The sequence below is a fragment of the Natrinema altunense genome (genome assembly GCF_000731985.1).
Lineage (GTDB): Archaea > Halobacteriota > Halobacteria > Halobacteriales > Natrialbaceae > Natrinema > Natrinema altunense.
Genome location: NZ_JNCS01000005.1, coordinates 1 through 111855 on the forward strand (window position 1 = coordinate 1; position 111855 = coordinate 111855).

110 protein-coding genes, 1 tRNA gene and 6 pseudogenes (1 of these 117 only partly in view) are annotated in these 111855 nt (G+C 63.4%); 63 read left to right on the top strand and 54 right to left on the bottom strand.

The window, feature by feature from the left end; all coding sequences use genetic code 11:
• Both rnhA and ALTAJ2_RS11010 read left to right on the top strand, forming a co-directional pair.
• The coding region (gene rnhA, locus ALTAJ2_RS11005; protein ID WP_050031466.1) for a ribonuclease HI at positions 1-533 on the top strand (533 nt) is incomplete at its 5' end.
• A 326-nt stretch (positions 534-859) separates the two neighbouring features.
• Entirely contained in the window at positions 860-1495 is a 636-nt protein-coding gene (locus ALTAJ2_RS11010; protein WP_007109482.1) for a DUF7108 family protein, read from the top strand.
• On the opposite strand, the gene ALTAJ2_RS11015 is transcribed toward ALTAJ2_RS11010, so the two are convergent.
• Complete coding sequence (locus ALTAJ2_RS11015) at positions 1492-1851, bottom strand: PadR family transcriptional regulator (protein ID WP_006184714.1); 360 nt, start codon at positions 1849-1851, stop codon at positions 1492-1494. The genes ALTAJ2_RS11010 and ALTAJ2_RS11015 overlap by 4 nt on opposite strands.
• 204 nt (positions 1852-2055) lie before the next feature.
• Between ALTAJ2_RS11015 and ALTAJ2_RS11020 the strand changes: the two genes are divergently transcribed.
• The 11 genes from ALTAJ2_RS11020 (at position 2056) to ALTAJ2_RS11065 (ending at position 11640) form a co-directional block, all read left to right on the top strand.
• Positions 2056-2586, top strand: coding sequence for an inorganic diphosphatase (locus ALTAJ2_RS11020; RefSeq protein WP_006184715.1), 531 nt, complete (start codon positions 2056-2058; stop codon positions 2584-2586).
• Positions 2587-2727: 141 nt separating this feature from the next.
• On the top strand, positions 2728-2862 hold the full coding sequence (locus tag ALTAJ2_RS20285) for a hypothetical protein (protein ID WP_007109483.1): 135 nt from the start codon (positions 2728-2730) through the stop codon (positions 2860-2862).
• Positions 2863-3079: 217 nt separating this feature from the next.
• Entirely contained in the window at positions 3080-4423 is a 1344-nt protein-coding gene (locus ALTAJ2_RS11025) for an alkaline phosphatase family protein (RefSeq protein WP_007109484.1), read from the top strand.
• A gap of 69 nt (positions 4424-4492) precedes the next feature.
• Complete coding sequence (locus tag ALTAJ2_RS11030) at positions 4493-4861, top strand: hypothetical protein (protein WP_007109485.1); 369 nt, start codon at positions 4493-4495, stop codon at positions 4859-4861.
• Positions 4862-5100: 239 nt separating this feature from the next.
• Positions 5101-5514 carry a DUF371 domain-containing protein gene (locus tag ALTAJ2_RS11035; RefSeq protein ID WP_007109486.1) on the top strand — a complete coding sequence of 138 codons (414 nt, stop codon included), beginning with the start codon at positions 5101-5103 and terminating at the stop codon, positions 5512-5514.
• A gap of 102 nt (positions 5515-5616) precedes the next feature.
• Positions 5617-6447 carry an endonuclease III domain-containing protein gene (locus ALTAJ2_RS11040; protein ID WP_049900397.1) on the top strand — a complete coding sequence of 277 codons (831 nt, stop codon included), beginning with the start codon at positions 5617-5619 and terminating at the stop codon, positions 6445-6447.
• Between the two features lie 208 nt (positions 6448-6655).
• Positions 6656-7345: a 5,6-dimethylbenzimidazole synthase gene (bluB, locus tag ALTAJ2_RS11045; protein ID WP_049900400.1), complete on the top strand. Its 690-nt coding sequence runs from the start codon at positions 6656-6658 to the stop codon at positions 7343-7345.
• 233 nt (positions 7346-7578) lie between these two features.
• Positions 7579-8727 carry an ABC transporter substrate-binding protein gene (locus ALTAJ2_RS11050; RefSeq protein WP_049900403.1) on the top strand — a complete coding sequence of 383 codons (1149 nt, stop codon included), beginning with the start codon at positions 7579-7581 and terminating at the stop codon, positions 8725-8727.
• Between the two features lie 24 nt (positions 8728-8751).
• Positions 8752-9906 carry an ABC transporter ATP-binding protein gene (locus ALTAJ2_RS11055; protein WP_007109490.1) on the top strand — a complete coding sequence of 385 codons (1155 nt, stop codon included), beginning with the start codon at positions 8752-8754 and terminating at the stop codon, positions 9904-9906.
• Positions 9907-9908: 2 nt separating this feature from the next.
• Complete coding sequence (locus tag ALTAJ2_RS11060; RefSeq protein WP_007109491.1) at positions 9909-10844, top strand: ABC transporter permease; 936 nt, start codon at positions 9909-9911, stop codon at positions 10842-10844.
• A complete protein-coding gene (locus ALTAJ2_RS11065) occupies positions 10837-11640 on the top strand; it encodes an ABC transporter permease (protein WP_007109492.1) in 804 nt (267 codons plus the stop codon). The genes ALTAJ2_RS11060 and ALTAJ2_RS11065 overlap by 8 nt, the downstream gene beginning before the upstream one ends.
• Before the next feature lie 286 nt (positions 11641-11926).
• Here the strand turns inward: ALTAJ2_RS11065 and ALTAJ2_RS11070 are convergent, their stop codons facing one another.
• Entirely contained in the window at positions 11927-13861 is a 1935-nt protein-coding gene (locus ALTAJ2_RS11070) for a beta-CASP ribonuclease aCPSF1 (RefSeq protein ID WP_007109493.1), read from the bottom strand.
• 360 nt (positions 13862-14221) lie between these two features.
• Between ALTAJ2_RS11070 and ALTAJ2_RS11075 the strand changes: the two genes are divergently transcribed.
• Positions 14222-14707: a hypothetical protein gene (locus ALTAJ2_RS11075; protein ID WP_007109494.1), complete on the top strand. Its 486-nt coding sequence runs from the start codon at positions 14222-14224 to the stop codon at positions 14705-14707.
• 64 nt (positions 14708-14771) lie between these two features.
• Here the strand turns inward: ALTAJ2_RS11075 and ALTAJ2_RS11080 are convergent, their stop codons facing one another.
• Positions 14772-15320 carry a hypothetical protein gene (locus tag ALTAJ2_RS11080; protein WP_007109495.1) on the bottom strand — a complete coding sequence of 183 codons (549 nt, stop codon included), beginning with the start codon at positions 15318-15320 and terminating at the stop codon, positions 14772-14774.
• Positions 15321-15446: 126 nt separating this feature from the next.
• Here ALTAJ2_RS11080 and nucS point away from each other — a divergent pair, with 126 nt between their 5' ends.
• Entirely contained in the window at positions 15447-16190 is a 744-nt protein-coding gene (gene nucS / locus ALTAJ2_RS11085) for an endonuclease NucS (protein WP_007109496.1), read from the top strand.
• 25 nt (positions 16191-16215) lie between these two features.
• Here nucS and ALTAJ2_RS11090 read toward each other — a convergent pair whose 3' ends face one another.
• The 3 genes from ALTAJ2_RS11090 to ALTAJ2_RS19720 all read right to left on the bottom strand — a co-directional run bounded on the left by ALTAJ2_RS11090 (position 16216) and on the right by ALTAJ2_RS19720 (position 19522).
• Complete coding sequence (locus tag ALTAJ2_RS11090; RefSeq protein ID WP_007109497.1) at positions 16216-18720, bottom strand: bacterio-opsin activator domain-containing protein; 2505 nt, start codon at positions 18718-18720, stop codon at positions 16216-16218.
• A 67-nt stretch (positions 18721-18787) separates the two neighbouring features.
• A complete protein-coding gene (locus ALTAJ2_RS11095) occupies positions 18788-19246 on the bottom strand; it encodes a YbhB/YbcL family Raf kinase inhibitor-like protein (protein ID WP_007109498.1) in 459 nt (152 codons plus the stop codon).
• Between the two features lie 132 nt (positions 19247-19378).
• Positions 19379-19522, bottom strand: coding sequence for a hypothetical protein (locus ALTAJ2_RS19720; protein ID WP_007109499.1), 144 nt, complete (start codon positions 19520-19522; stop codon positions 19379-19381).
• A 105-nt stretch (positions 19523-19627) separates the two neighbouring features.
• Here ALTAJ2_RS19720 and ALTAJ2_RS11100 point away from each other — a divergent pair, with 105 nt between their 5' ends.
• Positions 19628-20155, top strand: coding sequence for a GNAT family N-acetyltransferase (locus ALTAJ2_RS11100; RefSeq protein WP_007109500.1), 528 nt, complete (start codon positions 19628-19630; stop codon positions 20153-20155).
• 7 nt (positions 20156-20162) lie between these two features.
• Here ALTAJ2_RS11100 and mutS read toward each other — a convergent pair whose 3' ends face one another.
• The 6 genes and pseudogenes from mutS to ALTAJ2_RS11130 form a co-directional block, all read right to left on the bottom strand.
• Positions 20163-22874 carry a DNA mismatch repair protein MutS gene (gene mutS, locus ALTAJ2_RS11105; protein ID WP_050031467.1) on the bottom strand — a complete coding sequence of 904 codons (2712 nt, stop codon included), beginning with the start codon at positions 22872-22874 and terminating at the stop codon, positions 20163-20165.
• A gap of 122 nt (positions 22875-22996) precedes the next feature.
• Complete coding sequence (locus ALTAJ2_RS11110; RefSeq protein WP_007109502.1) at positions 22997-23335, bottom strand: CHY zinc finger protein; 339 nt, start codon at positions 23333-23335, stop codon at positions 22997-22999.
• 676 nt (positions 23336-24011) lie between these two features.
• Positions 24012-24322, bottom strand: a pseudogene (locus ALTAJ2_RS11115) (IS5/IS1182 family transposase); the annotation flags it as partial.
• A 114-nt stretch (positions 24323-24436) separates the two neighbouring features.
• On the bottom strand, positions 24437-25165 hold the full coding sequence (locus ALTAJ2_RS19185; protein ID WP_144240239.1) for a hypothetical protein: 729 nt from the start codon (positions 25163-25165) through the stop codon (positions 24437-24439).
• 422 nt (positions 25166-25587) lie between these two features.
• Positions 25588-25875, bottom strand: coding sequence for a hypothetical protein (locus ALTAJ2_RS11125; protein WP_007109504.1), 288 nt, complete (start codon positions 25873-25875; stop codon positions 25588-25590).
• Positions 25876-25938: 63 nt separating this feature from the next.
• Positions 25939-26181, bottom strand: coding sequence for a winged helix-turn-helix domain-containing protein (locus tag ALTAJ2_RS11130; protein WP_007109505.1), 243 nt, complete (start codon positions 26179-26181; stop codon positions 25939-25941).
• Between the two features lie 253 nt (positions 26182-26434).
• Between ALTAJ2_RS11130 and ALTAJ2_RS11135 the strand changes: the two genes are divergently transcribed.
• Positions 26435-27199, top strand: coding sequence for a zinc ribbon domain-containing protein (locus tag ALTAJ2_RS11135; RefSeq protein WP_007109506.1), 765 nt, complete (start codon positions 26435-26437; stop codon positions 27197-27199).
• Between the two features lie 108 nt (positions 27200-27307).
• On the opposite strand, the gene gvpO is transcribed toward ALTAJ2_RS11135, so the two are convergent.
• The 3 genes from gvpO to gvpA are packed head-to-tail and all read right to left on the bottom strand — an operon-like array spanning position 27308 to position 29227.
• Positions 27308-27853, bottom strand: coding sequence for a gas vesicle protein GvpO, halophile-type (gene gvpO, locus ALTAJ2_RS11140; protein ID WP_007109507.1), 546 nt, complete (start codon positions 27851-27853; stop codon positions 27308-27310).
• Between the two features lie 57 nt (positions 27854-27910).
• Complete coding sequence (gene gvpN / locus ALTAJ2_RS11145; protein WP_007109508.1) at positions 27911-28936, bottom strand: gas vesicle protein GvpN; 1026 nt, start codon at positions 28934-28936, stop codon at positions 27911-27913.
• Positions 28937-28942: 6 nt separating this feature from the next.
• Positions 28943-29227 carry a gas vesicle protein GvpA gene (gene gvpA, locus ALTAJ2_RS11150; RefSeq protein WP_007109509.1) on the bottom strand — a complete coding sequence of 95 codons (285 nt, stop codon included), beginning with the start codon at positions 29225-29227 and terminating at the stop codon, positions 28943-28945.
• 234 nt (positions 29228-29461) lie between these two features.
• On the opposite strand from gvpA, the gene ALTAJ2_RS11155 reads away from it, so the two are divergent.
• The 8 genes from ALTAJ2_RS11155 to gvpM all read left to right on the top strand — a co-directional run bounded on the left by ALTAJ2_RS11155 (position 29462) and on the right by gvpM (position 34077).
• The gene (locus tag ALTAJ2_RS11155; RefSeq protein ID WP_007109510.1) at positions 29462-30085 is read left to right on the top strand and encodes a GvpL/GvpF family gas vesicle protein; all 624 of its coding nucleotides are present in this window, start codon (positions 29462-29464) and stop codon (positions 30083-30085) included.
• Between the two features lie 2 nt (positions 30086-30087).
• Positions 30088-30342 carry a gas vesicle protein GvpF gene (gene gvpF, locus ALTAJ2_RS11160; protein WP_007109511.1) on the top strand — a complete coding sequence of 85 codons (255 nt, stop codon included), beginning with the start codon at positions 30088-30090 and terminating at the stop codon, positions 30340-30342.
• A complete protein-coding gene (locus ALTAJ2_RS11165; protein WP_007109512.1) occupies positions 30342-30899 on the top strand; it encodes an Hsp20/alpha crystallin family protein in 558 nt (185 codons plus the stop codon). The genes gvpF and ALTAJ2_RS11165 overlap by 1 nt, the downstream gene beginning before the upstream one ends.
• Positions 30896-31813, top strand: a complete 918-nt coding sequence (locus ALTAJ2_RS11170; RefSeq protein WP_007109513.1) for a hypothetical protein — start codon at positions 30896-30898, stop codon at positions 31811-31813. Before ALTAJ2_RS11165 ends, ALTAJ2_RS11170 begins: the two co-directional genes overlap by 4 nt.
• An 86-nt stretch (positions 31814-31899) precedes the next feature.
• Positions 31900-32496, top strand: coding sequence for a gas vesicle protein GvpJ (gvpJ, locus tag ALTAJ2_RS11175; RefSeq protein WP_007109514.1), 597 nt, complete (start codon positions 31900-31902; stop codon positions 32494-32496).
• Positions 32493-32837, top strand: coding sequence for a gas vesicle protein K (locus ALTAJ2_RS11180; RefSeq protein WP_007109515.1), 345 nt, complete (start codon positions 32493-32495; stop codon positions 32835-32837). Before gvpJ ends, ALTAJ2_RS11180 begins: the two co-directional genes overlap by 4 nt.
• Positions 32834-33760, top strand: coding sequence for a gas vesicle protein GvpL (gvpL, locus tag ALTAJ2_RS11185; RefSeq protein ID WP_007109516.1), 927 nt, complete (start codon positions 32834-32836; stop codon positions 33758-33760). The genes ALTAJ2_RS11180 and gvpL overlap by 4 nt, the downstream gene beginning before the upstream one ends.
• Positions 33757-34077, top strand: coding sequence for a gas vesicle protein GvpM (gene gvpM, locus ALTAJ2_RS11190; protein WP_007109517.1), 321 nt, complete (start codon positions 33757-33759; stop codon positions 34075-34077). The genes gvpL and gvpM overlap by 4 nt, the downstream gene beginning before the upstream one ends.
• A 64-nt stretch (positions 34078-34141) precedes the next feature.
• Here gvpM and ALTAJ2_RS20100 read toward each other — a convergent pair.
• The 6 genes and pseudogenes from ALTAJ2_RS20100 to ALTAJ2_RS11215 form a co-directional block, all read right to left on the bottom strand.
• Positions 34142-34330: pseudogene (locus tag ALTAJ2_RS20100) on the bottom strand (IS5/IS1182 family transposase); the annotation flags it as partial.
• Between the two features lie 42 nt (positions 34331-34372).
• Entirely contained in the window at positions 34373-34915 is a 543-nt protein-coding gene (locus ALTAJ2_RS11195; protein ID WP_007109518.1) for a hypothetical protein, read from the bottom strand.
• Complete coding sequence (locus ALTAJ2_RS11200) at positions 34912-35967, bottom strand: eCIS core domain-containing protein (protein WP_204367388.1); 1056 nt, start codon at positions 35965-35967, stop codon at positions 34912-34914. Before ALTAJ2_RS11200 ends, ALTAJ2_RS11195 begins: the two co-directional genes overlap by 4 nt.
• A gap of 529 nt (positions 35968-36496) precedes the next feature.
• Positions 36497-36712 (bottom strand): hypothetical protein, encoded by a 216-nt coding sequence (locus ALTAJ2_RS11205; RefSeq protein ID WP_007109520.1) that lies wholly within the window; start codon positions 36710-36712, stop codon positions 36497-36499.
• A gap of 337 nt (positions 36713-37049) precedes the next feature.
• On the bottom strand, positions 37050-38087 hold the full coding sequence (locus ALTAJ2_RS11210; protein ID WP_049900419.1) for a Gfo/Idh/MocA family protein: 1038 nt from the start codon (positions 38085-38087) through the stop codon (positions 37050-37052).
• Between the two features lie 506 nt (positions 38088-38593).
• Entirely contained in the window at positions 38594-39655 is a 1062-nt protein-coding gene (locus ALTAJ2_RS11215) for a zinc-dependent alcohol dehydrogenase family protein (RefSeq protein WP_007109522.1), read from the bottom strand.
• A gap of 1308 nt (positions 39656-40963) precedes the next feature.
• Here ALTAJ2_RS11215 and xacF point away from each other — a divergent pair.
• The gene (gene xacF, locus ALTAJ2_RS11225; RefSeq protein ID WP_007109524.1) at positions 40964-42403 is read left to right on the top strand and encodes a 2,5-dioxovalerate dehydrogenase; all 1440 of its coding nucleotides are present in this window, start codon (positions 40964-40966) and stop codon (positions 42401-42403) included.
• 375 nt (positions 42404-42778) lie between these two features.
• Positions 42779-42991, top strand: a pseudogene (locus tag ALTAJ2_RS11230) (oxidoreductase); the annotation flags it as partial.
• A gap of 24 nt (positions 42992-43015) precedes the next feature.
• On the opposite strand, the gene ALTAJ2_RS11235 reads toward ALTAJ2_RS11230, so the two are convergent.
• A complete protein-coding gene (locus ALTAJ2_RS11235; RefSeq protein WP_007109526.1) occupies positions 43016-45265 on the bottom strand; it encodes an NADP-dependent malic enzyme in 2250 nt (749 codons plus the stop codon).
• Positions 45266-45987: 722 nt separating this feature from the next.
• On the opposite strand from ALTAJ2_RS11235, the gene rdfA reads away from it, so the two are divergent.
• Positions 45988-46614 carry a rod-determining factor RdfA gene (gene rdfA, locus ALTAJ2_RS11240; RefSeq protein WP_007109527.1) on the top strand — a complete coding sequence of 209 codons (627 nt, stop codon included), beginning with the start codon at positions 45988-45990 and terminating at the stop codon, positions 46612-46614.
• A 63-nt stretch (positions 46615-46677) separates the two neighbouring features.
• Complete coding sequence (locus ALTAJ2_RS11245) at positions 46678-48633, top strand: archaea-specific SMC-related protein (protein ID WP_007109528.1); 1956 nt, start codon at positions 46678-46680, stop codon at positions 48631-48633.
• Between the two features lie 700 nt (positions 48634-49333).
• Here the strand turns inward: ALTAJ2_RS11245 and ALTAJ2_RS11250 are convergent.
• A complete protein-coding gene (locus ALTAJ2_RS11250; RefSeq protein WP_007109529.1) occupies positions 49334-50791 on the bottom strand; it encodes an MATE family efflux transporter in 1458 nt (485 codons plus the stop codon).
• 311 nt (positions 50792-51102) lie between these two features.
• On the opposite strand from ALTAJ2_RS11250, the gene ALTAJ2_RS11255 reads away from it, so the two are divergent.
• Complete coding sequence (locus tag ALTAJ2_RS11255; RefSeq protein WP_007109530.1) at positions 51103-51522, top strand: hypothetical protein; 420 nt, start codon at positions 51103-51105, stop codon at positions 51520-51522.
• Positions 51523-51597: 75 nt separating this feature from the next.
• Here the strand turns inward: ALTAJ2_RS11255 and ALTAJ2_RS19725 are convergent, their stop codons facing one another.
• Both ALTAJ2_RS19725 and ALTAJ2_RS18710 read right to left on the bottom strand, forming a co-directional pair.
• Positions 51598-51738, bottom strand: coding sequence for a hypothetical protein (locus ALTAJ2_RS19725; protein ID WP_007109531.1), 141 nt, complete (start codon positions 51736-51738; stop codon positions 51598-51600).
• Between the two features lie 346 nt (positions 51739-52084).
• Complete coding sequence (locus tag ALTAJ2_RS18710; RefSeq protein WP_007109532.1) at positions 52085-52477, bottom strand: HVO_A0114 family putative DNA-binding protein; 393 nt, start codon at positions 52475-52477, stop codon at positions 52085-52087.
• 325 nt (positions 52478-52802) lie between these two features.
• On the opposite strand from ALTAJ2_RS18710, the gene ALTAJ2_RS11265 reads away from it, so the two are divergent.
• From ALTAJ2_RS11265 to ALTAJ2_RS11275, 4 genes and pseudogenes are all read left to right on the top strand, one after another.
• Entirely contained in the window at positions 52803-53159 is a 357-nt protein-coding gene (locus ALTAJ2_RS11265) for a hypothetical protein (RefSeq protein ID WP_007109533.1), read from the top strand.
• Positions 53160-53364: 205 nt separating this feature from the next.
• Positions 53365-54000 (top strand): annotated as a pseudogene (locus tag ALTAJ2_RS18715) (IS6 family transposase).
• A gap of 241 nt (positions 54001-54241) precedes the next feature.
• Complete coding sequence (locus ALTAJ2_RS11270; RefSeq protein ID WP_239647730.1) at positions 54242-55285, top strand: tyrosine-type recombinase/integrase; 1044 nt, start codon at positions 54242-54244, stop codon at positions 55283-55285.
• A gap of 279 nt (positions 55286-55564) precedes the next feature.
• Positions 55565-57490, top strand: coding sequence for a hypothetical protein (locus ALTAJ2_RS11275; protein WP_049900424.1), 1926 nt, complete (start codon positions 55565-55567; stop codon positions 57488-57490).
• 488 nt (positions 57491-57978) lie between these two features.
• On the opposite strand, the gene ALTAJ2_RS11280 is transcribed toward ALTAJ2_RS11275, so the two are convergent.
• Complete coding sequence (locus ALTAJ2_RS11280) at positions 57979-58440, bottom strand: hypothetical protein (protein ID WP_007109537.1); 462 nt, start codon at positions 58438-58440, stop codon at positions 57979-57981.
• A 488-nt stretch (positions 58441-58928) separates the two neighbouring features.
• On the opposite strand from ALTAJ2_RS11280, the gene ALTAJ2_RS19190 reads away from it, so the two are divergent.
• Entirely contained in the window at positions 58929-59630 is a 702-nt protein-coding gene (locus tag ALTAJ2_RS19190) for a hypothetical protein (RefSeq protein ID WP_144240241.1), read from the top strand.
• 576 nt (positions 59631-60206) lie between these two features.
• On the opposite strand, the gene ALTAJ2_RS11285 is transcribed toward ALTAJ2_RS19190, so the two are convergent.
• Positions 60207-60281, bottom strand: a tRNA-Val gene (locus tag ALTAJ2_RS11285).
• Between the two features lie 495 nt (positions 60282-60776).
• Positions 60777-60974, bottom strand: a complete 198-nt coding sequence (locus ALTAJ2_RS11290; RefSeq protein ID WP_007109538.1) for a hypothetical protein — start codon at positions 60972-60974, stop codon at positions 60777-60779.
• 202 nt (positions 60975-61176) lie between these two features.
• Between ALTAJ2_RS11290 and ALTAJ2_RS11295 the strand changes: the two genes are divergently transcribed.
• From ALTAJ2_RS11295 to ALTAJ2_RS11310, 4 genes are all read left to right on the top strand, one after another.
• A complete protein-coding gene (locus ALTAJ2_RS11295; protein ID WP_007109539.1) occupies positions 61177-61485 on the top strand; it encodes a hypothetical protein in 309 nt (102 codons plus the stop codon).
• Positions 61485-61862, top strand: a complete 378-nt coding sequence (locus ALTAJ2_RS11300) for a hypothetical protein (protein WP_007109540.1) — start codon at positions 61485-61487, stop codon at positions 61860-61862. The genes ALTAJ2_RS11295 and ALTAJ2_RS11300 overlap by 1 nt, the downstream gene beginning before the upstream one ends.
• A gap of 57 nt (positions 61863-61919) precedes the next feature.
• Positions 61920-62279 (top strand): hypothetical protein, encoded by a 360-nt coding sequence (locus tag ALTAJ2_RS11305; RefSeq protein ID WP_007109541.1) that lies wholly within the window; start codon positions 61920-61922, stop codon positions 62277-62279.
• Positions 62280-62510: 231 nt separating this feature from the next.
• Positions 62511-62927 (top strand): DoxX family protein, encoded by a 417-nt coding sequence (locus ALTAJ2_RS11310; protein ID WP_007109542.1) that lies wholly within the window; start codon positions 62511-62513, stop codon positions 62925-62927.
• Positions 62928-63040: 113 nt separating this feature from the next.
• On the opposite strand, the gene ALTAJ2_RS11315 is transcribed toward ALTAJ2_RS11310, so the two are convergent.
• Positions 63041-63574: a cob(I)yrinic acid a,c-diamide adenosyltransferase gene (locus ALTAJ2_RS11315; protein ID WP_007109543.1), complete on the bottom strand. Its 534-nt coding sequence runs from the start codon at positions 63572-63574 to the stop codon at positions 63041-63043.
• 132 nt (positions 63575-63706) lie between these two features.
• Here ALTAJ2_RS11315 and ALTAJ2_RS19730 point away from each other — a divergent pair, with 132 nt between their 5' ends.
• On the top strand, positions 63707-63883 hold the full coding sequence (locus ALTAJ2_RS19730; protein WP_006186796.1) for a DUF7838 family putative zinc beta-ribbon protein: 177 nt from the start codon (positions 63707-63709) through the stop codon (positions 63881-63883).
• Between the two features lie 60 nt (positions 63884-63943).
• Here the strand turns inward: ALTAJ2_RS19730 and ALTAJ2_RS11320 are convergent, their stop codons facing one another.
• From ALTAJ2_RS11320 to gcvPA, 3 genes are all read right to left on the bottom strand, one after another.
• Complete coding sequence (locus ALTAJ2_RS11320) at positions 63944-65458, bottom strand: aldehyde dehydrogenase family protein (RefSeq protein WP_007109545.1); 1515 nt, start codon at positions 65456-65458, stop codon at positions 63944-63946.
• A 209-nt stretch (positions 65459-65667) separates the two neighbouring features.
• Positions 65668-67179: an aminomethyl-transferring glycine dehydrogenase subunit GcvPB gene (gene gcvPB / locus ALTAJ2_RS11325; RefSeq protein ID WP_007109546.1), complete on the bottom strand. Its 1512-nt coding sequence runs from the start codon at positions 67177-67179 to the stop codon at positions 65668-65670.
• Entirely contained in the window at positions 67176-68513 is a 1338-nt protein-coding gene (gcvPA, locus tag ALTAJ2_RS11330) for an aminomethyl-transferring glycine dehydrogenase subunit GcvPA (protein ID WP_007109547.1), read from the bottom strand. Before gcvPA ends, gcvPB begins: the two co-directional genes overlap by 4 nt.
• A 217-nt stretch (positions 68514-68730) precedes the next feature.
• Between gcvPA and ALTAJ2_RS11335 the strand changes: the two genes are divergently transcribed.
• The gene (locus tag ALTAJ2_RS11335; protein WP_007109548.1) at positions 68731-69504 is read left to right on the top strand and encodes a DUF2270 domain-containing protein; all 774 of its coding nucleotides are present in this window, start codon (positions 68731-68733) and stop codon (positions 69502-69504) included.
• Positions 69505-69572: 68 nt separating this feature from the next.
• Here ALTAJ2_RS11335 and ALTAJ2_RS11340 read toward each other — a convergent pair whose 3' ends face one another.
• The gene (locus ALTAJ2_RS11340; protein ID WP_007109549.1) at positions 69573-70664 is read right to left on the bottom strand and encodes an AI-2E family transporter; all 1092 of its coding nucleotides are present in this window, start codon (positions 70662-70664) and stop codon (positions 69573-69575) included.
• A 254-nt stretch (positions 70665-70918) separates the two neighbouring features.
• On the opposite strand from ALTAJ2_RS11340, the gene ALTAJ2_RS11345 reads away from it, so the two are divergent.
• Positions 70919-71359 carry an immunoglobulin domain-containing protein gene (locus ALTAJ2_RS11345; RefSeq protein WP_239647731.1) on the top strand — a complete coding sequence of 147 codons (441 nt, stop codon included), beginning with the start codon at positions 70919-70921 and terminating at the stop codon, positions 71357-71359.
• On the top strand, positions 71360-72151 hold the full coding sequence (locus ALTAJ2_RS11350; protein WP_007109551.1) for a hypothetical protein: 792 nt from the start codon (positions 71360-71362) through the stop codon (positions 72149-72151). It begins immediately after the preceding gene.
• A 51-nt stretch (positions 72152-72202) separates the two neighbouring features.
• Here ALTAJ2_RS11350 and hmgB read toward each other — a convergent pair whose 3' ends face one another.
• From hmgB to ALTAJ2_RS11365, 3 genes are all read right to left on the bottom strand, one after another.
• On the bottom strand, positions 72203-73540 hold the full coding sequence (gene hmgB / locus ALTAJ2_RS11355; RefSeq protein ID WP_007109552.1) for a hydroxymethylglutaryl-CoA synthase: 1338 nt from the start codon (positions 73538-73540) through the stop codon (positions 72203-72205).
• A gap of 428 nt (positions 73541-73968) precedes the next feature.
• A complete protein-coding gene (locus tag ALTAJ2_RS11360) occupies positions 73969-74547 on the bottom strand; it encodes a DUF2150 family protein (RefSeq protein WP_006186805.1) in 579 nt (192 codons plus the stop codon).
• 182 nt (positions 74548-74729) lie between these two features.
• Complete coding sequence (locus ALTAJ2_RS11365) at positions 74730-75578, bottom strand: TatD family hydrolase (protein WP_007109553.1); 849 nt, start codon at positions 75576-75578, stop codon at positions 74730-74732.
• 227 nt (positions 75579-75805) lie between these two features.
• Between ALTAJ2_RS11365 and ALTAJ2_RS11370 the strand changes: the two genes are divergently transcribed.
• A complete protein-coding gene (locus ALTAJ2_RS11370) occupies positions 75806-77377 on the top strand; it encodes a Na+/H+ antiporter NhaC family protein (RefSeq protein WP_007109554.1) in 1572 nt (523 codons plus the stop codon).
• The gene (locus ALTAJ2_RS11375; RefSeq protein ID WP_007109555.1) at positions 77374-77646 is read left to right on the top strand and encodes a DUF7513 family protein; all 273 of its coding nucleotides are present in this window, start codon (positions 77374-77376) and stop codon (positions 77644-77646) included. The genes ALTAJ2_RS11370 and ALTAJ2_RS11375 overlap by 4 nt, the downstream gene beginning before the upstream one ends.
• Before the next feature lie 324 nt (positions 77647-77970).
• Here ALTAJ2_RS11375 and ALTAJ2_RS11380 read toward each other — a convergent pair whose 3' ends face one another.
• Complete coding sequence (locus tag ALTAJ2_RS11380; RefSeq protein ID WP_049900429.1) at positions 77971-78429, bottom strand: NYN domain-containing protein; 459 nt, start codon at positions 78427-78429, stop codon at positions 77971-77973.
• Positions 78430-78756: 327 nt separating this feature from the next.
• Between ALTAJ2_RS11380 and ALTAJ2_RS11385 the strand changes: the two genes are divergently transcribed.
• Positions 78757-80418, top strand: a complete 1662-nt coding sequence (locus tag ALTAJ2_RS11385; RefSeq protein ID WP_049900432.1) for a S8 family peptidase — start codon at positions 78757-78759, stop codon at positions 80416-80418.
• A 373-nt stretch (positions 80419-80791) separates the two neighbouring features.
• Positions 80792-82405, top strand: a complete 1614-nt coding sequence (locus tag ALTAJ2_RS11390; RefSeq protein ID WP_007109557.1) for a S8 family serine peptidase — start codon at positions 80792-80794, stop codon at positions 82403-82405.
• 23 nt (positions 82406-82428) lie between these two features.
• Here ALTAJ2_RS11390 and ALTAJ2_RS11395 read toward each other — a convergent pair whose 3' ends face one another.
• Entirely contained in the window at positions 82429-83910 is a 1482-nt protein-coding gene (locus tag ALTAJ2_RS11395) for an aldehyde dehydrogenase family protein (RefSeq protein ID WP_007109558.1), read from the bottom strand.
• A gap of 208 nt (positions 83911-84118) precedes the next feature.
• Between ALTAJ2_RS11395 and gcvT the strand changes: the two genes are divergently transcribed.
• The 3 genes from gcvT to ALTAJ2_RS11410 all read left to right on the top strand — a co-directional run bounded on the left by gcvT (position 84119) and on the right by ALTAJ2_RS11410 (position 86859).
• Positions 84119-85255, top strand: a complete 1137-nt coding sequence (gene gcvT, locus ALTAJ2_RS11400) for a glycine cleavage system aminomethyltransferase GcvT (protein ID WP_007109559.1) — start codon at positions 84119-84121, stop codon at positions 85253-85255.
• Positions 85255-85638 carry a glycine cleavage system protein GcvH gene (gcvH, locus tag ALTAJ2_RS11405; RefSeq protein ID WP_006186817.1) on the top strand — a complete coding sequence of 128 codons (384 nt, stop codon included), beginning with the start codon at positions 85255-85257 and terminating at the stop codon, positions 85636-85638. The genes gcvT and gcvH overlap by 1 nt, the downstream gene beginning before the upstream one ends.
• A 162-nt stretch (positions 85639-85800) precedes the next feature.
• A complete protein-coding gene (locus ALTAJ2_RS11410) occupies positions 85801-86859 on the top strand; it encodes a GIDE domain-containing protein (RefSeq protein WP_007109560.1) in 1059 nt (352 codons plus the stop codon).
• Positions 86860-86993: 134 nt separating this feature from the next.
• On the opposite strand, the gene ALTAJ2_RS11415 is transcribed toward ALTAJ2_RS11410, so the two are convergent.
• Entirely contained in the window at positions 86994-87704 is a 711-nt protein-coding gene (locus tag ALTAJ2_RS11415; RefSeq protein WP_006186819.1) for a helix-turn-helix domain-containing protein, read from the bottom strand.
• A 125-nt stretch (positions 87705-87829) separates the two neighbouring features.
• Between ALTAJ2_RS11415 and ALTAJ2_RS11420 the strand changes: the two genes are divergently transcribed.
• Positions 87830-88480, top strand: a complete 651-nt coding sequence (locus ALTAJ2_RS11420) for a metal-dependent hydrolase (RefSeq protein WP_007109561.1) — start codon at positions 87830-87832, stop codon at positions 88478-88480.
• A 58-nt stretch (positions 88481-88538) separates the two neighbouring features.
• Here ALTAJ2_RS11420 and ALTAJ2_RS11425 read toward each other — a convergent pair whose 3' ends face one another.
• Complete coding sequence (locus ALTAJ2_RS11425) at positions 88539-89300, bottom strand: competence/damage-inducible protein A (RefSeq protein ID WP_007109562.1); 762 nt, start codon at positions 89298-89300, stop codon at positions 88539-88541.
• 357 nt (positions 89301-89657) lie between these two features.
• Here ALTAJ2_RS11425 and ALTAJ2_RS11430 point away from each other — a divergent pair, with 357 nt between their 5' ends.
• From ALTAJ2_RS11430 to ALTAJ2_RS11455, 6 genes are all read left to right on the top strand, one after another.
• The gene (locus ALTAJ2_RS11430; protein WP_049900530.1) at positions 89658-91019 is read left to right on the top strand and encodes a hemolysin family protein; all 1362 of its coding nucleotides are present in this window, start codon (positions 89658-89660) and stop codon (positions 91017-91019) included.
• Between the two features lie 254 nt (positions 91020-91273).
• Entirely contained in the window at positions 91274-92218 is a 945-nt protein-coding gene (locus tag ALTAJ2_RS11435; RefSeq protein ID WP_007109564.1) for a hypothetical protein, read from the top strand.
• A 225-nt stretch (positions 92219-92443) separates the two neighbouring features.
• Complete coding sequence (locus ALTAJ2_RS11440) at positions 92444-92674, top strand: AbrB/MazE/SpoVT family DNA-binding domain-containing protein (protein WP_007109565.1); 231 nt, start codon at positions 92444-92446, stop codon at positions 92672-92674.
• Positions 92675-93049, top strand: a complete 375-nt coding sequence (locus ALTAJ2_RS11445; RefSeq protein ID WP_007109566.1) for a type II toxin-antitoxin system VapC family toxin — start codon at positions 92675-92677, stop codon at positions 93047-93049.
• Positions 93050-93091: 42 nt separating this feature from the next.
• Entirely contained in the window at positions 93092-94591 is a 1500-nt protein-coding gene (locus tag ALTAJ2_RS11450) for a replication factor C large subunit (protein ID WP_007109567.1), read from the top strand.
• 142 nt (positions 94592-94733) lie between these two features.
• Positions 94734-94931, top strand: coding sequence for a hypothetical protein (locus ALTAJ2_RS11455; protein ID WP_007109568.1), 198 nt, complete (start codon positions 94734-94736; stop codon positions 94929-94931).
• A 17-nt stretch (positions 94932-94948) separates the two neighbouring features.
• Here ALTAJ2_RS11455 and bioD read toward each other — a convergent pair whose 3' ends face one another.
• The 4 genes from bioD to bioB all read right to left on the bottom strand — a co-directional run bounded on the left by bioD (position 94949) and on the right by bioB (position 99214).
• The gene (gene bioD, locus ALTAJ2_RS11460; protein ID WP_007109569.1) at positions 94949-95656 is read right to left on the bottom strand and encodes a dethiobiotin synthase; all 708 of its coding nucleotides are present in this window, start codon (positions 95654-95656) and stop codon (positions 94949-94951) included.
• Complete coding sequence (locus ALTAJ2_RS11465; RefSeq protein WP_007109570.1) at positions 95653-96876, bottom strand: aminotransferase class I/II-fold pyridoxal phosphate-dependent enzyme; 1224 nt, start codon at positions 96874-96876, stop codon at positions 95653-95655. The genes bioD and ALTAJ2_RS11465 overlap by 4 nt, the downstream gene beginning before the upstream one ends.
• A 145-nt stretch (positions 96877-97021) precedes the next feature.
• Positions 97022-98080 carry a hypothetical protein gene (locus ALTAJ2_RS11470; RefSeq protein ID WP_007109571.1) on the bottom strand — a complete coding sequence of 353 codons (1059 nt, stop codon included), beginning with the start codon at positions 98078-98080 and terminating at the stop codon, positions 97022-97024.
• Positions 98081-98110: 30 nt separating this feature from the next.
• Positions 98111-99214, bottom strand: a complete 1104-nt coding sequence (bioB, locus tag ALTAJ2_RS11475; protein WP_007109572.1) for a biotin synthase BioB — start codon at positions 99212-99214, stop codon at positions 98111-98113.
• Between the two features lie 211 nt (positions 99215-99425).
• Between bioB and ALTAJ2_RS11480 the strand changes: the two genes are divergently transcribed.
• Complete coding sequence (locus ALTAJ2_RS11480) at positions 99426-100325, top strand: haloalkane dehalogenase (RefSeq protein ID WP_007109573.1); 900 nt, start codon at positions 99426-99428, stop codon at positions 100323-100325.
• A 33-nt stretch (positions 100326-100358) separates the two neighbouring features.
• On the opposite strand, the gene rbcL is transcribed toward ALTAJ2_RS11480, so the two are convergent.
• Positions 100359-101609, bottom strand: a complete 1251-nt coding sequence (gene rbcL, locus ALTAJ2_RS11485; protein WP_049900533.1) for a type III ribulose-bisphosphate carboxylase — start codon at positions 101607-101609, stop codon at positions 100359-100361.
• A 274-nt stretch (positions 101610-101883) separates the two neighbouring features.
• On the opposite strand from rbcL, the gene ALTAJ2_RS11490 reads away from it, so the two are divergent.
• Complete coding sequence (locus tag ALTAJ2_RS11490) at positions 101884-102804, top strand: midas domain-containing protein (protein WP_007109575.1); 921 nt, start codon at positions 101884-101886, stop codon at positions 102802-102804.
• A gap of 125 nt (positions 102805-102929) precedes the next feature.
• Here the strand turns inward: ALTAJ2_RS11490 and ALTAJ2_RS19735 are convergent, their stop codons facing one another.
• From ALTAJ2_RS19735 to sucC, 3 genes are all read right to left on the bottom strand, one after another.
• Complete coding sequence (locus tag ALTAJ2_RS19735) at positions 102930-103085, bottom strand: hypothetical protein (RefSeq protein WP_007109576.1); 156 nt, start codon at positions 103083-103085, stop codon at positions 102930-102932.
• 182 nt (positions 103086-103267) lie between these two features.
• Positions 103268-104140 (bottom strand): succinate--CoA ligase subunit alpha, encoded by an 873-nt coding sequence (gene sucD / locus ALTAJ2_RS11495; protein ID WP_007109577.1) that lies wholly within the window; start codon positions 104138-104140, stop codon positions 103268-103270.
• On the bottom strand, positions 104137-105288 hold the full coding sequence (gene sucC / locus ALTAJ2_RS11500; protein ID WP_007109578.1) for an ADP-forming succinate--CoA ligase subunit beta: 1152 nt from the start codon (positions 105286-105288) through the stop codon (positions 104137-104139). The genes sucD and sucC overlap by 4 nt, the downstream gene beginning before the upstream one ends.
• A 368-nt stretch (positions 105289-105656) precedes the next feature.
• On the opposite strand from sucC, the gene ALTAJ2_RS11505 reads away from it, so the two are divergent.
• The gene (locus tag ALTAJ2_RS11505) at positions 105657-106490 is read left to right on the top strand and encodes a UbiA family prenyltransferase (RefSeq protein ID WP_007109579.1); all 834 of its coding nucleotides are present in this window, start codon (positions 105657-105659) and stop codon (positions 106488-106490) included.
• Between the two features lie 134 nt (positions 106491-106624).
• Here ALTAJ2_RS11505 and ALTAJ2_RS11510 read toward each other — a convergent pair whose 3' ends face one another.
• Positions 106625-106852 carry a DUF5795 family protein gene (locus ALTAJ2_RS11510; RefSeq protein WP_006186839.1) on the bottom strand — a complete coding sequence of 76 codons (228 nt, stop codon included), beginning with the start codon at positions 106850-106852 and terminating at the stop codon, positions 106625-106627.
• 85 nt (positions 106853-106937) lie between these two features.
• Between ALTAJ2_RS11510 and ALTAJ2_RS18725 the strand changes: the two are divergent.
• Both ALTAJ2_RS18725 and ALTAJ2_RS19195 read left to right on the top strand, forming a co-directional pair.
• Positions 106938-107256: pseudogene (locus ALTAJ2_RS18725) on the top strand (IS5/IS1182 family transposase); the annotation flags it as partial.
• A 47-nt stretch (positions 107257-107303) separates the two neighbouring features.
• Positions 107304-107729 (top strand): hypothetical protein, encoded by a 426-nt coding sequence (locus ALTAJ2_RS19195; protein WP_144240242.1) that lies wholly within the window; start codon positions 107304-107306, stop codon positions 107727-107729.
• Positions 107730-107779: 50 nt separating this feature from the next.
• On the opposite strand, the gene ALTAJ2_RS19200 is transcribed toward ALTAJ2_RS19195, so the two are convergent.
• The 3 genes and pseudogenes from ALTAJ2_RS19200 to ALTAJ2_RS11515 all read right to left on the bottom strand — a co-directional run bounded on the left by ALTAJ2_RS19200 (position 107780) and on the right by ALTAJ2_RS11515 (position 110374).
• The gene (locus ALTAJ2_RS19200) at positions 107780-108310 is read right to left on the bottom strand and encodes a hypothetical protein (protein ID WP_144240243.1); all 531 of its coding nucleotides are present in this window, start codon (positions 108308-108310) and stop codon (positions 107780-107782) included.
• Between the two features lie 735 nt (positions 108311-109045).
• Positions 109046-109230 (bottom strand): annotated as a pseudogene (locus ALTAJ2_RS18730) (IS5/IS1182 family transposase); the annotation flags it as partial.
• Positions 109231-109576: 346 nt separating this feature from the next.
• Positions 109577-110374 carry a helix-turn-helix transcriptional regulator gene (locus ALTAJ2_RS11515; protein WP_007109580.1) on the bottom strand — a complete coding sequence of 266 codons (798 nt, stop codon included), beginning with the start codon at positions 110372-110374 and terminating at the stop codon, positions 109577-109579.
• A 179-nt stretch (positions 110375-110553) separates the two neighbouring features.
• On the opposite strand from ALTAJ2_RS11515, the gene ALTAJ2_RS11520 reads away from it, so the two are divergent.
• Positions 110554-110883: a hypothetical protein gene (locus ALTAJ2_RS11520; RefSeq protein WP_007109581.1), complete on the top strand. Its 330-nt coding sequence runs from the start codon at positions 110554-110556 to the stop codon at positions 110881-110883.
• Here the strand turns inward: ALTAJ2_RS11520 and ALTAJ2_RS11525 are convergent.
• Entirely contained in the window at positions 110880-111653 is a 774-nt protein-coding gene (locus ALTAJ2_RS11525; protein WP_049900441.1) for an MOSC domain-containing protein, read from the bottom strand. The genes ALTAJ2_RS11520 and ALTAJ2_RS11525 overlap by 4 nt on opposite strands.
• 137 nt (positions 111654-111790) lie before the next feature.
• A protein-coding gene (locus ALTAJ2_RS11530) for a HalOD1 output domain-containing protein (protein ID WP_007109583.1) crosses the window boundary here: on the bottom strand, positions 111791-111855 show its 3' end. It continues 190 nt past the right edge of the window; only the last 65 of its 255 coding nucleotides appear in the window; its start codon lies beyond the right edge, outside the window; it ends in the stop codon at positions 111791-111793.

Sequence of the window (111855 nt, forward strand, 5' to 3'; positions counted from 1 at the left end):
CCGTCGACTCGGGCAACACCGACCACGAGCGCTGGCGAGCGAGTCGCGGCGGCGCGACTGCGGTCGCGTACGATGACAAGATCGTCATCCAGGGATCGGACCCGCGTGACATCGAGGCGCTGCTCCGCGAGGGCGGCGGTCGCGCCCACGTCTACTTCGACGGCGGCTCACGGGGCAATCCCGGCCCGGCCGCGATCGGCTGGGTGATCGTCACCGGCGACGGCATCGTCGCCGAAGGCGGCGAGACGATCGGAACGGCGACGAACAACCAGGCCGAGTACGAGGCCCTGATCACGGGTCTCGAGGCCGCTCGCGACTACGACTACGACGAGGTCCACGTCCGGGGCGACTCCGAACTCATCGTCAAACAGGTCCGCGGCGAGTACGACACCAACGACCCCGACCTCCGCGAGAAGCGCGTGACCGTCCGCGAGCTGCTCCGCGAGTTCGACGAGTGGACCCTCGAGTACGTCCCTCGAGAGGTCAACGATCGCGCGGACGGGCTCGTGAACGAGGCGCTGGACCGGGCCTAAATTCGCGCAGTACAGCCGAACGACGTATCGTCCGGATCGAGCGACCGGCGTACAGTGGCGCGCACTGTCGGGCGGCCGAACGATAGTGAGGCCGGCCGATGACACTGTGCGAGGGATGAGCGAACGAACGGCGTGAGCGAGCGAATCGGTTGGGGAGGGCGTGGTTCTTCCGTGTCACCACGAGAGCTGAGTACGCTTCGTCGACGTGTTCACTCTCGATTGGCCCATTTCACTCACACTCTCATCCCACCAGCAGGCGACTCGAGCGTCCCCACCGGCAACGCGGATCGGCAAGCGGAAACCCGCCCGCGTCCATACCCTCCCCTATGACCGATCCGAACGCGACCGACGCCGACGGTGCGGCCGGCGAGCAGAACCGAGATGCCACCGCCGACCCGACCGCTGGGGACCTCCCCCGGGGGGTCGTCGACGAAGTCGAACGGCTGACGCGACTCGAGCGCACCGCGGTCGACGAGAACGAAATCGCAGCCTACGAGCAACGGCGCGACGAGTTGCTCGACGACCACGACTTCACCGCCCGCATCCGCGACGACGACGGCGACGACGTGCTCGTGTGCCATCCCGAGGCGTGGCACGAGGACGGCGTCGTCCGGCCCGACCGCATCGAGGACATCGACCGCGCGGTCGAGATTCCGCTCGAGGGGACCGCGGATCCGGACGACTGGGAGTCGGTCGACGACCACAATCGCGACCTCGTCGCGGCGGTCAGGGAGGCCCACGGCGACGTTCACGGCGACAACGCGGCGCTGCTCGCCGACTTCGCCGGCAACCACTACGCGAAGCCGATGGAGTCGCTGACGAGCGCGGAACTCGCGGAGTTCGGAACGGAGTACGTGATCCGAAACGCGTGGCCGTCGGAAAAACAGCGGGAAGTGTTGGCGGAGTCGACGAAACTGGTCTTCGAGACGGCGGACGAGCCGGTCCCGGAGATCCAGTTCTAGTAGCTTTCGTCGACGATCTCGCGGATCTCGTCGGCGCGGTCGTCGCCCGTGACGACCTTCGAGAGGGACCACGTGATGCCGTCGAGGACGGCGTCGTAGCCGTCGTCGGTCAGCGAATACTGGTTGGTTCGCTTGTCGAGTTCGCTTTTCTCGACCAGCCCCAGATCGACGAGTTCGTCGAGGTTGGGGTAGAGTCGACCGTGGTTGACCTCCGTCCCGTAGTAGTCCTCGAGTTCGCGCTTGATCGCCAGGCCGTACATCGGCTCCTTGGCCAGGATAACGAGGATGTTGTTCTGGAAGGCCGTGAGTTCGCGTGCAATACTCTGCTCGCCGGTGATTGATTGTGCCTCTGACATACGTGTGTAAATGTCACCAGACTATTTAAGACTTGTCAACTATTCCTTCGTATCAGTCGGTAGTACAACACGCTACCGACGCAACATCGCCGGACACTGGTGTTGGTGCCCGATTCGTGTCTGTTTGATTTCTGGCAACCGTCACGTAGATGGTGACACTCGATTACGAAAGTACTTTTTGATCGACCGTGGACTCTCAGGTACATGGTCAACCTCTGGGAAGACCTCGAGACCGGACCGAATCCGCCAGAAGAGATCTACGCCGTCGTGGAGTGTCTCAAGGGCGAGCGCAACAAGTACGAGTACGACAAGGACGTCCCCGGCGTCGTCTTGGACCGCGTGCTCCACAGCAACGTCCACTATCCGAGCGACTACGGGTTCATCCCGCAGTCCTATTACGACGACGAGGACCCCTTCGACGTGCTCGTCCTCGTCGAGGATCAGACGTTCCCCGGCTGTGTCATCGAAGCCCGCCCGGTCGCGCTGATGAAGATGGACGACGACGGCGAGCAAGACGACAAGGTCATCGCGGTTCCCAGCGAGGACCCGCGCTACGACCACATCGAGGACCTCGACGACATCCCCCAGCAGCAACTCGACGAGATCGACGAGTTCTTCGCGACCTACAAGAACTTAGAGGAGGGCAAGGAAGTCGAGACGCAGGGCTGGGAGGACAAACAGGCCGCCTACGACGCGATCGAGCACGCCCAGGAACTCTACGACGAGCACTTCTAAGCGGTACCCGCGGTATTCACGGCCCGCACTCGTTTGCTATCGCCGCCGCGAACGGATACCCGAGAGTTATCCGCGGCCGGCCGGTCGATTCGTTATGAGCATGGGTAATTTTATCCCCGTTCCTGCCGTAGTCGTTCCCGTATGGCAGCATCCGATTCCGGTCCGCGAACGGCATCGTCGGCCGACGACGGGACCGAGTCCGCCGCCGGCATGGCCCACCCCACGGTCGTTCCGACCAACTTCGATCCCGAGGACGCGAGCGAGCGCGACTCGTAGCCCGCCTCGAGTTCGCGCGCCGGTCCGCGGTCGCTCACGGGTTCGCGCGCCGGTCCGCGGTCGCTCACGGGTTCGCGCGCCGCCGTCCGCGCCGGCCGTTCCCCCGTCGCCGCGATCCGTAGCGAGTACCCGGTAAACCGACCGACGGAGTCTCGGCCGTTCGCAAAACACTGTCTCGAAACGAACCTTCTTGTATGCGGTCGAACTACGTCCGCCCATGGGTCTGTTCGACCGATTACGGGGCGACGGCGATCCCCGGGTCGCATTTATCGGGGTCGACGGCGTGCCGTATAGTCTCCTCTCGGAGAACGAGGAACTGTTCCCGAACTTTGCTGCGCTCGCTGCCGACGGGACCGCCGGGGAAATCTCGAGCATCGTCCCGCCGGAGTCCAGCGCCTGCTGGCCGTCGCTGACGACCGGGATGAACCCCGGCGAGACGGGCGTTTACGGCTTTCAGGATCGAGAGATCGGTACCTACGACACCTACGTCCCAATGGGCCGTGACGTCCAGGCCGAGCGCGTCTGGGACCGCGTTCAGGAGACCGGACGCAAGGCAACCGTGATGAACGTTCCCGTCACGTTCCCGCCCCAACGGGACGTCCAGCGGATGGTCTCCGGCTTCCTCTCGCCCGGCCTCGACAAGGCCGCCTATCCCGACGACGTCCGCGACTACCTCGAGACGCTCGACTACCGGATCGACGTCAACCCGAAACTCGGCCACCAGGACGACAAAGCGGAGTTCATCGAGGACGCTCACGCCACGATCGACGCCCAGTTCGAGGCCTTCAAACACTACATCGAGGAGGACGACTGGGACCTGTTCTTCGGCGTCTTCATGACCACCGACCGAGTCAACCACTTCCTGTTCAAGGATTACGAGCGCGACGGCGAGAACAAGGACGCGTTCATCGAGTTCTACAAGAAAGTCGACGACTACATCGGCCGCCTTCGGGAGTCGCTGCCCGAGGACGTCACGATGATCGTCGCCTCCGACCACGGCTTTACGAGCCTCGACTACGAGGTCCACTTCAACGAGTGGCTCCGAGAGGAGGGCTGGCTCTCCTTCCGGACCGACGACCCCGAGGAACTGAACGACATTGCCGACGATACGAAAGCCTACTCGTTCATTCCCGGCCGCTTCTATATCAACCTCGAGGGGCGCGAACCGCGCGGTACCGTCCCCGAAGACGAGTACGACGCGGTCCGCGACGAACTCAAGGCCGCCCTCGAGGCGCTCGAGGGACCCGACGGCAACCCGGTCGTCGATCGGGTCGTCGAGAAGGAAGCGGCCTTCCGCGGCGATCACGACGATATCGCACCGGACCTGGTCGCGATTCCGAACAACGGCTTCGACCTCAAATCCGGCTTCAAGGGTGATGCGGAGGTCTTCGATACCGGGCCGCGCAACGGGATGCACAGCTTCGACGATACGTCGCTGTACATCGACCACTCCGACGCGACGATCGATAACGCCGATCTCTTCGACATCACGCCGACGATCCTCGACCTGATGGACATCGAGTACAGTCGCGGCGACTTCGACGGCGCGAGCCTGCTCTAGACCTCGAGACGTCGCGGTCGAGTCTACGGCTCCCACAACACGCTTCAGTTTCGACGTGAACCGTTCCGTATGAAACGCTCGGTCGTGATCGCCGGCTGTCTGGGCGTGGCGGTTCTGCTGGCCGGGCTCGTAAGCGCCATCACCGAGAGCGCCGCGGTTCTGGGCGTTACTCCGGCCGGTATCGGTCTCTATCTGGCAGTCGGGATCGGACTCCCGCAGTATCTGCTCTACAGAACGAGCCGGTCTCCGCTCCAACTCGGACTGGCAATCCTCGCGGTCGCCGGTGCCGCGATCGCGGTCCTCGTCGGTCTCGTCCGCGGCTCACTGCACGCGGACTGGGGAACAGGGTTCATCGTACTCCTGGTGTACGTCGTGGTCGGGAACCTGCTCGGGGCCGGCGTGCGGGCGTTTCGGGCCGGCTATCGGTCCGGCTCGTGAACTATAGTAGTACCTGAAAGTCATTCCACACCTGATCGCACGACAGCGTTGCGATCAGTGTGTGAATCGTTTCAGGTGCTACTATAGGCGTTCCCGCCGGCACCGTGGGCTCTCCGACGGGGATCACCGGCGGAGCCGATCCCCACCCGACCGATCGATTCGCGGGTTGCGAGTCGGCAGCACACGAGTCGCCGAGCCGGATTCGAGGGCGTTTTCCGCTCGGCACCGAACCGACGGCCATGGAAGAAATCATCCACGCCCGCGGCCACGAGCACGTCAGCGCCGAGCATGCGAGTACCTTCGAAGTGACGACCGACGACTACCTCACTCCTGCGGGCGACTGCATCCTCGCGATCGAGGCCGATCGTGCGCCCGCGGACTTCGATCCCGACTTCGTCGCTGCCTGCCGGGACGCCGATGCGACGATTACGGTCACGATCGAGGCCGGCGGCCACACGGAGTCCGTGACCGGCCGCGGCGATCCCGACCTCGAGTTCACCAACGAGCGAAGCGCGGTCGGCCGGACGAGCGATTACGTCGACGACCGAACGATCGTGAACGGTGCCGAGTTCGCGGCCGACGGGTTCGATCGCGACCTCGTCGACGCGCTGGCCGACGGTGCCGCGGCGACGGTGACGATCACCGTCGAATAGGTGCCGCCGCCACGGCCCCGACCCGAGCGACTCGAGCGCGGGGAAATCGGCGGCTGTCGGCAGTCCGTCGCAGTTTTGATCCCGTGGGCCCAACGCGGGGATATGAGCGACGATCCGGAGCCCGCAGTCAATATCAGCGGCGGTGCGACGGGCGGCGGTTCGGTGGTCGAGTTCGACCCGGCGACCGCGGCGACCCGCGCGGAGACGGTCGTCGATCGATTAGGGGAGTTGTTCTGGCGGAAGGAGTACGGCGGCCGGGACGCCTTCACCTGTCTCGTCCGAACGATCCTGAGCCAGAACACCAGCGACAAGGCGAGTCAGCCGGCCCACGACGCACTGCTCGACAGATATGGGGGTCCAGACGTGGACCTCGCCGAATCGCTCGCGAGCGCCGAGCAATCGACACTCGCGGAAACGATCAGCGGGGCCGGGCTGTACAACCAGAAGTCCGAGACGCTGATCGATACCGCCGAGTGGGTGCTCGAGGAGTTCGGCTCCGCGCCGGCGTTCGACGCTTTCGTCAAAGACGAGGGGCCGTCGATCGTTCGCGAGACGCTCCTTTCGGTCCGCGGCGTCGGGCCGAAGACCGCCGACTGCGTCCTGCTGTTCGCCGGCGGTCGCGGCGGCGTTTTCCCCGTCGACACGCACGTCCACCGCATCTATCGGCGCATGGGGATCGCACCACCGGACGCGGACCACGAAGCGGTTCGCGAAGTCCTCGAGCGTGACGTTCCCGCAGCCAAGTGTGGCTTCGGACACACCGCGACGATCCAGTTCGGCCGCGAGTACTGCCGGGCACGCAAGCCGGCCTGTCTCGAGGACCCCGACGCCTGTCCGATGGCCGACGTATGCGAGCAGGTCGGCGTCTTCCCGGCGACCGGCGAGGTCGTCGATCCGGCCGAAACGTCGGCGGCGACCGAGGCGGACGACTGATCGAGCATCGCTTGGAACGGACCGCTGGCGGTCGGTGCCGGCGACCACGACCCGTCCGGGTGGTCGAAAACCGTTACCGTAGCCCGTTTGCATTATGGGACCGGCGATGTCGCTGTGATCGCCTCCCGGCGAGGCGGGGCGTGGCAGGGCGGGACCGGTCCGCGAACGATCGTCGCCTTCATACAAGCTCGCTTTCGCTATTGCAATAATGGTTTCATTCATGCCCGCCGAACGGGATGCGGTTTACAAAGCGATCCACACCCGCCGAGACATCCGGCGGTTTCGGGATGAGCCGGTTCCCGACGAGGTACTCGAGCGGCTCATCGAGGCGGCACATCACGCGCCGAGCGTCGGCTTCTCACAACCCTGGGATCTCGTCGTCGTCAAAGACGAAGGGACGAAAAACGACATCGCGGCGATCGCCGAGCGCGCGATCGCGGCTGCCCGCGAGGGCTACGAGGAACCGCGCCGATCCGCGTTCGCCGATCTGAAACTCGAGGGCATCCGCGAGTCGCCGGTCAACGTCTGCGTGACCTGCGATCCGACGCGGGGCGCGCCCCACGTGTTGGGCCGCAGTTCGATGAAGCGTACGGACGTGTACTCGACGTGTCTCGCCGTCCAGAACCTCTGGCTGGCCGCCCGCGCGGAAGGCGTCGGCGTCGGGTGGGTGAGCGTCCTCTACCCCTCCGAGGTTCAGGAAATCCTCGACATCCCACCGCACGTCAAGCCGATCGCGTACCTCTGTCTCGGATACCCGGAAGACGGGTTTCCGGAGGAGCCGGTCCTCCAACAAGAAGGGTGGCGCGACCGACTCGAGGTGGAGCGGGTCGTCCACGAAGAGCAGTGGAACGCCGACCGGGCGAACGCGGACCACCGGGAGCCGACCACTCGTTCGTAGCCCACCCCGGCCGAATCGGCGGCTGGTCGACCGAGTCGTCGACTCGAGTTGCGGACGGAGTCGACCCCACAGAGTTCACTGACATATGTCTTTTCGTCCCACATCGGTCCCCGGTCTTCGGACCGATGGCTCCCGCTTCGGGCGGTGGGTTCGAGCCGTTGTGAGCTTCCGTGACACGTCTTTGTGACTTCACAACGGTTATATGTCGGAATCGGGGTAGACCCGGGGTACCAATGCCTGCAGGCCCAGATCGGGTTGCAGAGACGAGCGAGTGCGAGTCGGAGTCACCGTCGGAAAGCGAACGAGCGCGGCCCGCGACCTCGCGCCGACAGGTATTGTCGGCGACGGCGGCCGGATCGGCGACCGCTCTCGCCGGCTGTACGGAACTGCTCTCCAGCGGCGGCGGCGATCCGCTCCGCGTCAGCGTCTGGAGCGGCAACTACGCGGATCGGTTCGAGGAGTCGGTCGTCTCGAGATACGAAGACGAGTTCGACACGGCGGTCCAACTCGAGCCGGGATGGAACAACATCCTCAGCGACATTCAGACCGCACCGGACGACGACCCGCCGTACGACGTGACGATCACGGAGGGGAATTTTTACTACTACGGCCGACAGGACGATCTCTTCCACGAGATTCGGACCGACAACGTTCCCAACTTTGACGAGGTTATCGACTACTATACGGACTTCCGGAACACGGAGTACGGGATGCCGGTCGACGGCGCTCCTTGTACCATCATCCACCGCGAGGGGATGGATTTCGAGCCGGACTCGTGGGCCGATCTCTCGTCGGCGGCCGTCGCGGAAAGCAACGGCGTCGGCGTCGATACCGGCTTCTGGTGGTACCCGATGTACGCCGCCGCCGTCGGCATGGACGAGGCCGAACTCGGCGAGGAGATGCACGACGCCGACCTGCACGACGACGTCCTCGAGACCGTCCGCGAGTGGCCCGTCGAGAGCTGGGCGAGCTCCGGCGAGGACATCTGGCAAGCGTTCCAGAACGACGTCATCGACGTCGCCCAGTGGTACTACGAGCAGACGGCCTACGATATCGACGACTATGACGGCCTGACCCACACGATGCCGGAGGAGACGACCGGCTACCTGAACCACTGGTGTGTCGTCAAGGGCACCGACAAGCGCGATCAGGCCGAGGAGTTCATCAACTTCCTCATGGACGCCGAGGTCCAGACGGCGTGGTCCAAGGAAATGCCCACCTTGTTCTGTAACGAGAACACCGAGTACGCCGGCGATCTAGCGGACGATCTGCCGAGCAACAGCGAGGAAGCACGGAACATCGCTTTCCCGGACTGGGAGTTCCTCTCGGAGCACAGCGGCGATCTCTCCGACGACTTCACCGAGATGCAGTCGAACGCCTAACGGGTCGCCACCGCCACTACATTCATGTCTGAAATCACGCTTGCCGGACTCGAGAAACGGTACGGAGACACGCTCGCCGTCGAGGACGTCTCGGTGACGATCGATGACGGCGAACTACTGTGCCTGCTCGGGCCCAGCGGCAGCGGCAAATCCACGACACTGCGGATGCTCGCCGGGCTCGAGACGCCGACCGACGGCGAAATACGCATCGGCGACGAGGACGTGACCGATCGCCCGGCCTACGAACGCACCACCGCGACGGTGTTTCAGGACTGGGCGCTGTTCCCCCACAAGACGGTCCTCGAGAACGTCGCCTTCGGGCTGAAGATGCAGGGCATAGGGAAATCCGAGCGCCGCAAGCAGGCCCGCGAAATGCTCGAGCGCGTCAGAATGGGCGAGTACGCCGACGACGACCCGATGAACCTGAGCGGCGGGCAGAAACAGCGCGTCGCGCTCGCACGGTCACTCGCTGTCAACCCCGACGTCTTGCTGCTCGACGAGCCGCTGTCGAACCTCGACAAACGACTCAGCGAGGACATGCAGATCGAACTCCGCGAGATTCACGCGGAACTCGAGGAGACCTTCGTCCATGTCACCCACGACCAGGACGAGGCGTTTACCCTCGCCGATCGGATCGGCATCATGGCCGACGGAAACCTCGTCCAGGTCGGCGAGCCGAACGAGGTCTACGAGAACCCGAAGAACCGGTTCATCGAGGGCTTTCTCGGCGATACGAACTTCGTGGCCGGCGAGGTCGAGCGGACGACGACCGAGTCGATCCACGTCGAGACCGAACTGGGCCGCGAGGTCGACCTCCCGACGACGGGCGATGCGGACGCGCTCGCCGAGGGCGAGTCGGTTGCGCTGTCGCTCCGTCCCGAAGTGCTCTCGATCGAGTCGACGGACGTGGCTGGATCCGACGGGAACGCGGAGGGAGAACAGGCAACGCCGGTTCGAACTGACGGGAGTACGACGAACGCCGTCGTCGGCACGGTCGAGAACGTCCTCTATCGGGGGTCGACGATCCGCTACTCCGTCGCGGTCGAGGACACGTCGGTGTTCGTCGAACGAACCGTCGCCGACTCCGGCGCGTTCGACGCCGGCGACGAGATCCGGATCAGTTGGGACGGCGCGGACGTCCTCGCGTTCCGCGACGACGGCTCGAGGGTCGACCTGTAACGATGTCCGGAACGTACTCACCGTCTGCGCTGCCGGCCCCGATCGCGCGGCTCTGGGAGTCGCTGCGGGAGCGATCCCGCTCGAAGCGGGCGCTGCTGTTGATGGCACCGCTGCTGGTCTTCGAGTTGCTCCTGTTCGTCGCGCCGTTTCTGATCCTGCTGCGGATCAGCCTCACGGAGGGGTCACAGGACCTCCGCTACGCACCGGGAACGTGGTCGATCTCCGGGTACGGCGAGGTGTTTTCCACCGACGTACTGGTAAACGCCATCACCTACTCGATCATGCTGGGGCTGCTCGCGACGGCGATCACGGTCGTGATCGCGACGTTTTACGCCTACGCGATCTGGCGATCCGAGGGGGTCGTCAAGTCGGCGCTGCTGTTCTCGGTCGTCCTGCCCCTACTGACGACGCTGGTCATCAAGACCTACGCGTTCATGCCGCTGCTCTCGCCGAACGGGACGCTCAACGATGTCCTGCTATCGCTGAATCTCATCTCGGAGCCGATCCAGTTCGTCCCCGGGACGGTCGGCGTCGTCGTCGGACAGGTCTACATCGTCCTGCCCTACGCCGTGCTGGCGATCTACAGCGTCCTCGCGACGATGGACTGGGGGATCGTCGAAGCCGCTCGCGACCTCGGCGCGAGCCGCCCGCGCTCGGTGCTCGAGGTCGTCGTGCCCCAAGCGATGCCCGGCATCATCGTCGCGACGGTGATCTCCTTCGCGTGGAGCGTCGGTGCCTACGCCGCGCCGGGACTCCTCGGCGACGGGCAGAACAAGGCGCAGGCGTTCGCACTGGTGGTCGAGAAGCGGCTGCTGTCGAACCTCCAGTGGGAAGTCGCGACCGCGTACGCGGTCGTCATGTTGCTCTTGATGCTCGTGAGCATCGTCCTGCTTACAGCCGCGCTCAACTACTTCGGAGGTGAGTTCGAGTATGCATAGAGAACGGCTCGAGAACGCCCTGTTCCGGACGGGCTATCTGGCGATTCTGACGTTCATGCTGTTACCGCTCGCGGTGGTCGTCGTGACCTCCTTCGCGGAGTCGGGGAACCTCGCGTTCCCGCCCGAGAACTACTCGCTGGTCCACTACCGCGCGTTTTTCGAGGAGATGCGCTGGCTGTCAGCCTTCGACAACAGCCTCCTCGTCGGCGTCGGGACGACGATCACCGCGACCACGCTCGGCGTCACGGCCGCCTTCGGTCACGAAATCGACGACGGCCGCGCCGGACAGGTGCTCGCACCGCTGGTCCTCATCCCGCTGTTGATCCCGCCGATCATCCTCGGGATTTCGATGCGCGTCTACTTCGTCAGGGCCGGCTTCGAAGCCTCGTACCTGAGCATCATCCTCGCGCACACGCTGTGGGCGACGCCGCTCGTCTACTTCGTGATGCGGTCGGTGTTCAGCCGGTTCGACTGGCAGCTCCTCGACGCCGCGAAAGACCTCGGCGCGGGACCGATCCGGTCGTTCGTCTACGCCGTCCTCCCCAACGTCAAACACGGGATCTTCGTCGGCGCGCTGCTCGCCTTTATCATCAGCCTCCAGGAGTTCGTGATGGCGCTGTTCCTCTCGAGTCGCAGCACCGAGACCATCCCGGTCGTCGCATGGACCGAGATCCGGCAGTCGCTGGATCCGATGGTGAGCGTCGTCTCGACGTTCCTCATCATCATCTCGCTCATCGCGATCGTGATCGCGACGATCGCCACGAACCTGGACTGGCTCTCGAAGCAGCTGTCCTGATCGGTCGTTTCCGATTCGGCTCTTTTTTGAGCGGTCTCCATCCGACTCGAGGAGCCGGTTGCGTAGTGAAACCGAACAGCCGGGTGAATTCTAGGGCAGTGACTCCGAATAGTGCAATGGCTACGCAGTGCAGTGGCCGTCTCGAGGGGTCGCCGAATCGGCGACCCCTCGAGTCACGGGGGAGGGCAGGCCGACCGCGCGGCGCGCGAATCTGCGCGCCGCGCCAGTGCGGTCCTGGCGGACATTGAAAGGGCGAGCGATCGCTGCCAAGCGATCGCGAGGGCTTTCAGAGGAAGCGGAAGGTCTCTAAGTTCTTCGGCGCGAAGGTACGCATGTCGTAGTCGTGGTAGAGCGCCGACGAGAGGTCCTGCGTGGAGCGCTCGTCGCCGTGGACACACAGCACCTTCTCGGGGCGCGGGTTCATCGTCTTGACGAAGTTCTCGAGGCCGGCGCGGTCGGCGTGGCCGGAGAAGCCGTCGACGGTTTCGACGTTCATGTTCAGCGAGAGGGTGCCGCGGCCGCCGCCGTTACCCATGGCACCGACCTCGCTGGTGGGGATCTCGTCCCAGCCGTTCTGGATGCGGCGACCGAGGGTTCCCTGGGCCTGGTAGCCGACGAAGACGAGCGAGGAGTCCGGATCGGGACCGATGTGGGAGAGCCAGGACATGATCGGCCCGCCGGTGACCATCCCCGACGTCGAGAGGATGATGCAGGAGTCGCCGTCGGCGACGTCCTGTCGTTCCTCCTCGCCGCCGTCGATGTGGTTGAACTCGTCGGCGAGGAACGGGTTCTCGTCCTCGTGGAAGATGCGGTCCCGCAGGTCGTCTCGGAGGTACTCGGGATAGGTCGTGTGGATCGCCGTCGCCTCCCAGATCATGCCGTCCAAGTGGACCGGCATCGAGGGGATATCGCCGTTGCGCATCGCCTCCTCCAGGACGAGCATGATCTCCTGCGAGCGACCGACCGCGAACGCCGGGATGACGACCTTCCCGTCCCGCTCGTAGGTCTCTTTGATGACTTCCTTGAGGTTCCGCTCGGAATCTTCCTGGTCGGTCTGGTAGTCGTTGCGACCGCCGTAGGTCGACTCGAGGACGAGCGTCTCGACCCGCGGGAAGTCGTTGACCGCGCCGTTGAACAGCCGGGTGTCCTCGTAGTGGATGTCGCCGGAGAAGGCGACGTTGTAGAGGCCGTCGCCGATGTGGAAGTGCGAAACGGCCGAGCCGAGGATGTGACCGGCGTTGTGGAACGTGAGTTTGACGTCGGGCGCGATGTCGGTGACGTCGCCGTACTCGAGGGGAATACAGTGTTTGATCGCTTCGCGGACCTGCTCGCTCTCGTAGGGCGGGCTGCGTCCTTCCTTGGCCGCGACGTCGAGGTAGTCGAGCGTCAGCAGGCCCATCAGGTCCCGCGTGGGTTCGGTGCAGTAGATCGGGCCGTCGTAGCCGTACTTGAACAGGAGCGGGATCAGCGCGGAGTGATCGAGGTGGGCGTGGGTCAGGACGACCGCGTCGATGGTCTGTGGGCCCGCACCGAGGGCCTCGGGCGCGTGGAGGTACGGCACTTCGCCTTCTGCACCGGGTTTGTCGCCGCAGTCGATGAGAATGCGCGTTTCCGGCGTCGAGAGGATAAACGAGGCCCGCCCGACCTCGCGACAGCAGCCCAGCGTGGTGATGCGGACGTACTCGTCGTCGGACATCTCCTCGCGGTGGATCTGTCGGCCGACTTTCTCGAGGATGTCACGACGGTCGTCGCGTTCCTGCTTGAGGAAGCTCCGGACGTTCGAGACGGTCGAGGACTCGATCGGCGGCGTGCGGACGACTTCGGGCGTCCAGCCGACGTTCTTCGTGATTTCACGGAGCGTCGAGCCGTGGCGGCCGATGACCATGCCGGGCTTTTCGGCCTCGATGACGACCTCGCCGGTGTCGGCGTGGAAGTCGAGGTCGGTGACGCCCGCGTCCTCGGGAATGACGTTCATGATCTCCTCGCGGGCCTGTTCGGGCCGCGAGAGGACGCTGGGGTCGGGGCGAACGGTGATCCGCTTGCGAAGCTTGCTCGCGAGTTGCCGAATGAGGTCGCCTTGCTGGGCGAACTTCTTCGGGTCGCGCGTGTAGACCACCAGTTCGGGGCCTTCGTATTTCACCGAGGAGACCGAGATATCGCTCGGTAACTCGCTCGTGATCTGTGCTTTGAGATCGTCGAGTTGCTGCTCTACAGTGCTCATAATCGCCGAATGTGGCTTGCGTGAACTCGCCGTCCGGGATCGAACGCGACATCGGGCCGGGGAGAGAGGATCGGGACCGGAGACCGACTCCCGGTTCCGTGACGGACGCCACGTAGTGGCCGTCGCCTCGGAACCGATCGCGAGCATCGTCGTCCGCGCGGGACAACGTCGCTCACACGCCGTCTCGTCTCCCGATTCATCGTATCCTACTCCGTAGCTGACGAACACGCTCCCGGATCGGTTATCCTGGTCCGTGCGGGACAATTCCAGGGAGAACCCGCTTACTCGAGGCTATTCTTTGCGTGGTATAAAAGCCTTCGCAAAAACCAGGGCCGTGGGAGTCGGACCTATCAGTACGGTATGTACGTTACTCCGACTCGAGTCCGCGAGGAACGTGACTGGGTGGTGAATCGAACGGAAACGGTCGTTGCCCTCATCAACGACGTTCGAACCGATCTCGGCGACGCCTTCGGGACCGATGTCGACGCGGTCACCGAGTCACAGTATCGGGAGGCAGTCGACGCCGTCTTCGCTGACGGCGATCTGGCCGTCAACGTCGCGGCGCTGATCGCGATTCTGCGAGAGCTTGACGTGGAGGGAGACTATCCCGGGTTCGTGGTCGACGAACTCCTCGGGCGCGAGTTAGCCGCGACGATCGCTGGCCCGCAGCCGCTGCGGACGCTCGGCGAGGCCACCTTCCACTACGCCGACGTACGGGTCCACGGCGATACGGACGAAAACGCCGGCATCGACGACTGTGAGGCGGCCCTCGCGGCCGGCTTCCAGGAACGACTCCCCGGCTGGGACTGGACCGACAGCGAGAGTCCGTTCGCCCTCGAGCGCTGAGTCCCCACCGCTTTCGACGGCGAGTGAGTGACGGCCGCGGAGCGCCGGGTACAGCGAGTGTAAATTAGTTCTCCGTTTCGTTCCCGGCAGCCGTCTGGTTACCGCCGTCGGAGCTGTTCGTCTCGTTGCCCGCGTCCTGCTCCTGTTGTTGCTGCTGTTGCTGTTGTTGTTCGCGCATCGCCTGCCGTTGTTTCTGTTGCTGGACGAACACCTCGTACTGATCGCCGGGATAGATACCGTCGACGTCGCCGTTTCGAAGCGCATCCATGATCGCTTCGTCGGACCCGGTGACGCGGAAGAGGCCGAACTGGGGCTCGGAGTCCGCGATCGTGAAATCGCGGTCGGACGCCGAGTCCGCGAACTCGCTTCCGGCCTGCTCGACCAACTTGCGCTGTTTCGCCATCGCCTCCTGTCTGGTGAGGTTCCCGCTCTGGAACTCGTCGTTGAGACTGGCGATGTCCTCCTGATTTGGAGAGACAGTCACCGTGACCGCATCTTCCCCCGAATCGTCCGACTGCGTCATCGATTCGAGTTGGGAACAGCCGGCGAGCGACGCGGCCGCGCCGGTACCGGTCAGTGCGAGGAAGCCACGGCGAGTCGGGAGATCGGTCATCGTCTCAGATGGACGGGGACGAACGAAAATATACCTTCTGCGTTGGGCTCGACTCGAGCGAGACACAGCTCTCGCTATCCACCCGACAGCGGGCACCTTTTGTTCGTCCCCGCTCAAAGCCGATCAGTGACGGATTCAGAGTACGGCCAGCGAACGGAAACCCTGCAGGGGCCGACGCCGGCGGCCGCTCGCGACGTGATCGCACGCGGCATCGATCGCGACGCGATCGTGACCGCCTACGGCCGCTGTACCGTCGACTACGAGGGCCGTGCCTCGAGTCATCTCGAGGCCGGCCATCGCCACGTCATGCTCAAGCCCGACGGGGCGGCGCTGGTCCACACCGACGAGGGCCAGCAGCCGGTCAACTGGCAGCCGCCGGGCTGTACACACGAGGCCGTCTGCGAGGACGGTGCGCTCGTCCTCGAGAGCGTGCGATCGACGCCGGACGAGCGACTCCGGATCCGGTTTCGGGAGGTGTTGCAGGTTTCGGCGTTCTCGGGCACCGACGAGAACGAGCTCGCCCTCGTCGGCACGGAAGAGGACCTCCGCCAGCGAATCCTCGAGGACCCGACCGTGCTCGAGGCCGACTTCACGCCGCTGGCGACCGAACGCGAGACGCCCGCGGGTGCGGTCGACATCTACGGCGAGGATGCGGCCGGCCGGGCGATCGTGGTCGAACTGAAGCGGCGGCGGGTCGGACCGGACGCGGTGAGCCAACTCCGCCGCTACGTCGACGCCCTCGAGCGCGACCTCCACGCCGACGCCACCGTTCGGGGGATCCTGGTCGCTCCCTCGGTAACCGACCGTGCGAGTCGGCTCCTGACCGAACACGGCCTCGAGTTCGTCTCGCTCGAGCCGCCGGCCGAGTGACCGCCCGCCCCCGCTTCGGCGGGGATCAGTGGTCCGCGTCGGTCCCCTCGGCGAGCAACGTCTCCATGACCTTTCGCTGGGCCGTCCGGAGGTGCTGGGAAAACGTGGCCGGCGAGATGTCCAACGTTTCGGCGACGTCTTCGCCGCTCTGTTCCCGCGGCCAGTCGAAAAAGCCGGCGCTGTAGGCCGTCTCGAGTACCTGCTGCTGTTTCTCCGTGAGCGAATCGAGGACGCGTGTCCGGAACTCCTCGGCGGTCCGGTCCTCGGCCCGGCGGGTTCGTTGGGCGAGTACCTCGAGCGTCGAGTCCGTCTCCGCCACCGTATCGATCACTCCGCGGACGTCGACGTCGGGGGGCAACTCGGCGGTACAGTGGAGTTCGCCGTCATCGATACGAACCGACCGTAGCCGTCCCCCTCGTTCCGCGAACAGTCCAGTCAGCGGCGGATCGCGGATCGTGACCTCGAACAGGGACCCGTCGTCGGTCGGCGTAATCGCCGAGACATCGGTGACGGCATCGATCGCCGAGATAGCCGTTTCGAACGCCTCGGGATCGATCCCCTCGACGGACAGGAAGTGAATGAAGGCGTCCCCGTCTGCCGGTACCAGCCGCTCGATATCGATCGTACAGTCGCGACCGGCCGACGCCTCGATGAGCGGCGACTCGATCGCCGTCGCCCGGAACTCCACCTCCCGGACCACGTCGCTCATCAACGTCTTCTCCCGCTGGCGGGCGCTGATCGCGTGTCCAATGATCTCGCCGAGCCCTTCGAGGATCTCCCGTTCGTAGCCGTCGAACGCGTCCTTGCGTGCGGTGTAGACGTTGAGAACGCCGTACGACGAGTCGCCGTACGCGATGGGAACTGCGGCGCTGGACCGATAGCCTCGTTCGGTCGCCGCCGCCCGCCAGGGTTCGTAGTCCGGATCGGTCAGGACGTCCGTTTGGACCTGCAACTCGCCGGTCCGGACGGCCTCGCCGGTCGGTCCCTGTCCGGTCTCGCTCTCGTCGACCGTGATCGTGATCGAGTCGAGATAGCCCTCTTCGACGCCGGCGGCCGCCCGGGGTTCGATCGTCTTCGAGCCGCGGTCGATGCCGCCGATCCAGGCGAACCGGTAGGAGTCGGTCTCCGCGAGCCGGTCGCAGACGCGCTGTTCGATCTCCGATCGAGCGGAGAGTTCGATCACCGACCGGGTGATATCCGCCTGGACACGGTAGAGCTGGGTGATCGCCGCGAGCTGTTCCCGCTGGTGCTCGAGTTGGCGTTTTCGAGCCTTGCGTTCGCTGGTGTCCCGGATCACGCCGGCGATTCCGCTGAACTCGTCGGCAGCGGCGCGGTCGTCCCCGCCGAACTCCGTGGCGTCGCCGTCGTCCGGCGACAGCGTCGTGAATCTGACCTCCGCGGGGAACGTCTCGCCGTCGGACCGCCGAATCCGCGTGTCCATCGTCGCGACATCGCGGTTCCCGGCCGCCAGTCCGGAGCGCAACTGTTCGACGGTGCCCATCGATTCGTCGATCGTCGACATATGCGTGCGGAGTAGTTCCGAGCGGTCCCAGCCGGTCATCGAAACGAGCGCGTCGTTGACCAGCCGGAAGCGGTCGTTCTCGTCGAGGACGTACGCGCCGTCCGGGATCGTCTCGAGGACCGTTTCGTATCGCTCGAGTTCCTGTTTCCGGCGCTTTCGCTCGGTGATGTCCATAATGAAGCCCTCGAGAGCGACCAGTTCGTCGTCGGGTCGGCCGGCGACGCCGTCGCCGTGATTGTCGTGCGTCGATGGGGACGGCCGTTCCCCGGTCGTTCCCCCGTCTCCCGTCGCGTAGACGGCTGCCCCCCGTTCTTCGACCCACTTTCGGGTGCCGTTCGCCGTCCGAATCCGGTACGTCACCCTGAACCGGTCGCCTCGCTCGAGTTGCTGACGAAGCGACTCGAGGGCGTCGGCACGGTCGTCGGGATGGACGATGTCCTCGCCCCAGGAGACGGGACCGTCGACGATCCGTGCCGGGTCGTACCCCACCAACGGCTCGCAGTCGCCGCGGAGGAGGGTCATCGCCCAGTCCGATTTCGGTCGACACCGGTAGACGATGCCCGGCAGGTTGCCGATCAGCGTCGTGAGCTGTCGCTCCCGCTCCGCGAGTTCGGTTTCGGTGCGGTGATGCGTGACGGCGTTCTCGATGCGGGTCGCCAGCATGTCGGGTGGTTCCGCGGCCAGTGCGGTCGGAACGTACTCGGTGACGCCGACCGAAATCGCCTCGCTCGCGATTTCCTCGCTCCCGTCGTCGACGTAGAGGACGACCGGGAGGTCGGGCCGTCGCTCGCGGACGGTCGACAGCAGCGACACGCCGTCGGTGTTCGGCAGGTCGTAGGCACTGACGATACACTCGAGTCGCTCGTCCGCGTCGATCGCCTCGAGCGCCGCGGCCCTCGTCGTGGCCGTGCTGACGGCGAGCAGGTCGTCGTCAGGGAAGTCGTGGACGACGGCTTCGAGGGTCGCACTGTCACCGACGAGGAGCGCCCGGGCCAGGGCCTCGGTCATCGTGTCTCGTTCGATCGATGAATTTCCATTAGTAGTAAGCGTTTGTCCCTAACGAGGGAGTCATCGACTATGTCACCGGGTACGTTCCCTCGAGACGCGTCCGCTCGAGGACGTGCCCTTCCGCCGCCGACTCGAGGTCGGCCGCGCTCGCGTCCGTGCCGAGGTCGAGCGTCGTATCCAGGGCGAGCAGTTCGAACCGGTAGGTGTGTTCCCTGTCCGGCGGGTTCGGGCCACCGTAGCCGTGATCGCCGTAGTCGTTCGTCCCCTCGGTCGCGTCGTCGGGATCCCACGCTTCCGGGATCGTCCCCGTCTCCGGCGGCACGTTCCAGACGATCCAGTGGTCCCACACCGTGCCGGCGGGCTCTTTGGCGTCGGGATCGTCGACGACCAGCGCGAGCGAGTCGGCGTCGTCCGGTACGCCGTCGATCTCGAGGGGTGGGTTGACATTCGTCTCCGTGTAGCCATACTCCTCCGGTATTCGTTCCCCGTCGTCGAATGCGGGGCTCTCGAGTGTGAGGTCTCCCATGTTGCTCACGCTCCGTGTGCACCCGCTTGGAGCGGTCACCGCCGAGAGAGAAGAAACTTACACGCCGAGCCGGGAACGGCGGTGTCACTGGCTGCTGTGGCGCTCTCGATCGACGAGGCGGAGCGCGGTCGGCTACCGACGACCGACGAATATCGCGATCCCGAGGAGCAACAGCCCGACGCCCCACCACAGCGAATCGCCCGGGAGGAAGGCGAGCAGCAGCGTGACGAGACCCGACGTGATGAGGGACCACCCGACCGTCGTTCGGTATGTCATACCGCTAGCTTCTCGCCGAGGCGGTTGTGCGTTGTGCCGGTCCCTGCAACCTGACCGAGTCTCCAGAATCGAAACTGTTTCACTCGAAGTGACAGGGGATCATACATGGCAAACGAACTCACAATCCGTCGGTATCGACCTGACGACGGTCCCCGCGTTCGAGACCTCCACGAAACGGCCATGCGCGACGCCGACGCCTACGTCCCGGGCGTTCCGGACGACGACCTCGAGTCGGTCACGGAGACGTTTCTCGAGACCGGCGGCGAGTTTTTGGTCGGCGAACTCGCTGATCGGATCGTCGCGATGGGCGCGTTTCGACCGGTCGACGAATCAGAGTATATCGCGACGTTCGTTCCCGACCTCGTCGACGCGGCGGTCGAGGTGACTCGACTGCGCGTCGCTCCCGACGCACAGCGCCGCGGCTACGGACGGCAGATATATCGGGAACTCGAGGAGCGCGCCCGGTCGCGAGGGGTCGAACAGATCGTCCTCGATACGAGGGCGACCCAAACCGCGGCCCGGGGGCTGTACGACGCGGAAGGCTTCGACGCGGTGCGTCGCGAGCGATTCGACGACTTCGACGATCCCTTTGAACTGATCTTCTATCGGAAATCGATCGCCGACGATGGGTAAGCCGTCGTCACTCCTCGAGCAACCGCTTCAGCCGATCGAGTTCGGTGAGCGCTTCGACGGGGGTGAGGTGGCCGAGATCGAGCGCCCGGAGCTCGGCGGCGACGTCGGTCGGTACGTCCCCACCGTCCGCGGTCGTGGCTCCCGTCGCACTCTCCGTCGGCTCGGACCCGGGATCGCCACGCGAGTCGACAGCGCTGGTGGCGTCCGTCTCGAGGTCCTCCTCGGCCGCGTCGGCGACCAGTTCTCGCGACCGGTCGACGACGGGGTCGGGGACGCCGGCCGCGGTCGCGACCTCGACGCCGTAGGAGCCCGTCGCCGCGCCGGGCGCGATTTCGTGGTGGAAGACGACCTCGCCGTCGTCCTGATCGACCTCGAAATGGAGCGTGAACGCGGCCGCGAGGTCCTCGGCGAGTTCGGTCAACGGGTGATGGTGGGTGGCAAACAGCGTCGTCGCGCCGACCTCGTCGTGGAGGTGTTCGGTGATCGCCTGCGCGATGGCCATCCCGTCGGCGGTGGAGGTCCCCCGCCCCACCTCGTCCAACAGAACGAGCGACCGCTCGTCGGCCTCCCGCAGGATGGTCGCGAGTTCGTCCATCTCGACCATGAACGTCGAGCGCCCGCCCGCGATATCGTCGCTGGCACCCACGCGCGTGAAAACCCGTTCGACGGGCGTCAGCCTGGCCGCGCGAGCCGGGACGAAACTGCCGACCTGCGCGAGCAGGACGATCTGGGCGACCTGACGCATGTAGGTCGACTTCCCCGACATGTTGGGGCCCGTAATCACGGCCAGCCTGCGGTCGCTCGTCAGGTGCGCGTCGTTGGGGACGAACGACTCCTGCGTGCGCTCGACGACCGGGTGGCGGCCGCCTTCGATATCGATGACGGGACCGGCTCGCCCGTCGTGCTCGAGCATCTCGGGCCGGCAGTAGTCGTACTGGGCCGCGACGGTCGCAAGCGAGACGAGCGCGTCCAGCGTCGCGATCGCGTCGGCCAGCCGCTGGACGCGTTCGACCTCGGCGGCGACCTCGCGACGGACCTCGCAAAACAGTTCGTACTCGCGCTCGTCGGCGCGTTGCTGGGCACCGACGATCTCGTCCTCGCGGTCCTTCAGCTTCGGCGTGACGAATCGCTCGGAGTTCTTCAACGTCTGCCGGCGCTGATAGTTGTCGGGCACCGACTCGAGGTTCGGGTTCGTGACCTCGATGTAGTAGCCGTGGACCGAATTGTGGCCGACCTTCAGCGAGTCGATCCCCGTCCGCTCGCGCTCGCGCTCCTCGAGATCGTCGATCCACTGCTTGCCGTCTCGAGCGGTCCCGCGGAGGTCGTCGAGGGCGTCGTCGTACCCCGTTGCGATGATCCCGCCCTCGGTGATCTCGATCGGTGGCTCGTCGACGACGGCGTCCGCGATCAACTCGCGGACGTCCACGAGGGGGTCGAGGGCCTCGTACAGGTCCCGCAGGCGCTCACAGTCGGCGTCGGCCAGCAGGTCCCTGATCTCGGGCACGACCGCGAGCGTCTCGCGAAGCGAGCACAGGTCCCGCGCGTTGGCCCGCTCGCGAGAAATGCGGCCGATCAGCCGCTCGAGGTCGTAGACCTCCCGCAGCCGGTCGTGGAGTCGTTCCCGCCGCTGGACGGCGGACTTCAACTCGGCGACCGCGTCGTGGCGCGCCTCGATCCGGGCGGGATCGAGCAGCGGCCGGCGGAGCCAGTTCCTGAGCGTGCGGCCACCGAGCGCGCTCGCGGTCTCGTCGAGGACGCCGACGAGCGTGGCGTCGTCCCGTCCGTGGACGGTCCGCGGTTCGAACAGTTCGAGGCTGCGGAGGGCGACGGCGTCCAACAGCAGGTACTCGCGAGGATCGTAGCGGGTGAGTTGCGTGATGTACTCGAGGTGTGTGTCCGCGTCGCCCTCGACGACGGCCGCGACGCGTTCCGCGTCGGAGTCGCCGCGTTCGCCCTCGTGTTCGCCGCCGCGGACGTACTCGGCGTACGCGAGCAGCGCGCCGCAGGCCCGTCTTTCGGCGTCCCCGGCGAGCAGGGCGTCGGGGTTGCGAAAGTACGCGGAGAGGGTTTCCCTGGCCCGCTCGCGATCGAATGCGCGCGCGTCGAACGGCGTCACCATGCAGTCGTCGGGAACGGGGTCGGCGGGCGCGTCGGGGCCGACGACGGCCTCCGAGGGGTCGAACCGGCTCACCTCGTCGGCGATCGACTCGGTCGCGGTCGCGCTCGTCGCGTAGAAGTCGCCCGTCGATACGTCGAGCAGGGCGAGGCCGAGTCGCTCGTCGTCGCGTGCGATCGCCGCGACGAAGTTGTTGTCGTCGCCGGCCAGCAGTTCGTCCTCGGTGAGTGTCCCGGGCGTGATCACCCGCGTGACCGCGCGCTCGACCACGCCCGAGGTCTCGCCGGGCTCCTCGACCTGGTCCGCGACGGCGACGCGGTAACCGGCCTCGAGCAACTCCTCGATGTACGACTCGGCGTTGTCGATCGGAATGCCGGCCATCGGATACTCGCCGGTGCTGTCCTCGCGGCTGGTCAGCGCGATCTCGAGGAGGCGCGCGGTGCGCTCGGCCGCGCCACAGAACGTCTCGTAGAAGTCACCCACTTGAAAGAGCACGATCGCGTCGTCGTAGCGCGCACAGAGGTCGTGATACTGCGCCATCATGGGCGTCAGCTCGTCGCGTTTCTCGGCCATCGCGTCCGGAGGGCCAAGCGCCGAATCCATGCTCGAAAGCGGCCGCCCGACGCTCAAATACCTTGCTGGATCGGCCGTCCCACCGCCGGCTCGCGGCGGCGCGCTCCGGACTCGAGGGCGAGTCGCGGCCCGCGCCGGCCGACGACTGCCCGTCAGGCGTCTGTCTCGAAGTACAGGTCGGCATGCTTCGCACAGCCGGGATTGAACGCCGCGTCACAGGCCGGACAGCGGTCGTCGGCCGCGCGGTAGTCGGGGACGGTGAGTGCGGTGCCACAGGCCCCACAGAGGACGGCCGGCTCGTCGAACCGGGCTCGAGGCCACGGCACTGCCTCGTGATCGGTCACGGCCTCGTGGCAGCGAAAACAGGGGAAGAAGTCCTCGCAGCAGGCGAACGTGAACGCGACCACGTCCTGATCGGTGTCGTAGTGGGCACACCGGGTTTCCGGACCGACATCGATGCCGCGGACGGTGTGGTCGCCGATCGATTGCACGCGTGGCTCGAGGGTCGTGGGGTGCTTCGGTGTTGTGGTGGCGGCCAGCTTGGTGTCAGGGACCGGGGTTCAGTTTGTTCGATGGGGGACATCGCTCGAGTGCCCCCTAAGGGGGCAAGACAATTGCGCGGCGCGCGCTCTGTGCGCCGCGCTAGCGAAAAGATGGACGGCCGATTCGAGATGTTAGAGCGGTGCTGCCCCACTGGTAGGATGTACTGGGACTCGACAACGGAGATTATCGGATCTGTCTACGACGGTTTATAAACCAAGACGGGACCAGAGTCAGCGTCATGCGACACCCACAAGATGACCTGTTGATCGTCTACGCACTCGTATAGCTCGCTCAAGACAATAAAACAACTCCGCGAGAAGAGGAAGCGCTAAACCTCGCGGCCAAAATTGCAGATCAACACGGGCTCACTGTTACTGACGTGATCGCCCAGCTTGAACTATAGGGGCAAGACAAAGTTTGAATCAACCGCTTTAGCGCTCTTCTTCAAGTTAAAGCATACAGCATCTATTAGTCAACCGCATTAACTAATATCCTATCTTCAGAGACTAGCCGATCAAATAATCAATCCTACTAATCATTCCCCTTTCATGTTCATTCATTTCGTCTATTGTGCCTTTTTCTGTATTTCTAAGCCAGATAATTTACTATTCACCGTTTCTATATATTGTGCTGCGTTGAAACGCGCAGCAACGCCCCCAACACCCACATTTCCAGCCGATCAAACGACTTGTAGATCGTGCTGTAATCTGGCAACTCGTCCCGATCTAAGCCAAGTACGTCACGAATCTCAGACATGTACTTCAACCGGTTCGGCGTTTCACGGTAGCTCTGGCCCTCTTCGAGCCGAAAACAGTGCAAAACGACGTGTACCCAGGGGCGAACCCGCCGCTGGCAGGTTCGCCCGCATGCTTCTTCAACGCTTGTTTGGCTAGGTCTCGACACTGTTCAACGAAGTCGAGGATATCGATCTCTATGTCAAGTTCGATTTCCTCGACTTCATCCTTCTAACCCGTGATATCAGCCGGTTAGATCGATATTCAACAGAGCACTATAATAAATATTCAATTGGGAAAATTAGAAATACGCGATCAATTTGGGAGTGTAATTTTCAAGGTGCCACCAGATTCTTCGTCCTCAATTTTAATTAAATCAGGATGTTTTGCCGATCTATAGAATTCTTCTCGGTTATCGTCGTCAGAAAGATAACTGCCAACTGTTCCGCCACTGGGGTCTTCGTCAATTGAGTCTGGGCTATTCTGCATTCCTGTTGAACCCAAATTACCTTGCTCAAATTCACAAAGATAGTAATAATAGTCCTGGTCCGGATTTCTATCTCTCGAGACACGAATCTCACCGTTTTTGGGGCCGTGTGTAATTTCGATTTCGACAAAGCCTATCGGAGAGCCAGAGTCATCGAGAATGGTGACCTTAATCTTTTTGACTGCACTATCAGAATGTAACCAGAAATTGTCCAAATACCCCTCGTAGATTTCCCCATTCGCTATATACCCCTCGGTATCGCTATCTTCGGCTTTATCACCCTTTTGTAATTCGTGCCCGCTATAAGTGGGGGTGGTTATAGTATATTCCCAATCATTACTAATGGATTCTATGGTTATTTCGCCATGATCTGATGGACCACCACTTCCACTTCCACTTCCACCTCCACCTCCACCTCCATCTCCATCTCCACTTCCCGGTGGCCGCGTATATTCTGCTTTTGCTGTCCCATTCGCAGCGATTCCACCGGTAATCCCAACTCCAACTGTCGCAATCGATCGAAGGACATTACGCCTTCGTTTTTCTTCATTACTCATCTGCGATTATTACATAATATCAGAGTTACAAATATTTTCTGGTTATTTTGTATGGGGTAGAACTATCTCTCGTGTGTCTGAAGAGATTTTCTCCTTAGCCCTTTTCTTCGATACTCTCCCCCCCCCCCTCGGGGTCGCACGTCGACAGAATCTGTTTCCCTAATATGCACACGAGTTGCCGATCGTCGTGTGTGTATTCACCGTATTAATGTCTGGACCATTATGATGCTGTTGAGTCTGATGAGAAAATTTATAAACAAACATCGTTCGGATGATCTGAAAGACCGTGAATAGCATGTCGTGTTCACGGCTGCGTTGATACCGAAACCGATGCTCAGTGGAACAGTGGTTCGATATCAAAGATGAATAACTGTAATTCACCGATCCGGTAGGCCGGCCTCGAGCGGCCGACCACCAGTCAGTTAGCCGTCGTCCAACTCGAGGTCGTCTGCCTCGAGTTCGCCGTCGAGATACTGACGCCCGTTGTCGGTGATTCTGTATGGAGAGCCGTTCCCGGTCTCCGTTTTTTCGAGGAGACCCGCATCTGCTAACGTCGCCATTCGGCGCGAAAACGTACTCAGGCTCTTGTCCAACATCCCGAATTCGGTGACCAAATTGTAGTGGACCGCGCCGGGCTTCAGTGCCACCGGTTGGCCGTCGATGTCTAGATCCCGTAGAAACTCGAGGATCGCATCGTCGACTTCGTTCATCCACGGTACTCGGGGGCGCATACCACTCTCTTCTGCTGGTCTAGTTGTAATTGCAAACGGAACTCAGGAATCGTCTGGCTCGAGACTACCCGCGTCGAGTTCGCCCTCGAGATAGGCGTGACCGGCATCAGTGATCGTGTAGTAGCCGTCGTCGACTTTCTCGACGAACCCGTACTCAATGAGGACGCGGAGTCGCTCGTGAACGGTACTCTGTGATTTGTCGATGTTCCGCGCAATGGCTGTGGGGCCGATCTCGAGACCCTTATCGAGAGCTTCGAGAATGAAATTATCCGTAGGGAGTTGCATCCATTCTCCCGGTTTTCTCATCATCGTTGAAAGGATGAATCGACATTTAGTTGATTCGAACGCGCTTCTTTGTCGGATGATATTGTACGAGATGTCGGCCCAAATAGCCCGCATATTTATTTTGGAGGAGATGTTACTGAGTAAGTAACGCGAGTCACACGCGGACCTGACTGTCCGTTGGTCCGTCGGAAAATGCGGACCGGTGCCACCACCACCGGGTCCGCACGGCTCGCGTAGTCACGGGACGCAAGCCATGTCAGACGACACTTCACGGGGCCTTGAAAGCCCCGACACGAGAGACGCATCGCTCCAGTCCGCCTCCACCGACGGTCCCCGAACTGACCGCGAGGAAACCCCGATCGGTGTCGATATCGGCGAATACAACCTCTATACGGCCTGCCCGATCGATCTCCCGGACTGGCGGGGCGCGCACGCGGTCTGTGGGGACGCCCTCTGCCAGCGGCTCGACGACTTCCGCCGTGAGGCCGCCGCCTTGCTCGCCAGTACGTACGATCGACCGACCATCGCGGCCTACGTCCAACAGCGTCGCGACGCCCTCGTCGCGGCCCTCGATGCCGGGGCGCGGACGGTCTGTGAGTACGCGACCGCCTACGACGATCCGGTGCTGGTCACCGAGGACAGCCACTACAGTCCGGACCTGTGGGCGTGGCTGACTGCTCCCAACGCCCACCGCGGTTCGGCATGGCTCCTCGCAGCGGCACACCTTCGACTCCGGACCGTCGCCGCCGAGTACCGACTCCCGGTGTCCGCGGTCCCCGAAGCCTACTCCACGCAGGAATGTCACGCCTGCGGCGTGCTCGGGACTCGAGAACTGAACAGAACCGTTCGATGCACCAATCCCGACTGCCGCGTCGATACCGTGGCCGCCGATTTCAACGCCGCAGCGGTCCTCGCCCGACGCTACTACCCCGGCCGGTGCTGTGCATGCCGAGGCCACGAACCGCCGACTCCCGGCCATCGCCCGCCGGTCGCCGCCGACGGCGGTCCGCTCGAGTGAGCCGTCGCCCGGAACCGACCGCAACAGGAGGAGCCGACTGCAGTGCACGGCGGTTCCACTCGAGTCCGGACGAACAGCGGTCGATGGCGGCTCGCTCCCGCTCGAGCGTTACTCGAACTGGGCGGTGTCCCCGCGCCGGTAGCGGTCGACGCGGCGGTAGCCGTGGACGGTCGCGCCGGGGTCGAGCTCGAGTTCGTAGCGGCCGATGATGTCCTGCGTGTCCGGCACGGCCCGGCGCTCGACGACCTCGACGACGGCCCGCCAGCCCTCGTCGGTCGGTGTGATCTCGCTGACGCCGTCGAACTCGTGGCCGATGAGGTCGTTGGCGGTCGACCGGACGGTCTGCCGAACGGCGAGGATACCAGCGATTTCCTCCTGGTCGACGTCGGCGTCCGCCTCGACCGCGTCGGGGTCCGTCTTCTCGGCCGCGGTCATGGGCGTCGTCCCGCGGGACCGCGGTTCGTCGACCTCGCCGCGTTCGGCCTGTTCGTCGGCCTGTTCCTCCGATTGGGGTGTCTGACTGTCGCTCACTGTGGGATCACTCTCGTCGTGTTGGTAGCAAAAGCCGTCGTCCCGGGCGGGGCGCGAGCAGCGCTCGCCGTCCTCGGTGAGGGCCTTGCACTGCTCTCGTGATTGTGCGTCGGCTTCGGCCATTTTCGTGGTGTGGGTTGGTATCTGGCCCGTTCTGTGTTCGATCGCCGTCGCGTCGCGTCAGACGATCTCGGTGACCTGGGATCGCAGGTCGTCGATATCGCCGCCGTCTTCGCCGGCGACCTTCGGCGCGAGCACGTCCGTGAAGACGCGGCTCAGCGTCTCGTCGTCGAACTCGCCGTCCCCGTCGTGCCCGTCGAAGACGGCCAGCCCCTTCGCGGCCGTGATCGCCGCACGGGTGCCGACGACGATCTCGAGGTCGTCCCGGAGCGCCCGCGTCGTCTCGACGATGGTCGCGATGTCCGCATCGGAGAGGGCCACGTGCGCGCCGACGAGCTCGCGTTCGGTTTCCGCGTCGTAGTAGTCGACGTGGACGCCGATGAACCGGTCGAGCAGCGCGTCCTGTTGCTCGTGGACGCCGGCGTACTCCGCGTCGTTCGACGTGACGATGGCCCGAAATTCGGGGTGGATGTCGATCGTCCGGTCCGCGCCGCGCTTGCCCGGTCGCTCCAAGACGCCCTCCTCGAAGACCGACAGCAGGACGTTGTGCGCGGCGGCGTCGCTGCGCGAGAACTCGTTGTAGACGAGCGTCGCCCCCTCCCGGACGGCGACGGACAGCGGGTTGTCGACCCAGCGCTCGCGGACGATCTGGGTCTTCTTGTCGACGCCGCTCACGTACCGGTCGTGTTCCTCGTAGCGCTCGCCGCCGGCGTGGGAACCGACGAGCGCTTCCGTGTCGACCGCCTCGTCGCCGTTGAGCCAGACGACCGGGCGGTCGCGCGCGGCGGCGGCCGACAGGGCGAGCGCCGTCTTGCCACACCCCGTCGGCCCGATCAGGTGGACCGGCTGGTCCGCCTCGAGCCAGCCGCTGATCCTGTCGCGCAGCGACCGGACGGCGTCGGTCTCGACGAACGGTTCGGGAACGACCTCCTCGGGGTCGGAGAGGGGGGTATCGCCGTTGCGTTCGCCGGCGCTCGATGCCGTTCGCGCGAGCTTTTTCTTCGCTTTGCGGCCCTCCTTCTGCTCGCGACTGGCCCTGATCTTCGTGCCGCGGACCGTTCGCTTGCGCGACGTATCGTCGACCATGAGGGGTTACTCCGCCGACTGCGGCGACGATTCGGGGCGGGGTTCGACCTCGAGTTCCTCGAGTTCCTCGAGATCGCCCTCCGCCGTGGCCTGCTCGATTTTCGCGATCTCCTCCGCGTAGTGCAGGAACGTGTCGACCGAAGCGACCACGACGCGGGCCTCGATCGTCAGCAGTTCGATCCCGACGACCGAAATGCGCGCCCAGACGTCGATGACGACGCCTTTGTCGAGGACGCGGTCCAGTACTTCCGCGAGGCTCGAGGAGTCGGGCCGTCGTTGTGGGTGTGCCATACACCCGTGCTTGACCGGCAGTTCGTAACACGGCTTGGACTGCGACTGCAAGCCGGTGTGAAACGGTCTATGTCCGCCGATGTGACTCGAACGGGCTCGCTGATGAGGGAGCGATGTGGGCTGCGACTGCAAGCACTACGGTAACCCGGGGCGGTGGTGTAGGTCCGGCGACGATACTCGAGTCCGCTCGCCCGCAGCGTTCGGACGAGTACTGCTATCGTACCCACAAAAACGATGAGTAACCGATACGTCTACGGCGTCGTCGAAGGCGACACCGTCGAGTTCGAAACCGAGGCCGTCGCCGGTGCCGATCGCGTCTATACGATCTCGCACCGCCGGCTCGGGGCCGTCGTCTCGGATATCGACACCACCGACCCCGAGGAGACGGACGAGGACGCACAGCGCCACGACGAGGTCCTCCGGGAAATCATGGACGACGACGGCGGGACGACCGTCGTCCCGATGCAGTTCGGTATGGCCTTCGAGAGCGACCGGGAACTGAAGAACGTCCTTCGCGGGGCGCGACCGGCGTTCAGGCGCGCGATGAACGACATCGACGGCACGGTCGAACTCGGCCTCAAGCTCGTCAGCGAGGCCGACGCCGATATCGACCGCGAGGCCATCGAGGCCGCCGCCGCGGATCGCTTCGAACCGATCGCCGACCAGTCCGTCACCAACGACCTGTTCAGCGACCGGCTCGTCCTGAACCGCTCGTATCTCGTCGCCGAGGACGAGCGCGAGACGTTCGACGAAGCGGTCGCCGATTTCGAGGCCGACCACGACGACGTGATCGTCCAGTACACGGGGCCGTTCGCGCCCTACAGCTTCGTGGACGTAAAAATTGGAGCCCAACAGTAACCATGTTCATCCTCGACGACCTCCTGCTTCGGCCGTTCGTCGGTATCATCGACGCGCTCCACTCGATCGCGCTCGACGAGCTGTACGATATGGAGGCGCTCGAGGACGATCTCAAGGAGAACCAGCTGTTGTACGAACTCGGCGAGCGCTCCGACGAAGAGTACCGGCGTCGCAAGGAGGAACTCGAGGCGGAGCTCGAGACCGCCCGCGAGGTCCACGAACGCCTCTCGAGCGGCCGCGTGGAGGTGAAACGATAATGAGCGAGACTCCCCCGCACGACGACCGCGACGAATCGCCCGACGACTACCGAGCCGACGAGGACGACCACTGGCTCTCCAGCCTGCTGTCCGCGCTGGAATCGCTCGAGAGCGGCGCGGCGTCGACCTCGGGACGGCGACGGAGCGACCGTACGATCTTCGATTACGACATCTCGATCCGATCGGCCGACGATCTCGCCGCCGAGTCACCGCTCGATCGAACCGAGGGCGATGTCGGACGGGATCGCGATGGCGGCGGCGACTATCGTCGCCGATCGACGGGTCCCTCGAGCGATCACAACGTGGCGACCCGAACGGACGACGACGAACTGCTCGTCACCGCCGATGTCGCCGGTGCCGATCCCGACGACATCACGGTCGGCTTCGACGACGCGATGCTCGTTATCGCCGTCGAGGGGGCCGAAATCGACCGCATCGAGGTTCCCTGGCAGAAGCCGGACTCGAGCGCGACGATCAAGAACGGGGTACTCACCGTCCGGATACGGCCCGGTGCGGCAGCGAGCGAGGGCTCGACGGACGGGGAGGACGACGGATGAGCGACGACGAGACCGAGAAGGCGTTCGACGCGCTGATCGCGGACGCGATCGAGAGCATCGGTCGGCTCGAGGAGGCCCTCGCGAACAGCGAGACGATCGACGACCTCGACGACGACACCGTCGAGACGCTCGTCGGCGACCTCGATACCCTCCGACGGGTCGCCGAGGAACTCGGCGAGTTGCTCGAGGCGCTCGATCTACGCGAGTTGCCGGACGCGGTCGACGGGGATGCCCTCCTCGACGCGATCGAATTCGGGGAGGTCCCGGACGTGCTGGCCACCGAGGACGAGGGCGTCACCGACCTCGTCGACTTCACGGAGCTGATCGGTGCGATCGACCTACTGAACGCCTGGAACGCCGCCGATCTGACCGCCGTCTGGGAGAACAAACGCGAACTGGACGACGCCCTCGACGATCTCGCGGACGGCGACGACGCCGGGCTGGTCGAGGATACGGTGTCGGATATCGCGACCGGCGACGACGGTGACGAACTGCTCGGCGACGACGGAGACGGCGTACTCGACACCGGGATGGACGCCGGTACCGCGGCGAAGCAAGCCCTCGGCGACATCGACGTCGCGGACGATCCGGCGGCCTATCAGGTCGCCATCCAGCAGCAGGCGATGCGGGGCATCGACGCCTTCCGGACGGCGCTGCTCGAGACCCACGAGAAATTCGAGCAGCTATACGAATTCAACCGCGAGAAGATGCGCCGACAGGACAGGGGGACGAACTCGCGGAACCCGACGGCGTCCTCGACGATGCCGGTCGACCGGCGCGACCTCGGCGGCGGGGCTCGCTACGCGACGGTGCCACAGGATGTCAAACTTTCCACGGCACCCAGCCGAACGCGGATCTACGGCCGCCGGTTCGAACTCGAGCGGGAACGACAGCGGAGGCAAACCAATGACTGACCCACCGATCCGACGACCACGCGACAGCGAGATGAGCCCGACGACCGACGCGGCCCGAGGACGGCCCCGGACCGGAGGCGATCACGATGGTCGATGACTTCCAGCCCAGCCGTCAGAAAGCGGACCTCGCCGAGATCGTCGAGATGCTACTGGACAAGGGAATCGTCATCAACGCCGACATCGCCGTCTCGATCGGCGATACTCAACTCCTCGGCGTGCAGGTCCGGGCGGCCATCGCCTCCTTCGAGACCGCGGCGAAGTACGGCCTCGAGTTCCCCGAGGGAACCGACATGCGCCGGGTCGCCGAGGCGGTCGACGACCCCGAACTCGCGGCGCAGGACCGCCCGAACCCGGTAATCGATCTGACCCGCGGCGTCAACGTCACGGCCGCGGAAGACGCCGACGGCGAGACGGGGTCCGCGAGCGGCGACGCGGGCGGCGAGTCGACCGAGAGCGAGCGGGCCATCGACGATGAGGCTCTGGTCAGCGAGCGGCTCGGTGCCAGGCCCGACCCCGGGCGGCCCACCAGCGGCGGGTTCGACCTGCTCAGCGACGACGCCGATAGCGACTCGAGCGATACCGATTCGACCGGAGACACCGACTCGAGCGACGAGGACTCCGCGCGGGATGCGGCCGCGCCCGAGACGGAGGGAGAACCCGATTCGGAGGGCGACGAACCGTGACGGCGATCGACGTCGGCGACGGCGAGGACGCTCGCGATGGACTGATGACCTTAGTTATCGCCGTCGTCGAGATCCTGATCGACGCCCTCGAGCGCGAGGCGGTCCGGCGCATGGAGTCGGGGGGCCTCACCGACGAGGAGATCGAGCGGCTGGGCGGCCAGCTCGCCAGGATCGAGGCCGAGATCGATCGGCTCAAAGCCGACGAGGGGATCGAGGACGGCGTCGACGACCTCCGAAGCGATCTGGACGGGCTGGTCACCGACGCGATCGAACAGCTCCACGACGAGCCGACGACAACGACGACCCCCGGCCACTCCGTCTTCGGGGGTGAGTCCGAATGAGCGACCGCGACGGGTCCGGCGACCGGCTCGAGACGATCGAAGGGGCGGGGACCGCGGAGCCGGCCGACGTCCCCTCGATCGACGAGGGACGGTACCTCTACTGTCTCGTTCGGGCCGACGCGGACGCCGCGCTCGAGACGACCGGCGTCGACGGGGAGCCGGTGTCGATCGTCGCCGTGGACGGCATCGGCGCGGTCGTCCACGCCTGCGACGGCATCTACGACTCGGGCGACCTCGCCCAGATCAGGCGCTGGCTCGTCCGCCATCAGACGGTCGTCGACGAGGCGGGCCAGGCCTTCGGGACGCCGATCCCGTTCCAGTTCGATACGATCCTTCGGGGTGACGACGACGGCGTCCGCGAGTGGCTCCGCGAGGAACGGGACACTCTCGAGCGCGCCCTCTCAGAACTCGCCGGCCACTGGGAGTACCGCGTCGAGGTCGTCGAGATCGACCCGGTCAGCGACGCGGCGCTGCTCGAGCGCGACGAGCGGTTGCGCGAACTCGACGAGCGGATCGCCGACGCCGACGAGGGGACGGCCTTCCTGCTTGAACAGCAGTTCGAGCAGCGGGTGACCGAACTCCGGGCGGCCCGCCGGGAGTCGGTGACCGCGGACCTCCAGGGGCGACTGGCAGCGGCGGCACGGGAAGTCCACGCGCTCGAGCGGTCGCCGAGCGCGCAGTTGTCGGACGACGTAGCCGGCAGCGCCTCGGACTCGAACGACGACGACGAGACCCTCTGTCGGCTCACCCTGCTGGCCCACGAGGACGACGAGGAGGCGATCGGCTCGATCCTCGACGACGTGGCGGCAAACGACGGGCTCGAGGTCCGGTTCACCGGCCCGTGGCCGCCGTACACGTTCGCGCCGGAGTTCGGCGGTGACGGCGACGGAACCACGACCGATCACACGAATTCACGACCATGAGACCGCGAAAGGACGACGAGAGCCTCGTCGACGTGCTCGACGTACTGCTCAGGGACGGCGCGATCCTCCGTGCGGACGTGATCGTCTCGGTCGCGGAGATCCCGCTGGTCGGAATCAGACTCACCGCGGCGATCGCCGGGATGGAGACGATGAACGAGTACGGCCTGTTCGAGGACTGGGACGCCCATCGTCGGATGGCGGCCGCCGGTCGCCGCACCCACTACGACGACCCGGACTCGGAACTCGAGGACCTGACCGAACTCGGCGTCGGCCGGTCGCACGACGAGCAGACGGCTCGGAACGGGACGGATGAATAACGGCGCGATTCGCGCTCGAGATGAGAGGTGCGGCCATTATTGAATCCGCAGAGGGCGGCAGGACTCATTGGTTGATAGCATGTTCGACGCTGTAGGCTGGTGCAGTAAGTGTAATCTCACGGAACTGGCGGCACCATGTCCGCACTCGGACGACGAAGCCGTACGAGCGCTCGATGACTGAGTTTACCGTTTCATAGGTCGATCCCTGATTGTACAGTTCGCCCTCGACCCGCGCATTGTGCGCATGGTCGTAGTAAATCGGCCTGTAATGACTAACACGAAAATGATAGACGGATTACGTATCCCTCAGCACAGACTCGAATTCGGCGATCCGCTCGGAGAATTCATCGTTTGCGACTCCACGTTCAGTTGCTTCTCGCTGGAATTCTTGTGCACAATCCAATAGTGAGTTACAGAATTCAGCGGTATCTACGACGTATCCCCGCGCGCTTTTCGGGGTGGGATACGGGACAGTGAGTTCTCGATCTACCTGCTCACGCGTCTGGAATGCTACTCGGATCGTGTCGCTGCTGAGTGGTTCGAACACGAAATACGACCGATGTCCCTCCAATAGGTATTCGATGGTCTCATATCTATCAATATTCCCAGAATATAATTTCTGGGCGATATTAATCAATGCCGGCAAATCAAGCGCGAGGAAATCTCCGACGTATTCAGGCGCCCAGTCCTCCCAGGATTTCTCCGCCTCATTTTCATATATATTGACTCGTGTTCCGTCTACGCTAATTTGAATGGCACCGCCTCCTGTCGAAATCATCTCCGGTCCGTCAGCTACCTCTATCTGCACTTGGACTGGTCCGTCAGTACGCGTATTCATGGAAGTTCCTCCACGTTAGTACCATTTAATGGATATGCTGTCACGATTTGGCTACTCCTGTCGTAGACTATTTTGACCGCGCCGATCCCCGAAGGCAGCTCAGATCCCTTATATTCGACTGTCCGATACCCATTGGCTTGAACAGAAATTTCATCCTCGGTCGCACTTTGAATTGCGTTCTTGAGTGTTTCCTTGATCGATGGTTCATCCATGTCACTCGGAAAGGCTGTCGCAGTACGCTGTTGGCTGGTTTCTGTCCCAGGCTCGATCGGCCACGTACCTGGGGCTTCAGGATGGACGTGTCGGGCTACGATATGCTTCCAGTCATGTGCACCTTTATCGAACGTGGTTCCCTCTTCCCATTTGTCGGTCTGTAGCAGCACCGCGAGTTCTCGCGGAATATCTGTTTCGGGACCGGCAGAATATATTGCTGCCTCAACATCCTCGACGGTGAATTCAGCGTTTTCTTCTAGTTTCTCTTTCAGCCAAGTGTTGTTGATGTCGTCTAGACGCTCTTCAAGATCGCTTTCAAACGTGTCCGTCCCTGGAAACCGATCTGAATCTGAAACGATTTCCTGGAGTTTTGCCACAATTTCTTCGTTCTTTGGCATCCGGTGGATGCCATTTTGATCCGACTGCTGACGGGTATGCGTTAGTTCGTGAGCAAGCAGATATTGGCCTTCAGAACTCTCGGGAACGTATTCTCCAGTATTGAACGCGATGTGCCTGCCAACAGTGAATGCCCGTGCGTTGATGTCTTCGCAAGCACTCGCGGCTTTTGGCCCAGTGTGGATCTGCACGTCACCGAATTGGGCGTCCATTCGCTCCTCCATTTCGCGCCGGATTTCAGGCTCCAGTGACCGACCTGATGAGGAAACGACCGCTCGAACGCTGTCAGGAACTCCAGTATCTCCAGTAGGAACTGTACTGATGTTCTCTTGATTGTTGCGTTGAACTGATCTCGCGTTCTGTCGCTCGATGTCTTTCGGGACCTCTGGTGGCCGTTCCTTCTGGCGCTCCCGGAAGGCATCCATCTCGTCGTAGTCATCCATTATCTCGATGGGCATCCCCTGATCCACACGCCGGCGTAAAACTCCAATCCCCGTCCTGAACGCAATGTCTGTGAGTTTCTCCGCTTGGCCGTCAGCGTAGGGTTCCACCCCGTAGAGATTTTCACACTCTTCTGGTGTTCTCTCAGGTTTCGACGACTTGCTCATCATTGAAGTAGGCTGAGGTATTCGGATTCGCGAACGCGAAGAAGTGTTTCGACTCTTGGATCGTTGATTCCTCTTTCCACCCATATATTTCTAATTAAACACAAACCAGATAAAACACTAGGATCGTACTTTCTTGGAGTGTAACAGCAAAATAGGGCGGACGGCGACGTTATTTCCTCAGTGAAGCAAGTAGTAGAGTACATCCAGACTGTCGGTTTATTCATCAAAGCCCTGAACCACCGACTCATCCGACGCCGTTTAGTAATTCAATAGGGCCGAGGAGTGCCGAGAGACGAGACGCGCTCCGGGAACCGAGGCTGTACAACGACCGGTATCGGCTGCGCCCCCGGACGGGGGCCGCCAGTCAGGCGTATTTCGGCCGTTCGGTCGTGTGCTCGACGTCGCCGGTGACGGTCTCCTCGTCGCTGTCGTCGTCGTAGACGTACTGCCCGGTCGCGCCACAGAGGGTACATTCGTAGGTCTCGGAAATCTCGTTGATCATCTCGCCGTCCTCGAAGTAGACGCGACTCTGCGTGATCTGCAGGAACTGGGCGGTCTCGCAGTTAGTGCAGGTGATCATACCCGTTCGATAGCCATCACCGGTTGTAGTTATCCGGCTTGTAACCGAAAGCGACGACCGCCTATCACGGTTTTACCCGGGTTGCGGGCGGTAACGCGGACGCGGGCGGGCCTGACCGCCAGCCGCCGTCGCTCGAGCCGGGCCGAACGCCAGTAATAATCGCATAATCGCCCGAGGCGACCGGAATCGGTAGCGGGGTCCGCGAATCGATCCGGCCGCTGCAAACATGGCTTTCCCAACGGAACGAGCCGGTTACCGTGGTCCGAGTTCCGCTGGCGTCTCGCTGCTCGATGGACACTGGTGACGCGGTACTCATCGGGAGCTTTGGCTCCCGCGATCACCCGTCTCCCTCGGGGGACGCCGTCGGAAGATCGATGGCGACGCGATCACCCGTTCTCGCTGCCTCGTACGCCGCCTCGGTCAGCGCCGTTACCCGGAGCGCGTCCCGGACCGTCGCCGGCGGTTCGCTCCCCGTCTCGATGCTCTCAAGGAAGGCGTCGGCGCGGGACTGCTCGCCGTGAGGATCGACGTACGGGAGGTACTCCCCGGCGTCGGAATCGATCTCGCGGACGGTTCGCGATCCCCACTGCGTTCCCTCGAGATAGACCGCGCCCTCCGCGTCCCAGAGGTGGATGTGCTCGCGAACCGACGGCGCGTCGCCGTGAAAGGAGAACGTGCCGCTCGCCCCGTTCGCGAACTCGACGTCGAGGTGGGCACGGCGATCGACCCGTCGATCGTCGTCGTGGAAGTCCATGCTCGCGGCGACGGAGACCGGTTCGAGGCCGGTCGTCCAGAGCACGCCGTCGAGGACGTGGCTCCCGGTATCGTACAGAAAGCCGCCGCCCGACAGGTCGGGCTCGAGCCGCCAGGTCCCACGCGAGTCGTCGATCCAGTCCTGCGTGATCGAGGCGGTCAGCCACGTCGGTTCGCGATCGATGAACCGCTCGCGGGCGGTTCGGAACGCCGTCTGGAGGTGTCGCTGGTAGCCGACCATCACGGTCCGGTCGCTCCGTTCGACCCGCTCGACGAGGTCGCGTGCCCGTCCGAGGTCGGTCGTCAGCGGCTTGTCACAGTAGACGTGACAGTCCCGCTCGAGGGCGGCGACGACCTGCTCGTGGTGGAGGGTGTGGGGGGTGCCGATCAGGACCGCGTCGAGCGACGCAGCCGCGAGCATCGCCGGGTACTCGGCGTACCGGCCGTCGCCCGGCACGTCGAACTCCCGACCGACTCGCTCGAGACGGTCCGCGTCGAGGTCGCAGATCGCCGCGACGGTCGCGTCCGGATGGCGGTGGAACTGCCCGCCGACGGTCGTACCGATGTAGCCGAGGCCGACGATACCGAGCCGAATCGGGCGTGACGAAGCGCCGTCGGTCATACACGCTCGAACGATCCCCAGCGCCATCCCTCTAGCGGCGTCGCAGGCAAGCAGCCGCCGCGTACCATCATCAGGGCGACCCAGCGCGTCGGCCGTCGTCCAACGAGGCGAGGTCGACCGCGGTGCCGTCGAGTTCAACCCGTAGCAGCGGTCTACAAACGGCGTAGACGGGACCTGTCGTCGGATCGGGCTCGCTACCGGCGTCCAAACCGCCGCATAACAATACCCGACCCGTCCGTTAGCCCACGTGCGGGGAGGAAAGGCCCCGCCGGGTACGCGCGCAGACCGACGCGCTGACCGGCCGATTGCGTGCGTTCGTGCCCGGATCGCTCGACGTGGATTCGCCCCCGCTTCGAGTACGCTCATGTCTCTCACGCCCAGGGCGGTTCCCGCCCCGCCCGGGTTTCGCGATGTCCGTGCCGAACAGCGACGGTTCCCGGGGGTCGGCTGCTCGCGATGCGACGTCGACGATCGACTCCGTCGATCAGTCGCGTTTCGGAAGCGGGTCAGAACTCCGTAATGACCGGAATACCGACCGTCTCGTAGTCGTCCATCGATGCTAGCGTCTCCGGTGCGTCCTCGAGCGAGAGCGTGTCGCCGATGATCTTGCTCGGCTCGAGCGTGCCCTGTGCGATCAGGTTGAACAGCTCCTCGTAGCGGACCAGCGGCATACCGAACGAGCCATGGAAGTCGATCTCCTGCATCGTCATGACGTCGACGGGGAGTTCGATCTGGCCTTCTTCCTCGCCGGTCGTGAGTCCGACCTGAACGTGGCTGCCGCGGGTGCCGAGGCTGTTGACCGAGTTCCGACAGGTCTCGGCGATCCCCAGCGCGTCGATCGAGACGTCGGCACCGTCGCCGGTGAGTTCTCGAACCGCGGCCGGCGCGCTGTCGACCTCGGTGCTGTTGATCGTCTCGACGGCACCCAGTTCCTCGGCGCGCTCGAGTTTGCTGTCGAGGACGTCGATCGCGATCGGGTGTGCGCCCAGCGCCTGGGCGATGTGGATCGCCGAGAGTCCGACGCCGCCACAGCCGTGGATCGCGACCCAGTCGCCGGGTCGGAGGTCGGCGCGGTCGGCCAGCGCGTGATAGGCTGTCATGAACCGGCAGCCGAGGCCGGCCATCTCCGCGAACTCGACCTCGTCGGGGAGTTTCACGCAATTGAAGTCCGCCTCACGAACGGGAAAGGCCTCCGCGAACGCGCCCGGTGCGAACTCCGAGAGGCCGAGCGGGATGACCGTCTCGCAGTTGTTCGCTCGCCCCTCGCGGCAGTGGGAACAGCTGCCGTCGCCGAGGTGGAACGGTACCGCCACGCGGTCGCCTTCCTCGAGCGTCTCGACGTCGGCGCCGACCGCCGACACGACGCCAGCGGGCTCGTGGCCGAGGATCTGTCCCTCGGGAACGCCCGCACCGATCCAGCTCCAGTCGCCCTGCCAGGCGTGCCAGTCGCTGCGACAGATCCCGCATGCCTCGGTCTCGACGATGACCTGGTCCGGTTGCGGTTCCGGATAGTCGACGTCTTCGACCGAGAGCGGTTCCCCATGTTCCTCGAGTACGGCTGCTCGCATGGTCCGAGGTAGAGTCAGAGAGTATAAAAGTGTAGGCGGTACGTACTCTATTCATAACAAACTCTCCGTGAGTTTTTCGCTGTTGTGTGTAGTTCGATTCCAGCCTGCTGGGCCACTATTGACCACTCAGCCCGAAATTCGATAGCCGAGATCGAAAACGGACTGTCGATGTATCCGCTTCGGATAATGTTGGGGGTGTTGGAACGTGTGAGGGTCGAACGTCCTTTGCCACTGTCGTCGATACGCACTCGTCGAGTCGATGCGCCGCGAGAACACGACCGGTACTCGACGAAAAGAACTCTCTGATTTGCTAGCATAAGCTAAAACCAACAGTATTGGGATAGCGGTCCAACGCGATTAGAGTGCGCTGGCGCTCCGCTTTCGGTCACAGTCGACACGAAAAACGCTCGTTAGCGCTTGTTGGTCGAAATACCCGTTCCGGCTGGATTCGACTCCGACTCAGAGCGAATCAACGGAGATCACCGGCCGAAATAGTGAGTCGAACGGGGAGATCGATTCGAAACGGACTGATAGGCCGTGCAGCGCGCTGACTGTCCCTCTCTCGTCCCACAGGGGATTCATCGAGAACCGATTCTCGACGGCGGATGTTCGCAGCCTCGATACATCAGTTATAGCTCATTATAGTAGATATAGCAGGATAGATATGAATACTGGAAGAGGTATCACGAGAGGATATGGACGCGAGTGGATCGGTTCGTAGACCCGTTTCCCGTCCTCGAGCCGCGACCGGGCCGGACCCGGTCTCGTTCCTCGAGATGCCGACTTCGGGACGACGCTCTCTACCCGTACATGACGGTCCGTGAGGACTTCCAGTTCGGGCACGGTCCAGGTCGAGTCCATCCGAATACCGGCCGCGTCGCCCGGACCGACGGGCCGACTGGGATCGCGGTAAAGAAAACCGCCGGCCGTTCGGCCTCGTCGGTGACCTCCGCTGCCCACACTTCGTCGGGCACGACCGGCAGCGTCCCGTCAGTGAGTGAGTCGTACGAGACGGTCGGAGCCGCGACCGTCACGCCGCTCGCCAGTTCGTCGATGCCGACACCCGCGACATCCGCGGCCGCTGCGAGTTTCCCGAAACTGTCGAGACGTGGCGTGACGGTCGTCAGATCGCACGCTGTCTCGTCACCGATAGCGCTCAGTCTATACTGGTCGCCAGTGGAGAGGCGCTACTACCGCGTGGCAGCACGAATTATCCAACCATCATAACGATACGTTCACAGAACTGTTCAGTCTGACAGAAGAATCGGACGACAAGAATTATGAGCGAACGGACCGATGTCCGACTGTATGCCCGATCAGCGATTGAACTACATTAGCGGCGAGTGGTGCGAATCGCACACTGGGGAAACCTTCGAAACGACCGATCCCGCAATTCCCGGAGACGTCGTCGCGACCTATCCGGAGTCCGACGCCGAGGATACCGAGCGGGCGATCAACGCGGCGCGCGAGGCAAGCGGCGGGTGGGGGACGACGCCCGGCCCCGAGCGGGGTCGCATCCTCGCGCGGACCGGCTCGCTCCTCGAGGAGCGCAAGGACGAACTGACCGAACTGCTCGTCCGGGAGGAAGGAAAGACCCGGAGCGAGGCCGGCGGCGAGGTACAGCGGGCCATCGACATCTTCCGTTACTACGGCTCGAAGGCCAGCGACATCGGCGGCACGATCAAGAGTCCGAGTGCGCGTGACACGAAACTCTACACGAAAACCGAGCCGCTGGGCGTCGCGGGCCTGATCACCCCGTGGAACTATCCCATCGCCATTCCGGCCTGGAAGATCGCACCGGCGCTGGCCGCGGGCAACGCGGTCGTCATCAAGCCCGCCACGCTCGCGCCCGGTGTCGTCCACGAGATGGCGAGCGCGCTCGAGGAAGCCGGCCTTCCGGACGGTGTCATCAACGTCGTCACCGGGCCCGGCAGCGAAGTCGGCGAGACCATCGCCGGCCACGAGGCTGTCGACGCCGTCTCCTTCACCGGCAGCACGGCGGTCGGAAACACCGTCTACGACACCGCGACGGAGGACGGCAAGCGCGTCCAGCTCGAAATGGGCGGGAAGAATCCAACCGTCGTCAGCGACACGGCGGACGTCGACAAAGCTGCCAGAATCGTCGCTAGCGGCGCGTTCGGCGTCACCGGCCAGGCTTGTACGGCCACTTCCCGCGCGATCGTCCACGAGGATGTCTACGACGAATTCGTCGACGCCGTCGTCGACCGCGCCGCCGCGATCGAGCACGGCCACGGACTCGACGACCCCAGTATGGGTCCCCACGTCAGCGAATCCGAACTCGAGAGCACGCTCGAGTACGTCGATATTGCGCGGGACGAGGGCGCGACCCTCGAGTACGGTGGCTCGACGCTGGACCGCGAGGGCTACTTCGTCGAGCCGGCGGTCTTCTCGGGCGTCGACTCCGAGATGCGAATCGCCCAGGAGGAAGTCTTCGGCCCGGTGCTCGCAGTCCTTCCAGTCGGCGACTTCGACGAGGCGCTGGCTGTCGCCAACGACGTCGACTATGGACTCTCGGCGAGCGTCGTCACTGACGACCACACCGAGGCCAATCGCTTCGCCGAGGAGATCGAAGCCGGCGTCGTGAAGATCAACGAGAAGACGACCGGCGTCGAACTCCACGTCCCCTTCGGCGGCGTGAAGGACTCCTCGAGCGAGACGTACCGCGAGCAGGGCGATGCAGGCCTCGATTTCTACAGCATCAGCAAGACGGTCTACGACAACTATTGACGAACGGGCGACGCTCGACAGTGATCGGCAGCGGTACCGTTTTTTCGGTGATGGCGGCCGACGGATGTCCGCGTGTGCCGAGAGCGAGAGCGCGTTCTCTAATACCGAAGGATCGTGCGACAATCCCACATTCTTGACGGAGAATGTTACAAGTATACGTCTGTAAATTTGGGTCGGGACCGACACCCGTTCTGCCGGAGCTCGGACCGCTTACGGAGTCGGTCCGAACGTTCCGCAGTGAATTGCGCGGGTGACGGCGGCGTCGCCGCCTGTCGATCAACACGAGCGTCGTTCAGCGACGATGGGCGCGGATATTAGCGTCGAGAGACTGCAAACCGGGACCCGTCCCTCGAGATCCCCGCCCCGTGGTGTCTGCTTGGTCTCGAGCGCGGCAACCCCTCGGTCACGGTCGAACACGACAGCTTCGACGCGGAACGGGAGATGGAAGTGGAGTTCGATTACTTCGCCGACCGGCTCCTCGGCGACGGCGAGATCCCTCCCGACGGTCGACACGGGTTGCGGGCCATGCGGATCATCGAGGCCCTCCACGACTCCGCGGAACGGGGTGAGCCGGTCGTACTCGCGTGACTCACGACGGGAGGCCGTCGAGCGCTACCCGTGCTGTGCGTCGACCGTCGCCACGGCCGCGAGGTTCACGATATCCTTGACCTCGTCGCCGCGCTGGAGGACGTGGACCGGTTCGTCCATGCCGACCAGCATCGGGCCGATCGCCTCGGCCCCGCCCAGGCGCTGGAGCAGTTTGTAGCCGATGTTCCCGGCTTCGAGGTTCGGGAAGACCAGTACGTTCGCGGGCTCCTCGAGGTCGGTGAACTCGTACGTGCCGGTTAGCATCTCCTCGACGACGGCGGTATCGGCCTGCATCTCCCCGTCGACGGGGAACTCGACGGTGGGGTCCTCGCGGAGTCGGCGGGCCGCTTCGCGGGGCTTGCGTGTCCCCTCGTTGTCGACGCTGCCGAAGTCCGAGTACGAGAGCAGGGCGGCGCGGGGCTCGACGTCGAACCGGCGGGCCAGATCGGCGGTGTGGCGGGTGACCTCCTCGAGAACGTCCTCGGTAGGTGCCTGATTGACCGTCGCGTCGGCGACGAAGAACACGCGGTTCTTGAACGTCAGCATGTAGACGCCGGCGGCGTACTCGGCGTCGTCGGCCGTGCCGATCACCTGCAGCGGCGGCCGGAGCGCGGACGGGTAGTGGTTCGTCAGTCCCGTGAGCATCGCGTCGGCGTCGCCGCGGTCGACCATGACGCTCCCGAAGTAGTCGGTGTCGTCACGGATCATCGACTCCGCCTCGCGGCGCGTGATGCCCTTTCGCTTCCGCCGTTCGTAGAGGTGATCGGTGTACGCCTCGTAATCGCCGCTCTCGGGATCGACGACGGTCGGATCGAGTTCCAGGCCGAGGTTCGCGACGGTGCTGCGGATCTCGTCTTCGTCGCCGATCAGGATCGGCTCCGCGATTCCCCGTTCGACCATCTGGGACGCCGCTCGCACGATCGTCTCGTCGGTTCCCTCGGCAAGCGCGATCCGCTTGGGATCGGATTTCGCCTTGTTGAGGACGACCCGCATCATCTCCCGGGACTTGCCCAGACGCGCCTCGAGTCGTTCGACGTACTCGTCGATGTCGCGCTCGACGCGGGCCGCACCGGAGTCGATCGCCGCGCGTGCGACCGCGGGAGCGACCTCGAAGAGGACGCGGGCGTCGAGGGGTTTGGGAATGATGTAGTTGGGGCCGAACTGGAGCGGTTGATCGCCGTAGGCTTTGACCACCGAGTCCGGGACGTCCTGCCTGGCCAGATCGGCCAACGCCGTCGCCGCGGCGACTTTCATCTCCTCGTTGATCTCGGTGGCGCGGACGTCGAGCGCGCCGCGAAAGATAAACGGGAACCCCAGAACGTTGTTCACCTGGTTCGGGTAGTCGGACCGTCCCGTCGCCATGATGACGGTATCGTCGCGGGCGGCCTTGGCCTCCTCGTAGCCGATCTCCGGGTCGGGATTCGCCATCGCGAAGATGATCGGGTCGTCGGCCATCGATCGGACCATCTCCTGGCTGACGATGCCGCCGGCCGAGAGGCCGACGAACACGTCGGCACCCCGCATCGCGTCCGCGAGATCGCCCTCGGGGAGGTCTCGAGCGAACTGCCGACTGTACTCGTCCAGATCCCCGGATTCGGCCCGCTCGGTCGTCAGCAGACCGTCGATATCACACATGGTGATGTGCTCCCGACGGACGCCCAGCGAGACGTAGAACTCGGCCGTCGCGACCGCGGCCGCACCCGCGCCGGCGAAGGCGACCTCGATGTCCGCGAGGTCCTTCCCGGAGATCTCGACGGCGTTGAGCAGGGCGGCACCGCTGATGATGGCGGTACCGTGCTGGTCATCGTGGAAGACGGGAATCGACAGGCGCTCGCGGAGTCGCTCTTCGATCTCGAAACACGCCGGCGCTGCGATGTCCTCGAGATTGATGCCGCCGAAGGTCGGCTCCATCGCGGCGACCGACTCGACGAACGCGTCCGTGTCGTCCAGATCGAGTTCGATGTCGAAGACGTCGATGTCGGCGAACCGTTTGAACAGCACGCCTTTGCCCTCCATGACTGGCTTGGAGGCCTGCGCGCCGATGTCGCCCAGCCCGAGGACTGCCGAGCCGTTCGAGACGACGCCGACGAGGTTGCCCTTCGTCGTGTACTGGTAGGCCTCGCCCGCGTCCGCGTCGATCTCCCGACACGGCGCGGCGACGCCGGGCGAGTACGCGAGCGAGAGGTCCCGCTGCGTGTTCGTCGGCTTCGTCGTCGCGATTTCGATTTTGCCCGGCGGGTCGGTCCGATGGTACTCGAGCGCGTCGTCGTCCATGTGTGGTCGTGTGTCTCCGGCGGACCGACAAAAGAGTACGGCTGTGCTCGTTGGCTGCGCGACCCGGAACGGACATATTCCAGAAACATGATTGGTCCGTACCGCAGCATAGACGCGCCGCGGTCGGGACACCGATACGACCGGCCGCCGGCGGCGGGGTCGTCTTCCAACTGGACTCTCGAGACGGCCGTCTGACTAAGTGCCCGTGAGCGATCAGTTCAAACGAACAACGGCGATAGGCGTCCTCCCGCGGTCCGGTACTTACGATCCGCGTCACGGGTCGAAGACACTGATCGTGGTCGCCGCTCCGCCGTGACGGGACAGCGAGAGTGACCGGACGGAAACTCGACACTCAGCCCTTCACGTTTACAGCCATAGATCAGTAACTCATCCCGTCGTCGGTCGGCCGCAATCGTTCTTCTCGCCATCCGAATCGGTTCTGTAACTACTTGGATCAGAGCGCGGCTGTGACGGTAACTCCTATCCGATAGTTCGAACGGCGTCGATACCGCGTACGGCGTACTGAACGCCCTTTCGACCGTCTGTGGGACGGGTATAGCAGATGGAAATATACAGCTGAAATGACAGTCGCCTCCTTACTATCCATAACTATCGTTATAGTACCGGTTCGGTTTGCCGGTGGGGCAAGGACCCCGAACGGACTGCGGGTTCTCCTGACGGTAATCACAACATTTGTACGACAGGCATCAGTGTCATTGGGTATGACGGACGACTCGAGCGGCGGACGCCGAACGAAAGTCGAGCGAGTGATGGATCGGTACGACCTCGAGGAGTGGGGGGAGCGACTGGAGGCCGAGTGGGTCGGCGACGGGACCGAGCGAACGAGCCTGCGCGACCTCGCGACCGAGTTCAATCAGGCCGTGCTCCGGGCCGCCGTGCGCGATGCGGGCTCGTCCGTCTTGGATACGGACATCGATTCGCTCTATCGAACGCTGACGAACGACGACGTGTCGCGATCCGACGCGGTTCGGAAACGACGCGAACTCGAGCGGTCGGGGGTCGATATCGACGACGTTCAGTCCGACTTCGTGACTCACCAGACGATCTATACGTATCTCACGAACGTCCGCGACGCCTCCCTTCCGGAGGAAGACCCCGAGGATCGCATCGAACGGAAGAAAGAGACCGTCCAGCGCCTCGCCGGCCGGACGCAGGTCATCACGGAATCGACGCTCGAGGAACTCGGGAACGCGGGCGAGATCACGGACCGGGAGTACGAGGTGTTCGTCGACGTACGGACGATCTGTGGCAACTGCGGTGCCGACTACCCGATCGCGGACTTGCTCGATCAGGGTGGCTGTGACTGTGACGGGTCCGATGCCGTGTGAGTGCGTCTCGGAATAACGGCCGTAACCAAATAGCATTTAGTTCAGCGGCGAGAAAAGGCAGTCGTGTCATCTCCAGAGTCAGTCACCTCGTCGATCACCGTCGCGGCCGAGAACATCGGCGGCATCGACAGCACCGAAGTACGGCTTCAACCCGGCGTGAACGTCCTGACTGGCCGGAACGCGACGAACCGAACGTCGTTCCTCCAGACGATCATGGCGGCGCTGGGCAGTCGGCGATCGTCACTGAAAGGCGACGCGGACGCCGGCCGCGTCGAACTGGCCTTCGACGACGAACAGTACACGCGGTTCCTCGAGCGCCGCGACGGCGACGTCGTTTTCGACGGCGACCCGTACCTCGACGATCCGGAACTCGCCGATCTGTTCGCCTTCCTGCTCGAGTCCAACGAGGCGCGTCGCACCGTCAGGCGGGGCGACGATCTCCGCGATCTCATCATGCAACCGATCGATACCGACGAGATCGAAGCGGAGATCAACGCGCTCGAGGCCGAGAAGCGCGACCTCGACGAGCGCCTTGAGCAACTCGCCCAACTCGATAGCGAACTCCCCGCCCTCGAAGCCGATCGCGCCACGCTCGAGGACGAGATCGAGACGACGACCGAGCGGATCGACGAACTCGAGGCCGACCTCGACGCGTTCGACCTCGACATCGAGGCGAGTCGGGAGCGAAAGGACGAGATCGAGTCGGCGTTCGCCGACCTGCAGGACGCGCGAACCGAACTCGAGTCGATCGAGTACGACCTCGAGACCGAGCGGGAGAGTTACGCCGAACTCGAACGGGAACGGGACGACCTCGAGGACGAACTCGAGGCGTTCGACGACGGGGAGGAGTCGCCGGACCGACTCGAGGGGCGGGTTCAGGAGCTTCGCAGTCGGAAACGGTCGCTCGACACGACCGTCAGCGAACTCCAGAGCGTGATCCGGTTCAACGAGGAGCGACTCGCCGACGACGGGATCGACCTCGATCTCGACGAGTCCGACGGGGCAGCCGAGGGGGACGGCGACGATCTCACCGACCAACTGCTCGCGGAGTCGGACGATGTCGTCTGTTGGACGTGTGGCTCGCAGGTCGACCGCGACCGGATCGAATCGACGCTCGATCGGTTGCGCTCGCTGCGCCAGCGAAGGCTCTCCGAGCGGAGCGACCTCCAAGAGCGGATCGACGACCTCTCCGACCGACAGAAGGAGCTCCGGGACCGACGCCGGAAGCGCGGGGAGATCGAAACCCGGCTCGAGGCGATCGAGGACGACCTCGAGCGCCGTTCCCAACGGATCGCGGAGCTCGAAGCCGACCGTGAGGAACAGCAGGCACGGATCGACGACCTCGAGTCGGACGCCGAAACGTTCGAGAACGCCGAATACGGCGAGGTCATCGAGACTCACCGCGAACTGAACCGACTCGAACTCGAACTCGAGGACCTCGAGGCCGACCGCGACGACGTGCAGGAACGGATCGAGGAGATCGAAGGGAAAATCGAGGACCGAAGCGATCTCGAGGATCGCCGCGAGACCGTCGAAGCGGAGCTAACCGACCTCAGAACGCGCGTCGACCGGATCGAGGCGAACGCGGTCGACGCGTTCAACGAACATATGGAGTCGATCCTCTCGATTCTGGAGTACCGAAACATCGACCGCATCTGGATCGAGCGACGCGAGAAGACGGTTCGGGAGGGGCGGCGGAAGGTCACGCGAACCGCGTTCGAACTCCACATCGTCCGAACGACCGAGGACGGCCGGACGTACGAGGACACCGTCGACCACCTCTCGGAGAGCGAACGCGAGGTCACGGGACTGGTCTTCGCGCTCGCCGGCTATCTGGTCCACGACGTCCACGAAATCGTTCCGTTCATGCTGTTGGACTCGCTCGAGGCGATCGACTCGAACCGGATCGCCGACCTCGTCGAGTACTTCGAGGAGTACGTCGACTGCCTGGTCGTCGCCTTGCTTCGCGAGGACGCCGAGGCGCTGTCGGAGTCGTATACGTACGTCGAAGAGATTTAACTCTCGCGGTCAGTGGTCCTCCCGACGCAGTCTCGCTGTGCTCCCGTCGACAGCAGTGCTTCGCTCCCATCGATGGCGTTCCCGTAGCCCAGTCGTCGATAGCGGTCGCTCGGCGCGTTCACCGGGTCGACTGGAGATAGTATGAAATGAGACCGATGAATAATTGGAATCATATGGAGAAGTATACGTATGGCGGAGTCCTGGTTTTCGAGCAGAGGACAGTTCACGGAGAAGACGGCACCCGGTTAAATAGGCGTGTAGGGTGCACAAACACTCGAGATTGATTCGGTATCCCGACCGACCTGATCGTTCGCCGGAGTCGATGAGCCGATATCGCTGACCGATACGATACTACATACAGAGCGAGTATCCGGCCGGTACGGACGAACAGCAAACGACACGGCGAGCGAAGTCCGTTTCGGTGCCATCACGGACATCTCAGATGTGGATGATTGCTGTATCGTTTATTATTCGGTCGTAACATTGGTCTCGTGTTCTAGGAGACGGACGGAGATCGCTCTCCACTCTCGCTCGAGTCCGACGGTGAGCGAGCCCGGTCACGGACCGATCCGTGACGGTTTTCGAGCCGAGTCGGCCCGGTGGTGTCACGCCGACGGCGCGGCCACGGTGCCCCGAGACCACCCCGTCCGCACGCGGCAGCGGCGACCTGCTCTAACCGCGCTCGGGTCCTCCGGGTGGCTCAGTCACCGGGCGTGGACTCGGGCCGATAGCCGCGACTGATGACTTTCCAGTGGCCGGCGGCGAACCGGTGGTACGTGACGACCGCCGGAACGAGCGTCTCGAGGATCAGCGCCGCGTAGAGCGCGCCGATCCCGAGCGGCGTGACGGCTCCGACGGGACCGAGGGGAATCGAGACGGCCCCGAGGGCGGCGACTGGAAGCGCGAAGACGTAGAGCCCGAGTACCTGGCCGTAGAACGGCCAGCGGGTATCCCCGCTGGCTCGGAGCGGCCCGGTCGCGCCGCCGCTGACACCGCGGAAGACGACGCTCACGCAGGCCACGACGATGAAGGTCGTCACCAGCGGCAGGATCGACGGATCGTCGACGAACAGCCGGCCGACCTGTTCGGCGACGACGAGGACGGCGGCCGCGCTGCAGAGATAGACGGCGGTTCCGAACCAGAGCACCTCTCGGCCGTACGTGTCGGCGTCACTCTCGTCACCGGTGCCGAGTTCCTGGCCGACGAGACTGCTCGAGGCCAGCGAGAAGCCCCAGCCCGGCGTATCCATCAGATCGCGGACGCGGCGTGCGACGACGTAGGCGGCCACCACGTTCGGCCCAAACAGCGCGACGATGGCGAGCATCGGGAACTGTGCGGCCCGCCTGGCGACGTTCGTACACACGAGCGGGGTTCCGATGTCGATCACGTTTCGGATATCCTCGAGGGACGTATACGGCCGCGAACGGTCGATCGTCACGGGGAACTCCCCGATCACGGGGAGCCGGCCGACGGTGAACCCGGTGACGAACGCCGCCAGTACGAGGACGTTTGCCAGCACCGTCCCGATGGCCGCGCCGACGACGCCCCACTCGAGGACGAACAGCAAGACGGCGTTGATGGCGACGTTGGCGATCGCGCCGCCGGCGCGGACGGTCATGGGCGTCCACGCGTCGTCGGCACCGACGAGCGTCCGACTGGCGATCAGGTTCACCGCGGCGAAGGGCACGCCGAGGGCGAGGACCCGGAGATAGGCAGCGCCGTAGGCGATCGACGCCGCGTCGTTCCCGACGAGTCCGATCAGTCGCTCGGGAACGGTCCAGTAGAGGACCCCGAGCGGGACGGTGATCGCGACGACGACGAGCGCGCTGGTCGTCACCGCCAGCGACAACTGTTCGGTCGCGCGCGCGCCGTAGCGCTGCGAGACGAGACTGATCGTTGCTCCGGCGACCCCGCCGCCGACGGCGAACGCGATCGACCAGAACGGGGTCGCGAAGCCGACGCCGGCGATCGCCGCCGGACCCAGGGCGATCCCGACCATCGCCACGTCCGCCGCGGATTTCGACATCCGGGCGATGCCGGTAACGATCCGCGGCCAGGCGAGATCGGTGGTCCGCTCGACGCGCCGGGCGTCGACGATCCCCGCCCGCGCGAGCAGAGACCCAATCGACAGCAGGAGCCACCGGAGCGGATTCGGCACTCGAGAAGCCACGCTAGATCGGTCACGGCTCAGCGCTAAAACGTTTTATCTCTCAGCAATACGTCATGGACGATTCCGCGGGATGGCCGACGGCTGTCGTGGATCGGGAGCAAACACCACGTGCGCCACCGCGGTGCGACACGATCGAAGTTGGCCGACACCTGAGACGCGGGGGCTGTGCGGCCCCATCGGCCCGTTTCGTGGACGCGATCGATCGAGCCCTCGGTTCTCGGATCGATAGCGCCCGATACCTGACGGGTTTATCACCCCCGAGAGCATCGCTTACGGCAAGTGACACGGGGCGCTACGTGATGACTCGCGACGATCGATACAAGCTGTTCGGCGTCTACGTCTCGGAACCGGTCTTCGACGCGCTCGAGGCGTACCTGTACGAGTCGGCCGGCGTCGTCGACTACGAGGGCTACTTCGATCCGTCCGACGCCGGCGTTCCCGTGGGCGATCCGGGTGCTGACGCGACCGATCGGCTCGTCTCGGACGTGGTCGCGGAGTTCGCGGCCCTGTACGACGCGGCGGACTTCGCGGCCGCCCGGGCGGTCGACGCCGACGCGTTCATCCTCGCACAGCTCGCCGCCGAGCCACGGACGGTGACGCGGGCCCGCGAGCGCTTTCAGGCCGCCGCCACGATTCAGGAAACCGATAGTCGAACGGTCCACACGGCGATCCTGGCGGCCGCTCTCGAGGGCGACCCCGACCTCGAGTTGGAGGAGTGATGACGATCGATAGAGAACCGGAGCCCGGTCTCGACGAGCGGCCTCGCCGTCACCTCCCTCGATCGCCGAACGACGCTAAGCCTCCTGTAGATCGACGATACTCACCCAGTGGTCGGCGTACTCGGCCTCGTGGTCGCTGGCGTCGCTGTTCGCGTCGGCCCAATCGGTGTACTCGCTCTCGAGGTCACAGCTGTCGCACTGGAGCCGGTATGCCATGTTGTAAATTACCACTCGAGTCGGCTTAAGTCTCACCGCCGGTCACGCACAGCGAGACGGTGTTCGCTTTCGGCGATGTCGGGTCGACCCCTAGCGAACGAGCGCGGGACCGTTGGGTCGCCTGCTCGGTTTCGAGGGACGATACCGGTTGCAGCGGTAGTGTCCGTAACGTACCGCGACTTACGCCGGTTGTAGGGAACGAAGAGGCTGGAGGCCGGCATGCTATCCTCAGTCGTGATAAGTCATGGCGGCTGGAAGGACTGGGAGACGTTCTGCGAGCACTATCCGGGCGAGTTCTCACTGGATGTGTACTGTATATACCTGAAGATTGGAATCCAAACCTGAATTAGACAACTGGCTCGACGACCACGTGGTTGTGCTTGAGACGAGGGGCTTTCGCACGACCAGTATCTTCGTATTCGATGACGTCGATCTGTGCGAGTGCCTGAAGATCACGGCTCACTACACCCTTGTCGTAGTCCAACTCCTGTGCGAGAGCACGCACCGATTTCGGACTCTGTTCCTTCAAGTAATCGAGGATGTCTAAGCGGCGATCGTGGAACACGTCCTCAGCCTGTTCACGGGCAAGGACAAGCGTGTCTGGATAGCCGTGTTGCGTGAGCGTTTCCGAGAACGCAGCGCGTAACGCCAGATGCTCATCGATGTCCGCCTCTTCGCGTTCAAACTCGTTTGGATCGGGGACCGAGGCTGGTGGTTCTTCAAATTCAGGCATCTTCATCACTCTCTAACCGTTGTTAGAATTGCAACGGTCATAAACCTTCGGAACTGTGCCTAAGATGGTTTTTCCAAGCGATTTCTGATATCCTCAATTGGTATCGTAGCTTTTAAGTCAGTCCAAGCACAATGTAAGAATGGAGAGAATCTGCTACGCCGGCCGGCGTTCTCCGATTTCTACTATTCGAGTAGCGGCCTTCTACACCGTGAAATCACCAGCATGAGAGCCGGGGCTATGCTGGTACGACGGTGCGCGCGAGCAGACCTCCGTGATTGAATGATGAATGCGCAAACGAACACGACGGCTTCAGATGTACAGGTGATGAACGATGGAACGGTTTGACAGTATAGCCCTTGGAACCTACCGAGGAGACGGATATTTCCTCGTCGGGTATGTGGAACCCGACCCCAACGACAAAGATGGCTACGATCCTAAAGTTGATGCCGACAACTACGGGCGGTCACTCGTTCAGAAAGCCGAGTCACCTCTGGACGAGAACACCGAAATCGTGGGGATGGACACGCGGCACGGTCAACCCCATCTGGACAAGGAGTATCTTCCGCCCGACGCCGATGAGGAGAAGAAGATTTGGTTGGACGATGACTACGGGTTCTACCAGATGAGGGACTACCTTTTGGAGAACTGGGAGGATTACGCTGACCTCCACATCTACTACAACGAGTAGCAGTCCGCACATTATGTGCGGAGAGCAGATGGAAGTGTCCAGTCTAACTATTCGGCGGTGACTCGCCCGCTCGAATCGATCTGTAATACCGGTGCATTCGGAAAACTCATGAGAATCTCGTACGCTTCGTCGTCACTAAGTCCGGTGTGATTGGCGGTGCTCAGATAAGGATGAAGGATGAGGCGGTTCGTTTTCTGAGTGATCCATGCCCGAAAACGACCGCCTCAACGGTTGTTTAGACGAGATTAACTTAGAGTTTGTTGAACAAGAAGCGACACCGCGATTGCTGATGAAGCTCAGTATTCAACTGCACCTCGCTGGACTCTCGCTTTCAAATACTGTCTCTGTTCTTGAGGTATTCGGTGTCAAACGCGCTCGATCTACTGTTCACAATTGGGTTCACAAGGCCGATCTACAGCCCGAATCTGGCCGGGGTCCGGATCACGTTGCGGTTGACGAGACCGTGATCCGACTGAACGATGAGTAGTATTGGCTGTACGCCGCAATCGATCTAGAGACAAACGAACTACACCATACAACGCTTGAACCGACAACAACGAAGGTTCTCGCTCATTCGTTTCTTACGGAACTCTCCGAGAAACACGACGTCTCTGACGCCGTGTTTCTCGTCGATAGGTCGCACTCGTCACAAGATGCATGTCAGCGCCACGGCTTCGATTTCAGATACGAAAAACATGGAAATCGGAATGCTGTTGAACCTGTCTTTCGAGAGATAAGACGGCGAACACTCTGCTTCTCGAACTGCTTTAGCAATGCCGAAGCAGAAACTGCCGACGACTGGCTTAGATCGTTCAGCTTCGCATGGAATCAGCTTATCTGAACACTACCACCTAATGCGCAGACGTGTCTGGGGTGCGGGACAGGATCGCTATGTTCGTTAACGAATTCAAAATCGGTCTTCGCCAACTGAGTGCGAAAAATGCCGATTCAGTAGGATCAGAGTGTGAATCTTGGTCCTTCAAGATCGCGTGCGAAGAAATGGGTTGGGGCAGATTCGAACTGCCGACTTCCTCGCTCGCTCCGCTCGCAACCGCCGAATGGAGGTCTCTCGACCCGGTTCTGTGAATCAACCCACGGCGTTCCGCAAGATAACCATGTCCGAACGCCGAACCCAAATGAAGCCCGAACGTGCCGTGAATCGATTCCTCTCCGAAATGAAGCCGGAGTGGGCTGAATCAACGTACTATAATTACAGCTCGTCGCTCTCTCGATTCCTCGAGTTTTGCGAAGAAGATGAACTCGATAACGTCTGCGAGATCGACGGCTTCCATATCTCGGATTTCAAATCCACACGTCGGAAAGATGAAATCAGCGAGATGACTCTCTACAACGAACTCAATTCCCTTCGATCGTTCCTGAAATGGTGCAACGCAATGGGACTCATTGAGTCGTGGGTCGTCGAGGATATGGTCCTCAATGAACCGGACGATAAGGTTCGTTCCGACAAGCTGGACGCTGAGGAAGCGGAGATGATCCGCAACTACCTGAATCAGTTCGAGTACGCCACTCTCCGTCACGCACTGTTCGCAATTCTATGGGACACTGGAATCCGACTGGGAACCGCTCGGTCCCTTGACGTAGACGACTACCATCCCGAAGAAAAATACATTGAGGTGCAGCATCGTCCCGATCAGGGAACCCCGCTGAAAAACGAACATGAAGCCGATCGGGAGATCAACCTACATACCTGGGCGTGCGAGATTCTTGACGACTACCTCCAAATGCACCACGAAGGAGCTACTGACGATCACGACCGAGAACCCCTATTAGGTTCCCGTCATGGTCGGATGACACTCTCTAACCTTCGGATGCATATCCGCCGTCTCACTCGTCCGTGCCACTACACCGGGGATTGTCCCCATGGACGAGATCAAAACGAGTGCGAAGCTGCTATCGATTATCGCGCTGCCTCTCAGTGTCCTGGTTCCGTCAGTCCACATCCAATCCGACGTGGTGCCATTACCCACTGGCTTAATGAAGGGCATCGGAAGGAGCTTATCAGCGAACGGATGAACGTCGGAGTGAAAACCCTCGATGAACACTACGACGCTCGAACCGAGTCTGAGAAACGGAATCTCCGGCGAGAAATGTTCGAGATGGAATAAGAGGGAGAAACCAAGCTACAAACAGGTCTCGGTGATTTACTCCGGGGGTTCGACCACCGGAAACTGTCTTCTATCTCTTTGATTCTTCCGCGATTATCTCGACATAGTCACACGAATTTCGGTATCTATTTCCGTTTGAAAGCCGTCTATAGAATGAAGACAAATTCTCGCGGGACTCTCCATTGACCAGTCGTGGCTATCGTGTTCCTCTTGACTGTCTCAACGCATTGAAGTGGGGACCAACTTACCGTTGAGAGAACTCTACCACTAATCCAGATTATGACGACGGATTCAATCTCACACAGCGACAGCTATGATGAACAGACAGTTGCTCCGAATGGAGTGACAACTGATGAAGCCCGTGATCGGCTCGAAGATACGCTATTCTCGGCACTCAAAGACGAAGAGGATTCACTCATTCATGCGCCGACCTCGCTCGGTAAGACCCATCAAATCGCAACGACACGATGGCGAGACTATGACGAAATCACCGATGGTAAGCCGGTCATCCATATCCACCAGACAACGAAAGCGCGGAAAGACGCTGTCCAGAAAAGTCGAGCGGAACCCGGTGTGGAATATCGTGTACTACGTGGTCGGACTGACGCGTGCCCTGTAGCCGCGGGAGACTACGACAACGAATTGACCGCTCCAAATGGTCGCACTCCCTCAGAGTGGTTCGACTGGATGTGCAATGTACGGAACATCTCCTTTCACGAGGCACACAAGCAGTTGACGCAACGACGCGATCTACCTTGTGGGGAGTATTGCGACGCTGTCACTCAGTGGTGGGACATTTCAGACGGCGATGACGAACCCGAGTACGATGTACTGCACACTACAGCGAACTTCGCTCACGTTGACGACCTCATTGAGGAGGCGAATGTCATCTTTGACGAGCGCCCAGAGTACGGACTTACGTTCTCCGACCATGAACGGATACAGTTCCAACGAGCGACGACAAACTTGCTGAAACATCGCTCAGACGGCGAGTATGCAATGATCGATCTCAGGTATGCCGTAATTCGTGACGAGCCAGAGTTGCAGGCAGAACTCAGAGAATATTTCGAGGACGAGGTCACAGAGGGGTGGCTATTCCGACGAGAAGAAACGCATCGGCTTGCACCGGCTATCGGGCGTGCCATCCTTGACTCGGAGGAAGTCTGTGCGGGACGCTACCACGGACAGGATGGACGCGTTGAGGTTGTAATGAGTGGTCTGGACGGTGAAATCCGACACGTCCAGCACACTCCTGATCTCTCCCAAGCCCGCCGTGTCATCGGTCTTGATGCATTCCCGTCAGAAACCCGTTGGGAGATAAATACTGTCGGTGGCCTCTCACAAAAAATTGTCTTGTCGCCTGCCGAACGGAACTGGTGGCGACGAAACGAACGTGGATTGGTCGTCAAGCAGATTGGGGAAGCAACTCGCTCTTACACGCAAGACTGGAAGGGGGCTGGCGAGACGAAATGTCGTTCACTCATTCAAAAAGTTCGTGAAATTCACGGTGAAGCGTTCCGGTCGTGTATTACGCCGAACAGCATTGAGCAGGACGTTCGCCAGATGATGGTTGACGCCGACGTTGAGGAGCCAACGACGATGCACTACGGTGAACAAAAAAGCCGCAATGATTTCTCGAATGAAGAGGTCGGCTTGCTTGTCGGATGCATCGATCCCGGTGACGAGAACATCCTTGATCTGCTCGCCCTCTGCGAAGTGGTCGCGAAACCAAGGCGAATGGTGACGGAGTCAGGGGAACAAAAACGAGCACCGGGTCGTGACTTTGTTGGCCCGGACGCAGAGGTAGCAAGAGAGATCTTGGCTTCAGTCCGGGAGAACAATCTGGCACAAGCTGCTGGCAGGTATGCACGGAATCCTGACGATCGTAACTCTGGAGCCACAGTGTACGTTTGGTCGGATGCACTCCCGAGGATGCTTGTTGACGAAGAGATCGGGACAGAGTACCGCTCGGCTACTGCTAAGCAAGCAGGGTTCGTACAAGTGCTGGAAGAGAACCCGTCAGGAGTTACTGCGAAGCTCATCGCCACTGAAACAGATAGCGACAAGTCCTACGTTATCAGCTGGCTCGAAGAAATGGAACAGCAGAACAATATCACGAAGTCTGTAGGGACTGGGTATCAAGGAGCTACTGAATGGAAGTGGTGTGGTGGAGACCTCGAGAGGTCTGTTGTGTTCGATTCGTGAGGTCGTTGGGTTCTCCACATTATGAACTACTATGTGGGTCACCCTACGACCTACCGGAGTTATCCACCGATGAGTTGGAACGCATTGAGGGCGGGATTCGTCTCCGCAGGAGACTCCCGAACATGGAATGGGATAATCCGTTGAAGTCGTTGATCGAACGTTCCGGCTCATTAAGTGATCGGGAACTATTCAGTAGGAGCGAAGTGTCCCATTATTTCTTTTCTGAGAGGAACTCTTCGCCTCCATGCATTGTTCCGTTGGGAGAGTAGCAAGCAACTCATGTAGCACACTCGTTCTGGGATGACTCCTCGATGGAATATGTCGGAAGCCTTTGAGAGGAATGTAGGGCAGTATTGCGGGCATCCATGCTCCCCGTTTCATCTTTCTCAAGTCCCGTAAATTTCGGTGGCTCTGGCAAGTGGTGATCGTCCCCAATACTGCCTCTATGAAATCCGCTTTAACCCCTGCAAAAAAGATGGCCCACTAACTCAATCGCTTGCTCGTACTTCGTAGCGAGTCGCTTTTTTCAGGCGGTACTTATTTCGAGTCCATGTTGGGATTAGCTCCACCGTGGAGGAGCGACTGTTGAACTTGGAAGCGAAATTCTGTCGCTGAGCATCTTGGATCCAGTCATAGTCACTGGCGTCTAATGAGATGCCTTCCCTGTCGGCCATTCGCTGTGCCAGATCTTCCTGCGATGCGAGTCGGAAGGCAGTGTTGTTGTCATCCCCCGGGATTTGGGCAATGAGCATTGAGTTACCGCCAGGGAAACGTCGAAGGTAGTTGTCCTCTCGACAGAGTTTGTTCAGCGTTCGGGTAGTCGTCGCATCAGACAGTGCGTCATTCAACTCTGAACACGCGAAGGTCTGGTCCGGGAAGTTCTTCTCGATCGCCTCGAGGAGTTCTTTGCGTCTCGTCGTAAGGTTCGTCCAATTCGTGAATTCGGTCATTGTTGGCTGCCGACCATTTGAGTCCCGTGAACCACTTTCACCGAATTCGTAGCACCGAAGTGACTGTCGCACATAGTGCCACTCGACCCGGTGCAGGGGACTCTCCCTGTCGGCGGGTAGGGAATTTGCGGTAACTCTCCCTGCATACATCGTCCAGCCTCCAAGCAAGCCGATGTATGCGGGGTGCCTCTACACCTCGTTAGCTGGCAGTCCATTTTCCTGTTCTAACAGACCATTATGGACGAAGGTATATAAATCTGTCCGGAGGTAGCCGACTAATACAGACTCCATATTGGGCCTGTCGGCCACTATTTCGTCACGTATGTGGTGGCAGATCTCCTATGGCCAATTTTGGAGGCCAGATTGTCTGCAGACTCAGTCATCTTTGCATCCTCGAAAGAGGTTGACTCTCCTTGAATAGTAAAACGGCGCCTGTAGGGCCTATTGGCGAGGAATAGTTTTATTAGCGAGGGTGCACAGTGTCTGTTATGGGAAAGATAGACGGGAACTCTTATCCGGATATTAGCCCGGAAACAGCCGAGGATATTGCAGACAAACTCGTCAATACGTTCGGAGGGGAGCCGTCGAGCGAAAATGCATTCGCTCAGGAGATAGGGCATAAATCGGCTGATAGTGGGGCATATCGAGGAAAGATCGCTGATGTTCGGAGGTACGGTCTTCTTCCAAGTAGAGGGCTTGAGCCTACTGAACTTGCTCATCGAGTAGCAAACCCGAGAGATGATACCGAAAGGGACCAAGCCCTTTATGATATGATGAGCCATATCGATATACTGCAGCGTCTGGAGAACCACCTGAATGGACAGACACCTTCGGGCGACTTCTGGCGGATATTGACTGAAATAACAGATGCTTCTCCCAAGGACGCACGAGAAAAGTCAGATGAAATAAAGAAGTTATACAAAAGATTACTAAGATATAAAGAGAGCGCTGAATCGAATACAGTCAGTTCCAACAACAGGATGGAACAGGATACAGGAACCTCAAATGCAAGTAGCAATGCGGAGATCTTGGTCAAAATTTCTGGAGATGAACTCCAACTGAGTGAAATTACCGAAACAAATCTTAAAATGGCCAAGGTTTTCGTGGAATCGAAAAAGAATGAGCTTGTAGGAGATGATTCAGATCAAGAAGATCAAGATGAAGGGCCTAAACAGGCTAAACTGGGATAACAATAGAAGGAATAGAGACTACTTGCCGAAACAGGCCTAATGTGGTATAAGATGACGAAAACCCTGACTTTCAGCCAAAAATTTCACATGCAAAGTTACCAAATATGCGCTCAAGTACACTGGTCAATGTTCTAACCAGGTATTCCACTTCATTGAGTCGGTAGTTCTCATCCCTTCAATGCGCTTCTTCACTGGATGTCTCCACTGCTTCTCGGAGTATTGTGTCGAGTTCCGGGCAATGATCGCGGAATATCTCTACATCGGTCGTTAACTCCTCCTCGATCTTACGTCGTACTCGAGAGACAGCCTGATAGCGGAGATCGTCGTCAACGTTTTCCTTCCCCTCAATGAGTTCCTGTTTCTCGGTAGACCTTCCAGACGAAAAGTAAGAGTACGGGAAAATTTTGCTGGTTGACGCGCATTATAGATTGTAGCGCATCTACTTATTTGGCAACGGGACGCCGTACTGCGATTCCACACAGAATTGGGAAGCGACTTCGTGAATTGCTGGAGGGGTGCAACGCCAATACGCCGCCCTCTGGTGGTTTACTACTTCACGCGAGGGAACCGAGCGGATGGGTTGGGGCAGATTCGAACTGCCGACTTCCTCCGTGTGAAGGAGGTATCATAACCGGACTAGATCACCAACCCGCACGAGGTGCTTCCCGTGCGTTCGACTTAAGACTTCCTTTCACCGATCGCCGTCGGTCCCACTCGAGCGGCCCGCGGCTCCCCGGGTACGTCCCCAGCCGAACGCGTCACGTCCACTGCTCGAGGGCGCCAATAACAGTCGTTGTGAATGCGGCCGATCTATTCACCAGAAGATTTGAATCTGTCGGGGTAGTTTTCTATCGATTCCCGCGGCGGGAGGCGGCCAATCGCGCGGGCGAGATCGCCATCGGTCCGGTGGATGGCGGCGTAGAGTGCCTGCGGGAGGTTCACCCTCTCAGGGTAGGGTCACCGGGGACCAGCGGGGCAGCGCCCCAGTCGCCTTCCTCGAGATAGTACGACTCGGGAAGCTGGCCTGCTTCGGAGACTCGGACCACGTCGTCGTTCTCGTCGAGGTCGCCGGGGAACCAGTCGGTATCGACGAACGCACCGCGGGTGAAGTGGTAGAGTTCCGTTTGTTCTCGCCAGATTCGTCGCTCATTCGTCGCAGACAGCCTCTCGAAGCTCCTCGTACAGAGCAGGGTGGTTTTCCTTCAGAATCTCTGCATCGGTCTCCAACTCGCTGATTCGTTGTCGCACGCGAGAAGCGGACTCGTACCGCTTGCTGTCGGCAACATCCGCGTCACCGCTGATGCGCTCTCGGTCGGTTTTTGTCATAATCGCTGTAACTCCCATACCGCCATTCGATGGTGGCAGACAACATAGACATTAGGTTATGTCGCCATAGTGGTTAGCTCATACCACTACATTAGCTTATAACTTAATTTTTATTGTCACGGAGATATATCTCTCTGGTAGGAAGCGCGGGACGCCGGTCAGAAGTTGGCCGGAGCGTGTTTGGACCACGCCCGACCGCGCTTCGCCAAGGAGACGAAGCATGAAGGAATCCGACCCCAATGCACGAAAACGTACCGACCCGCGCCCCGCCTATATCGAGTTGGGCGACGACACCGACGGTGCATTCCACGTTTACCGGACGACCGACGAGACGATCCACGTCGTCCAGGATCGCCAGCGCGTCCAGAAGGTCGTTCTGAACGGCCGCTCGGTCGATGAGTACGTGAGGTTCGTCCGCGACGAAGTTGAGGGATGCGACTGGGAAGCCCGTCGCTACGTGGCTGACGACGAAGACCCGTTCGCCGCGTTCGTTGACCAGATCGTGGACGCACCCGAGGTGGCGGCTTGATGCAGCGTCGTCAGTTCCTCGCCGCGGCCGCCGCACTTGCCGCGCTCCCGCAGGCCGCGACCGCTGACACGGGTCGCGCCGAGGAGATCGTCGAAGACAGGAGTGTCACCGACGACGGGACGTACTCGGTCACGGACTGCGGCTCCGTTCCGGGCGGGCTGAACAACGTCCACGTCACCGCGGACATGAACGATGGCCCGCTCGAAGTCGAAGGCGTCCACGAGGAGAACGGCTGGAGTGGCGTTGACCTCCGATGGTCATCCGGCCCCATCGAGGTCGGCACGGGTCTTGACCCCGACGACGCCCGCGACCTCGCCGCTCGGCTGGTGGTCGCCGCCGATGCAGCCGAAGGGGACCTCGGCGGGGGTGACGCCTGATGCAGCGCCACGAGTTCCTGCAAGCGGCCGCTGCGGTGGCTGGAAGCTGCCACTGATGTGCCCGACGGTGAGATCGCTGCCCAGCAGAATCGCCTGCTGAAACTGGCGGATCGCGATGACGCCGAGCGGTGGGCCTACGAGACGACGCGCAACCTCGCACACATCCAGTCGGGACTGGGAAACGCCGAACTCGACGCCCTGTGTGAGGTGCCCAGCGGCATCGTCGAGACCGACTCCGTCAGTCGCGGTGGCGTCCCGCTCAGCTTCGAGGTCAGTACCAACGACGACGAGTCCGTCGGGACGCCCATACATCTTTCCGCGGAACAGGCCGAGGCCCTACCGTCGACCCCCGGTCAGACTAGTGTAATAGCTCAGATAAGAACGGCGAAACAGCGGAGTGAGAAACCCGAACGATGACAGGCGAATCGGCGGCTAAAAATCACACGTCTCTATGAATAAATAAATCGAGTTCACAACAACAGATAACGCGCTTTTCACCCGGTAACACTCCCGTTAGCGAGAGTATAACTGGTTCAGGGGCGTACCAGATAACGTAATGCAACTACAACTGCGATTCGCGGATCGGAATCGATTCCATCAGCCGACCGACGGAGACGCCACCGCCTCGCGATCGGAGGTGAGCGACTGATGGCGTTCGAGAGCGGGCTCGCTGCGATAGTCCTGCTCGTCGGTCGACTGCTCTTCGGTGGCCTGCTGGTCTACCAGGGGCTGAATCACTTCGTGGCGACGGACACGATGGCCGGCTACGCGGAGGCAAAGGGCGTTCCCGCGCCCAGGTTCGGCGTCGTCGCGTCGGGCGTGATGCTCGTTCTCGGAGGCCTCGGCATCGTACTCGGCGTCTACCCCGTCATCGCCGCGGGGATGCTCGCGGTGTTTTTCGTCCTCGTGACGCCGTTCATGCACGACTTCTGGGCAGTCCCCGAGGACCAGCAACAAGACGAACTGATCCACTTCATGAAGAACGTCGAACTGCTGGGCACCGCCCTGCTCGTGTTCGTCCTCGCCGGCGAGCCCTGGGGCTACGCGCTGAATATCGGCCTGTAACGAGCGCAGATCGTACACGTCGAGCCCCCGGAACCGACGCGCGATAGCCGTCCACTAGCGGAGCGTGTGTTCGCCACGCGCTGGGCCGTCTCGAGTCGCACACTCCTAGTTTGCTAATAATCGGGGGCCTCTTCCGGTTCCCCGTCGCGAGCGTTGACGACGCGGGCGAACGTGAACAGGCCGTCAGAGAGCCGATTGAGGTACTGGACCGCGTCCTCGTTGATCCGCTCCTCGGCTGCGAGCGCGACCGCACGGCGTTCGGCGCGCCGACAGACGGTACGGGCGTGGTGTAGCGCCGCGCCGTGTTCGCTGCCGGTCGGCAGGATAAAGGAGGTCAGCGGTTCGAGTTCCTCGTCGTACGCGTCGATCCAGTCCTCGACGGTCTCGACGTGGGCGGGGCGGATCGCGGGGTCGTCCTCGTCGGGGTCGGGGTTCGCGAAATCCGCCTGCACGACGTGGAGGTGGTTTTGGATGGTGGACAGTCGGTCGTTGATGTCGTCGTGATCGGTGGGTCGAATCGTCCCGAGCAAGGCGTTGAGTTCGTCGACGGTCCCGTAGGCTTCGATGCGGGCGCTCGCCTTCGAGACGCGAGTCATGTCCCGGAGGTCGGTCTCCCCGTCGTCGCCGCGGCCGGTGTAAATCGACATGGCTTGATCGACGGCCGGACTCCACTTAACTTCCCTGTCACCTGCGACGCCGTGACGGGCGGTCGTCCCGACGCCCCGGTCGTCGCCGTCGGAACCAGTACGTTAAACTCGCTTCGCTCGCTACCGTCGGCTATGGCTCTGGAACTCGAGCACGAGTGTCCGAACTGCGGGGGCGAAAAGACGTTCTATCGCGCCGCCAGTACGACGCTGCACCTCGGCGAGAAGGTCAAGTGGCACTGTCCGGACTGCGACTACGGGTTCGTCCGCATCGGCGACAACGGCACCGCCGTCGACTCGAGTACGGCATAACTCGTCGGGGGCGGCGATTCGACGCGGTCGGAATCACGGCATGGAGACGACGCGCGCTGATTAAAGCGAGAGATTGATCGTTTTCGTCTGCTGATAGTGGTCGAGCGTGTCGGCACTGAGTTCGCGGCCGATTCCGGACTGTTTGTAGCCGCCGAACGGGAGGCCGGGGGCAAGGTCGTGATAGCTGTTGACCCAGATGTACCCCGCTTCGATATCCCGTGCGGCCTCGTTCGCTCGCGCGAGATCGTCCGTGATCACGCCGCCGGCGAGTCCGTAGTCGACGTCGTTTGCCAACTCGATCATCGTCTCGTAGTCGTCCCAGCGGAACACCTCGAGCACCGGGCCGAAAATCTCCTCTTGGACGGCATCGTGATCGTGATCGAGTCCCTCGATGAGGGTCGGTTCGACGTAACAGCCCTCGGACAGGACCTCGTCGTCGGGGCGATCGCCACCGGCGAGGAACTCCCCGCCAGCGTCCCGCGCCGCGTCGAGGTAGTCGATGGTTCGATCGACTTGCTCGCGAGACACCTTCGGACCGAGATCCGTTTCGTCGCGTAACGGGTCCCCGATTTCCATCCCATCGATTGCCTGGACGAGGCCTTCGAGGACATCGTCGGCAACGTCCTCGTGAATGAACAGCCGTGATCCGGCTTCGCAACACTCGCCGGTGTTGTAGAAGATCGCGGCAGTGACCAGTTGGACGGCCGTCGAGACATCGACATCCGGGAAGACGACGACGGGGCTTTTGCCGCCGAGTTCGAGCGTCACGTCGGTGACGTTTTCGGCGGCGTTTTTCATGACCTGTTTGCCGACGGCCGTCGAGCCGGTGAACGCGACCTTCCGAACGTCGGAATGCCGGGTCAGCGGTTCGCCCGCTTCTTCACCGAACCCGGTCACGACGTTGACGACGCCGTCCGGGACGATGTCGTCGATCAATTCGGCGAGCCGCAGCGCGGAAAGCGGGGTCTGTTCGGCGGGTTTCAACACCGAACAGTTACCGGCAGCGAGTGCCGGTGCGAGCTTCCACGAGGCCATCAACAGCGGAAAGTTCCACGGGATGACCTGTCCGACGACGCCGTACGGTTCCGCGATGACCTGCCCGTACCTCGAGCCGTCGGTCATCGTCTCGCCGCCGTTCTCGCGGACGATGCCCGCGAAGTATCGGAACTGTTCCGCGGCGGAGTGGACGTCGATCGTCGCCTCCGAGATCGGTTTCCCGTTATCGAGGGTCTCTAACTGGGCGAGTTCGTCGGCGTGTGCCTCGATCGCGTCGGCGATCGCCAGCAGTACACGCTGGCGGTCCCCGGCGTCGTATCCCGACCACTCGGTTTCGAACCCGTCCCACGCGGCGGCGACTGCGCGGTCGACGTCCGCCGTTCGACCGCGGGCGACCGACGCGAGTTCCTGATTCGTCGTCGGATCGGTCGTCGCGAACGTTTCGCCACCGGCTGGCTCCGTGAACTCGCCGCCGATATACAGGGCTGTCCGTTCGGGAACGACGGCATCGGCTGCATCACGGTGGCGCTGGAGGACGTCGCTTCGGCTGTCATCGACCGAGTCTGGCTGGCTAGACATGGTCGATGGGGACACCGGGACGGCGTAAAAAGATTTGTGCTAAATAACACGATTGAAACTGATATCAGTTTACATTGGTCCCTTCTGATAGTGCCCGGTGGGACGGCTCTCAACCGCGCGTAACGTGTTCCGATTACGGGCCGCCCGGGACGCCAATCTCGAGCGGTCCGACGGCGGGGACGGTCGGTAAGCGCTGGCCGTGTCCGCGATCAGGCGTCGTCCTCGAGCGCCTGCCACGACAGCCGCGGGGTCCGGGCGGCGGTCGTCTGGTCGATCCGGCGCGCGGTGGTCCGTTCCGGCGCAGTCTCGAGGGCGTCGTCGTCCTCGCCGGCGACGGCGTTGAACGCGGCGGCGAGGCGATCGAGCGTGTCCTTGCTCTCGACTTCGGTCGGTTCGGTCATCAGCGCCTCGGGGACGATCTCGGGCCACTTCGTCGTCGGCGGGTGGACGCCGTAGTCGAGCATCCGTTTGGCCACGTCGGCGGCGTCCTGTTCGCCGGCGCTGGCGACGAACTCGTGGTGGAACGGGCCGTAGGGAACGTCGTACTCGATCCGCTCGGCGAGGTAGTTCGCGTTGAGCACTGCCGACGCGCTCGCGTCCGCGAGCCCCTCGTCACCGAGGCGGGCGATGTAGGCGAAGGCCTTGAGCAGCACCAGCCAATTGCCGTCGAACCCGTGGACCTTGCCGATGGTGTGCTCGGGATCGAAGCGCTCGTAGACCGGTTCCCCGGCCGGCGATCCCTCGGCGCGCTCGCGGACGCGGGGCGCGGGCAGGAACGGTGCGAGGTCGGAGACGACGCCGACCGGACCCGCACCCGGCCCGCCGCCCCCGTGGGGCGTCGCGAACGTCTTGTGGACGTTGTAGTGCATCACGTCGAACCCCATGTCGCCCGGTCGGGCGCGGCCGAGCAAGGCGTTGAGGTTCGCGCCGTCGTAGTAGAGCAGTCCGCCCGCCTCGTGGACCATATCGGCGATCGTCGTGATCTCACGCTCGAACAGCCCGAGCGTGTTCGGGTTGGTCAGCATGAGCGCCGCGGTGTCCTCGGAGAGGGCGGCCTCGAGCGCCTCGAGATCGACCCGGCCATCGTCGTCGCTGGGCAGCGACACGACGTCGTAGCCGCCCAGGGCGGCGCTGGCGAAGTTGGTGCCGTGGGCGCTCTCGGGGACGATGACCTCGTCCCGGTGGCCCTCGCCGTTGTGCTCGTGGTAGGCCGCGGCGACGCGAATGCCGACGAACTCGCCCGCCGCGCCCGCGGGCGGCTGGAGCGTCACGGCGTCCATCCCGCCGATTCTGCCGAGGTAGTCCTGCAGCCGATAGAGCAGTTCAAGGGTGCCCTGGACGGACTCCTCGGAGCGGTCGGGGTGGACGGCCGCCGCCGGGAGCGCGGCCACGTCTTCGGTGAACTTGGGATTGTACTTCATCGTACACGACCCCAGCGGGTAGGGACCGCTGTCGATCCCGTAGATCATCTGGGAGAGCCGCGTGTAGTGGCGGGCCAGTTCCGGCTCGGAGAGTTCGGGGAGTTCGAGGGAGTCGCGGGTGAGGGCGTCGGGAAGCGGCGAGCCGTCGGTATCGTCATCACCGCCGCCGATCTCGACGCGTGTCCGATCTTTCTCCGAGAGCAGCGGTTCGTACTCGCCGTTCTCGACGTATCGGGCCTGGTCGTACCGCGACTGTGGGGTGTTTCCGTCGTCGGAGCCGTCGGGTCGGTCGTCGCTCATCGCGTCACCTCCTCGACCGCCGCGACGAACGCATCGATCCGCTCGTCGGAGACGCCGGCGATACAGAGCTGAATCTCGTGCTCGCCGACGACGTGGACCGCGAAGCCCCGCTTCTCGAGGTCGTCCGCGACGGCTCGAGCGGGCTGGTCGACACGGGCGACGAACTCCCGGAGGTGGTGGCGATCGTGGACCGGTGCGATGACGCCGACGAGATCGTCGAGACGCGCCGCGAGATCCCGCGCCCGCCGAACGTCACGTTCCGCGAGCTCGACCAGCCCGCTCGGTCCGAGCACGGCGGCGTGCATGGCGGTTCGAAGCGCCACCCAGGCCTGATTCGTACAGATGTTACTCGTCGCACGCTCCCGGCGGATGTGCTGTTCGCGGGTCTGCAGGGTGAGGGTGAACGCCCGGCGGGCGGTCGCGTCCTCGCTGGCCCCGACCAGCCGACCGGGGACCTGGCGGAGGTAGTCGGCCCGCGTCGCGAACAGTCCCAGCCCCATCCCGTAGCTCGTCGGCAGCCCGAGTACGCTCGCGTCGCCGACGACCACGTCCGCACCGATGTCGACGGGCCGCTCGAGCAGGGAGAGGGCGACCGGATCGGAACCGAGCACGAAGAGGGCCTCGGTGTCGGCCGCGAGGTCGCCGACGGCCTCGAGGTCCTCCTCGATGGTCCCGCGAACGGTCGGGCTCTCGGCGTAGATCATGACGACGCCGTCGTCGACGAGGTCGGTGAGACCCGCGAGATCGACGGTCCCGTCCGCTACGGGGTAGGTCTCGACCGCGAGGTCGGTGCCGGCGACGTAGTTCTCGAGCGTGCTTCGCCGTTCCTCGCGCAGGAGTTCGGGAACGAGCACGCGGTGGCCCGTGGTGTCGCGGACGCGGTCGGCCAGCGTGGCGGCCTCGCCCAGGGCCGTCGCGGCGTCGTACATCGAGCAGTTCGCGACCCCGAGGCCGGTCAACTCGACCAGCAGCGACTGGTACTCGAACAGGGCCTGTAAGAACCCCTGTGAGATCTCCGGCTGGTACTGCGTGTACGACGTGAGAAACTCCGAGCGATCCGCGAGGTGGTCGACCAGCGACGGGACGTAGTAGCCGTAGTGGCCGCGGCCGAGCAGTTCCGTCACGTCGTCGTTGCGGTCCAAAATCGAGCGAACCAGTCGTCTCGTTTCCCGTTCCGTTCGCGCGTCGATGTCGAACCGGCCGTCGAATCGGACGTCGGCCGGAATGTCGAAGAGTTCGTCGACGGCCTCCGCACCGACCGCCTCGAGCATTGCCGTACGGTCCTCCTCCGTGTAGGGAGCGTAGGGACTCCCCGTGGCGTGTGATCCGTGCATGCTTACCAGTGGTCTCGAGCGAGCGATCGGTCCGTATCCACCCGGCATCGGTGACGGCGTTCGATTCGAGACACGATACTGACCCCTAGCGGGTACGGGGTAATGAACGCACTCGTTTCGGTGCTGCCCCTCAACTAACCGCCAACCGGACCGACCGCCGCAGTCCCTGCAGACGCCACACGGAGCACTATGCACCGCGGCGGCGTCGAACGGCCGCATGGTAGACGATTTCGACGACGAGTCCGGACCGAACAACGATGGGGACCCGGGCGGACGGCTGGCGGAGGACGAACGGGCGACTCGAGACGGCCCGCTCGATCGCGACGATCAGGAAATCGGCGCGGCGGCCGCGGTGGACACCGACTCGTTGCTCGGCGTCCTCCCCCACTTCTACCGCGGTGAGGTCAATCAGGCCAACAGCGCACAGGACCGGATCGATCGGACGACCGACTGGGCGATCACGCTGCTGGCCGCACTCCTGTCGATCGTCTTCTCGAGTCGCACGATGCCGGCGTTCCTGCTCTTGATCGGGATCTTCGTCCTGTCGATCTTCCTGTTCTACGAGGTTCGCCGATACCGGTTCTACGATCACTGGCGCGCCCGCGTCCGCTTCGTACAGGAGAACGTATTCGCCAACGCGCTGGAACCCACCGGCGTGGAACATCCGGCGTGGCGCGAGGAACTGAGCGACGATCTCAGAAACCCGACGTTCAAAGTCTCGAGTCGAGAGGCCGTCTCACGGCGAATCCGTCGCGTGTACGGGTTGTTATTCGCGGTGGCTGGGGTCGGCTGGGTGTTCAAAATCACGATGTTTACCCCGGAGCAGCGGTGGACCGAAGCCGCCGAACTGCCGGGGATTCCGGGCACGGTCGTGGCGGGGCTCCTCGCCCTCTTCTTCGCGAGCGTGTTCGCGATCGGACTGTGGCCGGGCGGACGCGAGGCGAAAGGCGAGATCCACGGGGTCGAGACGGGCGACTGGAAGAACGAGTGAGCTTATCCCATCCAACCCGCTCGCGAGGTCGGATGCTCTCCCGTGAATCGCGCCGAGCGATCGGCCGATCAGGGGTCGTCCGCCGGGTCGCTGTCGGATTCGGCATTGGTCGCGGGTCCGACCCCCGCTGCCGTCCCATCGTCGCGTTCTCGAGCGGAGATATCGAGGACGACCTTCACGCCGCCGAGGACGACGGGACCGATGAACAGCCCCACAGCGCCGAACGTGATGAGCCCGCCGAAGATACCGACGACGGCGATCGTCGAGTTGAACGCGCTCGTCCGGCCGATGAGCGCGGGCCGGAGATACGTATCGGAGACCATGATGAGCAGGCCGTAGAGCGTGAGTCCGATCGCGGCGACCGGCCGGTTGAGCGCGACCAGATAGATCGAGACGGGAAGCCAGACGCCGAACGAGCCGACTAGCGGGAGGAGCGTGAGCACGAAGGCCAAAACGGTGAGCAGGACGACGGCGGGAATCCCCAGCACCGCGAGTCCGACCCCGAGCAGTACGGCCTGAATCGCCGCCACGAGGACGTTACTGATGACCGACGCCTGCATGAGTTGGTCCAGTTCCGCGAACAGTTCCCGCTGGATCGCGTCGTCGATCGGGACGACCCGATACAGCCATTCGATCAGTTGCTCCCTGTCCCGTAACAGCGCAAAGCAGACGAACAGCGTGATCGTCAACCCGATCGCGATGCCGGGCAACCCGCCGACGATGTCGAGGACGCCGGTCGCCAATCCCTGTGCTCCGCTCGTGATCGCGTCCTGGTACGATTCGTACAGCCCGGTGAGATTCACCGAATACCCGCGCTCGGCGAGTGTCCGTTCGATCGTCTCGAGGTCGACGCCCCCGTTTCGGACCGCAGTCACGAGTTGCGACGTCTGCCTGAGTGCGACGGTGAGGATGTAGATGAGCGGCAGCAAAATGACGAGGATCGCGACGACGATCGTGATCGACGCGGCGATCATCGGCCGCAAGTACTCCTCGAGTCGCCGCTGAAGCGGGAGCAAGATGTACGCGAGGACGATCCCGAAGAGGACGTACTGCAAGTAGGGAAGAACGACGAGGAGCCCGAGAGCGACGCCAAGCAGCGCGAGCACGGTCAGGACGGGTTGTTCGACGATCCAGTCCGGGGGACTGGCACGATCAACCATACAGAGGCGTGTGATCGCGACAGACATTAGTCTACTGAGACTACCGATTCCCACGTGCAATCCCTGGCTGTACTCGCTTCTACTCCTGGTCTGCCACGAACGGTTGAGTAAGCCCGCTCCCCTCAAATGCTTGTGTGATGTGTAAAACAGGTATTGATCCGATGTGGGATTATACGCTACGTATCACTATCCAGCTCAAACATAATATAACCTAGATAAAGATTTATAATTAATACTGAAAACATATTATGTGCATGTCGGACCATACTCGAAGAAGGGTGCTGAAAGCGAGTGCTGGAACGGCGGCGGCAAGTGGGCTGACGGGTGTCGCAAGCGCAACGGCAGCGACGACCGGTGAGAATCACGCCAACCGATCGGATGGGGAGAGGCAAACGCCGGATCTCCACGTCCGAGATAGTCCCGATCCGAACGAACACGTAAACGTCACCGTGACCGACGAAGAGTCGGAGGCGGAGGTGTTCACCTACACGACCGAAACGCAGGACGAACAACTCGCGACGATAGCGGATATCGGTATCGACGACGCCGGAGACTACACGATAGTCGCAACGTACGGCGAGCAAAAGGCCGAGAGGCGACTGACCGTATTCGGCGACGGGTTCTCGGCCGCGGCAGGGTACCACGTCGACGTTTCGCCAAACGATGAACTCAGAGTCTCGAAACGGGTGATCTAGATGAGCGAGTACGAATTCACCGTCACGATGTCGCGATCGCTTTACGAGGCGAAGGGGACCGGGAACTTCCTCGGTAAAGTCAAAGACTATATTGAACACGCGTTCGATTCGTCGCCCCACACTGCGTTCGTGAAAGTGTACGCACCTGCTGCCAGCGATTTACCCGATCCGCCGATCGAAAACTACGTAAGCGAATGTCTGGAGACGAACTCCGACGACGATTGTATCAGAAGGCGAAAACATTATGATACGCTCTGCGGAGAGCAGAGAGCGTACACCTGGATGAACGACTGGTTCCGAGACTGGGTTCAATGTGAGAGCCCATCGTACATGCAAGCGGACGACTGTCACATCCTGTTGACGAACGAAAGCGGCGGCGGCGTCGCTGCCGATGATAATGGCGAGACCTACATCGTCGCCGAGGCGAAACACGTCGACGAGGCTCCCGATGACTATCAACGGTACAACACGGGGCGCGGACACGGTGATATGCAGACGATCATGCACGAGATCGGACACCAGATGCTCGAGTTCGATCCGGAGGCCGACGAAAAACGCGAACGGGACTACGATTTCCCCCACGGCGGGCACACGACGGGCGAAGTCACGAAAACGAACGATTCAGCCTGGTCCCAGTCGTATCATTACGTGACCCCCCTTGGCATGAACGGCCCGGACAAAACGACGAACTTCTGTAACGAAAGCTTCGATCGCCCCGGCGAACGGCGTTGGGATCTGCAGTTGGCGTCTGACTGCGGCCAGGATCGCTGGGTCGATCCCGGAGAGAACTAACCGCCGTTCCGGCGGTCCTCGCGTCGGTCGGAGACGGATCGATATCCGTAGCTATTCCACGTACCGATACTTCCGCTCGCCCATGCGGCCCCAGCCGTCGAAGACGAACTCCTCGCTGGGCGTCGTGAACTCCTCGATGTCGACGTCCATCTCGTGGTTGTGGGCGTCGTGGATCTCTTCGTAGTCGTCCCACTCCATCTCGTAGCGCTCGGCGAGCTGGGCGTCGACGTTTAGGGCGTCGATCTCTTCGGCCCAGCCCTCCCGAATCGTCTCGGCGTGGATCTCCGCCTGCGCACCGCTGCCGTAGGAGCCGACGAGGAGTTTCTTGCCGGCCAGGTCACGGTCGTTCTCGAGGGCGTGTTTGAGCGCGCTCGCGCGAGCGACGTGGACGGACCCGGTGTACCAGTTGCCGACCTCGCGGGAGATCGTCAGCGTGGGATCGATCGTCGTGTCGTACCACTCGGCGTAGCGGTCGGTGCCCTTGAGGAGGTCCATGTACTCCCGGAGGGCGTCGCGGTAGTCGTCGTCGGAGTCGAACGCCTCGGGGCGGGGCTGGCGACCGATTTCGTCGGCCAGTTCGTCCTCGACCTCGGTGTCGCGCGTGACGTGGCGGAACGCGAGCAGGGCGGCTTTCCGGACCATCCCCGGGAACGGCGTGTGGAACGGCGCGTAGACGAAGTCCTCCTCGTGGACCTCGCCGGCGACGCTCTCGAAGTCCTCGAGGGCTTCCCGCATCCGCGCGAGGTAGACCTGCACGGAGCGTTTGCCGTCGACCGACGGGAACTGCTGGTTGGGCTTGAGGAAGTCGGTCTCGTCGGCCGAGCCGTAGCCCTGTTCGGCGGAGAGTTCGACCAGGTTCGGGTCCTCGCTGATGAGCATCGCGACGGCACCGGCTCCTTGCGTCGCCTCGCCGTCGTCGCCGCGAGCGTACAGTGCCGTGTCGGTCGCGATGACCAGCGCCGAGCGGCCGCGATTCCGGCCCGCGCGGATCCAGTTGTACGCGTCGTCCAAGCTCTGGGTCCCCGCGATGCAGGCGAACTTCCGCTCGCCCTTGTTCGCGTGGTGGAAGTCGCCCTCATAGACCTGCTCGAGGCAGCCAGCGACGTACGTCGAAACCGGCTTCGAGTTATCGAACGCGCTCTCGGTCGCGACGTCGATACGACCGATATCGTCGGGCTCGAGGCCTTTGCGCTCCATCAGCCGGTGGGCGGCGTTGGCCCCCATCGTGACGATGTCCTCGTAGCTGTCGGGGAAGGAACTGGCGTTGAGGCCGAGCCCTTTCGTGTACTTTTCCGGGTCTTCGCCCTTCTCCGGGGCGAACGTGCCGGGAAGGTCGAGTTTGAGGTTCCCGGTCCAAATTTCGACGGCGTCGATGCCGACTGCAGTCATACCTCGTCAATACGGGCGATGGTACATGATATTGTCGTTCGCTGTTTCGACAACCGTCGAAAAATTATCGCCGGTGGCAAGCCGAAATCGATTGCGAGCCGGGAACTCGCGTCCTATCGCATGCGACAGCACCGCGCGTGCCTGCTGGGTGTCGTCGCCGCTATTCCGTGCGTTCTCCGCAGGACGACTCTGGAGGAGACGAACGCGAGGGTTGCGGGCAGAGAGGGAACCACGGGCGAGAGTCGCCACTGGGTCACTGCACACCTGTTCGTACGATAACCGTCCGATCAGTGTGTGAATCGTTTCGGGTGATACTATGGACAGTCACGAGACGGTCGTCTCCTGTCGGAGTCCGCGGAGCGAACCTCCGAGAGAAATCGGCCGGTGGCTACCGCGTGCCGAAAACGTGATCGACTCCGTTGACAGAACTACTCGTCTTCCTCGACGACTTCCGGATCGCTCATCGCGCTCTGGAGGCTGTCGAGGCCGTTTATCCACTCCGTAACGAGTCCGTACTCGAGGTCCTCCGCGACGCTCATATCGAGTTCCTGCTCGTCGATGATGAGGGTCCCGGCCTGTGCCGCGTACCCGAGCGCAGCGTCGAGGTCCTCTTCGGCCTCGGCATCGGCCGCGGCGCTGAGGTAGTCACCGACAGTCCCCTCGTCGGCCGGCCCGTTCGCGACGTACTCCTCGGCCGCGAAGAAGACACAGACCAGACTCGTCTGGACGCCGTCGACGAGGATCAGTTTCTCCTCGTCTTCGATATCGATCTCGCTGAGGACGATCTCGCGAACGTCGTTGATCTCCTCGAGGGTCTCCTCCTGGTCGAGTTCCCCGTCGTCGTACGCGGCGACGATCTTGGCGATCGCGATCGCCGTATCGTCCTGCAGGTTCAACAGGAGCCGGGCCGACGATTCGTCTTCCGGATCGATGTCTTCGTCTTTGATACGATCGATCCAGTTCTGCCAGCGTTCCTCCGAGTAGAACTCGGTCGGGGGATTGCTCATACAGACACCTACACCGGCCGCTTGAAATGCCTTTCTCTACACTAGCCGCCGAAAGCGAAAGTTTGGGAAAACCGGACGACAGGCCAATAGCAGCTTACAGCCGCTCATATGCCTGTTAGAGTGATCGGGGTCCCGGCGATACCCGCGATCGAGCGATCGTAATCGGTTCTTATCGGTCCTTTTCAGTCACGTTCGAGTGTCGCTTCCGTGTCGATGCTGTAGACCTGCTTTGGCGTCTCGACGTGGGCCATCCGAACGGCCTCCTCGAAGCCGTTCTCGAGGAGCCACCGGACCCGTCGAGGGACCGTCTTGGGGCCGAGTACCGCTCCCGGCCGATCGGGATCGTCGATGTAATCGGTCTCCATCAGGAACGGCTCGCCGCGCTCGGCGGCGGTTTGCAGGCGATCCTTATCTGCCATGACGCTCGGAATCGGCCCCTCGAGCCGGCCGCTCGCGTAGTGTTTGACGACGCGATGGGACGGCAGGCCGGCGTCGGTGGCCCAGTCGGCGACTTCGGTCATGTCCTCGCTGGCTTCGGCGTGCAGTTGGACGGCACAGTCCAGTTCGGCCCCGCGCTCGAACGCCCGGCGCATGACCGCGTTCGAAGCCGCCCAGACGTCGTCGTCGACCTCGTAGTGGGGCCGTCCCGATTTCAGCGCCAACGCCTCGCCCGAATCGACGTACTCGGCCGCCACGTCGATCCCGGCCTGCATGAGGTCGCGGGCCTCCTCGGGATCGAATCCACGGTCGTCGACCAGACGCGTTATCAACCCCGGATGCACGCCGAGGACGGGCCAGGCGTTCCCCTCGAGTTCGCTCGCGGCCTCGTCGACGATCTCGATCGTTCGCTCGAAGACCGGCCGGAAGTCCGCACCGGTCTCGGCCTCGACGCCGAGGTGCCAGGAGGGTTTGTTCACCACGAGCAGATGTGTGCCGCCGACGCGAGCGAAATCCCTGACGGCGTCGATGCCACGATGGGCGTCCGGATCGAGGTGGAGGTGATCGTCCATCACCGGCCGATCGTCGATCATACTCGACAGTGGGTCGGTGACACCCGAAAGTGCTCCGATCCGGCGTGGACGGGGCTCACGACACGATCGTGCTCGCGAGAGCGATTCGATAGATAAATGGTGGTCGTGTGGCGTATTACCGAGCGGATCGATACCGAACAACTACCATACCGATCCGGGTTTATCAACAATAGTTATTATGTTTCAACCGAATCAGCACGAGTGTGTTCCAGTATGAGTGATCAATTATGAGCGGAAACGGAGCAACATCTCCCGGCGAGGACCCGTCCGACCAGTTCATCGGCGGGGACAACGATGAGGGTCCTCGGGTCGAGTTCTACGGCGGCCGCGGGATGAGCGCGTTCCCGATCGCGTTTTTCATCGTGTGGGCGATCGTCCAGACCGCACTCTGGCGGATCGGCGATACGGGGGGCCTTATCGTCGGTATTCTCGTGGGACTGATCATCGGGATGTTCTTCGTACGGGGGAACTGGAAAACCTACGCCAACACCATCTTCGAGGGGATGACCCAACCCGTCGCGGTGACTGCCATCGTGGCGTGGATCTGGGCCGGCATGTTCGCCCAGTTGCTGCAGGACGGCGGCTTCGTCGGTGGCCTCGTCTGGCTGGCCGACGCCGCCGGCGTCGGCGCGACGCTGTTCCCGGCCATTACGTTCGTCCTCGCCGCTGTCTTCACGACGGGGATCGGGACGGGATACGGTTCGAGCGTCGCCTTCGTCGGCCTGTTCTTCCCGGCCGGCGTATTACTCGGTGCGAACCCGGTCCTCCTGTTCGGGGCGATCCTTTCGGGGGCAATCTTCGGCGACAACCTCGCACCGGTCAGTGACACGACGATCGTCAGCGCCGTCACGCAGGATGCCGATATCGGCGGCGTCGTCGCCTCGCGGTTCAAGTACGTCATCGTCGCCGCCGTCGTCGCCTTCGCCGGCTACATCGTCGCCGGCAGCGCGATGGACGGCCTCGAGATCAGCGGCGAAGCCCAAACGGTCTTCCTCGAGAGCAGCGAGGCCATCGGCCTCGTCCACGTGATCCCGATGCTCGCGGTGATCGGCGCGGCGGTCGCGGGCCGTCACATCGTCGAGGCGATTTCGTGGGGGATCGTCATCGCCATCGCGTTCAACCTCATCTTCGGGCTGGCGTCCCTCGGTGACATCGTCATGTTCAACGCACCCAGCGACGCACCGTTTGCCGGTCCGATGGAGTCCCTTCCGGTCCTCACGATCGTCGACTCGGCCGACGCTGTCGGGGTCACCGGGAGTCTGATGAGCGGGGTGTCCGGGTTCTTCGAACTCTCCATTCTCGTTCTCCTGATCATCGGTGCGGCCCAGATCATGATCCGCGGCGGTGCCTTCGAGGTGCTGTTGAATTGGTCGCTCGAGAACCTCGCGACCAACGTCCGCAACGCCGAACTCACGATGGTCGCGACCGCGGCGCTGATCAACTCGATCATCACGATCAATACGGCCGCCGAAGTCGCGATCGGCCCCTACATCTCGAAGATCGGCGAACGCTTCAATCTGAACGGCTACCGGCGAGCGAACATCCTCGACGGTCAGACCGCCGCCATGGGCTACATCTTCCCGTGGTCCGGCGGCGTCCTCGCCGGGTACGGCGCGATGCAGAACCTTCCCGGAGAGTACGAATGGCTCGACCAGTCGATGCTCGTCACGCCGATCGATGTCGTTCCGTTCGTCTTTCAGGGCTGGCTGCTGGTCGCGGTCTTCGTCATCGCCGCACTGACCGGCTTCGGCCGTGAGTACATTACCGATCGCGAGACCGAGGAGGTGGCGCGCGTATGAGCGTCTTCGACAAATACCTCACGGGCTGGCGTCTCCGGACGTCCCGACCGTCGTTCGAAGTGGGACGCGAAGTCGATATCTTCATCGCGGAGTCGAACGGCACGTCGGGTCGCGCGTACATCGGCGACACCGAACTCGTCGTCGAGGGTGCCGGTCCGGAAACGATCGAAAAACAAGTCCGTGTTCGGGTGACCGAATTCGACGAAACAACCGCGAGCGGTCGCGGCGAGTTCGTCGAAGTCGTCGGCGAGAGTTCCTACGCTGAATAACGATCCGGACCGAGCGGAACCAACTGTCTTTTTTACGACACAACTCGACCAACGCAGCAACAGCACCATCGACCCCGTCACCTCGACGCATCGTCGCCGTGAACGGAGAGCGCTCGCCGAGCGACTCGGTGGACTCACGAAACGCCGGGCCCGACTCGTTCGTCATCGGCGCTTCGCCCGCTCGCCCCGGCCGCTCGTCGTAACGACCGGACCGTCCGGTTTCGGCGTCCCGACGAGATCGCGCCGTGAACCGTCGTTCGGACCGCTTAAAACCGGATTCGTGCCGTTCTGGCACCAACTAAAGCGCCGGGAAGCCGGTTGGCCTCACCGGTCGAGCGTGACCGCGTCGTCGGCCGCGTTCTGTAACGCGTCCGAACGGCCGTGCGAGCCCGGTGCGATCGCGATCGTTTCCACGCCGGCGGTCCCCGCGTACTCGAGGACGGGTTTGAAGTCCGTATCCCGGGAGACGATCGCGAGTCGGTCGATGGTCCCGTCGCCGACGATCGCGGTCGCATCGACGGCGAGTTTCACGTCGACATCGCCGCTGGTAATGATGACTTCGAAGCCGCGCGCTTCCGCGGCCTGGATGAGACCGGGCGTAGCGTGTTCGTCGAGATAGAGTCGAATAACGCCGACGCGACCGAGCCTGCGAGCGGTATCGCGGAGATCGTCGAGATCGACGTCGAACTCGTCGCGGAAGACGTTCGGCCCGTCAACGAACAACCCTATTGCCGGTTCGGTGGCGGTGTCGGGTGCGAGACGTGCGCGAACGCGATCAAACATGGTCAGTTGCCGGAATTTTCCCGCGCACGGAAATAGGTGTGACGAAACGGTAGCACCGCCGATCGCATCGGCGGATAGTTAGAAAGCAGACATAAATTTCGGCGTCGGCGGCCCGAAGAGCCACACAATTAACTCCTTAGATGGAGAAAATAAACCCCCACTTAGTTCATTTCAGTTACTTACTATTATTACTATTACACTTGGTAACCCTCATCATGGCCACTCGACTCTCACGTGTCCGATTATAATATTAGTGTTCGAATTTTATTGTATTTCTTGGTGTTTAGGAAGAATTTAATATCACGCTGGAATTCTTTCGATTGCGTTATGTCCGGTGACAATAACCAACACATGGATCGAAGGTCGCTTTTGCAAACAGTCGGCGCATTCGGTGCGCTGGTCGGTTTGGGTGGTATCACGTCCGCGACGCCGGGTCGGGAGCCAGGGCCGAAGAAAGACGAGCTGATCGTCGGGGTCGATCCCGACGTCTCGAACATCGAAGCGGCGGTGGAGCCGAAGATTCCGAGCAACGCGAACATCGTCCACACGAACGAGACGCTGGGCTATGCCGCGGTGGAGATCGCCGACCAGGCCTCCATTCAGGCCAAGGAATCCGTCAAACGGACCGTCCTCGACGCCGACGAGGTGACCTACTCCGAAGACAACGTGACCTACGAGGCCATCGAGGCGGAACCACAGGAATTGGAAAGCGATAGCGAGACGGCGACGCCACTCTATACCCCGAACGACCCGGACTTCGGGAGTCAGTACGCGCCACAGCAGGTGAACGCGCCGGAAGCCTGGGACACGACTCTCGGCGATCCGGACGTCACGATCTCGATCGTCGACCAGGGAGTCCAGTACGATCATCCCGATCTCGCGGAGAACATGGACAACAGCGTCTCGAACGGAGGGTCCGACTTCGTCGACGATGACGGCGATCCGTACCCCGCAAGCGCGAGCGAGAACCACGGGACGCACGTGGCCGGGATCGCAGCCGGTGGCACCGACAACGGGACGGGGCACGCCGGCATCTCGAACTGTTCGCTGCTCTCGGCCCGCGCGCTCGGTGGCGGGGGCGGCGGTTCGCTCTCCGACATTGCCGACGCGGTCCAGTGGTCGGCCGATCAGGGTGCCGACATCATCAACATGTCCCTCGGCGGCGGCGGTGCCACGCAACTGATGCGGGAAGCCTGTGAGTACGCCGCTTCACAGGGGACATTGGTCATCGCAGCGGCCGGTAACGACTACGGCAGCAGCGTCTCGTACCCGGCCGCCTACGACAACGTGGTCGCCGTCTCCTCGCTGGACGAGGGTGAAACGCTGTCCGACTTCTCGAACGTCGGTCCGGAGATCGAACTGGCCGCACCCGGTGGCGACGTCCTCTCGAGCATTCCCTGGGACGACTACGACACCTTCTCCGGGACCTCGATGGCGTCGCCGGTCGTCGCCGGCGTCGCCGGCCTCACGCTCTCGGCGTGGCCGAGCCTCTCGAACGATCAGCTGCGGGAGCATCTCAAACAAACTGCCGTCGATGTCGGCCTGTCGGCGAACGAACAGGGCAGCGGCCGCGTTGACGCCGGCAATGCCGTCACCACCGAGCCGGGTACCTCTCCGAACCCGGACCCGGATCCGGATCCGGAGCCCGGTGAGTGCGGCGATGAGGTCAACACTGCAGGCGCGGACGGCGAACTCAGTGGTGGCTGGGGCGGCAACCCGAGCGATGCCTACACCTACCAGCTTCAGACGGCCGACCCCTGCAGTGCCACCGTCTCGCTCGAGGGACCGGCCGGCGCTGATTTCGACCTCTACCTGACGCTCGACGGACGGACGCCGTCGATGTACGACTACGACGAGCGTTCGGCGGACCAGGGTGCAAACGAAACGATCGAACTCGACCTCACGGGCAGCGAAGAGTTCGGCGTCCTCGTCAGCCGGTACAGCGGGAGCGGCTCCTACTCGCTGACGATCGACGAACGCGGTCGATAGATCGAGCGGCCACAGCCGACTTCTCCGAGTGAATCTCCGACCGCTCGGAGTTCGGCGACGGAGACTCTAGGGACTGTCGCGACCCGGGCTCACGTGACGAAACCGTAGCACAGCGACGGGCCCAGATGAGCAGCGGAGGCCCGGTCACGCGGCCGACCGACGGCAAACCGGCCCCTGTGGTCGCGTTAGTCCCGGAAACTCCGAACCGGTTCTCGTGTCCGCACGCTCGGTAATAAAAGTACGAATTCACACGTTCACACTTTATATTCAATAATTACTATTTCTGCCACTATTTGCCGTCCTATTTCAAAAATAAATCCATGGATGATTCGATAACGCTTTACTAATTTCAGGACTTGTTGACTGTCGTTCCATGACACAGAACGATCCCCCGGACGACCCCGCTCACGCGTACGATCGCCGCTCGATCCTGACCGGTGCCGGTTCGATCGTCATCGGCGGCGTAATCGGCTCGAGCGGCGTCGCGACCGCGACCCCGAGCCGCGAACCGGGGCCGAAGAACGACGAACTCATTCTGGGGATTTCGCCGTCAGCCGCGGACGTGGCCGGTGAGGCCCGTGCCGCCGTCCCCGGCAGTGCCGATGTCGTCCACGCGAACGAGTCGATCCACTACGCCGTCGTTTCGTTTCCATCCGATGCGCCCGCTCGCGCTCGCGAGGACGTCATCGACGCCGTCACTAGCTCCCCCGCAGTCGAGTACGCGGAACCGAACGTGACGGTCGCGTCGCTGCTCGAGCCGAACGACCCCTACTACGACTTTCAGCACGCCCCCCAACAGATCGGTTGCGAGACGGCCTGGGAGACGACCCGCGGCAGCGAGGACATCGTTATTGCCGTCGTCGATCAGGGGATTCAGTACGATCATCCCGCGCTCGAGGCGGCGGTCGACGACCGGATCGGGACGGATTTCCTCGACGCTGACGACGATCCGTATCCCGCCAGCGGAGCGAACCACGGCACGCACGTCGGCGGGATCGCGGCCGGCGGGTCGGACGACGGCACCGGCCACGCCGGTATCAGCGACTGCTCGCTGCTCTCGGTCCGTGCGCTCGACGAAAACGGTGTCGGATCGCTCTCCGATATCGCCGACGCGATTCAGTGGGCCGCCGACGCCGGGGCCGATATCGTCAACCTCTCGCTTGGGGTCGACGGCTCCTACGACACGCTGACTGCCGCCTGTGAGTACGCGGCCGACCACGGCGTCTTGCTGGTCGGAGCGGCCGGCAACGACGGGAGCGATCGCGTCTATTCGCCGGCCGCGGAGGACAGCGTCGTCGCCGTCTCGGCCGTCGACAGCGACGATTCACTCGCCTCGTTTTCGAACACCGGCTCGGCGATCGAACTCGCCGCCCCGGGCAGTCGACTCGTCTCGAGCGTGACCGGCGACGAGTACGCGCGAATGTCGGGCACGTCGATGGCAGCGCCGGTGGTCGCCGGCGTGGCCGGCCTCGTGCTCTCCGCCTATCCAGACCTCTCGCGGACGGAACTCCGCGAGCACCTTCGGGCGACCGCAGTCGATCTCGGCCTCCGCGATACCCAACAGGGGTACGGCCGCGTCGATGCGGCTACAGCGGTCGAGACCGATCCGTTCCCGGACGGGAGCGACCCCGACGAGGACGATCCTGGGGAGTGTGGTGACGAGACGATCACCGCGAGCGCGAGCGGCTCCCTCGATGGCAGCGGCTGGTGGGGCGAGAGCGACCGCTACAGCTACTCGTTGAACGCCGCCGACCCCTGTTCGGCGACGATCACGCTCGAGGGGCCTACTGACGCTGACTTCGATCTCTACGTGACCACGGACGGCAGCAAACCCACCAGATGGGATCACGACGCGTCGTCCGCGGACGCGGGCACGAGCGAATCCATCACGGTCTCGCTCGAGGGCGACGAGAAGATCAGGCTTCAGATACACGCGGCCAGCGGGAGCGGCGAGTACACGCTCCGACTCGAGGAACGCGGTCGATAAAGAAATCGCAGTTGGAACAGCTATTATTCGAAGACGAAGTAATCGCGTTCCTCGTCCTGGACGGAGATCCACTTGGGCTCGGTGAGTTCGCGGGTGATCCACTCGCCGTGGTAGCGACCGAGGCCGGACTGCTTGACGCCGCCGAAGGGCGCGTTGTGGTCCTCGTTGATCGGCTGGTCGTTGATGTGGACCATCCCGGCCTCGACCCGATCGGCGAGATTGCGGGCGCGCTCGGCGTCTTCGCAGAAGACCGACGCCGAGAGACCGTACTCGGTGTCGTTCGCCAACTCGATCGCTTCCTCGTCGTCCGAGAACGGGATCACGGGTGCGACGGGGCCGAAGTGCTCGTTACACGCCGTCGGCATGTCGTTGGTACAGTCCGAGAGGACCGTCGGCTCGACGAACAGGCCGTCGGCCTCGCCGCCCGTCTCGAGGGTGGCACCCGCCTCGAGCGAGCCCTCGATGAAGTCGACCAGGTCGTCGCGCTGGGTTTCGTTCTGGACGGGGCCGAACGTGACGTCGTCGTTCTCCGAGGGATCGCCGACGGTGAGCGATTCGGCGTGCTCGACCAGCAGGTCGACGTACTCGTCGTAGAGGTCCTCGTGGACCAGATGGCGGTTGATCGAGATACAGACCTGCCCCTGGTGGAAGAAGGACCCGAACGCACCGGCGCGGGCGGCCTTCTCGAGATCGGCCTCGTCGGTGACGATAAACGGCGCGTTGCCGCCGAGTTCGAGGGCGGGCAAGGCGAGGCTCGCGCCGGCTTGCTCGGCGACGCCCTTGCCGACGGCTGTCGAGCCGGTAAAGGAGACGACCCGCGGCGTCGGATGGCCGGCGATCCGATCGCCGATGTCGGAGCCGCGGCCGGTGACGACGTTGAGAACGCCGTCCGGGACGCCGGCCGCCTCGCACAGTTTCGCGATGAGCAGCCCGCCCGTGATCGGCGTGTCGGTCGCCGGCTTCAGAACGACCGTGTTGCCCAGCGCGATCGCGGGCGCGACCGCACGCATGGTGAGATGGAGCGGGAAGTTCCACGGCGAGATGACGCCCACGACCCCGACCGGTTCGTGGACGATGTGGTTGTCCTTGCCTTCGACCGACGGGGAGGGCCGAACCTCCTCTTCGGGTGGCTCGAGTTCGAGCGCCATCTCCACGTCGCCGGTCGTGGTCGCGAACTCGCCCATGGCCCGATAGCCCGGGGTGCCGGCCTCCGTCGCGAGCAGCCCGGTGATCTCCTCGACGTGCGCGTTCAGTTCGTCCAGCAGGTTTTGAACGATCTCGTTGCGCTCTTCCCGCGGCGTCGCCGCCCAGTCGGACTGGGCCGCCTCGGCCGCCTCGTAGGCGGCGTCGACGTCGGCTTCCGTCCCCGCGGGGACCTCGGTAAATACTTCCTGTTTCGCCGGGTTTTCTACGGGGATCGTTTCGCCGCTCGCTGCGTCCCGCCATTCGCCGTCGACGTATATCCGATCCCAGTCGGCCTGTGGGTCGAGTGCTGGCGTGCTCATGCATCGATTCGTAGGTCGCTTCCGGCCATATGTTTTCGGCAACCGGAGACGATAGGCAGAACAGTTGTAACCGGAATTGGTTATCGAGCGGCCGCGAGGGGCGGTCAGCCGTCGGGACTACCGACTCGGCAGGGGAGCGTAGACGGTGACCCGTCGTCGCGGTCAGCCGACGAAAAGACATTACTACACCGCGGGAGATGTCTCGACCATGCCGCTTCAGACGCCGCCGTTACGTGGGATTCACGACGAACGTGGAGCGAAGTTTACGGAGTTTGGCGGCTGGGACATGCCGGTCGAGTTCGATTCCATTCAGACGGAACACGCGGCCGTCCGAGAGGACGTCGGGATCTTCGACGTCTCGCATATGGGCCAGATTCACGTGACCGGCCCGGACGCGACCGAGTTGATGCAACGGCTGACGTCGAACGACGTCTCCCGGCTCGGGGTCGGCGACTCCCAGTACGCCGCGATCACCGACGAGGACGGGACCGTCATCGACGATACCGTCGTCTATCGGCTCCCCGACGAGGGCGAGACGCCACAGGACTCCCACGGAGACGGCGACGCCGACGGGGAGCCGACCTATCTGTTCGTCCCCAACGCGGGCACCGACGAGGCGACCCACGAACGGTGGCTCAGCTACCGCAACGAGTGGGACCTGGAGGCGACCGTCGACAACCGGACCGATGAATACGCGATGTTCGCCGTACAGGGACCGAACGCGGTCGATCTGGTGGCGAGCGTCACCGAGGACCCCGTCGGCGACCTCGAGCGGTTCGAGGCCCGGTACGCGACGATCGACGGCGTCGACTGCTGGACCGCCCGGACGGGCTACACCGGCGAGGACGGCTTCGAACTGATCGTCCCCTGGGCGGACGCCGCGGAGATCTGGACGGCGCTCGACTGCCAACCCTGCGGTCTCGGCGCGCGGGACACGCTCCGCATTGAGGCCGGCTTGCTGCTCTCCGGACAGGACTTCGATCCCGAGGACAACCCGCGGACGCCCTACGAAGCCGGCATCGGCTTTACCGTCGCACTCGAGACCGAGTTCGTGGGCCGGGACGCTTTGGCGGCGGTCGACGCGGTGGGCGTCGACGAGCGGCTCGTCGGCTTTCAGCTGATCGACCGCGGCGTCCCCAGACACGGCTACGACATCACGACGACCGAGAGCCGGGTGATCGGCACCGTCACCAGCGGGACGATGAGTCCGACCCTCGAGAAGCCGATCGGGCTCGGCTACGTGCCGGTCGAGTACGCGGAGCCGGGGACCACGCTGCAGGTCGTCGTCCGCGGCCAATCGAAGAAAGCAAGAGTCGAAACCACACCCTTCATCGATACAGTATAATGAGCTTCGACGTTCCCGACGAGAGACGGTACCTGGAATCGCACGAGTGGGCACTCGAGACCGACGGCGTCGTCCGCGTGGGCATCTCCGACTTCGCACAGGACGAACTCGGCGACGTGGTCTTCGTCGAACTCCCCGACGAGGGCGACGACCTCGAGCAAGAGACGGAGTTCGGCGTCGTGGAATCGATCAAAGCCGTTTCCGATCTCTACGCACCCGTCGGCGGCGAGGTCGTCGCGATCAACGACGACCTGTTCGACGCCCCCGAACTCGTCAACGAGGACCCCTTCGGCGAGGGCTGGATGCTCGAGATCGAGGCCGACGATCCCGACGAACTCGAGGCGTTGCTGACCGCCGAGGAGTACGAAGACCAGATCGCCTGAGCCGCAGACCCGTCTTCGGTTTCGGTGGGCCATCGTTTCGATAGCGACTGCACCGTCGAGTTGCCGGAGTACCGGCCGTCCGAGATAACAGCCCTCGCCCCGTCGAACCACTCGCGGGCTCGCCCGAAACGGTTAGGAACGTACACACGTCAGCAGACGGTAATGGCTTCCCCCGCAGCGTCGGCGATCGGCCCAGTCCCCGCAGCCGCGATCTCCGGTCTCGATCTGGTCGTCTTGCTGGGACTCCTGCACGTCTGGGGACTCGTTGTCGGGATAGACGCCGCCAACGACGACGTACTGTCGGGACTCGACTGGGCCAGACGCCGACTCCACGTCGGCACGCGATTGTACGCACTCCTCATGCTCGGTGCGACGGTCGTCGTCTGGCTGCCGTTTGCCGTCGGCTCGTACCCGTTCTTCGGAACCGGTCCCGTCGGCGGATCGCGGCGCGTCATCGTCCCCATCGCCGTCGGCGGCCTGTTGGTGGGCAGCGGGTGGTACTTCGTCGGCGGGCTGCTCACGACGCTTCGCTCCTCTGTCACCCTTCGGCGGGCGACCGTCACCGACGCCGGTGCCGTCGAGGGCGGACTCGTCGCCGTCTCCGGGCGCGTCGCTCCCCTCCGAGAGCCGCTCGAGGCACCCCTCACGGGCTGTGACGCGGTCTGGTATCAGCTCACGGCGACGACGCTCCGCGCGGACGATGCCGAGGACCGGGCCGGCGGTGCTGCCGACTCACTGCTTCGGAGCGTCCTGACGTACTCGACCGATCCGCCACGTCTACTCGCGGATCGGCGGACCCCGTTCGCCATCGAAACCGATACCGGCCGGGTCGTCGTCGATCCCGCGGCAGCGGCGTGCCGACTCGAGCGGACGGCGTCGAACCGGATCGCCGCCGACGAGCGCCCGCCGGAACCGCTCGCGAGTCGGCTCCGGGAGGCGGCCGACTTCGAGACCAGTGACCGGGATCAGTGCTACCGCGAGGCGGTCCTCGCGGTCGGCGACACGGTAACCGTCCTGGGCGTCGCCGACTCCGCGGACGGCAGGGGGTCGATCGCCGTGACCGACGACTGGCACACCGACTTCATCGTCGCTCCCGGTAGCAACCGCGAGGTTGCGCGAGCCCTGCGGGAGACGATCGGTGGCTGTGCCCTCGCCGCGGTCGTCTTGATCGGCAGCGGGACCGCTCTCCTGTGGTGGATCGCCGGACACAGCCTCCCGTGAACTCGTCGAAAGCAACTGAACCCGGAGCGGCAGGCGGTCGGAGTGTCCGCCGTGAGCGTCAGCCGAAGCGGCGGCCGAGTCGTCCGACCGGAACCGGTCACCGATAGCGTCTCGAAAAACGACCCGCTCGGGAGTTAGTCGAGCGTCATGAGGTGCTCGAGCACGTCGTCGAGCGGGGCCGAGGTGACCGCCAGCGAGTAGCCGTCGATGCGCGCGAGTTCCCTCGCGTGGTCCCAGAGGTCCTCCTCTTCGAGCCCGTGAAGGATCACGGCGTTCGGCGTCGGGTTGACGACCCGCAGCGCGATGCCGACGCCCTCACCCTGGGTGACGTTGGTGAACACGAGGACGCGGTTCGTACTCTGCCCGTAGAGGCGAAAGAACTCCTCGCTCGAGAGCCGGGTGATCGCCTCGATGCTGTCGATGACGGTGTGGCCGCTGACCTGCTCGGTCCCGCTCGAGGCCACTTCGGTCGCCTCGAGATCGTCGTACAGTCGCGTGAGGGGAAGCGAGGTGGCGTACTCCCGAAGGTCGTAGACGACATCGCTCTCGAAGCCCGCCGAGAGGACGCGGCCGTACTGTCGGATGCGCTCCCCGCCGCGGCGTTCGTCGATTGCGAGCATGCCCTCGACGAGTCGCCCGACGACGCCGATACCGGGGCTCTCCCGGCGGCCGCTCTCGTAGTCGGAGATGACCGACGAGGAGACGTCGAGTTCGGCTGCGAGATCGGTCTGTGAGACGTCGAAGTCGGTCCGCCACTTCCGAAGCGTCGCACCGGGGTCCTCACTCAGCGTGATCTCCCCGGCGATTTTCTCCGCGAGTTCCCGTTTCGGTCCGCGTCCGCTCATACCCGACCGTCTCCCGGTCGATGCAAGTAGCTACCGGAGACCGACTGCCCGTCCGGCTCGAGAGCCGACCGCTCCCGACTCGAGCGCCCCAACAGTCAAGCCCCCGCGGTTCGAGTCCGCGGAACGTGCCATCGACCGTCGTCCACGTCGCGTTCGCAGGCTTGCTCGGGGTCGCATTGCTCGGCGACGAGTTCGATACCCGCGCAATCGTGCTCGTGATGGGCTGTGCCGCCGTCCTCGATCTCGATACGCTGATCGGCATCGTCGTCCCCGGGACGCATCGCGCGGCACTGCACAACGTCTGGATCGTCCTCGTCCCCGCCGCCGCGTTGCTGTGGGACGGGACGATCCGCGGGGAATCGACGCTCCGGGACCGGTGGGGGAGTTACGGCCACCGCGTCGCGTGGGTCAGTTTGGCCGGAATGTTCCTCGCCCACGTCCTGTTCGACGCGTTCTTCAACGGTGTCAACCTCTTCTGGCCGCTCCACGACCGATTTTACGACCTGTCGGGGTCGCTGCTCGTGACCGATCAACGCGGTCTCGTCCAGACGTTCGTCGAACTCGACGCCGGACACCTGGCCGAGTCGACGGCTCGCGGGACCACGGAGAACACCCACTACAGAACCGGGTTCGATCCCACTCGAGACGAGCCGGCGACCGCCGTCGAGCGGATCTTCCCCATCGCGGCGACCGGTGAACGGTTCGTGCTCACCGTCGCTGGATTCGGAACGGTGCTCGTTCGAATCGTCGAAGGGCGGCGGACTGGCCGAGAGTGACGGCTCGACCGCGGTCGGCGATTCGACTACGCCGCTGTCGCGGGCGACAGCGGAACGGTTACTCGGCTGTCCCCTCGCTCGCGGACGGCGGCGCGGTCGTCTCGACGCGGTCGCGGAGCCACGCCATCGCCGCCTCGACCGTTTCCGGGTCGGTACTCGAGACGCGAATCCGGCCGGGCCGGTTCTCGCTGCGCGGATAGCTGCCGACCGAAACGTCGAAGCGTTCGGTCACCCCCTCGAGCGCCTCGTGCAGCGCCCCCTCGGGTGCCGGCGTGTACAGCGTCTCCGCGGTCGAATCGCCCTGGAACTCGTCGGCGACCGATTCGAACATCGCCCGCATCTCGTCGGGGATGCCGGCGAAGACGTAGACGTTCTCGACGAGACAGCCTGGAGCCCAGCCTTCGTTGACGACGATCGGCGTCGCACCCTCGGGAATCGAGGCCGCGGCGTCGATATCCAACTGGAGGTCGTACTCCTCTACTATCTCGGGGTTCTCGTCGCGGAACGCGGCCGCCTTCTCGACGAGTCGGTCCCGGATCTCGCCGTGGACGACGAACTCGCGTTCCAAGCCGTCGGCGACGGCTTCGACGGTCACGTCGTCGGGCGTGCCGCCGATGCCGCCGGTGACGATCACCGCGTCGAACGCGTCGCTCCAGCGGTCGACGTAGTCCGCGATGAGGGCGCGGTCGTCGGGGATCGTCAGGATTCGCTGGACCGTGCTGCCGCGCTCGGTGAGCCGCTCGGCCAGCCACGATGCGTTCGTGTTGGTCGTCGATCCCGCGAGAATCTCGTCGCCGACGGTGACGATCGCGACGTTCATAGCCGGGATTCGGCAGCCGGCCAGTTATCCGCTCGGGTTCCGGACGGCAGTCGGTGGGGGACGGGACCGAGGAGCGGTCGCCGGACCCGTAGCCGCGTGATCGAACCGCATCTGCGGCCGTCGGCACCGGTCCCCGTTCGTCGATCGCCAGCGCCACGATTTTGTAAGCCCTGTGCTAAGTGACCGTATGGAAGTTGTCACCGGCGACGAGCGTTTCGCCGTGTCCCCGTCGCCGAACGATAGCCGCCGACTGCCCGGTGCTGACGCGGTAGAGGTGCGAACCGGCGATCGAACCCGGTGCGGATTCGACGCGAGCCCGACGACGTGGGAGCCGCCGCGGCGACCGGGGTGGGACCGATGGTAGCCGCCGACCTCGCGTTCTCGTTCGGGCGGCTCCTCTTTGCCCTCTTCCTGGTCTTCTTGAACGGCTTTTTCGTCGCCGCTGAGTTCGCGTACGTCCGCATTCGGCCGACACAGATCGAGGAACTCGTCGCGGAGGGGCGGTCGTCGGCGAAACTCGTCCAGGAGGCCGAGGAGAATCTAGACGACTACCTCGCGACGACCCAACTCGGCATTACGATCGCCTCGCTGGGGCTCGGCTGGGTCGGCGAACCGGCCATCGCCTCGCTGCTCGAGCCCGTGCTGGGACCGGTGCTTCCCGCGGGAACGCTTCATCTGGTTTCCATCGCGATCGGGTTCAGTATCATCACGTTCCTGCACGTCGTCTTCGGGGAGCTCGCGCCCAAGACCCTCGCTATCGCGGACGCCGAACGGATCGCGCTGCTCGTCGCCGCGCCGATGAAGTTCTTCTACTACATCTTCATCCCGGGGATCATCGTCTTCAACGGCACGGCGAACTTCTTCACGCGGCTCATCGGCGTCGCGCCGGCCTCCGAGCGCGACGAGGGCCACAGCGAAGAGGAGATCCGACGGATCGTCGCCCAGTCGGGCGAACAGGGTGTCGTCGACGCGGACGAGGTCGAGATGATCGAATCCGTCTTCGACCTCGGTGAGACGGTCGCCCGCGAAGTCATGATTCCGCGTCCCGATGTCGTCACCGTCCGTGCCGGCATGCCCCTCTCCGAACTCCGCGGCGTCGCCGCCAGCGGGAGCTACACGCGATTACCCATCGTCGACGAAGCCGCCGACGAACCGGTCGTCGGATTCGTTCACGCGAAGGACGTCCTCAAAGCCATCGAAGCCACGGACGGCAACGACGGCCGAGCGGGCGACGAACCGACCGCACGCGATCTCGCTCGAGAGGTCCTCATCGTCCCCGAGACGCGCCGGATCGACGAAATCCTCACCGAGTTCCGCCAGCAGAACGTCCAACTGGCCGTCGTCATCGACGAGTGGGGTGCGTTCGAGGGGATTCTGACCATCGAGGACGTTATCGAGGAGGTGGTCGGCGAGATCCAAGACGAGTTCGACGCCGCCGACATGGTGCCCTCGATCGACGACCTCAACGGCGGCCGATACGCCATGGATGGTCGCGTCCCGCTGGCCGACGTCAACGAAACGCTCGGAACGACGTTCGAAGGCGACGCGTTCGAGACCATCGGCGGCCTGGTGTTGAGTCGCATCGGCCGCGCTCCCGAAGCCGGGGACGCGATCACGGCCGACGGCTACGAACTCACCGTCGACGACGTGGAAGGGACGCGCATCTCGCGGGTGACCGTCGGCGAGGCCGCGCCGGAGGCCGACGAGTCGGCCGACTGACTCCACCGCCGGAGCCCCGCTTCGCTGCGTGCTCGATGAGTGGAGCGCTCGAGCGAACCGGCCACTACCAGTCCGGGGTGGCGATCCGTGTCGAACCGCAGAGCGGTGTCGCGGTCGGACGCGCCGGATCGCGGCAGACGTAGTACCCTGGGACGACGGTCGAATACGACGAACGCGCACGTCCGTGCTGATGACTGTAACCGGACATGATACACGTCCAATACTTTATCACGTGAGATGTTCTCCGTCGGAGTATGAACCGTCGGACGTTCATCGGCGTCTCGGGTATCGGTTTCGGTCTCGCGGGCTGTCTCGACGCGGATTCCGATACGCCCACTGATTCGAACGGGTCGCGTAGCGACTCCGACCTCGCAACCGGGAACGCGACGGACGGGGCCACCGAAGAGGCGGATCGGAACGCCGATCCGTCGACGGACACCGAGGCCGAGACGGAGACTACGGGGACCGGTGACGACTCCGGCGGTGAGAGCGGGGACGCGGAGCCAACGGTAACGTTTCCCTCGTGCACTCGAGCGGAGGTTACGGGGACGTTCGCGGCCGACGATGTCGCCTTCGCGAGCACGGACTTCTACGAGGACGGACTGTACGGGAACACCATGCTAGAGGACGGGATCGTGTTCGGCGAGGACGTGGCTGCACCGTTCTCCGGCACGGTCGCGTTCGAGATCGGTGAGACCGCGGCCGTTCGCGAGTCATCCGACGAGGTCGTCGTCGAGATACCGCCGTACGGCAGTGACGGGACCGTCATCTCGTCGCTCACGACCGAGCGAGAGGCGTATCTCACCGGCGGCGTCACACACGGGAATCCACACGCCCGCGAGTGTTTGCGCGAAATCGAAGCCGACGATGGCGGCGATACCGACGCGGAAACCCCCGCGGCGTTCGAGATCGTGCGTCTCGAGACGAACGCGCCGATCGACGCCGGCGACTTCCTCGAAGTCAGCGCGACGATCGAGAACACCGGCGGAACCGACGGCACGCACGACCTCGAGTTGATCGTCGGCCACAGTTCCGAACGGGTCGAACGGCGGACAGTGAGCCTCGCGGCCGGCGAACGAACGACCGTCACGACGGGGTACGAAACGCCGCGCGTCGACGCCGATCAGGAGGTTCCCGTCCGCATCGAAGCGGGCGACGACGCGGCCGAACGGTCCGTGTTCATCCACGGGACGGACTGAGACGACGCTCCGCAACCACTAAACGCGGCTCGCACCAACCGGTGATCAATGACCGACTGGACGGAGAAGTCCGGAAAATACGATGTAGGTTCGATGTACTGAGAACGTCGAATACGTCTCGTCGTTCGCTCGTCGATGCGGAGATGAATTCCGGCCAGTGGGGATAGAATGGGTATCTCTGTATATCGGGGAACATTTTTACTTTCGCCCACCATACGACAAGATATGTCAGACGTAGCGCTGGACGACCGCGGTCGTCTCACGCTCCCCAAGGAGGTCCGAGAGCGATACGGGGACCGATATCACGTTGTTCAGCTTCCAGACGGAGTCAAATTGGTTCCGGTCGCTGACGACCCGCTCGAGGCACTCAGAGATGAGTTTGCGGATGTCGAGAAGTCGGCCGACGAACTTCGTGAAGAAGCACGCGAAGCAGCGCTCGACGAGGCCGGACAGTAAATGTATGCGGAAACCGACTTTCTGCTCGCGCTCATCAAGGATGAAGACTGGCTCGGAGACGCCGCCGAAGCGGTATACCGAGACCAACAGGACGAGTTGTGGACGTCGCAATTCACGCTCATCGAACTCCTTTTAGTAGCCTACCGCGAGGACCGCGATACCGAACGGGTCGTTTCGAACGCTGCCAACCTCGTCGAGGTACGCGGTGACGCGGAGACGGTCGTTACGGCGGCGACGTACGTGGAGGACCACGGGTTCACACCGTTCGACGCGCTTCACCTCGTCGAATCCAACGGGGATACTATCGTCTCAAGCGATGACACATACGAGGACGTGACGCCTCGTCTCGACTTGAAGACGGTCACCGAAGAGTAGCGTCCGCAACCACTAAACGCGACTCGTCCCAACCAGTGTTCAATGACCGACTGGACCGAGAAGTACCGTCCGACGACGCTGTCGGAGGTACGCGGCAACAACAAGGCCCGCGACCAACTCGAGGAGTGGGCCGAAAGCTGGGACGACCACCGCAAGTCGGTGATCGTCCACGGCAGCCCCGGCGTCGGGAAGACCTCCGCTGCCCACGCGTTGGCCGCCGACATGGGCTGGCCGGTAATGGAGTTGAACGCCAGCGACAGCCGCGGAGCCGACGTCATCGAGAAGATCGCCGGCGAGGCTGCCAAGAGCGGGACCCTCACCGGCGGCGAGGCCGGTCGCCGACTCGTCGTTCTCGACGAGGCGGACAACTTCCACGGCAACGCCGACTACGGCGGTTCTCGAGAGGTCACGCGCGTCGTCAAGGACGCGAACCAGCCGATCGTTCTCGTCGCAAACGAGTTTTACGAGATGAGCAAGTCGCTGCGAAACGCCTGTGAGACGATCGAGTTCCGCGACGTCTCGAAGCGCTCGATCGTCCCCGTCCTGCGGGACATCTGCCGGCGCGAGGGCGTCGAGTTCGAGGAGGGTGCCCTCGAGAAAATCGCCGAATCGACCAGCGGCGACCTGCGCTCGGCGGTCAACGACCTGCAGGCGGTTGCCGAGGAGACCGAGCGACTGACCGTCGACGACGTGGTGACCAGCGAGCGCGACACGACCGAGGGCATCTTCGACTTCCTCGACGAACTCATCAAGGAGAAAGACGCCGAGGGAGCGCTGCGGGCCTCCTACGACGTCGACGAGACGCCGGACGATCTGCTCAATTGGATCGAGGATAACGTGCCGAAAGACTACGAAGGGGCCGAACTCGCCGATGCCTATGAGTTCCTCTCGAACGCAGACCGCTGGCTGGGTCGGGTCCGGGCCACACAGGACTACTCCTACTGGCGGTACGCGACGGACAACATGACCGCCGGCGTCGCCGCTTCGCGGCGGGGCGAGAAGGGCGGCTGGACCCGCTACGGCCCGCCGAGCTACTGGTCGAAGCTCGGCCGTACCAAAGGCACCCGGAACACCCGCGATTCGATCGCCGAACGCATCGCCGAGCGGGAAGGCGCAAGCGTCGCAACCGCCCGCCGGGAGATCCTCCCCTTCCTGTCGGCGATGACCCACCACTGCAAGAACCGGGAACTGACCGTCCGCATGGCCGCGGCCTACGATCTCGATGAATCCGAGGTCTCCTTCGTTACCGGCAGCGGAACGGACACCAACAAAGTCGAATCGATCGTCACGGACGCCGACGAACTGAAAGCCGAGAAAGCGGTCGAGCACTCGGGCAACGCCTTCTTCGAGGCCGAGCGCTCGAGCGGTAACGACGAGACGACCGCCGCTGTAACCGACGAAGGCGACAACGACGACTCGAGCGGGCAGCAGGCGCTCACGACGGCGAAGTCGGACGATAGTAACGGCGGTTCCGTGTCGGACGACTCGTCGTCGGTCGACGACCCCGACGACGATCAGGCTGGGCTGAGCGACTTCATGTAATCAGTGTGGCCGTTGGCGGCGCACCGACGCCGGCGGACGTCGGAGCCGAGTTGGGATGCCCTCGGCAACATCTGTCTACATATTGACTGACCGGCACTATTACGTCGCTGAACGATGAGAGTACCTCTTGGTGACCCGCCGAATGACTGAGCCACATAGCTGCCCGCTCTGTACGGAGACGTACGACGATCGCAACGACCTCCGCGTCCACCTCGAGGTGACCCACCGGAAATCCGAAGTCGTCTCCTCTCTGGTCGAACTCGACGCAGCGGTGACCGATATCTCGTCCGATCACGAGTCGACGACCGTCGACGAAGAGCCACAGGCACCGTCCGCCTGACCGAGTGCGAACACTGATCAGCGGTCTTCTACCGGGAGTCGATCGCGAAACGCCGACGACAGTGCCTCGCTAACGCCCGCAGCGAGGGCAGGCGGCTCGAGATCGCCATCGGTTTCGGTCCCGTCCAGCGGCGGAACCGTCTCGACCGGATAGCCGGTCATCCGCTCGAGTTCGTCGGGGTTCGTCCGTTCCGCGGTCGTTTCGCCCGCGTACTCGTTGACGACGATCCCACGGAGATCGATGTCGCGGGCCTCGAGTGCGTCGACCGAGAGCGCGGTGTGGTTGAGCGTGCCCAGTCCCGACCGCGTGACGACGACCGCCGCGGCCGCGAGGTCGGCGACGAGGTCGAGTACCTCCCGGTCGCCGGCCAGCGGGACGCGGAGGCCGCCGATCCCCTCGACGATCGGGACCGGGGTGGCCTCGATCTCCCGCTCGCAGGCCGCGCGGATCGACTCGTAGGAGAGGGCCTCCCCGGCGACCTCGGCCGCGACCCGCGGTGCGAGCGCTGGTTCGAGATAGCGGGGACAGGTCGCGGCCTCCGGAGTGCCACAGGCCGCGGCGACGAACGCCGCGTCGTCGTCCGGCGGATGCCCGGTCTGGGCCGGTTTGATCGCCCGGGCGTCGTGGCCCTCCTCGCGGAGCAGGCGCGTGAGCCCAGCCGTCACGACCGTCTTCCCGACACCCGTTCCGGTGCCGACGACGGCGATCGGTCGCCGGGCGCTCATAGCAATCCGACCTCCTCGCCCGCGGCGCGAAACGCCTCGAGACAGGCGATGATGTCGTTCCGATCGTGGGTGGCCATCGGAACGACGCGGATGCGACTGGTTCCCTCCGGAACCGTCGGCGGCCGGATCGCCGGCGCGACGACGTCGCGTTCCCGGACCCCGTCGGCGAGGGCGATCGCGTCCCGCCGGTCGCCGACGACCACCGGGAGGATCTGTGAGTCGCCCCACACCTCGAACCCCATCGATTCGAGGCCGTCCCGGAGGTGGGCGACGTTCTCCCAGAGGCGCTCCCGTGCACCGCCGTGACGGGCGACGTGGAGCGCCTCGCTCGCCGCCGCGGCCGCCGGCGGCGCGAGTCCGGTCGAGAAGACGAACGAACGCGCGTCGTTGAGCACGCATTCGATCAACTCCGCGCTGCCGGCGACGTACCCGCCCTGACTGGCCAGCGCTTTCGAGAGCGTTCCCATCTGAACGTGGACGCGGTCCTCGAGGCCCTCCGCCTGGACGACGCCGCCGCCGTTCGCGTAGAGGCCGGTCGCGTGGGCCTCGTCGGCCATCACCCACGCGCCGAACTCCTCGGCGGCGTCACAGATCGCATCGAGGGGCGCGACGGTGCCGTCCATACTGAACACCGAATCGGTGACGATCAGCCAGGACTCGTCGGCCGCCTCGCGGCCGTCTCGAGCCGCCCGCTCGGCTCGGGCCGCGAGCTTCGATCGCAGGCTCGCCGCATCGCAGTGGTCGTAGACGACCGTCTCGGCGTTCGCGAGTCGACAGCCGTCGATGATGCTTGCATGGTTCAACTCGTCGGAGAAGACGACATCCGGCTCGAGCGCCGTGATCGTGCCGACGTTCGCGGCGTACCCCGAGGAGAAGGCCAGCGCACGCTCGGTGCCTTTGACCTCGGCGAGTTGCCGCTCGAGGTCCCGGTGGACCATCGTATCGCCGGTGACGAGTCGGCTCGCACCGGCACCCGTCCCGACGGTCGCGGCGGCCTGCCGAGCCGCGTCCTGTATCCGCTGGTCGTCGGTCAATCCCAAGTAGTTGTTCGAGGCGAAGACGAGCGCCTCTGCCGTCTCGAGGACGGGCAACTCGCCGCCCGATGGCTCGGCGAAGTAGCCGTGCTCGGCGACCCGGTCGACGGGCGAGAGGGCACGTTTCAAGTCGTTTTCCTCGAGCGTCTCGAGTCGGCTCTCGAGGTCGAACCCGCGGTCGGCCATTCGGCTAAACCGACTCAACGCCACGGTTTGACTCTCACGGTTCGGATCGAGCGGTCGGTTCGGCGTCGCTGCGGCTCGAGACGCACGATATGCGGCGGTTCCGGATGTCGTCGTCGATCTCCCATCGAAACGGACCTCGGTGGGATCAGAAGCCCGGCAGCAGGTCGGCCGGACCGAAGACGCCGTACTCGCCCGCTCGGTTCCGGCGAACGCCGGCTTTCAGATAGCCCAGCGCGGGCCCGTTGACATTGGCCTCCATGCTCGTTTCGTCGCCCAGTTGGAACGTGTTCGTCGCCGTCTCGCCGTCGAAGGTGCGGCCGGTCACGCGGACCGTCGTCGTCGTCGGCTTCTCGTCGTTGCGAACGTCGAGAACCCCGCCGACGGTGACGTCGTCGGCGTCACAGACACCGGCGCGCTCGAGCAGAACGTCGTCGGCGTGTTCCATGTCTTCGAACTCGATGACGCCGTCGTGGTCGTCGATGATGGCTTCGATCTCGGACTCGGAGAGCCCGCGCGCGGTTTCGATGTCGTACTCGGGGAGGTGGGCGATGTCCTCGCGGACGGTGCCGCGGTTGTCCTCGTATCCCGATTTGAGGCCGACGCCCCACCAGATGTCGACGTCGGTGACCTCGACGAACGACTGGGCGGCCAGCGCGGCGGCACCGGTCAGCAGGCCTGGCGTCGCGCCCGCCCCGCAGATGAAGGTGACGCCCGCGTCCTCGAACGCATCGCTGCGCTCGTCGAGCATGCCGATCACGCGCGAGCGCTTGAGCACGTCGATCATGACCCCGGAGTAGCCGCCTTCGACGAAGCGATCGGCGGTTCGGGGAATGAAGTCGTGTTCGTAGTTCGGCAGCGCCAACAGCACGGCGTCGATCCGGTCGCCGCGGTCGATGATCTCCTGAATGGCGTCCTCGCTGGGACGGGCCTGGCTCGAGGCGACGACGCCCCTGTCCTCGCCGTGTTGTTTGACGCCGCTCTCGGCGGTCGCCGCGCCCGTGCCGCCGTCCGTCGCGACCTCGCTGTCGATGTTCCCCTCCGTCGCCGCCAGCAACTCGTCGACGTCGAGGCCGTCGAAGTCGACGGCGACGCCGTGGCGGTCACACGCCGCGACGGGCGTCAACGCGTCCTTGTGCTGGCTCACTTCGAGTGCTCGTCGGCCGATACCTCCGGTGCCGAGTACCGCAAACGTGATTTCGTCCATGAGTGTCGATGTGCTGAATGCGTCGCGTCGTCAGTCGTCGCTCGGTTCCGCGCCAGTACTCGCCGTCTCGCTCGAGGGGTCCGCGGCGCCGCCGTGACGGGCCTTGACCTCCTCGGGGTCGAACTCGTTGGTGTCCCGGTTGGGTTCCAGCCCCGCGCGCTCGATGATCTCGATGTCCTCACCGGGTGACTGCCCCCCGGTGGTAAGGTAGTCGCCGGTGAGGAGGCCGTCTGCGCCGGCCTCGAGCGGCAGGTGCTGCTCGTCGGGCGCCAAGTTGACCTCGCGACCGCCGGTCAGGCGGACCCGCGACTCGGGGTGGAGCAGTTTGTACACCGCGACCGTCTTGACGATCTCGTCGGTCGAGATGTCGGCACCCTGATCGTACAGCGGCGTTCCCTCGACCGGATTGAGCACGTTCACCGGCAGCGAGGAGATGCCGATGTCCTGCAGGGCGATCGCGGCCTCGACCCGGTCGGTCGGCGTCTCGCCCATCCCGAGGATCACGCCCGCACAGAGGTCCATCCCGGCCTCTTTGGCCACCTCGAGGGTCTTCACCCGGTCCTCGAAGCTGTGCGAATCGACGATCTCGGGGAAGTAGTTCGGCGAGGTCTCGATGTTGTGATTGTAGTGATTGATCCCCTCCTCGGCGAGGATCGCGGCCTCCTCCTCGGTCAAGATGCCCAACGAGGCGTCGACCTCGAGATCGCACTCGTCGCGGACGCGGCGGATGGACTCGAGGACCTCCGCCCACTCCTCGGGGCGGTGTTCCTTCGAGACGCCCTTCTCGGCGACGACGATGCCGAAGCGCTGTGCACCGTCGCGTTCGGCCCGCTTCGCGGCCTCGAGGATCTTCTCGGGGCCGAGGAAGCCGTAGGTGTCGATGCCGGTGTCGAAGTGGACCGACTGCGCACAGAAGCCACAGTCCTCCGCGCAGTTGCCCGCCTTCGCGTTGACGATCGAGCAGGCGTCGACCGTGCCGTCGCCGAAGTGATCCCGCACGGCGGCACCGGCCTCGGCGAGCGCGTCGACCGGTTGGGCCATCAGCGCGAGCCCGTCGGTCCGATCGAGGCGTTCGCCGGCCATGACCCGCTCGAGCGCGTCGTCAACCGTCTCGTTGCCAGTCTCGTAAACCACAATCCGAATGGCGATTAACGAGACTATAATGATTGTGGATTCTCACTATGGGTGAAACGTACAGGTCCATCGGAGAGGCCGGCCGACCGATGGACCACTCAGTCGCACCGAAGATGCGGCGGACTCCCCGATGGCACTAAACGGAACAACGATAGCTTCGTTCACGTTGATTTCCCCAACTTTTGTATAAGGATATGTGATGTCGTGACATATGGTTCTCAGTATCTCGGAGGAACACTTCGAGGACGTTCCGGACTTCGACTACGAACCGCAGTACGCCGACGTCGGCGAGTTGGACATGGCGTACGTGGAAACTGGCGGTAGCGGGGGCAGCGACGACGTCGAGGAGACGTTCCTCTGTCTGCACGGCGAGCCGACGTGGTCGTTTCTCTACCGCAAGATGATGCCGACGCTGGCCGAGCGCGGCCGCGTCGTCGTCCCCGACCTGATCGGCTGTGGCCGCTCGGATCGGTACGAGGACCGCGACGACTACACCGTCGGGATGCACTACGACGCGCTCCGGACGTTCGTCGAGCGACTCGATCTGACGAACATCACGCTCGTCTGTCAGGACTGGGGTGGGTTGCTCGGGCTCTCGCTGGCGGCGAATCAGGCCGAACGGTTCGCCCGCTTGGTTCCGATGAACACCGGCCTCCCCGACGGGAGCCAGGAGATGCCCGATACCTGGCACGCGTTCGCCGAGTTGGTTGCCACCGCCGACGATCTCGACATCGGCGAACTCGTGGCCAACGGCTGTTATCGGGACTGCTCCGAGGACGTGCTCGACGCCTACCGCGCGCCGTTCCCCGACGATCGATACATGGCCGGCGCGCGGACGTTCCCCGGACTCGTCCCCCAGTCGCCCGACGACCCTGGGGCGGACCTGTTCGCCGACGCCCGGGACCGACTCGCGGAGTGGGAGAAGCCGGCGTTCGTCCTGTTCGCCAGCGAGGACCCGATCACCGCCGGCAACCGCAACCCGCTGCGCGAGTTGCTCCCGACCGCGAGCGACCAGCCCGACGTCTGGATCGACGAAGCCGCACACTTCCTGCAGGAAGACGCCGGCGAGGAAATCGCCGAGCACATCGTCGCATTCGTCGATCGGACCTGATCCGATCGCTGTCCGTCGGTTCGGTCCGAACCGTTACCGCGGCGTCTCCGCGCCCCACTTCTCGAGGGCCGTCGCCAGTTCCGCGTGGTCGTCGGCGTAGGTCTCGAGGTCCGTGCCCGCCATCGAGGCCTCGACGGACTGTCGGAGCGCTTTCGCACCCGCGTGCGTGCCGTCCGGGTGGCCGTGGACGCCGCCGCCGGCTTGTACGATGATGTCGGTCCCCAGCGCGTCGATGAGCTGATCGACCACGCCGGGATGCAGTCCGCCGGAGGCGACCGGGAGGACGGGCCTGAGGCCGTGGCAGTCGCTCGTGAGCCACTCGTTGATTCCCGGCGTGTCCTCGTTCGCGAGCTTTCCCAGCCCCGCGGTCCCGGTGTGGATGTGGTCGACGCCACAGAGGCGGGCGATCTGGGCGATGACGCGCATCGACACCCCGTGGTGGTCCAGTCGGTCGAAGGCGGCGTGCATCGCGCGGTGGGCGTGGATCGCCAGCCCGTGGTCCGCGCAGCGTTCCCGAACCGACTGGACGGCCGCCCAGCCGCAGGTGATCACGTCGACCATGACGAACCCGCCGCCGTGTTCGGCGACGAGATCGACTCGCTCGAGCATCTCGGTGGTCTCGGCGGTCACGTTCACGAGGTAGTCCTTGCGCTCGCCGGTCTCTTCCTGGGCGCGGTCGCGGGCGGCGAGGCTCTCGGCGAGTCGGTCCGCGAAGGGGTTGAACGCCTGGTCGGTGAGGTTCTCGTCGTCTTTCAGCAGGTCGATGCCACCGCGCCAGGCCTCCTCGCCGATGCGGGCGTGGGCGTCGGTCGAGAGGCCCACCTTGGGTTTCGGCACCGTCGCCAACACCGGCCGCTCGCCCGCGTCCAACTTCTCGCGCGCGACGCTCGGTCCGAACTGTGGGCCCGGAAACCCGCTCGTGATCGATTCCGGCCAGTCGCAGTCCTCGAGCCGGATCGAGTCGACGGCTTTCATCCCAAGGATGTTGCCGGCGATACACGAGAGGATTTGGGGCATGCTACCGTCCTCGAACAGCGCGGTCGGGTACGCGACCGTAACCGTCCGTCCGTCAATGCCACAGGCGACTGCACCGAGATCCGTGAGTTCGTCCTCGTCGACGTGTAGGGCGGCCCAGGTGCCGTTCGATGACTCCGAGGCGACGCGACTCGCCGCCGCCTCCATCGACATCCCGTCGGCCGGTTCGATCGTGAATTCACAGACCAGTTCCGTCGCGGCGGGGTCGTATCCGAGGTCCAGAAAGTCGTCGTACTCGATCCCTGTCATGATACCGTCCGACATACGACGCGTCGAGTAATAGTGCTTGTGCCGACACCCGGCGAGTCGCTACGAACGGGCGATATATTCCGACTTTCGCCTCGCACGACGATTTTCCCGATTGTCTCCTGTTCTGCTCGTATGCTGCCCGATCGTAAACCGGAACCGCTATCGATGCCCGCTAACGGCCAGTACACTAATATTGTACTTCCCGTCTCCATCGCGACGGGAAAAATTCCGAAAATTAAAGTCGTGTGATAATCCACTAGGAGCAAGCGGGTTCATGACAGATAGTACGACAGACAGTCCGGGTGACGGTGGGCTCGACGTGGGTGCGAGCACCGACGAACTGTTCGGGGAGTTCGAGGAAACCGACACGGGAGCCGGGCGGCGAACGGAACGGGGGGATGGGGACGAAGCCGACGGTGACGATCCGGACGAAGTCGAAGACAGGACGGCCGCCGAGGTCTTCGATCAGCTCCGTGCCGAAGCCGCGGACGAGGGCGATACCGACGACGTGCTCGCGGACGAAACGCCGGACGACATCATCGCGAGCGCGGCGGAGCCGGAACCCGACCCGGCGACGCCCGTCGACGACGAGCTGCGAGCCGACGAGGACGAACTCACGGAGCTGCTTCTCACCGGCCGCACGAAAGACGGGGAGTTCCTCTGGGTCGACACCGCTGGTTCCGACGACCGGCGGGACGACGACCCCGTCGATTCCACTCCCTCCACGAACGAGGGGCCCGACGGCGGTGACGCCGAGACGCCGACCGCCGAGGCACAGGACGACTCACGGACTGCGACGACGACCGCCGAGACCGCGGACGAGCCGTCCGACGGCGACCCCACCCTCGAGAACGGGACGGACAGTGCCGTCGACCCCGACGCGGCTGCGGTGACCGAACCGGACGCGGAGAGCGACGCCGATGCTACACGCGATACCGATGCCGCTCCGGAGACCCCGTCGGACGCGAGTGCCGACTCGGCGGTCCACAGCGCCGAGTCGGAGTCGCGTCTCGAGGACGGGGCGGACGCGGCCGCGGTCGACGGTCCCGACACGGCCGACCGCGACACCGACGCCGCGGGGACCGATACCGACGCCGGAGGGAGCGATACCGATATCGATACGACCGAGGCCGACTCCGCGGCCGACGACGGCTCGGCTGGACTGCTCGGACGAGTGCGGTCGCTGTTCGGCTGATCGTTCCGAGCCCGTCGAACGCGCGCCGCCGACCTGCCGTCCGGTCGATGAGGAACCCTCGCCGTCCGCTCGCGACGGCCCGGAACCGACCCGTTGTCCCTATCGTCCCGCCGCCTCGAGTCCGATCACATCTCGGGATGCCACGCGAGCCCGGTCCGTCGAACCGTATACGCGTTTGCACCACACTCCGGACACTGCGTCCCGCCCGTCTCCGGATCGGTCGTTCGCTCCGGGATCGTCCGCGTGGCGCCACAGCGATCGCATTCGAGCCAGACCGGCATACCCACAGTGACGCACCGGACGACAATGATCGTGCTGCGGGAGAGCGACGGGGGCCGGCGCTGGGCAGTCACAGCACTGGACGCAGGACTCGCCGCCGCTCGAGTCGGTTCGAAAAGACGCGAGACCGCAACCGGTCGGCCCGCGATTGCGGTTACGGACCGACGCACACGCGAGACGGCAGTTACGCGAGGAACTCTTCGATGTGATCGGCGACTTCTTCGGGGGTGTCGCCGACAGGGACGCCGGCGTCGTTGAGGGCGCTGATCTTGCTCTCCGCGGTTCCCGTGCCGGAGCCGGAGACGATCGCGCCGGCGTGACCCATCCGCTTGCCCGGGGGTGCGGTGCGGCCGGCGATGAAGCCGGCGACCGGCGTGTCGACGTAGTCGTCGATGAACGCGGCCGCTTCCTCCTCGTCTTCGCCGCCGATCTCCCCGCACATGACGATGGCGTCGGTGTCGGGGTCGTCCTCGAACAGTTCGAGGGCGTCGACGAAGTCGGTCCCGATGATCGGGTCGCCGCCGATGCCGATGGCGGTGGTCTGGCCGATCCCGCGATTGGTCAGGCTATCGACGACCTGGTAGGTCAGGGTCCCGGAGCGGGAGACGAGCCCGACGTTCCCCTCGGCGAAGATGTTGCCGGGCAGAATGCCGAGTTTCGCCTCGCCGGGCGTGATGAGGCCGGGACAGTTCGGCCCGATGAGTCGGGTCTCCGTCTCGGAGAGGCGCTTGTTGACTCGCGCCATGTCCTGGGTCGGGATGCCCTCCGTGATGGCGACCGCGAGGTCGAGGTCCGAGTCGAGCGATTCGAAGATCGCGTCGCCGGCAAAAGCCGGCGGAACGAAGATCACGGACGTGTCCGCGTTCTCCTCGTCGACGGCCTCGTGGACCGTATCGTAGACCGGCACGCCGCTGACCTCCTGGCCGCCCTTGCCGGGGACCGCGCCGGCGACGACGTTGGTGCCGTACTCCATCATCTGTTCGGCGTGGAACTTGCCTTCCCCGCCGGTGATGCCCTGTACCACGACGCGCGTGTCGTCGTCGACTAGTACGCTCATTGGTCGTTCACCTCCCCAGCGTACTCGACAGCACGCTGAACCGCGTCCTCGAGGGTCTGCTCGACCGTCACGAGGTCCTCGTTGAGAATCTCCATGCCTTCCTCCCAGTTCGTGCCGGCCAGACGGACGACGACCGGCTTAGGGATCTCGTCGAACTGCTCGAGCGCCTCGTTGATCCCCCGGGCGACCTCGTCGCCGCGGGTGATCCCGCCGAAGATGTTGAAGACGACCGAATCGACGTTGTCGTCGGAGAACACCATATCGAGCGCGTTCGCGATGCGGGCGGCCTTCGCGCCGCCACCCACGTCGAGGAAGTTGGCGGGTTCGCCGCCGTAGTGGTCGACCAGATCGAGCGTCGTCATCACGAGCCCGGCACCGTTGCCGATGATCCCCGTGTTGCCATCGAGACGGACGTAGTCGAAGCCGTACTCGTCGGCCTTCTGCTCGAGTTCGTCGCCGCCGGCGGCTTCCTCTTCCATCTCGGCGAGTTCGGGCTGTCGGAACAGCGCGTCCTCGTCGATGTTCATCACGGCGTCGGCCGCGATGACCTCGTCGTCGGCCGTGACCATCAGCGGGTTGATCTCGGCGTCGGCCCCGTCCTTGTCGTCCCAGAGCTGGTAGAGCGTGGTGAGGACGCTCGAGACGTCGCGCGCGACCGACTGGTCGACGCCGGCGTCGTAGACGGCCTTGCGGGCCTGGTAGGGGTGCATCCCGAAGGAGGGGTCGATGTGTTCGCGGGCGATCGCGTCGGGATCTTCCTCGGCGACTTCCTCGATGTTGACGCCGCCTTTGGTCGAAACCATCGCAACGGGCTTGCCCTCGCCGCGGTCCATCGTGATCCCCACGTAGAGTTCGTTCACGAAGTCGACCGCTTCCTCGACGAGGACCCGATCGACGTGATACCCTTTCAGATCCATGCCGAGGATGGAGTCGGCCGCTTCCCGAGCCTCGTCCGCGTCCTCGACGAGTTTGATTCCGCCGGCCTTCCCACGGCCGCCGACCTGTACCTGCGCTTTCACCGCTACTGGGTATCCGATTTCCTCGGCCGCGGATACCACACCGTCGACGTCGGACGCGAGTTGCGAGTCCGGCGTCGGAATCCCGGCATCGGCGAAGACGGTCTTCGCCTGATACTCGTGTAATTTCATGCCATTCGAACGGGCGTGCCGGCCTTGCTTAAATCATGCCAGTTTCCACTCGCCGCGGGCGTTCCATCGACGTGCATCAACGACACCGGGTGCGTCACGGCCGTACCGTTTTCTCAGCCGCCCTCTTTGTGCTGGTTCTCAACTGAAGGGGCGTGTGATGTACCCGCACGTCCGGACTCGGCGGGCTCCTCGTGACGAGATGTCGTCCGATCGCTCGGACGAGTTCCGTTCCCGGGGTCGGATGCGAGCGCTCGCGGCGACCGGTCGAGGGAACCGACACAGCATTCAAACGTCGCCTCTCCTAAGGCCATGGACAAGGGGCACCCGCCGTGAGAAATTCCACCGCGACGCATCGACCGCCGGGCTGGGTGGCATCCGTCAAGGCCGGCCTCCGGGTTCTGGTCCATAGCAACCTCTTCATCTCGCTTGCGACGGTCAGCGTCGCCGTGACGACCGTTCTTCTCGCGGACCTCCCGCTCGAGCCCCTGCCGCTGTTCATCGTCTTTGCGGCGACGATGTTCGTCTACACCGTCAATCGATTTACCGATCTCGAGGAGGACGAACAGAACGTCCCACAGCGCGCGGCGTTTACCAAACGGTACGGAACGCTCTGGTTGGCCGCGGGGGTCGGACTCTACGTCGCCGCAGTCGGAATCGCCGTCGCGGTCGGGGTTCCCGGCGCGGTGTACATGTTCCTCCCGCTCGTGGTCGTGCTCCTGTACTCCGTCGGCGGGGTCAAGCAACTCTTTCTCGTGAAGAACCTCGTGGTCGGATTCGCCTGGGGTGCGATCCCGCTGGGCGTCGGCTACTACTACGGCCAGTTGCGCTCGCCGGCGATCTTGTTTCTGTTCGGGTATATTACGACCATGATCACCATCGCCGCAGTGATCTTCGATGTGAAGGACATCGAGGGGGACCTCGCGGAGGGCATCCCGACGGTCCCCAACCTGTTCGGTCCGCGCTGGACCCGCCTCCTGTCGTTGCTGGCGACCGTCGCCGTCGCCGCGGCGGTGATCGCCCTCGTCGCCGGCGGCGCGATTGCACACGAGTTCCTCGTCGTGCTCGCGATGAACGTCTACGTCTGTGCGTACATCCCATTCGCGACCACCGATCGCGGGCCACTGTACTACGGGTTCGTCGTCGACGGCGAACACGTCTTCCTCGCGGCCGTCGTCGCCGCGCTCGAGTGGCTGATCTGGTAGTGACTGCGCTCGATGCGACATCCTAGCGGCGTCGCGACGTCTCGAAAAGTCACCACATCGCGTTCCGTTCGGCGACGAGTGCCGCGCGGACAGCGGTCGCTACCGGTCGACCGTCGACACTCGGCTCGGGCGGTTCAGTCGCGGTCGGCTTCGCTCCAGTCGCAGTCCTGGCACTTCCAGCCGGTGACGAGTTCGGTAACCGACGGCATGTAGACGACCTGCAGGACGTTCCCGGCACACTCCGGACACTCCTCGTCGGCCTCCTCGATCGAGTCGACCTCCATCACGGCGTCGCCTTCGACGAGTTCCGCGAGTTTTTCGGCCGTCACCATTCGCCCCTGAACGACGCGATTCTCGCTCACACTCGGGCTACCGGACGCGATGCCCTAAGCGTTTCCTGATCCGGTCGTCGCCTCGTGACGACTCGAGCGAGACCGGTGGGACGGGATCGGAACGAGTCGCGATCGAGAAACGAAGGGTTCTGGTGAATCGTCAGACTGCGCCGACTACGCCGTCGTTTCGCTCCATTGTCTCCGGGGTTACTTGGAGAAATCCGACCGCGTAGCGCTCGATCTCTTGTGCGAGATGCCACAAATGCTGCTGCGCCTGTCGGCGCAACTGCACGAGCCGTCTGGTCACGCGGCGATGGACGCAACGTGTTCCGACCCCAACTGCACTCGTCGATACCGAGTCACAAGCTGTCCTCGACGGTCACTGTACGACCGCGAACCGTCACGACACGCAGCTCGGCTGGCAGCAATCACGTGAGGAACTGAGTACAGGTTTATGTATTTGGTTCTGTACTAACTGATAATGGGTGATTCGAATGTCTCCCGACGGAACCTTCTTGGAGCAGTTGCAATTTCGGCTGTTGCGGGATGCACAGCGGTAGGGTCCGAGTCCGGCGTTCAACTGGGGAACGTTCAGATCGGAAACACTGTGGACAAGCCAATTTCGTTCAAACTTCGAATCGAGCGAGATGGGGCACTGATTTACTTGAACCGTATCGAGGTGGACGCCGGTGCTCTCCACGACGTTGAACGGACTTGGAACTCGGAACCGGGGGACTACTCTGTATTCTACACCACATCGTTAGAGGACGCAATTCATCGCCTATCCATCCCTGTGGATGGTGGGAGTGGAAATGCGAACTGTGTCGATCTCCGGTTCCATTGCCGCTCCGACACAACCGATTCGGTCATCTATGACGAGAGTAAACCTGGATGGAGTGGTTGCTGACCTCCTTATTCCCGATCTTCGATACTGAACAGCAGGAGATGGATAGCCGATTAGTCGACGTACTGACCGGTGGTGACAATCGTCTCCGCTCTCGAGGGGAATTCAACAGTACGGCTTGGCGTCCCCTTCTCTTCGTAGATGGCGGGATACTGTTTCTTGAACTCTTCTTCGTCAGGCGTCTGCACTTTCATATCTGTGCTCTTTCGCCGATCCGATCGAACGTTTTCCACTTCCATTGAACGTCCATTTGGAACGTCAACGCGATTGCCAACCGCTGGTCGCCCGCGCCCGATTGCCGTGGCCGTAGCGTTAGTTTCTGCGTTACCACCTGCAATATCATCGGTCCGTGGATAATTGACATCCATCCGGTTCTGGACCGAAGCGACCCCGATATCATTCGAGAACCAACTCTCAACAACCAGATTTGGTTGATCGTCGTACCCCTCAGAAAGGAAGCGAACGTGGTGAGCCACGCAGGAATGCTCCCCATTGTAGGGCCAATGCTGGTAGGAATCCCACGTTGAGCTTTGTTGCTCCGCTGCATCGTTCTTGAGAGCACCAAGAAGCCCTGCTGCGGTCATTGCAGGAGCGGCTGCGGGAAATGCCGTCGAAATTGCAGCCGACGCGACTGTCCAGACGGTATCCCCATAGGGGACGTCCTCTCCGCCTGCTGATGCAGGATAGGCACCTTGGTGAGTTGGAGTACTCGAAAATCTCACACCGAGAGCGGAGTTGTCTGATCGAGCTCCCACCCATTGTTGAGTGATTCCTGAATCATGCTCCCAATCACACGAGCTGTTCTCGGAATAGTGTTCCGCATACGCAGTCTTTGTGAAGTAATGGACCCATTCACCGGTGTCCCATTGATGCGACCTCCAGTATCCGCCTGTACTTCCCATGGAGATCTTCGTCCCACTATTGTAGTGGTTCTCACACGCTGAATCCACGAATTCGTCGCCGTAGATCCAGGACATCGCTGGGTTATCTTCCTGATAGCTACCTTCGATTCTGTTCTCACACGCGAGTGCGGCGCCTGGAACCCCGGCTGCTATCGTAGCAGACGCAAGCCCCGAACGTTTCAAAAACGATCGTCTTCCTCTCGACGTGTCTTTTGTCTCTCGTGTTATTTCGGACACGACATCAAAAATGGACTAATAATAATTATATTATTACTCGCTCCTCAATGTTAGAACAACGGAGACAATTTTTATAATAGGGCCGTGGTGAATCGCCGGACTGCGGTTGATTTCCCTAGCTCACGGTACGCTTGATGTTGTAGACGGCACACGTCAGAACGATTTCACGGAACTCTCGATAATCACCCCGAGTATTTGTGGCATCTCACGCAAGAGATCGAGCGCTTCGCGGTCGGACTTCTCCAAGTGACCCCGAAGACAATGGGGCGAAACGACGGCGTAATCGGCGAATCCGCCACCCTTCGGGGCGGCGGATTCGTTTCGGCCACCAATAACACTTCGAGCCAACGCACCACGTTCCCGATGAAGCGGGACGTTTTGGACGGAGAGCAGTGGCTGTTTCCCGCTTCAACTCCTAGTTGTAACGGACCAAGTCCGCGCTGTCTTGCGATTCACCGGAGCCAAACGAAGTGGTTCCGGCGGGTTGGAACCCGGGCCGGCGTCGCGGCGGCCCTCGCTATCGTCCGCCCGTCGGGATCCCCCATCCAGTAGCCGTCAGCGGCGTCCGAGAGCGCGCTCGAGAGTCTCCACCTACCGCATCGTAGTTGCCGAGTCGAAGTGTTATCAGTGTATCCCGCACAGTGCGTGCACGGCGTGCACGCACCGCGGCCGCGGGCCGAGCGGTAGTGACCCTCCGATCGCCGGCGGCAGCTACTCGGCGCCGTCCATCGCCGTCGCGCGCCGTTCGAGGGCTTCGAATCGATCGACCGCCCACTCCCTGACTCGCGTATCGGTCGACTCGAGAAGCGCCGTCGGAAGCCCGTTCTCGTCGTGGACGCCGATCTGAACCGCGTCGTCGACGATCCCCAGATAGAACGGGACCTCGTCGGCGACGACCGCGACGGAAAGCGACTCGGCGTCGGCCATCGCCGCGAACGTGTCCGCGACCGACGGCTCCGTCCGCAGCGTCTCCGCGACCGATTCCGTGACTAGCAACTCGAAGACGGCCCCCGATTCGAGTGCCTCCCGCGACGTCTCGAGCGGTTTCGCCGCCGCCGCCGGCAACACGGCCCTGACGTGCTCCGCGTCGGAGAGACTCGCCGCGTGGTACTCGATCGGCGCGTAGGGGTTCGCCGTCGTTGACTCGACGACCGTCGCGTCGACCAGCCCCTCGAGATCGAAGTCGAGTTCGATCGCCGGAATCCGCTCGAGCACCGGCCGTAACCGAACCATCGCGTCGACCCGGTCCAGCGTTTTCGCCACCGCGCTCGTCGCGAGAGCCCCGGCCGACGTGAGTTCGTACCGTCGATCCCGTTCGCGGAGCAGTCCGCGCTCTCCCAATCCATCCAGATTCCGTTGCAGCGTCGTCCGCACGACGTCGACCTCGGCCCGTAGCGCGTCCCTCGAGACGGCACCCTCCGCTGCCAGCGTCTCGAGGATCCGTACTCGGGTCGGTGAACGCGCCACGTACTCGAGCGTCTCGATCGCAGCCCCCGTTCGATCACCCATCACGTCTCGGTTCTCCAACCGAGTCCACTTTATCGCACTGGCCCCTGCCGGCGAGCTTCGTCCCCGTAACCGCGGTCCGAGCGATCGCCATGGCCGAGCGCTGTAACCGATCGGGACGCCGTGATCGGCCTGTGTCTGCGGGCACAATCGTATAAACGGTCACGGCCGAACCATCGGGTATGGAGACGCGCTGGGCGACCGTCGACGGCGTCACCCTCGAACTACCGACCGACAGTACGGTCAACGAACTCCGGGACGCGCTCTACAAACCCGACGACGCGGTGCTGGTCGCGGTGACGGGTGATCTCGTCTCGGTCGTCCACGACGAGGATCGACGGCTCTCGGAACTGGTCGCCGGCTGTGCCGAGACCTATTACTTCCGGCAGCGGGGCGGCCCCGAACGAAACGACGTGTTGGCCGCGCCGGAACTCGAGGACGCACTGGCCGACTCGAGCGACGACCGGGAGGAGGCCGAGACGACGTTCCAGCGGCCCGGCATCGACCACTAGTTCCGGCGGGTTTCGACCGGATCGCCGACGCTGAGCGTCCGGCCGCGATCGGACTCGGGGACGCGCGTGATGATCATCAGCGAGTAGTAGTGATCGAACGCGTCGGGGTCGGCCCACTCGGGAAACGTCGCCTCTCGCTTTCGAACGAACCGCGTTTGGAACTCCTCGATCGACTCCCCGGTATCGGGATCGCGCCGGGGAACGACACAGCGGCCACAGGGTGTTACCCCGTCGAATCGGACGCCATCGATCTCGAACGCCGGTGCGTCCGCGCCGACGAATCGATCCTCCCAGAACGGGTCGACGCCGGCGACCTCGATATTCGCTCGAAGTCGTCGCCGCGCGCCCTCGACGGACATCCCATCGAACCAGGACGCGACCGTCTCGAGCGTCGCCGTACTGATCACCGACGGTCCCATCTCGCGCCGATCGACGAACCCCAGCGACGTGTCCCGCTCGAACGACAGTTCGACGTCGAAAAACTCGCTGAACCAGGCGGCAGCGGTCCCGCGGTCGGCCTCGAGATCGAATTGCCGCTCCTCGCCGTCGGGCGTCTCGACTGCGAGCAGGCCCGTCGCGGGATCGTAATCGGTCTCGAGAGCGTGGACGCGCTCGGTCCGTTTGCCGTTGAGAACGTCCCCGTCGGTATCGAACAGTGCGAACTCCCTGTCGTGGGCCACCGTCCCGCCGTCGAGGACGTCGGCCGCCTCGAGATCGATGCCGTCGAGCCCCTTCACCGGGTACACCCTGAGCCGAGCAAGTCGCGCCATTGTCATCACGTACTGTGCGGTCCCCTATCAGTCTTCTTTCGAACTGGATCGAAGTGCAATTCACCGCCGCGGTTCGCAACTCTCCATCGACGATCGGACCGCGCAACCGGACGATCGCTCGGAGCTGATCCCCGCGATCAGTCGATCGTCACGACGGGGTCGTCGTACTGATCGAACTCGACCGTTATCTCGTGGTCGGCGT

Bases quoted from the DNA above. Each gene is read 5' to 3' on its own strand.
- ALTAJ2_RS11165 (WP_007109512.1), top strand. From the start codon at position 30,342: ATGAGCGAGACTCCCCCGCACGACGACCGCGACGAATCGCCCGACGAC.
- ALTAJ2_RS11035 (WP_007109486.1), top strand. From the start codon at position 5,101: ATGGAAGAAATCATCCACGCCCGCGGCCACGAGCACGTCAGCGCCGAG.
- ALTAJ2_RS11025 (WP_007109484.1), top strand. From the start codon at position 3,080: ATGGGTCTGTTCGACCGATTACGGGGCGACGGCGATCCCCGGGTCGCA.
- gvpA (WP_007109509.1), bottom strand. From the start codon at position 29,227: ATGGCACACCCACAACGACGGCCCGACTCCTCGAGCCTCGCGGAAGTA.
- ALTAJ2_RS11290 (WP_007109538.1), bottom strand. From the start codon at position 60,974: ATGGGAGTTACAGCGATTATGACAAAAACCGACCGAGAGCGCATCAGC.
- ALTAJ2_RS11340 (WP_007109549.1), bottom strand. From the start codon at position 70,664: ATGGTTGATCGTGCCAGTCCCCCGGACTGGATCGTCGAACAACCCGTC.
- ALTAJ2_RS11315 (WP_007109543.1), bottom strand. From the start codon at position 63,574: ATGTCGATTTACACCGGCCGCGGCGACGACGGGGAGACCGACCTCCGG.
- ALTAJ2_RS11090 (WP_007109497.1), bottom strand. From the start codon at position 18,720: ATGACCGAGGCCCTGGCCCGGGCGCTCCTCGTCGGTGACAGTGCGACC.
- ALTAJ2_RS11350 (WP_007109551.1), top strand. From the start codon at position 71,360: ATGAGCGAGTACGAATTCACCGTCACGATGTCGCGATCGCTTTACGAG.
- ALTAJ2_RS11435 (WP_007109564.1), top strand. From the start codon at position 91,274: ATGAACCGTCGGACGTTCATCGGCGTCTCGGGTATCGGTTTCGGTCTC.
- rdfA (WP_007109527.1), top strand. From the start codon at position 45,988: ATGACGGACGACTCGAGCGGCGGACGCCGAACGAAAGTCGAGCGAGTG.
- ALTAJ2_RS11125 (WP_007109504.1), bottom strand. From the start codon at position 25,875: ATGAACGAAGTCGACGATGCGATCCTCGAGTTTCTACGGGATCTAGAC.
- ALTAJ2_RS11410 (WP_007109560.1), top strand. From the start codon at position 85,801: ATGGCTTCCCCCGCAGCGTCGGCGATCGGCCCAGTCCCCGCAGCCGCG.
- ALTAJ2_RS19200 (WP_144240243.1), bottom strand. From the start codon at position 108,310: ATGACCGCAGCAGGGCTTCTTGGTGCTCTCAAGAACGATGCAGCGGAG.
- gvpJ (WP_007109514.1), top strand. From the start codon at position 31,900: ATGGTCGATGACTTCCAGCCCAGCCGTCAGAAAGCGGACCTCGCCGAG.
- ALTAJ2_RS11440 (WP_007109565.1), top strand. From the start codon at position 92,444: ATGTCAGACGTAGCGCTGGACGACCGCGGTCGTCTCACGCTCCCCAAG.
- ALTAJ2_RS11210 (WP_049900419.1), bottom strand. From the start codon at position 38,087: ATGACCGACGGCGCTTCGTCACGCCCGATTCGGCTCGGTATCGTCGGC.
- ALTAJ2_RS11040 (WP_049900397.1), top strand. From the start codon at position 5,617: ATGAGCGACGATCCGGAGCCCGCAGTCAATATCAGCGGCGGTGCGACG.
- ALTAJ2_RS11130 (WP_007109505.1), bottom strand. From the start codon at position 26,181: ATGCAACTCCCTACGGATAATTTCATTCTCGAAGCTCTCGATAAGGGT.
- bioD (WP_007109569.1), bottom strand. From the start codon at position 95,656: ATGAGCGCCCGGCGACCGATCGCCGTCGTCGGCACCGGAACGGGTGTC.
- gvpF (WP_007109511.1), top strand. From the start codon at position 30,088: ATGTTCATCCTCGACGACCTCCTGCTTCGGCCGTTCGTCGGTATCATC.
- ALTAJ2_RS11370 (WP_007109554.1), top strand. From the start codon at position 75,806: ATGAGCGGAAACGGAGCAACATCTCCCGGCGAGGACCCGTCCGACCAG.
- ALTAJ2_RS19725 (WP_007109531.1), bottom strand. From the start codon at position 51,738: ATGGCATACCGGCTCCAGTGCGACAGCTGTGACCTCGAGAGCGAGTAC.
- ALTAJ2_RS11395 (WP_007109558.1), bottom strand. From the start codon at position 83,910: ATGAGCACGCCAGCACTCGACCCACAGGCCGACTGGGATCGGATATAC.
- ALTAJ2_RS11480 (WP_007109573.1), top strand. From the start codon at position 99,426: ATGGTTCTCAGTATCTCGGAGGAACACTTCGAGGACGTTCCGGACTTC.
- gvpO (WP_007109507.1), bottom strand. From the start codon at position 27,853: ATGGCCGAAGCCGACGCACAATCACGAGAGCAGTGCAAGGCCCTCACC.
- ALTAJ2_RS11015 (WP_006184714.1), bottom strand. From the start codon at position 1,851: ATGTCAGAGGCACAATCAATCACCGGCGAGCAGAGTATTGCACGCGAA.
- ALTAJ2_RS11430 (WP_049900530.1), top strand. From the start codon at position 89,658: ATGGTAGCCGCCGACCTCGCGTTCTCGTTCGGGCGGCTCCTCTTTGCC.
- ALTAJ2_RS11215 (WP_007109522.1), bottom strand. From the start codon at position 39,655: ATGCGAGCAGCCGTACTCGAGGAACATGGGGAACCGCTCTCGGTCGAA.
- ALTAJ2_RS11465 (WP_007109570.1), bottom strand. From the start codon at position 96,876: ATGGCCGACCGCGGGTTCGACCTCGAGAGCCGACTCGAGACGCTCGAG.
- ALTAJ2_RS11095 (WP_007109498.1), bottom strand. From the start codon at position 19,246: ATGGGAGACCTCACACTCGAGAGCCCCGCATTCGACGACGGGGAACGA.
- ALTAJ2_RS11275 (WP_049900424.1), top strand. From the start codon at position 55,565: ATGACGACGGATTCAATCTCACACAGCGACAGCTATGATGAACAGACA.
- sucD (WP_007109577.1), bottom strand. From the start codon at position 104,140: ATGAGCGTACTAGTCGACGACGACACGCGCGTCGTGGTACAGGGCATC.
- ALTAJ2_RS11235 (WP_007109526.1), bottom strand. From the start codon at position 45,265: ATGGACGACGACGCGCTCGAGTACCATCGGACCGACCCGCCGGGCAAA.
- ALTAJ2_RS11265 (WP_007109533.1), top strand. From the start codon at position 52,803: ATGGAACGGTTTGACAGTATAGCCCTTGGAACCTACCGAGGAGACGGA.
- ALTAJ2_RS11445 (WP_007109566.1), top strand. From the start codon at position 92,675: ATGTATGCGGAAACCGACTTTCTGCTCGCGCTCATCAAGGATGAAGAC.
- gcvPB (WP_007109546.1), bottom strand. From the start codon at position 67,179: ATGAGCGACGACCGACCCGACGGCTCCGACGACGGAAACACCCCACAG.
- ALTAJ2_RS11390 (WP_007109557.1), top strand. From the start codon at position 80,792: ATGACACAGAACGATCCCCCGGACGACCCCGCTCACGCGTACGATCGC.
- ALTAJ2_RS11320 (WP_007109545.1), bottom strand. From the start codon at position 65,458: ATGTCTAGCCAGCCAGACTCGGTCGATGACAGCCGAAGCGACGTCCTC.
- gcvPA (WP_007109547.1), bottom strand. From the start codon at position 68,513: ATGCACGGATCACACGCCACGGGGAGTCCCTACGCTCCCTACACGGAG.
- ALTAJ2_RS11450 (WP_007109567.1), top strand. From the start codon at position 93,092: ATGACCGACTGGACCGAGAAGTACCGTCCGACGACGCTGTCGGAGGTA.
- ALTAJ2_RS11415 (WP_006186819.1), bottom strand. From the start codon at position 87,704: ATGAGCGGACGCGGACCGAAACGGGAACTCGCGGAGAAAATCGCCGGG.
- ALTAJ2_RS11455 (WP_007109568.1), top strand. From the start codon at position 94,734: ATGACTGAGCCACATAGCTGCCCGCTCTGTACGGAGACGTACGACGAT.
- ALTAJ2_RS11155 (WP_007109510.1), top strand. From the start codon at position 29,462: ATGAGTAACCGATACGTCTACGGCGTCGTCGAAGGCGACACCGTCGAG.
- ALTAJ2_RS19185 (WP_144240239.1), bottom strand. From the start codon at position 25,165: ATGAGTAATGAAGAAAAACGAAGGCGTAATGTCCTTCGATCGATTGCG.
- ALTAJ2_RS11170 (WP_007109513.1), top strand. From the start codon at position 30,896: ATGAGCGACGACGAGACCGAGAAGGCGTTCGACGCGCTGATCGCGGAC.
- ALTAJ2_RS19730 (WP_006186796.1), top strand. From the start codon at position 63,707: ATGGCTCTGGAACTCGAGCACGAGTGTCCGAACTGCGGGGGCGAAAAG.
- gvpM (WP_007109517.1), top strand. From the start codon at position 33,757: ATGAGACCGCGAAAGGACGACGAGAGCCTCGTCGACGTGCTCGACGTA.
- ALTAJ2_RS11195 (WP_007109518.1), bottom strand. From the start codon at position 34,915: ATGAATACGCGTACTGACGGACCAGTCCAAGTGCAGATAGAGGTAGCT.
- ALTAJ2_RS11520 (WP_007109581.1), top strand. From the start codon at position 110,554: ATGGAGACGCGCTGGGCGACCGTCGACGGCGTCACCCTCGAACTACCG.
- ALTAJ2_RS11375 (WP_007109555.1), top strand. From the start codon at position 77,374: ATGAGCGTCTTCGACAAATACCTCACGGGCTGGCGTCTCCGGACGTCC.
- ALTAJ2_RS11010 (WP_007109482.1), top strand. From the start codon at position 860: ATGACCGATCCGAACGCGACCGACGCCGACGGTGCGGCCGGCGAGCAG.
- mutS (WP_050031467.1), bottom strand. From the start codon at position 22,874: ATGGATTCGGCGCTTGGCCCTCCGGACGCGATGGCCGAGAAACGCGAC.
- ALTAJ2_RS11280 (WP_007109537.1), bottom strand. From the start codon at position 58,440: ATGACCGAATTCACGAATTGGACGAACCTTACGACGAGACGCAAAGAA.
- ALTAJ2_RS11065 (WP_007109492.1), top strand. From the start codon at position 10,837: ATGCATAGAGAACGGCTCGAGAACGCCCTGTTCCGGACGGGCTATCTG.
- ALTAJ2_RS11300 (WP_007109540.1), top strand. From the start codon at position 61,485: ATGCAGCGTCGTCAGTTCCTCGCCGCGGCCGCCGCACTTGCCGCGCTC.
- ALTAJ2_RS20285 (WP_007109483.1), top strand. From the start codon at position 2,728: ATGGCAGCATCCGATTCCGGTCCGCGAACGGCATCGTCGGCCGACGAC.
- ALTAJ2_RS11050 (WP_049900403.1), top strand. From the start codon at position 7,579: ATGCCTGCAGGCCCAGATCGGGTTGCAGAGACGAGCGAGTGCGAGTCG.
- ALTAJ2_RS11380 (WP_049900429.1), bottom strand. From the start codon at position 78,429: ATGTTTGATCGCGTTCGCGCACGTCTCGCACCCGACACCGCCACCGAA.
- ALTAJ2_RS11075 (WP_007109494.1), top strand. From the start codon at position 14,222: ATGTACGTTACTCCGACTCGAGTCCGCGAGGAACGTGACTGGGTGGTG.
- xacF (WP_007109524.1), top strand. From the start codon at position 40,964: ATGCCCGATCAGCGATTGAACTACATTAGCGGCGAGTGGTGCGAATCG.
- ALTAJ2_RS11525 (WP_049900441.1), bottom strand. From the start codon at position 111,653: ATGGCGCGACTTGCTCGGCTCAGGGTGTACCCGGTGAAGGGGCTCGAC.
- ALTAJ2_RS19720 (WP_007109499.1), bottom strand. From the start codon at position 19,522: ATGACATACCGAACGACGGTCGGGTGGTCCCTCATCACGTCGGGTCTC.
- gvpL (WP_007109516.1), top strand. From the start codon at position 32,834: ATGAGCGACCGCGACGGGTCCGGCGACCGGCTCGAGACGATCGAAGGG.
- ALTAJ2_RS11055 (WP_007109490.1), top strand. From the start codon at position 8,752: ATGTCTGAAATCACGCTTGCCGGACTCGAGAAACGGTACGGAGACACG.
- ALTAJ2_RS11100 (WP_007109500.1), top strand. From the start codon at position 19,628: ATGGCAAACGAACTCACAATCCGTCGGTATCGACCTGACGACGGTCCC.
- ALTAJ2_RS11255 (WP_007109530.1), top strand. From the start codon at position 51,103: ATGACTCGCGACGATCGATACAAGCTGTTCGGCGTCTACGTCTCGGAA.
- ALTAJ2_RS18710 (WP_007109532.1), bottom strand. From the start codon at position 52,477: ATGAAGATGCCTGAATTTGAAGAACCACCAGCCTCGGTCCCCGATCCA.
- ALTAJ2_RS11060 (WP_007109491.1), top strand. From the start codon at position 9,909: ATGTCCGGAACGTACTCACCGTCTGCGCTGCCGGCCCCGATCGCGCGG.
- ALTAJ2_RS11200 (WP_204367388.1), bottom strand. From the start codon at position 35,967: ATGGATGACTACGACGAGATGGATGCCTTCCGGGAGCGCCAGAAGGAA.
- ALTAJ2_RS11295 (WP_007109539.1), top strand. From the start codon at position 61,177: ATGAAGGAATCCGACCCCAATGCACGAAAACGTACCGACCCGCGCCCC.
- ALTAJ2_RS19195 (WP_144240242.1), top strand. From the start codon at position 107,304: ATGGGTGATTCGAATGTCTCCCGACGGAACCTTCTTGGAGCAGTTGCA.
- sucC (WP_007109578.1), bottom strand. From the start codon at position 105,288: ATGAAATTACACGAGTATCAGGCGAAGACCGTCTTCGCCGATGCCGGG.
- rbcL (WP_049900533.1), bottom strand. From the start codon at position 101,609: ATGACAGGGATCGAGTACGACGACTTTCTGGACCTCGGATACGACCCC.
- ALTAJ2_RS11470 (WP_007109571.1), bottom strand. From the start codon at position 98,080: ATGGACGAAATCACGTTTGCGGTACTCGGCACCGGAGGTATCGGCCGA.
- ALTAJ2_RS11515 (WP_007109580.1), bottom strand. From the start codon at position 110,374: ATGGGTGATCGAACGGGGGCTGCGATCGAGACGCTCGAGTACGTGGCG.
- bluB (WP_049900400.1), top strand. From the start codon at position 6,656: ATGGTTTCATTCATGCCCGCCGAACGGGATGCGGTTTACAAAGCGATC.
- ALTAJ2_RS11425 (WP_007109562.1), bottom strand. From the start codon at position 89,300: ATGAACGTCGCGATCGTCACCGTCGGCGACGAGATTCTCGCGGGATCG.
- ALTAJ2_RS11135 (WP_007109506.1), top strand. From the start codon at position 26,435: ATGTCAGACGACACTTCACGGGGCCTTGAAAGCCCCGACACGAGAGAC.
- ALTAJ2_RS11365 (WP_007109553.1), bottom strand. From the start codon at position 75,578: ATGATCGACGATCGGCCGGTGATGGACGATCACCTCCACCTCGATCCG.
- gcvT (WP_007109559.1), top strand. From the start codon at position 84,119: ATGCCGCTTCAGACGCCGCCGTTACGTGGGATTCACGACGAACGTGGA.
- ALTAJ2_RS11030 (WP_007109485.1), top strand. From the start codon at position 4,493: ATGAAACGCTCGGTCGTGATCGCCGGCTGTCTGGGCGTGGCGGTTCTG.
- ALTAJ2_RS11310 (WP_007109542.1), top strand. From the start codon at position 62,511: ATGGCGTTCGAGAGCGGGCTCGCTGCGATAGTCCTGCTCGTCGGTCGA.
- ALTAJ2_RS11080 (WP_007109495.1), bottom strand. From the start codon at position 15,320: ATGACCGATCTCCCGACTCGCCGTGGCTTCCTCGCACTGACCGGTACC.
- ALTAJ2_RS11360 (WP_006186805.1), bottom strand. From the start codon at position 74,547: ATGAGCAATCCCCCGACCGAGTTCTACTCGGAGGAACGCTGGCAGAAC.
- gcvH (WP_006186817.1), top strand. From the start codon at position 85,255: ATGAGCTTCGACGTTCCCGACGAGAGACGGTACCTGGAATCGCACGAG.
- ALTAJ2_RS11490 (WP_007109575.1), top strand. From the start codon at position 101,884: ATGACAGATAGTACGACAGACAGTCCGGGTGACGGTGGGCTCGACGTG.
- ALTAJ2_RS11345 (WP_239647731.1), top strand. From the start codon at position 70,919: ATGTCGGACCATACTCGAAGAAGGGTGCTGAAAGCGAGTGCTGGAACG.
- hmgB (WP_007109552.1), bottom strand. From the start codon at position 73,540: ATGACTGCAGTCGGCATCGACGCCGTCGAAATTTGGACCGGGAACCTC.
- ALTAJ2_RS11385 (WP_049900432.1), top strand. From the start codon at position 78,757: ATGTCCGGTGACAATAACCAACACATGGATCGAAGGTCGCTTTTGCAA.
- ALTAJ2_RS11205 (WP_007109520.1), bottom strand. From the start codon at position 36,712: ATGATCACCTGCACTAACTGCGAGACCGCCCAGTTCCTGCAGATCACG.
- gvpN (WP_007109508.1), bottom strand. From the start codon at position 28,936: ATGGTCGACGATACGTCGCGCAAGCGAACGGTCCGCGGCACGAAGATC.
- ALTAJ2_RS11070 (WP_007109493.1), bottom strand. From the start codon at position 13,861: ATGAGCACTGTAGAGCAGCAACTCGACGATCTCAAAGCACAGATCACG.
- ALTAJ2_RS19190 (WP_144240241.1), top strand. From the start codon at position 58,929: ATGGGAAAGATAGACGGGAACTCTTATCCGGATATTAGCCCGGAAACA.
- ALTAJ2_RS11335 (WP_007109548.1), top strand. From the start codon at position 68,731: ATGGTAGACGATTTCGACGACGAGTCCGGACCGAACAACGATGGGGAC.
- ALTAJ2_RS19735 (WP_007109576.1), bottom strand. From the start codon at position 103,085: ATGCCGGTCTGGCTCGAATGCGATCGCTGTGGCGCCACGCGGACGATC.
- ALTAJ2_RS11020 (WP_006184715.1), top strand. From the start codon at position 2,056: ATGGTCAACCTCTGGGAAGACCTCGAGACCGGACCGAATCCGCCAGAA.